Source organism: Pseudomonas brassicacearum, from assembly GCF_003732265.1.
GTDB lineage: Bacteria > Pseudomonadota > Gammaproteobacteria > Pseudomonadales > Pseudomonadaceae > Aquipseudomonas > Aquipseudomonas brassicacearum_D.
This window is the reverse complement of record NZ_MOBK01000009.1, coordinates 1-110,758: the sequence shown is the minus strand read 5'-3', so window position 1 is coordinate 110,758 and position 110,758 is coordinate 1. Positions and strand designations below refer to the sequence as shown.

Annotated in this window: 128 protein-coding genes, 3 tRNA genes and 1 other RNA gene (1 of these 132 cut by a window edge); 45 read left to right on the top strand and 87 right to left on the bottom strand. The window is 58.6% G+C overall.

What is annotated here, in order from left to right:
* From BK660_RS32685 to BK660_RS23210, 3 genes are all read left to right on the top strand, one after another.
* A protein-coding gene (locus BK660_RS32685) for a hypothetical protein (RefSeq protein ID WP_185045199.1) crosses the window boundary here: on the top strand, positions 1–2 show a 2-nt sliver of it. 142 nt of this gene lie to the left of the window's left edge; only 2 of the gene's 144 nt are visible here; the start codon falls outside the window, past its left edge; only part of the stop codon is in view: it crosses the left edge, with 2 bases visible at positions 1–2.
* A gap of 102 nt (positions 3–104) precedes the next feature.
* Positions 105–1,100, top strand: a complete 996-nt coding sequence (gene cra, locus BK660_RS23215) for a catabolite repressor/activator (protein ID WP_123435268.1) — start codon at positions 105–107, stop codon at positions 1,098–1,100.
* Between the two features lie 3 nt (positions 1,101–1,103).
* Positions 1,104–1,880, top strand: coding sequence for a TatD family hydrolase (locus BK660_RS23210; protein ID WP_123435267.1), 777 nt, complete (start codon positions 1,104–1,106; stop codon positions 1,878–1,880).
* Here BK660_RS23210 and BK660_RS23205 read toward each other — a convergent pair whose 3' ends face one another.
* The 5 genes from BK660_RS23205 to BK660_RS23185 all read right to left on the bottom strand — a co-directional run bounded on the left by BK660_RS23205 (position 1,881) and on the right by BK660_RS23185 (position 8,383).
* A complete protein-coding gene (locus BK660_RS23205; protein WP_123435266.1) occupies positions 1,881–2,270 on the bottom strand; it encodes a hypothetical protein in 390 nt (129 codons plus the stop codon).
* Positions 2,271–2,438: 168 nt separating this feature from the next.
* Entirely contained in the window at positions 2,439–3,143 is a 705-nt protein-coding gene (locus BK660_RS33670; RefSeq protein ID WP_371258952.1) for a methyl-accepting chemotaxis protein, read from the bottom strand.
* Between the two features lie 1,583 nt (positions 3,144–4,726).
* Entirely contained in the window at positions 4,727–5,563 is an 837-nt protein-coding gene (ampE, locus tag BK660_RS23195; RefSeq protein WP_123435264.1) for a regulatory signaling modulator protein AmpE, read from the bottom strand.
* Entirely contained in the window at positions 5,560–6,120 is a 561-nt protein-coding gene (gene ampD / locus BK660_RS23190; RefSeq protein ID WP_123435263.1) for a 1,6-anhydro-N-acetylmuramyl-L-alanine amidase AmpD, read from the bottom strand. The genes ampE and ampD overlap by 4 nt, the downstream gene beginning before the upstream one ends.
* 64 nt (positions 6,121–6,184) lie before the next feature.
* A complete protein-coding gene (locus BK660_RS23185; protein WP_123435262.1) occupies positions 6,185–8,383 on the bottom strand; it encodes a DUF1631 domain-containing protein in 2,199 nt (732 codons plus the stop codon).
* A 273-nt stretch (positions 8,384–8,656) separates the two neighbouring features.
* Between BK660_RS23185 and nadC the strand changes: the two genes are divergently transcribed.
* A complete protein-coding gene (gene nadC, locus BK660_RS23180) occupies positions 8,657–9,505 on the top strand; it encodes a carboxylating nicotinate-nucleotide diphosphorylase (protein WP_123435261.1) in 849 nt (282 codons plus the stop codon).
* Positions 9,506–9,605: 100 nt separating this feature from the next.
* On the opposite strand, the gene BK660_RS23175 is transcribed toward nadC, so the two are convergent.
* Complete coding sequence (locus BK660_RS23175) at positions 9,606–9,911, bottom strand: DUF6388 family protein (RefSeq protein WP_059403417.1); 306 nt, start codon at positions 9,909–9,911, stop codon at positions 9,606–9,608.
* A gap of 316 nt (positions 9,912–10,227) precedes the next feature.
* On the opposite strand from BK660_RS23175, the gene BK660_RS23170 reads away from it, so the two are divergent.
* Positions 10,228–10,779, top strand: coding sequence for a hypothetical protein (locus BK660_RS23170; RefSeq protein WP_123435260.1), 552 nt, complete (start codon positions 10,228–10,230; stop codon positions 10,777–10,779).
* Between the two features lie 7 nt (positions 10,780–10,786).
* On the opposite strand, the gene BK660_RS23165 is transcribed toward BK660_RS23170, so the two are convergent.
* From BK660_RS23165 to rlmE, 16 genes are all read right to left on the bottom strand, one after another.
* Positions 10,787–10,862: transfer RNA gene (locus BK660_RS23165), tRNA-Thr, on the bottom strand.
* A gap of 131 nt (positions 10,863–10,993) precedes the next feature.
* Positions 10,994–13,099: a polyribonucleotide nucleotidyltransferase gene (gene pnp / locus BK660_RS23160; protein WP_123435259.1), complete on the bottom strand. Its 2,106-nt coding sequence runs from the start codon at positions 13,097–13,099 to the stop codon at positions 10,994–10,996.
* 195 nt (positions 13,100–13,294) lie between these two features.
* On the bottom strand, positions 13,295–13,564 hold the full coding sequence (gene rpsO / locus BK660_RS23155; RefSeq protein WP_003177875.1) for a 30S ribosomal protein S15: 270 nt from the start codon (positions 13,562–13,564) through the stop codon (positions 13,295–13,297).
* A 117-nt stretch (positions 13,565–13,681) separates the two neighbouring features.
* Positions 13,682–14,599, bottom strand: coding sequence for a tRNA pseudouridine(55) synthase TruB (truB, locus tag BK660_RS23150; RefSeq protein WP_123435258.1), 918 nt, complete (start codon positions 14,597–14,599; stop codon positions 13,682–13,684).
* Between the two features lie 3 nt (positions 14,600–14,602).
* On the bottom strand, positions 14,603–15,004 hold the full coding sequence (gene rbfA / locus BK660_RS23145; protein ID WP_007942872.1) for a 30S ribosome-binding factor RbfA: 402 nt from the start codon (positions 15,002–15,004) through the stop codon (positions 14,603–14,605).
* Between the two features lie 159 nt (positions 15,005–15,163).
* Positions 15,164–17,695 carry a translation initiation factor IF-2 gene (gene infB / locus BK660_RS23140; protein WP_123435257.1) on the bottom strand — a complete coding sequence of 844 codons (2,532 nt, stop codon included), beginning with the start codon at positions 17,693–17,695 and terminating at the stop codon, positions 15,164–15,166.
* Between the two features lie 27 nt (positions 17,696–17,722).
* Entirely contained in the window at positions 17,723–19,204 is a 1,482-nt protein-coding gene (nusA, locus tag BK660_RS23135; protein ID WP_007900474.1) for a transcription termination factor NusA, read from the bottom strand.
* 47 nt (positions 19,205–19,251) lie between these two features.
* Positions 19,252–19,710 carry a ribosome maturation factor RimP gene (gene rimP / locus BK660_RS23130; RefSeq protein WP_010463487.1) on the bottom strand — a complete coding sequence of 153 codons (459 nt, stop codon included), beginning with the start codon at positions 19,708–19,710 and terminating at the stop codon, positions 19,252–19,254.
* Between the two features lie 138 nt (positions 19,711–19,848).
* Positions 19,849–19,925, bottom strand: a tRNA-Met gene (locus BK660_RS23125).
* A gap of 96 nt (positions 19,926–20,021) precedes the next feature.
* Positions 20,022–20,107, bottom strand: a tRNA-Leu gene (locus BK660_RS23120).
* Between the two features lie 22 nt (positions 20,108–20,129).
* Positions 20,130–20,513, bottom strand: coding sequence for a preprotein translocase subunit SecG (gene secG / locus BK660_RS23115; RefSeq protein ID WP_017336473.1), 384 nt, complete (start codon positions 20,511–20,513; stop codon positions 20,130–20,132).
* Between the two features lie 4 nt (positions 20,514–20,517).
* Positions 20,518–21,273, bottom strand: coding sequence for a triose-phosphate isomerase (tpiA, locus tag BK660_RS23110; RefSeq protein WP_123435256.1), 756 nt, complete (start codon positions 21,271–21,273; stop codon positions 20,518–20,520).
* 66 nt (positions 21,274–21,339) lie between these two features.
* A complete protein-coding gene (glmM, locus tag BK660_RS23105) occupies positions 21,340–22,677 on the bottom strand; it encodes a phosphoglucosamine mutase (protein ID WP_123435255.1) in 1,338 nt (445 codons plus the stop codon).
* Between the two features lie 16 nt (positions 22,678–22,693).
* Complete coding sequence (gene folP / locus BK660_RS23100) at positions 22,694–23,545, bottom strand: dihydropteroate synthase (RefSeq protein WP_123435254.1); 852 nt, start codon at positions 23,543–23,545, stop codon at positions 22,694–22,696.
* An 8-nt stretch (positions 23,546–23,553) separates the two neighbouring features.
* Complete coding sequence (gene ftsH / locus BK660_RS23095; RefSeq protein ID WP_123435253.1) at positions 23,554–25,464, bottom strand: ATP-dependent zinc metalloprotease FtsH; 1,911 nt, start codon at positions 25,462–25,464, stop codon at positions 23,554–23,556.
* Between the two features lie 202 nt (positions 25,465–25,666).
* Positions 25,667–26,296 (bottom strand): 23S rRNA (uridine(2552)-2'-O)-methyltransferase RlmE, encoded by a 630-nt coding sequence (gene rlmE / locus BK660_RS23090; protein WP_123435252.1) that lies wholly within the window; start codon positions 26,294–26,296, stop codon positions 25,667–25,669.
* 105 nt (positions 26,297–26,401) lie between these two features.
* Here rlmE and BK660_RS23085 point away from each other — a divergent pair, with 105 nt between their 5' ends.
* Positions 26,402–26,710, top strand: a complete 309-nt coding sequence (locus tag BK660_RS23085) for a YhbY family RNA-binding protein (protein WP_007942889.1) — start codon at positions 26,402–26,404, stop codon at positions 26,708–26,710.
* Positions 26,711–26,719: 9 nt separating this feature from the next.
* Here BK660_RS23085 and BK660_RS23080 read toward each other — a convergent pair whose 3' ends face one another.
* The 8 genes from BK660_RS23080 to grpE form a co-directional block, all read right to left on the bottom strand.
* Positions 26,720–27,124 carry an MFS transporter gene (locus tag BK660_RS23080; RefSeq protein WP_123435380.1) on the bottom strand — a complete coding sequence of 135 codons (405 nt, stop codon included), beginning with the start codon at positions 27,122–27,124 and terminating at the stop codon, positions 26,720–26,722.
* Between the two features lie 28 nt (positions 27,125–27,152).
* Complete coding sequence (gene greA / locus BK660_RS23075; RefSeq protein WP_027924456.1) at positions 27,153–27,629, bottom strand: transcription elongation factor GreA; 477 nt, start codon at positions 27,627–27,629, stop codon at positions 27,153–27,155.
* Positions 27,626–30,847: a carbamoyl-phosphate synthase large subunit gene (carB, locus tag BK660_RS23070; protein ID WP_123435251.1), complete on the bottom strand. Its 3,222-nt coding sequence runs from the start codon at positions 30,845–30,847 to the stop codon at positions 27,626–27,628. The genes greA and carB overlap by 4 nt, the downstream gene beginning before the upstream one ends.
* Before the next feature lie 118 nt (positions 30,848–30,965).
* Positions 30,966–32,102, bottom strand: coding sequence for a glutamine-hydrolyzing carbamoyl-phosphate synthase small subunit (carA, locus tag BK660_RS23065; RefSeq protein ID WP_123435250.1), 1,137 nt, complete (start codon positions 32,100–32,102; stop codon positions 30,966–30,968).
* Between the two features lie 259 nt (positions 32,103–32,361).
* Positions 32,362–33,168 (bottom strand): 4-hydroxy-tetrahydrodipicolinate reductase, encoded by an 807-nt coding sequence (gene dapB, locus BK660_RS23060; protein ID WP_123435249.1) that lies wholly within the window; start codon positions 33,166–33,168, stop codon positions 32,362–32,364.
* 9 nt (positions 33,169–33,177) lie between these two features.
* Positions 33,178–34,302 carry a molecular chaperone DnaJ gene (gene dnaJ, locus BK660_RS23055; protein ID WP_109627906.1) on the bottom strand — a complete coding sequence of 375 codons (1,125 nt, stop codon included), beginning with the start codon at positions 34,300–34,302 and terminating at the stop codon, positions 33,178–33,180.
* A 340-nt stretch (positions 34,303–34,642) separates the two neighbouring features.
* On the bottom strand, positions 34,643–36,559 hold the full coding sequence (gene dnaK, locus BK660_RS23050) for a molecular chaperone DnaK (RefSeq protein ID WP_123435248.1): 1,917 nt from the start codon (positions 36,557–36,559) through the stop codon (positions 34,643–34,645).
* A 102-nt stretch (positions 36,560–36,661) separates the two neighbouring features.
* Complete coding sequence (gene grpE / locus BK660_RS23045) at positions 36,662–37,228, bottom strand: nucleotide exchange factor GrpE (protein WP_123435247.1); 567 nt, start codon at positions 37,226–37,228, stop codon at positions 36,662–36,664.
* Between the two features lie 240 nt (positions 37,229–37,468).
* On the opposite strand from grpE, the gene recN reads away from it, so the two are divergent.
* Positions 37,469–39,142, top strand: a complete 1,674-nt coding sequence (gene recN / locus BK660_RS23040) for a DNA repair protein RecN (RefSeq protein WP_123435246.1) — start codon at positions 37,469–37,471, stop codon at positions 39,140–39,142.
* Positions 39,143–39,217: 75 nt separating this feature from the next.
* Here the strand turns inward: recN and fur are convergent, their stop codons facing one another.
* A complete protein-coding gene (gene fur / locus BK660_RS23035; RefSeq protein WP_003197684.1) occupies positions 39,218–39,622 on the bottom strand; it encodes a ferric iron uptake transcriptional regulator in 405 nt (134 codons plus the stop codon).
* 97 nt (positions 39,623–39,719) lie between these two features.
* Between fur and BK660_RS23030 the strand changes: the two genes are divergently transcribed.
* A complete protein-coding gene (locus BK660_RS23030) occupies positions 39,720–40,247 on the top strand; it encodes an outer membrane protein assembly factor BamE (RefSeq protein ID WP_027924448.1) in 528 nt (175 codons plus the stop codon).
* 60 nt (positions 40,248–40,307) lie between these two features.
* On the opposite strand, the gene BK660_RS23025 is transcribed toward BK660_RS23030, so the two are convergent.
* Genes BK660_RS23025 through BK660_RS23015 form a run of 3 tightly spaced genes read right to left on the bottom strand, consistent with a single transcriptional unit; the run spans position 40,308 to position 42,460 of the window.
* Positions 40,308–40,622: an RnfH family protein gene (locus BK660_RS23025; RefSeq protein WP_123435245.1), complete on the bottom strand. Its 315-nt coding sequence runs from the start codon at positions 40,620–40,622 to the stop codon at positions 40,308–40,310.
* Positions 40,615–41,049 carry a type II toxin-antitoxin system RatA family toxin gene (locus BK660_RS23020; protein ID WP_027924446.1) on the bottom strand — a complete coding sequence of 145 codons (435 nt, stop codon included), beginning with the start codon at positions 41,047–41,049 and terminating at the stop codon, positions 40,615–40,617. The genes BK660_RS23025 and BK660_RS23020 overlap by 8 nt, the downstream gene beginning before the upstream one ends.
* A 7-nt stretch (positions 41,050–41,056) precedes the next feature.
* Positions 41,057–42,460 (bottom strand): sodium-dependent transporter, encoded by a 1,404-nt coding sequence (locus BK660_RS23015; RefSeq protein ID WP_123435244.1) that lies wholly within the window; start codon positions 42,458–42,460, stop codon positions 41,057–41,059.
* 118 nt (positions 42,461–42,578) lie between these two features.
* On the opposite strand from BK660_RS23015, the gene smpB reads away from it, so the two are divergent.
* Positions 42,579–43,061, top strand: coding sequence for an SsrA-binding protein SmpB (gene smpB / locus BK660_RS23010; RefSeq protein ID WP_123435243.1), 483 nt, complete (start codon positions 42,579–42,581; stop codon positions 43,059–43,061).
* Between the two features lie 145 nt (positions 43,062–43,206).
* Here the strand turns inward: smpB and BK660_RS23005 are convergent, their stop codons facing one another.
* A complete protein-coding gene (locus BK660_RS23005) occupies positions 43,207–43,974 on the bottom strand; it encodes a GntR family transcriptional regulator (protein WP_027924443.1) in 768 nt (255 codons plus the stop codon).
* Between the two features lie 263 nt (positions 43,975–44,237).
* On the opposite strand from BK660_RS23005, the gene BK660_RS23000 reads away from it, so the two are divergent.
* The 8 genes from BK660_RS23000 (at position 44,238) to ssrA (ending at position 53,285) form a co-directional block, all read left to right on the top strand.
* A complete protein-coding gene (locus BK660_RS23000; RefSeq protein WP_123435242.1) occupies positions 44,238–45,932 on the top strand; it encodes a lactate permease LctP family transporter in 1,695 nt (564 codons plus the stop codon).
* 151 nt (positions 45,933–46,083) lie between these two features.
* A complete protein-coding gene (locus BK660_RS22995; RefSeq protein ID WP_123435241.1) occupies positions 46,084–46,908 on the top strand; it encodes a (Fe-S)-binding protein in 825 nt (274 codons plus the stop codon).
* A complete protein-coding gene (locus tag BK660_RS22990; protein WP_123435240.1) occupies positions 46,905–48,359 on the top strand; it encodes a LutB/LldF family L-lactate oxidation iron-sulfur protein in 1,455 nt (484 codons plus the stop codon). Before BK660_RS22995 ends, BK660_RS22990 begins: the two co-directional genes overlap by 4 nt.
* Positions 48,359–49,030 (top strand): LutC/YkgG family protein, encoded by a 672-nt coding sequence (locus BK660_RS22985; RefSeq protein ID WP_123435239.1) that lies wholly within the window; start codon positions 48,359–48,361, stop codon positions 49,028–49,030. The genes BK660_RS22990 and BK660_RS22985 overlap by 1 nt, the downstream gene beginning before the upstream one ends.
* Positions 49,027–51,837, top strand: a complete 2,811-nt coding sequence (locus BK660_RS22980; RefSeq protein ID WP_123435238.1) for an FAD-binding and (Fe-S)-binding domain-containing protein — start codon at positions 49,027–49,029, stop codon at positions 51,835–51,837. The genes BK660_RS22985 and BK660_RS22980 overlap by 4 nt, the downstream gene beginning before the upstream one ends.
* Before the next feature lie 197 nt (positions 51,838–52,034).
* Entirely contained in the window at positions 52,035–52,310 is a 276-nt protein-coding gene (locus BK660_RS22975; RefSeq protein ID WP_123435237.1) for a hypothetical protein, read from the top strand.
* A 212-nt stretch (positions 52,311–52,522) separates the two neighbouring features.
* On the top strand, positions 52,523–52,774 hold the full coding sequence (locus tag BK660_RS22970) for a hypothetical protein (protein ID WP_123435236.1): 252 nt from the start codon (positions 52,523–52,525) through the stop codon (positions 52,772–52,774).
* Positions 52,775–52,888: 114 nt separating this feature from the next.
* Positions 52,889–53,285: a transfer-messenger RNA gene (gene ssrA / locus BK660_RS22965) on the top strand.
* A gap of 140 nt (positions 53,286–53,425) precedes the next feature.
* On the opposite strand, the gene BK660_RS22960 is transcribed toward ssrA, so the two are convergent.
* Both BK660_RS22960 and BK660_RS22955 read right to left on the bottom strand, forming a co-directional pair.
* Positions 53,426–53,944, bottom strand: coding sequence for a lysis protein (locus BK660_RS22960; protein ID WP_123435235.1), 519 nt, complete (start codon positions 53,942–53,944; stop codon positions 53,426–53,428).
* Positions 53,941–54,492: a glycoside hydrolase family 19 protein gene (locus BK660_RS22955; protein ID WP_123435234.1), complete on the bottom strand. Its 552-nt coding sequence runs from the start codon at positions 54,490–54,492 to the stop codon at positions 53,941–53,943. Before BK660_RS22955 ends, BK660_RS22960 begins: the two co-directional genes overlap by 4 nt.
* A gap of 67 nt (positions 54,493–54,559) precedes the next feature.
* Here BK660_RS22955 and BK660_RS22950 point away from each other — a divergent pair, with 67 nt between their 5' ends.
* Entirely contained in the window at positions 54,560–55,711 is a 1,152-nt protein-coding gene (locus BK660_RS22950) for an acyltransferase family protein (RefSeq protein WP_123435233.1), read from the top strand.
* Here BK660_RS22950 and BK660_RS22945 read toward each other — a convergent pair.
* The 41 genes from BK660_RS22945 to BK660_RS22755 form a co-directional block, all read right to left on the bottom strand.
* Entirely contained in the window at positions 55,706–56,371 is a 666-nt protein-coding gene (locus tag BK660_RS22945) for an SGNH/GDSL hydrolase family protein (RefSeq protein ID WP_123435232.1), read from the bottom strand. The genes BK660_RS22950 and BK660_RS22945 overlap by 6 nt on opposite strands.
* Entirely contained in the window at positions 56,368–56,535 is a 168-nt protein-coding gene (locus BK660_RS32680) for a hypothetical protein (RefSeq protein WP_185045189.1), read from the bottom strand. The genes BK660_RS22945 and BK660_RS32680 overlap by 4 nt, the downstream gene beginning before the upstream one ends.
* On the bottom strand, positions 56,532–57,413 hold the full coding sequence (locus BK660_RS22940) for a phage tail protein (protein ID WP_123435231.1): 882 nt from the start codon (positions 57,411–57,413) through the stop codon (positions 56,532–56,534). Before BK660_RS22940 ends, BK660_RS32680 begins: the two co-directional genes overlap by 4 nt.
* Before the next feature lie 242 nt (positions 57,414–57,655).
* Positions 57,656–59,866 (bottom strand): hypothetical protein, encoded by a 2,211-nt coding sequence (locus BK660_RS22935; RefSeq protein WP_123435230.1) that lies wholly within the window; start codon positions 59,864–59,866, stop codon positions 57,656–57,658.
* A gap of 3 nt (positions 59,867–59,869) precedes the next feature.
* Positions 59,870–61,096, bottom strand: coding sequence for a hypothetical protein (locus BK660_RS22930; protein WP_123435229.1), 1,227 nt, complete (start codon positions 61,094–61,096; stop codon positions 59,870–59,872).
* A gap of 1 nt (position 61,097) precedes the next feature.
* Complete coding sequence (locus tag BK660_RS22925) at positions 61,098–61,814, bottom strand: hypothetical protein (RefSeq protein WP_123435228.1); 717 nt, start codon at positions 61,812–61,814, stop codon at positions 61,098–61,100.
* Positions 61,811–62,782 carry a hypothetical protein gene (locus BK660_RS22920; protein WP_123435227.1) on the bottom strand — a complete coding sequence of 324 codons (972 nt, stop codon included), beginning with the start codon at positions 62,780–62,782 and terminating at the stop codon, positions 61,811–61,813. The genes BK660_RS22925 and BK660_RS22920 overlap by 4 nt, the downstream gene beginning before the upstream one ends.
* Positions 62,779–63,189: a GNAT family N-acetyltransferase gene (locus tag BK660_RS22915; RefSeq protein ID WP_123435226.1), complete on the bottom strand. Its 411-nt coding sequence runs from the start codon at positions 63,187–63,189 to the stop codon at positions 62,779–62,781. Before BK660_RS22915 ends, BK660_RS22920 begins: the two co-directional genes overlap by 4 nt.
* The gene (locus tag BK660_RS22910; RefSeq protein WP_123435225.1) at positions 63,189–63,482 is read right to left on the bottom strand and encodes a hypothetical protein; all 294 of its coding nucleotides are present in this window, start codon (positions 63,480–63,482) and stop codon (positions 63,189–63,191) included. The genes BK660_RS22915 and BK660_RS22910 overlap by 1 nt, the downstream gene beginning before the upstream one ends.
* Positions 63,483–63,484: 2 nt before the next feature.
* Positions 63,485–64,930 (bottom strand): hypothetical protein, encoded by a 1,446-nt coding sequence (locus BK660_RS22905; RefSeq protein ID WP_123435224.1) that lies wholly within the window; start codon positions 64,928–64,930, stop codon positions 63,485–63,487.
* Positions 64,927–65,532 carry a phage adaptor protein gene (locus tag BK660_RS22900; RefSeq protein WP_123435223.1) on the bottom strand — a complete coding sequence of 202 codons (606 nt, stop codon included), beginning with the start codon at positions 65,530–65,532 and terminating at the stop codon, positions 64,927–64,929. The genes BK660_RS22905 and BK660_RS22900 overlap by 4 nt, the downstream gene beginning before the upstream one ends.
* The gene (locus BK660_RS22895) at positions 65,529–65,816 is read right to left on the bottom strand and encodes a hypothetical protein (protein ID WP_123435222.1); all 288 of its coding nucleotides are present in this window, start codon (positions 65,814–65,816) and stop codon (positions 65,529–65,531) included. The genes BK660_RS22900 and BK660_RS22895 overlap by 4 nt, the downstream gene beginning before the upstream one ends.
* Positions 65,816–66,148: a hypothetical protein gene (locus BK660_RS22890; protein WP_123435221.1), complete on the bottom strand. Its 333-nt coding sequence runs from the start codon at positions 66,146–66,148 to the stop codon at positions 65,816–65,818. The genes BK660_RS22895 and BK660_RS22890 overlap by 1 nt, the downstream gene beginning before the upstream one ends.
* A 41-nt stretch (positions 66,149–66,189) precedes the next feature.
* Positions 66,190–66,612, bottom strand: coding sequence for a hypothetical protein (locus tag BK660_RS22885; RefSeq protein WP_123435220.1), 423 nt, complete (start codon positions 66,610–66,612; stop codon positions 66,190–66,192).
* A gap of 60 nt (positions 66,613–66,672) precedes the next feature.
* Positions 66,673–67,596 (bottom strand): DUF5309 domain-containing protein, encoded by a 924-nt coding sequence (locus tag BK660_RS22880; RefSeq protein WP_123435219.1) that lies wholly within the window; start codon positions 67,594–67,596, stop codon positions 66,673–66,675.
* Positions 67,597–67,611: 15 nt separating this feature from the next.
* Positions 67,612–68,616, bottom strand: a complete 1,005-nt coding sequence (locus tag BK660_RS22875) for a hypothetical protein (RefSeq protein ID WP_259698528.1) — start codon at positions 68,614–68,616, stop codon at positions 67,612–67,614.
* A 60-nt stretch (positions 68,617–68,676) separates the two neighbouring features.
* Positions 68,677–68,967, bottom strand: coding sequence for a hypothetical protein (locus tag BK660_RS22870; RefSeq protein ID WP_123435218.1), 291 nt, complete (start codon positions 68,965–68,967; stop codon positions 68,677–68,679).
* Positions 68,954–71,227 carry a portal protein gene (locus BK660_RS22865; protein WP_123435217.1) on the bottom strand — a complete coding sequence of 758 codons (2,274 nt, stop codon included), beginning with the start codon at positions 71,225–71,227 and terminating at the stop codon, positions 68,954–68,956. The genes BK660_RS22870 and BK660_RS22865 overlap by 14 nt, the downstream gene beginning before the upstream one ends.
* A gap of 9 nt (positions 71,228–71,236) precedes the next feature.
* Positions 71,237–72,496 carry a PBSX family phage terminase large subunit gene (locus tag BK660_RS22860; protein WP_123435216.1) on the bottom strand — a complete coding sequence of 420 codons (1,260 nt, stop codon included), beginning with the start codon at positions 72,494–72,496 and terminating at the stop codon, positions 71,237–71,239.
* The gene (locus BK660_RS22855; RefSeq protein ID WP_123435215.1) at positions 72,486–73,010 is read right to left on the bottom strand and encodes a hypothetical protein; all 525 of its coding nucleotides are present in this window, start codon (positions 73,008–73,010) and stop codon (positions 72,486–72,488) included. The genes BK660_RS22860 and BK660_RS22855 overlap by 11 nt, the downstream gene beginning before the upstream one ends.
* A gap of 15 nt (positions 73,011–73,025) precedes the next feature.
* Positions 73,026–73,298 carry a hypothetical protein gene (locus BK660_RS22850; protein ID WP_123435214.1) on the bottom strand — a complete coding sequence of 91 codons (273 nt, stop codon included), beginning with the start codon at positions 73,296–73,298 and terminating at the stop codon, positions 73,026–73,028.
* Positions 73,299–73,328: 30 nt separating this feature from the next.
* The gene (locus tag BK660_RS32675) at positions 73,329–73,499 is read right to left on the bottom strand and encodes a hypothetical protein (protein ID WP_185045187.1); all 171 of its coding nucleotides are present in this window, start codon (positions 73,497–73,499) and stop codon (positions 73,329–73,331) included.
* Between the two features lies 1 nt (position 73,500).
* On the bottom strand, positions 73,501–73,707 hold the full coding sequence (locus BK660_RS22845) for a DUF7940 domain-containing protein (RefSeq protein ID WP_123435213.1): 207 nt from the start codon (positions 73,705–73,707) through the stop codon (positions 73,501–73,503).
* A 12-nt stretch (positions 73,708–73,719) separates the two neighbouring features.
* Complete coding sequence (locus BK660_RS22840; protein WP_221178654.1) at positions 73,720–74,133, bottom strand: hypothetical protein; 414 nt, start codon at positions 74,131–74,133, stop codon at positions 73,720–73,722.
* 279 nt (positions 74,134–74,412) lie between these two features.
* Entirely contained in the window at positions 74,413–74,787 is a 375-nt protein-coding gene (locus tag BK660_RS22835) for a hypothetical protein (protein WP_123435211.1), read from the bottom strand.
* Positions 74,784–75,143 carry an antiterminator Q family protein gene (locus BK660_RS22830; RefSeq protein WP_123435210.1) on the bottom strand — a complete coding sequence of 120 codons (360 nt, stop codon included), beginning with the start codon at positions 75,141–75,143 and terminating at the stop codon, positions 74,784–74,786. Before BK660_RS22830 ends, BK660_RS22835 begins: the two co-directional genes overlap by 4 nt.
* On the bottom strand, positions 75,140–75,325 hold the full coding sequence (locus tag BK660_RS22825; protein ID WP_123435209.1) for a hypothetical protein: 186 nt from the start codon (positions 75,323–75,325) through the stop codon (positions 75,140–75,142). The genes BK660_RS22830 and BK660_RS22825 overlap by 4 nt, the downstream gene beginning before the upstream one ends.
* Entirely contained in the window at positions 75,322–76,461 is a 1,140-nt protein-coding gene (locus BK660_RS22820) for an oxidoreductase (protein WP_123435208.1), read from the bottom strand. The genes BK660_RS22825 and BK660_RS22820 overlap by 4 nt, the downstream gene beginning before the upstream one ends.
* Positions 76,461–76,736, bottom strand: coding sequence for a DUF6378 domain-containing protein (locus BK660_RS22815; protein ID WP_123435207.1), 276 nt, complete (start codon positions 76,734–76,736; stop codon positions 76,461–76,463). Before BK660_RS22815 ends, BK660_RS22820 begins: the two co-directional genes overlap by 1 nt.
* Positions 76,737–76,798: 62 nt before the next feature.
* Complete coding sequence (locus BK660_RS22810; protein ID WP_123435206.1) at positions 76,799–77,002, bottom strand: hypothetical protein; 204 nt, start codon at positions 77,000–77,002, stop codon at positions 76,799–76,801.
* Positions 76,999–77,127, bottom strand: a complete 129-nt coding sequence (locus BK660_RS33145) for a hypothetical protein (protein ID WP_259698527.1) — start codon at positions 77,125–77,127, stop codon at positions 76,999–77,001. The genes BK660_RS22810 and BK660_RS33145 overlap by 4 nt, the downstream gene beginning before the upstream one ends.
* Entirely contained in the window at positions 77,124–77,705 is a 582-nt protein-coding gene (locus tag BK660_RS22805; protein WP_123435205.1) for a recombination protein NinG, read from the bottom strand. Before BK660_RS22805 ends, BK660_RS33145 begins: the two co-directional genes overlap by 4 nt.
* Positions 77,696–78,022 (bottom strand): hypothetical protein, encoded by a 327-nt coding sequence (locus BK660_RS22800; RefSeq protein WP_123435204.1) that lies wholly within the window; start codon positions 78,020–78,022, stop codon positions 77,696–77,698. Before BK660_RS22800 ends, BK660_RS22805 begins: the two co-directional genes overlap by 10 nt.
* Complete coding sequence (locus BK660_RS22795; RefSeq protein WP_123435203.1) at positions 78,012–78,434, bottom strand: recombination protein NinB; 423 nt, start codon at positions 78,432–78,434, stop codon at positions 78,012–78,014. Before BK660_RS22795 ends, BK660_RS22800 begins: the two co-directional genes overlap by 11 nt.
* On the bottom strand, positions 78,427–78,939 hold the full coding sequence (locus BK660_RS22790; protein WP_123435202.1) for a hypothetical protein: 513 nt from the start codon (positions 78,937–78,939) through the stop codon (positions 78,427–78,429). Before BK660_RS22790 ends, BK660_RS22795 begins: the two co-directional genes overlap by 8 nt.
* Positions 78,936–79,154, bottom strand: a complete 219-nt coding sequence (locus BK660_RS22785; RefSeq protein ID WP_123435201.1) for a TraR/DksA C4-type zinc finger protein — start codon at positions 79,152–79,154, stop codon at positions 78,936–78,938. Before BK660_RS22785 ends, BK660_RS22790 begins: the two co-directional genes overlap by 4 nt.
* Positions 79,154–80,530 carry a DnaB-like helicase C-terminal domain-containing protein gene (locus tag BK660_RS22780; protein WP_259698526.1) on the bottom strand — a complete coding sequence of 459 codons (1,377 nt, stop codon included), beginning with the start codon at positions 80,528–80,530 and terminating at the stop codon, positions 79,154–79,156. The genes BK660_RS22785 and BK660_RS22780 overlap by 1 nt, the downstream gene beginning before the upstream one ends.
* A 23-nt stretch (positions 80,531–80,553) precedes the next feature.
* On the bottom strand, positions 80,554–81,369 hold the full coding sequence (locus tag BK660_RS22775; protein ID WP_123435199.1) for a replication protein: 816 nt from the start codon (positions 81,367–81,369) through the stop codon (positions 80,554–80,556).
* Positions 81,366–81,551, bottom strand: a complete 186-nt coding sequence (locus tag BK660_RS22770) for a hypothetical protein (RefSeq protein WP_123435198.1) — start codon at positions 81,549–81,551, stop codon at positions 81,366–81,368. Before BK660_RS22770 ends, BK660_RS22775 begins: the two co-directional genes overlap by 4 nt.
* A 341-nt stretch (positions 81,552–81,892) precedes the next feature.
* Positions 81,893–82,081 (bottom strand): hypothetical protein, encoded by a 189-nt coding sequence (locus tag BK660_RS22760; protein WP_123435196.1) that lies wholly within the window; start codon positions 82,079–82,081, stop codon positions 81,893–81,895.
* 30 nt (positions 82,082–82,111) lie between these two features.
* A complete protein-coding gene (locus BK660_RS22755) occupies positions 82,112–82,321 on the bottom strand; it encodes a transcriptional regulator (RefSeq protein WP_123435195.1) in 210 nt (69 codons plus the stop codon).
* A gap of 52 nt (positions 82,322–82,373) precedes the next feature.
* On the opposite strand from BK660_RS22755, the gene BK660_RS22750 reads away from it, so the two are divergent.
* The 26 genes from BK660_RS22750 to BK660_RS22635 all read left to right on the top strand — a co-directional run bounded on the left by BK660_RS22750 (position 82,374) and on the right by BK660_RS22635 (position 95,460).
* Entirely contained in the window at positions 82,374–83,138 is a 765-nt protein-coding gene (locus BK660_RS22750; RefSeq protein ID WP_123435194.1) for an XRE family transcriptional regulator, read from the top strand.
* A gap of 32 nt (positions 83,139–83,170) precedes the next feature.
* Positions 83,171–83,476 carry a hypothetical protein gene (locus BK660_RS22745; RefSeq protein WP_123435193.1) on the top strand — a complete coding sequence of 102 codons (306 nt, stop codon included), beginning with the start codon at positions 83,171–83,173 and terminating at the stop codon, positions 83,474–83,476.
* Positions 83,477–83,860: 384 nt separating this feature from the next.
* A complete protein-coding gene (locus BK660_RS22740) occupies positions 83,861–84,190 on the top strand; it encodes a DUF7296 family protein (RefSeq protein WP_123435192.1) in 330 nt (109 codons plus the stop codon).
* Between the two features lie 241 nt (positions 84,191–84,431).
* A complete protein-coding gene (locus BK660_RS22735; protein ID WP_148057459.1) occupies positions 84,432–84,851 on the top strand; it encodes a DUF7448 domain-containing protein in 420 nt (139 codons plus the stop codon).
* A 407-nt stretch (positions 84,852–85,258) separates the two neighbouring features.
* The gene (locus BK660_RS22730) at positions 85,259–85,519 is read left to right on the top strand and encodes a phiTE_015 family protein (RefSeq protein ID WP_123435190.1); all 261 of its coding nucleotides are present in this window, start codon (positions 85,259–85,261) and stop codon (positions 85,517–85,519) included.
* Between the two features lie 131 nt (positions 85,520–85,650).
* Positions 85,651–85,923, top strand: coding sequence for a hypothetical protein (locus BK660_RS22725; protein ID WP_123435189.1), 273 nt, complete (start codon positions 85,651–85,653; stop codon positions 85,921–85,923).
* Between the two features lie 21 nt (positions 85,924–85,944).
* Entirely contained in the window at positions 85,945–86,193 is a 249-nt protein-coding gene (locus tag BK660_RS22720) for a hypothetical protein (RefSeq protein WP_123435188.1), read from the top strand.
* Entirely contained in the window at positions 86,190–86,411 is a 222-nt protein-coding gene (locus BK660_RS22715; RefSeq protein ID WP_123435187.1) for a hypothetical protein, read from the top strand. The genes BK660_RS22720 and BK660_RS22715 overlap by 4 nt, the downstream gene beginning before the upstream one ends.
* A 76-nt stretch (positions 86,412–86,487) precedes the next feature.
* Positions 86,488–86,676, top strand: a complete 189-nt coding sequence (locus BK660_RS32670) for a hypothetical protein (RefSeq protein WP_185045206.1) — start codon at positions 86,488–86,490, stop codon at positions 86,674–86,676.
* 124 nt (positions 86,677–86,800) lie between these two features.
* Positions 86,801–87,031 (top strand): hypothetical protein, encoded by a 231-nt coding sequence (locus BK660_RS22710; protein ID WP_148057458.1) that lies wholly within the window; start codon positions 86,801–86,803, stop codon positions 87,029–87,031.
* A 154-nt stretch (positions 87,032–87,185) separates the two neighbouring features.
* Positions 87,186–87,326 carry a hypothetical protein gene (locus BK660_RS32665; protein WP_185045204.1) on the top strand — a complete coding sequence of 47 codons (141 nt, stop codon included), beginning with the start codon at positions 87,186–87,188 and terminating at the stop codon, positions 87,324–87,326.
* Between the two features lie 10 nt (positions 87,327–87,336).
* Positions 87,337–87,984 (top strand): AAA family ATPase, encoded by a 648-nt coding sequence (locus tag BK660_RS22705; RefSeq protein ID WP_123435185.1) that lies wholly within the window; start codon positions 87,337–87,339, stop codon positions 87,982–87,984.
* Positions 87,985–87,994: 10 nt separating this feature from the next.
* Positions 87,995–88,648, top strand: coding sequence for a hypothetical protein (locus tag BK660_RS22700; RefSeq protein ID WP_185045185.1), 654 nt, complete (start codon positions 87,995–87,997; stop codon positions 88,646–88,648).
* A 52-nt stretch (positions 88,649–88,700) separates the two neighbouring features.
* Positions 88,701–89,351, top strand: a complete 651-nt coding sequence (locus BK660_RS22695; RefSeq protein WP_123435184.1) for a hypothetical protein — start codon at positions 88,701–88,703, stop codon at positions 89,349–89,351.
* Between the two features lie 57 nt (positions 89,352–89,408).
* Positions 89,409–90,176, top strand: a complete 768-nt coding sequence (locus BK660_RS22690) for a DNA-methyltransferase (RefSeq protein ID WP_123435183.1) — start codon at positions 89,409–89,411, stop codon at positions 90,174–90,176.
* 179 nt (positions 90,177–90,355) lie between these two features.
* Positions 90,356–90,658 carry a helix-turn-helix domain-containing protein gene (locus tag BK660_RS22685; RefSeq protein WP_123435182.1) on the top strand — a complete coding sequence of 101 codons (303 nt, stop codon included), beginning with the start codon at positions 90,356–90,358 and terminating at the stop codon, positions 90,656–90,658.
* A 34-nt stretch (positions 90,659–90,692) separates the two neighbouring features.
* Positions 90,693–91,061, top strand: a complete 369-nt coding sequence (locus BK660_RS22680) for a hypothetical protein (protein ID WP_123435181.1) — start codon at positions 90,693–90,695, stop codon at positions 91,059–91,061.
* A gap of 91 nt (positions 91,062–91,152) precedes the next feature.
* The gene (locus tag BK660_RS22675) at positions 91,153–91,632 is read left to right on the top strand and encodes a hypothetical protein (protein ID WP_148057457.1); all 480 of its coding nucleotides are present in this window, start codon (positions 91,153–91,155) and stop codon (positions 91,630–91,632) included.
* A complete protein-coding gene (locus tag BK660_RS32660) occupies positions 91,629–91,781 on the top strand; it encodes a hypothetical protein (RefSeq protein ID WP_185045183.1) in 153 nt (50 codons plus the stop codon). The genes BK660_RS22675 and BK660_RS32660 overlap by 4 nt, the downstream gene beginning before the upstream one ends.
* Before the next feature lie 286 nt (positions 91,782–92,067).
* Positions 92,068–92,274 (top strand): hypothetical protein, encoded by a 207-nt coding sequence (locus BK660_RS22670; RefSeq protein WP_123435179.1) that lies wholly within the window; start codon positions 92,068–92,070, stop codon positions 92,272–92,274.
* The gene (locus BK660_RS22665; RefSeq protein ID WP_123435178.1) at positions 92,261–92,473 is read left to right on the top strand and encodes a hypothetical protein; all 213 of its coding nucleotides are present in this window, start codon (positions 92,261–92,263) and stop codon (positions 92,471–92,473) included. Before BK660_RS22670 ends, BK660_RS22665 begins: the two co-directional genes overlap by 14 nt.
* A complete protein-coding gene (locus BK660_RS22660; RefSeq protein WP_123435177.1) occupies positions 92,470–92,913 on the top strand; it encodes a hypothetical protein in 444 nt (147 codons plus the stop codon). Before BK660_RS22665 ends, BK660_RS22660 begins: the two co-directional genes overlap by 4 nt.
* Before the next feature lie 10 nt (positions 92,914–92,923).
* Positions 92,924–93,241: a hypothetical protein gene (locus BK660_RS22655; protein WP_148057456.1), complete on the top strand. Its 318-nt coding sequence runs from the start codon at positions 92,924–92,926 to the stop codon at positions 93,239–93,241.
* Between the two features lie 159 nt (positions 93,242–93,400).
* Positions 93,401–94,573, top strand: a complete 1,173-nt coding sequence (locus BK660_RS22650) for an Arm DNA-binding domain-containing protein (protein WP_123435175.1) — start codon at positions 93,401–93,403, stop codon at positions 94,571–94,573.
* Positions 94,574–94,583: 10 nt separating this feature from the next.
* A complete protein-coding gene (locus tag BK660_RS22640; RefSeq protein WP_148057455.1) occupies positions 94,584–95,057 on the top strand; it encodes a phiTE_015 family protein in 474 nt (157 codons plus the stop codon).
* 199 nt (positions 95,058–95,256) lie between these two features.
* Positions 95,257–95,460, top strand: coding sequence for a hypothetical protein (locus tag BK660_RS22635; RefSeq protein WP_123435172.1), 204 nt, complete (start codon positions 95,257–95,259; stop codon positions 95,458–95,460).
* A gap of 155 nt (positions 95,461–95,615) precedes the next feature.
* Here BK660_RS22635 and BK660_RS22630 read toward each other — a convergent pair whose 3' ends face one another.
* From BK660_RS22630 to BK660_RS22590, 9 genes are all read right to left on the bottom strand, one after another.
* Complete coding sequence (locus BK660_RS22630) at positions 95,616–96,038, bottom strand: organic hydroperoxide resistance protein (RefSeq protein ID WP_123435171.1); 423 nt, start codon at positions 96,036–96,038, stop codon at positions 95,616–95,618.
* Between the two features lie 137 nt (positions 96,039–96,175).
* Positions 96,176–97,546, bottom strand: coding sequence for an exopolysaccharide Pel transporter PelG (gene pelG, locus BK660_RS22625; protein ID WP_123435170.1), 1,371 nt, complete (start codon positions 97,544–97,546; stop codon positions 96,176–96,178).
* On the bottom strand, positions 97,547–99,061 hold the full coding sequence (gene pelF / locus BK660_RS22620; protein WP_123435169.1) for a GT4 family glycosyltransferase PelF: 1,515 nt from the start codon (positions 99,059–99,061) through the stop codon (positions 97,547–97,549). It lies immediately after the preceding gene.
* A complete protein-coding gene (locus BK660_RS22615) occupies positions 99,058–100,047 on the bottom strand; it encodes a tetratricopeptide repeat protein (protein WP_123435168.1) in 990 nt (329 codons plus the stop codon). Before BK660_RS22615 ends, pelF begins: the two co-directional genes overlap by 4 nt.
* Positions 100,025–101,392, bottom strand: a complete 1,368-nt coding sequence (locus BK660_RS22610) for a PelD GGDEF domain-containing protein (RefSeq protein ID WP_259698525.1) — start codon at positions 101,390–101,392, stop codon at positions 100,025–100,027. The genes BK660_RS22615 and BK660_RS22610 overlap by 23 nt, the downstream gene beginning before the upstream one ends.
* A 5-nt stretch (positions 101,393–101,397) precedes the next feature.
* Positions 101,398–101,916 (bottom strand): penicillin-binding protein activator LpoB, encoded by a 519-nt coding sequence (locus BK660_RS22605; RefSeq protein WP_123435166.1) that lies wholly within the window; start codon positions 101,914–101,916, stop codon positions 101,398–101,400.
* A gap of 28 nt (positions 101,917–101,944) precedes the next feature.
* Positions 101,945–105,517: a tetratricopeptide repeat protein gene (locus BK660_RS22600; RefSeq protein WP_123435165.1), complete on the bottom strand. Its 3,573-nt coding sequence runs from the start codon at positions 105,515–105,517 to the stop codon at positions 101,945–101,947.
* Positions 105,495–108,308, bottom strand: coding sequence for a bifunctional glycoside hydrolase/polysaccharide deacetylase family protein (locus BK660_RS22595; RefSeq protein WP_123435164.1), 2,814 nt, complete (start codon positions 108,306–108,308; stop codon positions 105,495–105,497). The genes BK660_RS22600 and BK660_RS22595 overlap by 23 nt, the downstream gene beginning before the upstream one ends.
* A gap of 63 nt (positions 108,309–108,371) precedes the next feature.
* Positions 108,372–109,304 (bottom strand): NAD-dependent epimerase/dehydratase family protein, encoded by a 933-nt coding sequence (locus tag BK660_RS22590; protein WP_123435163.1) that lies wholly within the window; start codon positions 109,302–109,304, stop codon positions 108,372–108,374.
* A 449-nt stretch (positions 109,305–109,753) separates the two neighbouring features.
* On the opposite strand from BK660_RS22590, the gene BK660_RS22585 reads away from it, so the two are divergent.
* Positions 109,754–110,671, top strand: a complete 918-nt coding sequence (locus BK660_RS22585) for a hypothetical protein (protein ID WP_123435162.1) — start codon at positions 109,754–109,756, stop codon at positions 110,669–110,671.
* The last annotated feature ends 87 nt before the right edge of the window (positions 110,672–110,758 follow it).

The window sequence follows — 110,758 nt, the reverse complement described above, 5'->3', positions numbered from 1 at the left end:
GAAGCCCAACTTGTCGGATGTGCGTGGACAATAGTCGCCTGCCGGATTCGGGTAGGATTGGCGAAAATGTCGGGGCAAGCTCGAAAAAACAAGGAAATCCCGAGTTGAAACTCAGTGATATCGCACAGTTGGCCGGTGTGTCCGTAACCACCGCCAGTTATGTCATTAATGGCAAAGCCGAACAGCAACGCATCAGCAGTGCCACCGTCGAGCGCGTGCGCGCGGTCGTCGAACAGCATGGCTTTACGCCCAACCCTCAAGCGGCCGGGTTGCGCAGTCGGCACACGCGCACCTTGGGTTTTATTCTGCCGGACCTGGAAAACCCCAGTTACGCGCGAATCGCCAAACTGCTGGAACAAGGCGCCCGGGCACGCGGCTATCAGTTGCTGATCGCCAGCTCCGACGATGCGCCGGACAGTGAGCGGCAATTGCTCAAACTGTTCCGCGCCCGGCGCTGCGATGCGCTGATCGTCGCCAGTTGCCTGCCGACTGATGACGACAGCTACCGCCAGCTACAGGCCAAAGGCATGCCGATCATCGCCATCGACCGGGTCATGGAGCCCGAGCACTTTTGCTCGGTCATCAGTGACGACCGCGAGGCCAGCCTGCAATTGACCCGCAGTCTGCTGGACCCGTTGCCCAAGCAGATCGCCTTGATCGGCGCACGCCCCGAGTTGAGCATCAGCCAGGAACGCGCTGCCGGTTTCAAAGAGGCGCTGGACGGCTTCAAAGGCGAGGTACTGATCGAGCACGGCGAGTCGTTCAGCCGCGAGTGTGGCAAGCAGTTGATGGAAGAAATGCTCCAGCGTCTGGGGCATTTGCCGGACGCCTTGGTGACCACTTCCTACGTGTTGCTTCAGGGGGTGTTCGATGCCTTGCATGACTTCCCGCTGAAAACCCGTCCGTTGCGCCTCGGGACGTTCGGTGACACGCAGCTGCTGGACTTCCTGCCGCTGCCGGTCAACGCCATGGCCCAACAGCATCAGTTGATCGCCGATAAAGCCTTGGCCCTGGCCTTGGCCGCCATCGAGCAGTCCGATTACCAACCCGGCGTGCAGGCCATCGCGCGGACCTTCAAGCAGCGTATTCACCGGGACTGAACCGTGGAGCTGATCGACAGCCACACTCATCTGGATTTTCCGGATTTCGACGCGGATCGTCAGGCGCTGCTGGCCGAAAGCCGCGCCTTGGGCGTGCGTCGAATGGTGGTGCTGGGGGTCTATCAGGCGAATTGGCAGCGTGTCTGGGACCTGGTGCAAAGCGATCCCGACTTGCATGCCGCATTCGGTTTGCACCCGGTGTACCTGGAAGACCATCGACCCGAAGATCTACAGGAACTCGGTGACTGGCTGACGCGCCTGACCGGCAATCGGCAATTGTGCGCCGTGGGCGAGATCGGCCTGGATTACTTCATCGAAACCCTGGACCGCGAACGCCAGCAGGCGCTGTTCGAAGCGCAACTGCAACTGGCGGCGGACTTCAACCTGCCAGCGCTGATCCACGTGCGGCGCAGCCATGCGGCGGTGATTGCCACGCTGAAACACTTTCGATTGAAACGTGCCGGGATCATCCATGCCTTCGCGGGCAGCAAAGAAGAAGCGCGCGAGTACATCAAGCTCGGATTCAAACTCGGGCTGGGTGGCGCCGCGACCTGGCCGCAGGCGCTGCGCATGCACCGTGTGCTCGCCGAATTGCCACTGGAATCGGTGGTGCTGGAAACCGACTCGCCGGACATGGCGCCGGCCATGTTTCCCGGTCAACGCAACAGCCCGGCGCACCTGCCGGCGATCTGCTCGGCGCTGGCGCAGATCATGGCGATCAGCCCTGAGCAACTGGCCGGCGCCAGCACGGCCAACGCCTGCGAGCTGTTCAACTGGTAATCAGTCGGCGTGGGCCTTGGCGGCTTCCAGAATCAGCGTGATGTGTTGCCGGTGATGGGCAAACTGTATGACGACGAAGTAGACCAGAATGGCGCCCAGCGAAAAATTCAGCTGTTCGACGACGCTGAGCATGCCGATCCATTCCATGACCAACGCCACCAAGATCGCGGTGCACACCATCACCAGCGTGCTCGCCCGCAGCAAGCCCAGTGAATCGAGCGATTTGAAGCGCCTGATCTGTTTCGGGTCGCTCAATTGCAAGGCTTTGTGGCAGTGAGTACAGGCGAACGATTCGTTGATTGCAATCGCGTTGAGTTGCCAGGCTTCCAGTTGCAGGGTGCTCCCGCAGTGAGCGCAGTGCCCCTGTATTCCCATTGTTGCAACAGACATTACCGCGCCTCCTCAGGGCTGGCCAGAGTGAATGATCTTCCTTCATTGAAGACGAAAAATCAGAGCACGGCGGAAAACAAGACATTACCTACCCGCAAAGGGAAAACGCACTACAGATTATTCGCAAAACCTGTGGGAGCGAGCCTGCTCGCTCCCACAGGGATTTTCTCAGACCCGGAAGGCGCTGATCAGGTGCTTGAGTTCTACCACTTGGGCCGACAACGCGCGGCTGGCATCCTCGGTCTGGTGCGCCCCTTCGGCGGTACGTTCGCCAGCGCGGTTGATCTCGACGATGTTCTGATCAATGTCGTGGGCGACAGCGGTCTGCTGCTCGACTGCCGCAGCGATCTGCTGGTTCTGGTCCACGATCATGCCGACAGCGCCGAGGATGTTTTCCAGCGCCTGCTGGACTTTTTCCGACTGCCCGACCGTGCCATCGGCCACCTGATGGCTGATGCCCATGGCCTTGACCGCCGCGCCGACGCCGCTGTGAAGCTTGCTGATCATCTGCTCGATTTCTTCGGTCGATTGCTGAGTGCGCTTGGCCAGCGTGCGGACCTCATCGGCCACCACCGCAAACCCGCGCCCCTGCTCACCGGCCCGAGCGGCTTCGATGGCCGCGTTAAGGGCCAGCAGATTGGTCTGCTCGGCGATGCTCTTGATCACTTCCAGCACTCGGCTGATGGACTGGCTGTCGCTGGCCAGTTGATTGATCACGATCACTGACTGATCGATCTCACTGGCCAATTGCGCGATGCTGCCCTGCTGGGACGCCACCAGACCGCGACCGCTGATGGTCTCGTCGTTGACGCTGTGGGCGCTGCTGACTGCGGCAGCGGCACTGCGCGCCACTTCAAGGGAAGTGGCCGACATCTGGTTCATGGCCGTGGCGACCTGCTCGATCTGCGAACGTTGCCCTGCCACCGCTTGGTTGCTCTGGGTGGAGACGCTTTGCACCTGCCCGGCCTGACGCTCGACCTCATTGACGGTCTGCCCGACGCGTTCGATCAGGTCATGGATTTTCTTCACGGTGCCGTTGAATACCTCACCCAACTCTCCGAGCTCATCGCGGCTTTCAGCGCGGAAGGTCACCGTCATGTCGCCCGCAGCAACCGTGTCCATCATGGCGCCAAGACGCTTGAGGGTGGTGCGGGTCGACGCGTAGAAGCCGCCGTAAAGGTAGAAAATCAACACAAACACCACCGACAACGCCACGGCCTGCAAAACCATGTGGTTGCGGTTCTGTCCCAGTCGCTGCTGCAGCTGGGTGCCGAGAAACTTCAGGGTGGCTTCGTTGAGTTGGTAGGTCTGGTCCATCAGGCCGGTGACCTGATCGTAAAAATCCTGCCAGGGTGCATCCAGGGTGTCTGCCATCACCACTTTTTCTTCGAACAGCTCGCTGGCTTTTTTCAGCGAGGCCTTGCTGCTGTCGGCTTGAACGGCCAGGGTTTCACGCGCCGCTTTGCTGGAACCCAGTGCGTCCTGCAATTTCAAGCCGTATTCGCCCTGGAGCTTTTCGATCTGCGCCAACAGTTCATCGAATCTAGTGCTCGATGCCGAGTTGAGAAAGCCTTGTCCGAGGGAAAAAGAACCCATCGCCCGCCCTTCGCCCAGCAGTTGAGTCACTGGTGGGGTGACGTTGGTAATCAGCTCGCTCAGTTGGCGCATGTCGCTTTGGCTGTCGCGACTGAGGCCGGCCTGGGTGGCGATGATCTGGCTGAAAATCTGCGCGTTGCCCAGCAGTTTGCTGATCATTCCGCTTTTGCTTTGCAGAGAGGTTTCCGTTTGCTGGGCCTTGAACGCGGCGATCATTTCATCGCGTTTGCCGTCGAAAACCGTGACCTGCTCCGGATCAGTGGTCATCGCGGTCAGCCCTTGCAGGCGCGCCAGAATGCTTTGCTCCAACGCGCCGATCTTCGACTCGACGTTGCCGGCCTTGCCGGACTGACCGAGTGTGACGTTGATCTGCACCAGATTGTTCAGGGTCTCCAAGTCACGCCGCAGCGTCATGCCACTGCCCAGCAGGTCGAGGCTTTGCAGCTCGACTTGCGTACCCTGAAATTCGCGATAGGAGTCGCGCACCAGATAAAAGTTGGTGACCAGCATGGGCACAAGGAACAGTACGCTGATCAGGCTGAACTTCATGCCGAAACTCAGGCGGTTCATCAGCGCGACGGCGGGATAGAGCAAGCTCTTCACTGGAAGTCTCCCATGGCATTCTTATTTTTATTTGGCAGGCGCGGCTCAGCGGCAGATAGCCACTACTCAGCGCTATCCCTGTATATCTTAAATCGGCAGGGGGTTTTGTAACTTAAGGTTAACGAGCTGTGGCGAGGGGGCTCGCCCCCGTTCGGCGGCGTAGCAGGCGTCGTGAATCCCCTGAAGATTGTCAGATTTATTGCATCATTTGGATCGCAGCCTGGCGCAGGGTGCGCCAGCTGCTGTAGCGATGGGTACTAGGGAAGGACAGTCCACAGCGCAAAACCCGCGTACCAGAGCACCGCCGCGCGCAGCAGTAGCTCCCAGATCCGGTCCAGGCTGTTGATGCCATCCGGTCCGACGACCGGTGCCGGAATTTCACCGGCGACCATGCCGACCTTCTCGATCAGCTGAGCGGCGCTGATGTTCCAGTTCAACAACTCATGCAACATCACCCGGCCGACCGCCACAAAGTTGCCGACCAGTGCAAAACTCGCCGCCAGCAAGCGCACGGGCACCCAATCAAAGGCGTGACGCAATTGTGCCGCGCGTTCGACCACGGCGGGGTTCTGTCCATGCTCTTCGGCCAGCGCCAGCAAGCGATAGCTCAGGGCGGCCACTGGCCCCAGCAGGAAGTACCAGAAAATGACGGCGAAGAAACTCTGGTAAGCCTCCCAGAGCAGGTGCGCTTCGACCCGCTCCAGCAATTGCTCGCCGCTGTCGGCGCAAATATCCAGGTCTCGCTTGGCCACATGCGCGGCGGCTTGCAGGTCCTCGCGGCGCCAGGCATCGCGAAACGGCCCCAGCCCGGCCAGCAGATCGCCGCGTCCGAGGCTGTAAATCACCACCAGCAAATGCACCGGCAATGCCAGCAGACCATAGGCCACCGGATCCAGCACCACCAGCAGCAACCCCAGCAGCGCGACCGGCAACAACACCATAATCACCAAAATCAACCAGGGCCGGTCGATCAGGCGTGGCATGACCTCAAGCTTGTTCAGCTCGCGTACCCAACCGCCATCACGTTGAACCCGATGGCGCAGTGCCGAGAACTTCTCGATCCATACCGCCAACAGCAACACCAGAAAACTCATTGTCCTTCCTCTTTTGCCAGCGCCGCGCGATAGCGTGCCCAGTCGAACGCCGGTCCTGGATCGGTCTTGCGCCCTGGGGCAATGTCGCTGTGCCCGCAAATGCGCTGCGCAGTGATGCCGGTGTAGGCGTTTTGCAGCTGTCGGGTCAAGGCCGTCAGCGCGTGATACTGAGCATCGGTGAACGGCAGATCATCCGTGCCTTCAAGTTCGATGCCCACGGAAAAATCGTTACAGGTTTCCCGGCCCTCAAAATTCGAGATGCCGGCGTGCCAGGCGCGCTCAAGACAAGAGACAAACTGAGTGACCGTGCCGTCACGCTCAATCAGAAAGTGCGCTGACACCCGCAAGTCAGCAATACCTTCAAAATAAGGATGCTCCGTGACATCCAGACGATTCTGGAAGAATTCCTGCACTTTTCCGGTCGCGAACTGCGCTGGCGGCAAGCTGATGTTGTGGATCACCAGCAGGGAAATTTCGCCCGAGGGGCGCGCATTGAAGTTGGGTGAGGGGCATAAACGCACATCCTGGCACCAACCGCTCGCGGGGTCCAACTGCATACAGGCTCCTTCAGCGACGACTGTGTTGGCGCCCAGTATGCCGCGATAGCCCACCGGGACGCGATCACTTGCCGCGATTGAGGCGGCGCAGGTTACCGAGCACGGAGGCCAGCGCCCGGTCAAACAGCAAGGTAGTGTCCAGCGCGCGCACCGCGCCGCGACGAAATTCCAGAGCCAGGCCCGTGCGGCTGTGCTCCAGGACTTTCATGCCAGTGCGATTGACGAAGAGGTAGTTGCCGGTGGCTTCAATGATCGCGGCCAGCTTGCAACGCAGGGTATTTTCGTCGTCTTCCTGAAACTCGACCCAGCAGCCGGGATGCAGTTGATCCACTTGCAGCAGGCTGGCATCGTCCGCCGGCAAACGGGCGAATGCCGTCTCGACCGGTCCTTCGTCTGCGGTTTGCAGGACGATTTCCTGCGTCATCCGGACCATCACCGGCGCCTCGAAAGACGCGTCGTTTACCTGCCCCGGATACGTGAACAGTTGAACGTGCAAGGTTTCCAGCTCGCTGAAAAACTCGCTGGTGGCGAAAGGGTCGAATGCCGAACGGCTCAGCCCGTCACGCAATGACTTCAGTAGCCCAGGCACCAGCGCCAGCAGACGCTGGCTCGCATCGGGCTCGTCGTGACGTTGCACACTCCAGATAAGTTGCTCCATGGTGTGGACGTCCGCACGCCACTCAGCCGACTGATCACCGTGTTTGAGGCAGGTCAGCAGCAGCACTGTGCTCCAGGCTTCCTGGACAAACACCACCACCGCCTGCGGCAACAATCTGCCCACCAACGCCTGATTCAGCGCCTGCTCGACACGCTGGCGGGCCAGTTCGGTCCTGGCACGGCCCTCTTCGGCGTCACGGGTGCGCTGCTCCAGTAAATCACTGCGACGGCGCTCATCACTGGTGAAAGCGAGAAAATCCGCCAGCAGCTCGGAAAAAATCGCCGGGTCGTCAGCAAAGTCATTCAACAGACGCTGCACCACCTGTTCGATGCGCAGGTACAGGCTGTCGCGCTCATGGTCATCGCACTCGCTCCAGCCCATGGCCGCACCAGCGATTTCGTTGAGCAAGCGCCGGGCGGGATGACTGGTTCGGCTGAAGAAACTCTTGTCGAGCACCGCCACTTTCAGCATCGGGATCTGCAGGCGACTGATCAGTGCCTTGAGCGAATCCGGCAGGTAGCGGTCATCGAGCATGCATTCAAACAGCATGGCGATCAGGTTGACCACGTCTTCATCCGCCACCCCTACCACTCGCGACGTGCCGCTTTTGACGCTGACCCGCGTCAGCAGCTGTTCGAGCTGGTTCCGCAGATCGAAATCGTCCTGAGCCGCCTGTGCCGGCACGTGTTGCTGCAAGTGGGAGAGCATGCGCAACAAGTCCTGCGTGGAAATGGGCCGTGTCTCGGCGCTGGCCTCAAGGGTCGGTGCGACACTGCCGCGCACAGGCAGCAGCAGCTCCTGCAAGGCCGCGAACACCTCGTCGATCTGCGCCGTGTCCGAGCGATTGGTCGCGGGCGAAGGCTGATCATCCGCGCCGGGCATCGCGCGATCTGCGGCACGCCGCGTGGGCGCCGGCTTGAGTTCGGGCAATACGCCGGTGGCGACGAGTAATTGATTGGATTGAGCGTAGAGCTGATCGGCGCTACTGAGCACATAGCGCTCGAACAACTTGAGGATGATCAGCTTGACCTTGATCTCCACCCCCAGGTTGCGCCCGGCCTGCAAGAAATACTCGCACAGCATCGCCGGGCCCATGGGGTTGCGCTGATCGCCCAACGGCTTACCGAGCAACACACCGAGCCGCGCGGTGAGCTGACCGAGGGCAACACCTTCACGGTTCAGCACTTTATTGACCATCGCCTCCACCGCGACGCTGCGCTCCATGTCGTCGTTGGGGCGTTGTGTCGAAGCGTCAAGGGTCAATGCCTGGGGCAAGACAACCTGAGGGGTGTCGTATTGAGTGAGGCAGACAAACGCCTCGAAGAAGTGCTCGAGGAACCCGCGCTCGATGCTTTTACGCTTGAGGCGCAAGTCGCGCATGGCTTCAAAATAGAGGTTCTGCTCGACATCATTGCGGGCCCGATCGGCCATTTCGAACAAGGTGTCGTCGGCGTTATCGAACAGATCCTGCAATCCCTGCCGAAGCTGCAGTGCAGCCTTGTCGCGAACCTGAAGCAGAATCACAGGCAGGCGGGCGAGCGGCGAGTGCGTCGCCTGATCGGTAGCGCCTTTGTGCAAAGGCACTACGTTCCCGTCGTTGTGCATCCAAGCCTCCTGAAAGGGTGATTTCCGGATAGAACACCCTCCGAAAACACGTCAAAGCCATGACGTCAAAAGCAAGGCGAATTATCTTGCAAAAAGTACCTGCTGTGCCAGCAGACTCTGCATTGCCCCTTCAAATAGACGCGTAGGACGGGCGCCGACTTAAACGATAAATCGACCAAATGCAGGATTCAGTGCAAACGGAAAGCCTCTGACGCCTTGGGTTGGCTCGTGCCATACCCCTATAATCGGACCACTTTGTTTGTGGAGTCCGTTATGCCGAATCTACGTCTCGCCGACTTGACCGCCGAAATCGAAGCCAACGTACGCCGTGCGCTGCTCGAAGACGTCGGCAGCGGCGACATCACCGCACAGTTGATCCCGGCCGAACGCCTGGCAAAAGCCACCATCATCACCCGTGATGCCGCCGTCATTGCCGGCACGGCGTGGGTCGATGCAGTGTTCCGGCAACTGGACCCGCGGGTCGCAGTGCATTGGCAGGTGCGTGACGGCGAACGGGTACAACCCAATCAGGCGTTGTTTCACCTCGAAGGTCCGGCACGCTCGCTGCTCACGGGCGAACGCAGTGCGTTGAACTTCCTGCAATTGCTGTCGGGCGTGGCCACGCGTGCGCAGCATCTGGCGGACTTTGTCTCCAGTACCCAAGTCAAGTTGCTCGACACCCGCAAAACCCTGCCGGGCCTGCGTCTGGCGCAAAAGTACGCCGTGACGTGCGGCGGCTGCCACAACCACCGCATCGGCCTGTACGACGCCTTCCTGATCAAGGAAAACCACATCGCCGCCAGCGGTGGCATCCCTGAAGCCATTAATGCCGCGCACAAGATTGCCCCGGGCAAACCGGTGGAGATCGAAGTGGAAAGCCTCGAGGAACTCAAGGAAGCGCTGGCGGCGGGCGCCGACATCATCATGCTCGATGAGTTGAGCCTGGATGACATGCGTGAAGCCGTGCGCCTGAACGCGGGCAAGGCAAAACTGGAAGCCAGCGGCGGGATCAACGAAAGCACGCTGCTACCGATCGCCGAAACCGGGGTGGATTACATTTCGATTGGCGCGATGACCAAGGACGTGAAGGCTGTCGACCTGTCGATGCGCCTCAGCCTCTGATCAACAAATGTGGGAGTGAGCTTGCTCGCGATGGGGGCGTACCAGTCGACATATATGTCGCCTGACTCATCGCTTTCGCGAGCAGGCTCGCTCCTACAGGTCAGACCACCAGATTATTCATCTCGCAGTACTCTTCCCACTCGACGCCCAGCACCTCGGCTGCCTCTTTGTGCAGCACCAGGCGCGCCGCCTCGAACTCTTCCGGGGTCGAGGTGTACTTGAGCGTTAATTCCCACGGCTGCAAACCCTGGGACTCCGCCTCATCCTCGAACGCCCACTGAATCTGGTCTTTCTGATCGTCGGCCGGCAGGTCCTTGATCTCTTCGGCGAGCTGGGGCGAATCCAGCAAGTACTTCTTGAGCGCTTCTTCGTGTCTGGCTTCTTGGGTCAATTCTTTAACGGTCATGTCGTTCTCGCTGATCTGGGGAATGGAAGATGGATCTGGATCATCAAGGATCTCTCTGACGCAAAAAACCGTGTGAAGCCCGGTTTGTCTGGCCTTCAGAACCATTCGGGGATCATCTGAAAACTGCAAGGTGATGCGTGTGCAGGCTCCGAATATAGGACGTTTGGTGGGCGATTTATATGGACTTTTACATCAAATCTACAAAAAAACCCTGGAGGGGCCTTTTTGAAAATATTGTCTCGCGTCGCAGGAACAACGGAATAATGGCAAAGTCATAGCGATGTGCCATACGGGCACTTCACAAGGAACCCTAGTGATGTCCAGTCTTGCAAAGCGTTCGTCTGCCCTTCTCGCAACCAGCACGGCAGCCCTTCTTCTCGGCAGCCTGGCACTGTCCAGTACCGCCCAGGCCGGTTTGGAGTTCAGCTCCAACAGTTCCAGTTCCAGCGACAAATTCCTCACCTTTCACAATCTGTACGGCAAAGATGTGATGACGAGGAGCGATATCAGTATCGACATGGTTACGCAATTGCAGAGCACCGCCAAAACCAACACGGCTGACATCGAGAACCTTGAGAAAACCGTCAAGGAACAAGCCAGACTTATCGAAGAACTCAAAAAGAATGCGGGGTCCAGTTCAAGCTCGAGTGCCAGCGAAGTGAGCGACCTCAAGCGAACTGTCAGTGCACAGAACAGCGAGCTGAAAAAGCTCGCCAGCCAGGTGGAAGACCTCAAGCGCGGTGCCGGATCGAGTTCCAGCTCAAGCTCCAGTGACCTGTCCAGCCTGAAGCGCGAAGTCAGCGATCAGGACAATCAACTGGATCAGCTCAAACGTACCGTGGATGACCTGAGCAGAAAGGTGAAATAACAGGAAATGGTGCCCGAGACAGGAGTCGAACCTGCGACCTTCGCGTTACGAGTGCGCTGCTCTACCAACTGAGCTACACGGGCAGTGGGCTAAACCTAGCACCGGGCTCGAGGGCCAGCAACTTCACACCCTGTTTCGCAGACAAAAAAATGCCCCGCAGCGTTCACTGCGGGGCATTTTTTATAACGTTGAAGCGGTCAGGCGTGGGGAGTGATTAAACGCCCGAAGCCTTGGCTGCTGCTACGTCTTTGATGGACAGCTTGATACGGCCGCGGTTGTCCACGTCCAGTACCAGTACTTCCACTTCCTGGCCTTCTTTCAGGATGTCGGTCACTTTCTCAACGCGAGCGTCGCTCAGCATCGAGATGTGAACCAGACCGTCCTTGCCAGGCAGGATGTTGACGAATGCGCCGAAGTCGACGATGCGCTCAACCTTACCGACGTAGATCTTGCCGATTTCAGCTTCTGCGGTGATGCCCAGAACGCGCTGACGTGCTGCTTCAGCCGCTTCCTTGGTTTCGCCGAAGATCTTGATCGAGCCGTCGTCTTCGATGTCGATCGAAGCCTTGGTCTCTTCACAGATCGCACGAATGGTCGCGCCGCCTTTACCGATGACATCACGGATTTTGTCGGTGTCGATTTTCATCGCGATCATGGTCGGAGCGTTTTCCGACAGTTCGGTACGCGACTGGCCAATGATCTGGTTCATCTGACCGAGGATGTTCAGGCGCGCTTCCAGGGCTTGGCCCAGAGCGATTTCCATGATTTCTTCGGTGATGCCTTTGATCTTGATGTCCATCTGCAGCGCGGTAACACCTTTGGCGGTACCGGCTACTTTGAAGTCCATGTCGCCGAGGTGGTCTTCGTCACCCAGGATGTCGGTCAGGATGGCGAATTTTTCGCCTTCTTTAACCAGACCCATGGCGATACCGGCAACTGGTGCCTTCATCGGAACGCCGGCATCCATCAGGGCCAGGGAAGCGCCGCAGACCGAAGCCATGGAGCTCGAACCGTTGGATTCGGTGATTTCCGACACAACACGGATGGTGTACGGGAACACGTCGGCAGCAGGCAGCATGGCTGCAATCGAACGACGGGCCAGACGGCCGTGACCGATTTCGCGACGACCAGCGCCACCCATGCGACCACACTCACCTACCGAGAACGGAGGGAAGTTGTAGTGCAGCATGAACGGGTCTTTTTTCTCGCCTTCCAGGGTGTCCAGCAGTTGTGCGTCACGGGCGGTGCCCAGTGTTGCAACAACCAGAGCCTGGGTCTCACCACGGGTGAACAAAGCCGAACCGTGGGTCTTGGGCAGAACACCGACTTCGATGTTCAAAGGACGTACGGTCTTGGTGTCGCGGCCGTCGATACGTGGCTTGCCGTTTACGATGTTTTCGCGAACGGTGCGGTATTCGATTTCGCCAAACGCTGCTTTGACTTCGCTGGAAGAAGGCTGGCCTTCTTCACCGGACAGCTTGGCAACCACCTGGTCTTTCAGTTCGCCCAGACGAGCGTAACGGTCGGCCTTGATGGTGATGGTGTAAGCCTGGGAGATCGCATCGCCGAACTCGGCACGGATAGCGCCCAGCAGAGCAGTGGCTTCAGGCGCAGGAGCCCAGGTCCAGGTCGGCTTGGCAGCTTCAGCGGCCAGTTCTTTAACGGCTTGGATCACCACCTGGAACTCGTCGTGAGCAAACAGTACCGCGCCCAGCATCTGGTCTTCGGTCAGCTCTTTGGCTTCCGATTCAACCATCAACACGGCTTCCGAAGTACCGGCAACGACCATGTCCAGGCTCGAAGCTTTCTGTTGTTCGTAAGTCGGGTTCAGCAGGTAGCCGGTGCTTTCGTGGAACGCAACGCGGGCAGCGCCGATCGGGCCATCGAAAGGAATGCCAGAGATGGCCAGGGCCGCCGAGGTACCGATCATCGCAGCGATGTCCGGATCGGTCTTCTTGCTGGTGGAAACGACGGTGCAGACAACCTGCACTTCGTTCATGAAGCCTTCTGGGAACAGCGGACGGATCGGACGGTCGATCAGTCGGGAAGTCAGGGTTTCTTTCTCGGAAGGACGGCCTTCGCGCTTGAAGAAACCGCCAGGGATCTTACCGGCAGCGTAAGTCTTTTCCTGGTAGTGAACGGACAGAGGGAAGAAGCCCTTGCCTGGATCGGCTTGTTTGGCACCGACTACGGTCACCAATACGCTGACGTCGTCGTCAACGGTGACCAATACTGCGCCGGAGGCCTGACGGGCGATACGGCCAGTCTCGAGGGTAACGGTCGACTGACCGAACTGGAATTTTTTGATTACCGGGTTCACGGTGTCCTACCTTCTTTTGTGGCTCTTGGGGAACTTGTCTTCTTGCGAAATTCTTGGGCAATGTCGGGAATCGGCCCAACGCCTGTCCAGGGTAAAACGTGTGTCCAGATAAAACTTGAGGCTGGGAGCCTGCCATGCGCCAGCGGGAAACCCGCTGACGCACGACAGACAACCAACCTCTAGCGCAATCGCTTATTAGCGACGCAGACCCAGGCGACCGATCAGAGTCTGATAACGACCCAGATCCTTGCCTTTCAGGTAGTCCAGCAGCTTACGACGCTGGTTTACCATGCGGATCAGACCACGACGGGAGTGGTGATCTTTACCGTTGGCCTTGAAGTGACCTTGCAGCTTGTTGATGTTGTGGGTCAGCAGTGCAACTTGCACTTCTGGCGAACCAGTGTCACCAACAGCTTGCTGGTAGTCAGCTACGATTTGAGCTTTTTCTTGAACGTCGAGAGCCATGAGGCAATCCTTTTATCAGGAAACTGTTTCAGAAAAACAGTTTCAACAGGCCAGGGACAAATCCCTGTATCTAAAAATGAGTAGTGACCGTGCCTGTTGACAGCCACCCTCGTCCGGTCATTCTGACCGAATCAGTCGACGTGGCGCGATGCGCCCGTCTTCGCTCACTTCACCGATACCGATGAAGCGACCGTTGTGATCCTGTACTCGTACCATGCCGAACTTCGGTGCATCCGGGGCTCGAACCGGCTGGCCGTTAAGCCAGTAGAACGAGCTGTGCTCCGAGAACTGCAACAGCGGCCAATCCAGCAGGCCGCTGTCCGATGGCATCAGGAAGCGATCAACCGCTTCATTGCCGCCTTCGGCATGTACTGCTTCCAACTCTTCCAGCGTGACCGTCTGTGCCAGCGTGAAAGGCCCGGCCTGGGTACGTCGCAATTGCGCAACGTAAGCGCCACAACCGAGTTTCTCACCGATATCCTCCACCAGGGTGCGGATATAGGTGCCTTTGCTGCAATCCACCGCAAGCCGCGCAGTATCACCCTCGAAGGCCAGCAATTCCAAGCGCGCAATAGTAACAGAACGCGGTTCGCGCTCCACTACTTCGCCAGCACGGGCCAGCTTGTACAGCGGCTGCCCGTCACGCTTGAGCGCCGAGTACATCGGCGGTATCTGACTGATTTGCCCGCGAAAACCGGGCAAAACAGCTTCGACATCGGCGCGACCAACGGTCACCGGGCGCTCCTGCAAAACTTCACCCTCGGCATCGGCCGTGGTGGTGGTCTTGCCCAATTGCGCCAGGGTTTCGTAACCCTTGTCGGAGTCGAGCAGGTACTGCGAGAACTTGGTCGCCTCACCGAAGCACAACGGCAACACGCCGGTGGCCAGCGGATCAAGACTGCCGGTGTGCCCGGCCTTCTCGGCGTTCAACAACCAGCGAACCTTCTGCAACGCGGCGTTGGAGGTGAACCCCAGCGGCTTGTCGAGCAGGATAATGCCGCTGACGTTACGACGGATACGTTTGACCTGAGCCACCGATTACTCCTTGGCGTCTTCGGGTTCAGCCGCTACCGGGTGCTGATTGTCTTCAGCCACCGCACGCTCGATCAGGGCCGACAGGTGCGCGCCACGCACGACGCTTTCGTCGTAGTGGAAGTGCAACTGAGGAACGCTGCGCAACTTCATTTCGCGAGCCAACTGCATACGCAGGAAACCGGCGGCGGAGTTGAGCACCTTGATGCTTTGTGCGATGTCTTCGGCATTGTCCTGCCCCATCACGGTGATGAAGATCTTGGCGTGACCGACGTCACGGCTGACTTCAACAGCAGTAATGGTGACCAGGCCGACGCGCGGGTCTTTGACTTCACGACGGATCAGCTGTGCCAGCTCACGCTGCATCTGATCGCCGATACGTTGGGTACGGCTGTATTCTTTTGCCATGTCTTGTTACCTGTTACTGCCCCACGGTGAAACCCGAGGGGTCTGAAAGCGGCAAACGCCCGGCCTGACAAAAGCCAGACCGGGCGTTGCGTTTAGAGTCCTGACGCGGTGCCGCGCATCTGCATGCGGCGGCTAGGCGTGGCCCTTGAAGTGCGCGAGTTAGAGGCTGCGAGCAACCTGAACCTTCTCGAAGACTTCGATCTTGTCACCGACTTTGACATCGTTGTAGCTCTTCACGCCGATACCGCATTCCATGCCGGCACGTACTTCGGAAGCGTCATCCTTGAAGCGGCGCAGGGATTCCAGCTCGCCTTCGAAGATAACGATGTCATCACGCAGTACACGGATTGGACGGTTACGGTGAACAACACCTTCGATAACCATGCAGCCGGCGATCGCGCCAAACTTCGGCGAACGGAACACGTCACGCACTTCAGCGGTACCCAGGATGTTCTCGCGAACATCGCTGCCCAGCATACCGGTCAGGGCTTTCTTGACGTCTTCGATGATGTCGTAGATCACGTTGTAGTAACGCATATCCAGACCTTCCTGCTCGACAATCTTGCGAGCGCCGGCATCGGCACGCACGTTGAAGCCGAACAGTACAGCGTTGGAGGCCAGTGCCAGGTTAGCGTCGGACTCGGTGATACCACCTACGCCGCCGCCGACAACACGCACTTGCACTTCGTCGTTACCCAGGCCGTTCAAGGCACCGTTCAACGCTTCCAGCGAACCACGGACGTCGGATTTGAGGACGATGTTGAGCGTCTTCTTCTCTGCCTGGCCCATGTTTTCGAAGATGTTTTCCAGCTTGCCGGCGTGAGCACGGGCCAGCTTGACTTCGCGGAACTTGCCTTGACGGAACAGAGCCACTTCACGGGCTTTCTTCTCGTCCGACAGCACGCTCATCTCATCGCCAGCGTCCGGGGTACCGTCCAGGCCGAGGATCTCGACAGGGATGGAAGGACCGGCTTCCTTGATCGGCTTGCCGTTCTCGTCGAGCATGGCACGTACACGGCCGTAGTTCGAACCGACCAGCACCATGTCACCTTGGCGCAGGGTACCGTCTTGAACCAGAACGGTTGCAACCGGGCCACGACCTTTGTCGAGACGCGATTCAACCACAACGCCACGACCAGGAGCCGACGGAGTTGCTTTCAGTTCCAGAACTTCGGCTTGCAGCAGAACAGCTTCGAGCAACTCGTCCACGCCAGTACCGACTTTCGCCGAAACCGATACGAACGGGGTGTCGCCGCCCCACTCTTCCGAGGTCACGCCGTGAACCGACAGTTCGCTACGGATGCGATCGAGATCGGCGCCCGGCTTGTCGATTTTGTTCACTGCAACCACCAGTGGAACACCGGCAGCCTTAGCGTGCTGGACGGCTTCAATGGTCTGCGGCATCACGCCGTCGTCCGCTGCAACCACCAGGATCACGATGTCGGTCGCCTTGGCACCACGGGCACGCATTGCGGTAAACGCGGCGTGACCCGGGGTGTCGAGGAAAGTGACCATGCCGCGATCAGTTTCAACGTGGTACGCACCGATGTGCTGGGTGATACCGCCGGCTTCGCCAGCAGCTACCTTGGCACGACGGATGTAGTCGAGCAGCGAGGTTTTACCGTGGTCAACGTGGCCCATGACGGTCACGACTGGAGCACGGGAGAACGTCTCACCTTCAAACTTCAGGGACTCGGCCAGGGAATCTTCCAGGGCGGTGTCGCTGACCAGGGTCACTTTGTGGCCCAGTTCTTCGGCTACCAGCTGAGCAGTTTCCTGATCAAGCACCTGGTTGATGGTCGCTGGAGTACCCAGTTTGAACATGAACTTGATGATTTCAGCAGCCTTGACCGACATCTGATTGGCGAGATCGCCAACAGTGATGGTCTCGCCAATCTGCACATCACGCACGACAGGGCCGGTTGGGCTCTGGAAACCGTGGGCGTTGCGTTTCTTCAGCTTGGCCTTGCCGCGACCACCACGACGGAAGCCATCGCTTTCTTCGTCGGTAGTACGTGGCGCAACACGTGGCGCAGGCGCTTTCTCTTTGACCGAAGCACGATGCGGAGCGTTTTTGCGCTCGCCATCGCCACCACCGCTGCGACGATTGTTATCGTCTGCACGTGGTTTGTCCGGACGGCGCTGTTCGTTCTGCTTGTTGCGAACGTCAGCAGACGGAGCTGGAGCAGCGGCCACAACCGGTGCGCTTTCGCGTACTGGTTCGGCAACTGCAGCAGGCGCTGCACCGGCGTCGTTAGTAGCGGATTGCGCAGCAGCAGGCTGGCGACGCGCTTCTTCTTCCGCGCGACGCTTGGCTTCTTCTTCAGCCTTCTGACGAGCAGCATTTTCTACTGCGCGACGTTCGTCCAGTTCGCGTTTGCGCTCGGCTTCGATTTCTTCCGGGCTGCGCTGTACGAAAACTTTCTTTTTACGGACTTCAACACTGATGCTTTTGCTGCCAGCAACACGCAGGGTGCTGGTGGTTTTACGCTGCAGTGTGATCTTGCGTGGTTCTTCCACTTTCGCCTTGTGGCTGCTTTTCAAGTGAGTCAGCAAAGATTGCTTCTCACTGTCAGTCACATGTTCTTCGGCGGCGGTGTGCGGCAGACCTGCCTCACGCATCTGCTGCAACAGGCGCTCTACCGGTGTTTTGACCTCATCGGCCAGTTGTTTCACCGTGACTTGCGTCATGCACTTCTCTCCTCAGGCCGCGCCTAATTACTCGAACCAGTGGGCTCGGGCGGCCATGATCAACTTGCCGGCACGATCATCGTCAATGCCGTCGATGTCGAGCAGGTCGTCAATAGACTGCTCGGCCAGGTCTTCGCGGGTAATTACGCCGCGCACCGCCAGTTCCATCGCCAAATCCTTGTCCATACCCTCAAGCGAGAGCAGGTCTTCGGCCGGATGGGCGTCTGCCAGCTTTTCCTCAGTAGCGATGGCTTTGGTCAACAAACGATCCTTGGCACGAGCGCGAAGCTCGTTGACGGTTTCTTCGTCAAAGCCGTCGATGTTGAGCATTTCTTCCAACGGTACGTAGGCAATCTCTTCCAGGCTGGTGAAGCCTTCATCTACCAGCACCTGTGCCAGGTCTTCGTCGACTTCCAGCTCGTCGATGAAGTTGCGCAGGATGTCGCCGGTTTCTGCTTGCTGCTTAGCCTGGATGTCCGATTCGGTCATCACGTTCAGGGTCCAGCCAGTCAATTGGCTAGCCAGACGCACGTTCTGACCACCACGACCGATGGCCTGAGCCAGATTGTCTGCGCCAACGGCGATGTCCATTGCGTGGGCATCTTCGTCAACGATAATTGCTGCAACCTCTGCCGGGGACATGGCATTGATCACGAACTGAGCCGGGTTGTCGTCCCACAGGACGATGTCCACACGCTCACCGCCCAACTCACCCGACACTGCCTGGACGCGCGAACCGCGCATACCGATGCAAGCGCCCTGCGGGTCGATGCGTTTGTCCTTGGAACGGACCGCGATCTTGGCGCGCGAACCCGGGTCACGGGATGCAGCCATTACTTCGATCAGGCCTTCAGCGATTTCCGGCACTTCGATGCGGAACAACTCGATCAACATTTCCGGCGCAGTACGCGACAGGATCAGCTGCGGGCCGCGGTTCTCGGTGCGGATTTCCTTGAGCAGCGCACGCAGACGCACGCCGACACGGAAGGTTTCGCGAGAGATGATGTCTTCACGAGCCAGCAACGCTTCAGCGTTGTTGCCCAGATCGACGATCACGTTGTCGCGAGTCACTTTCTTCACGGTGCCGGAGATAATTTCCCCCAGGCGCTCGCGATAGGCGTCAACAACTTGAGCGCGCTCGGCTTCACGAACTTTTTGCACGATGACTTGCTTGGCAGTCTGTGCAGCGATACGGCCGAACTCAATGGATTCGATTTTTTCTTCGACTACATCGCCAACCTTGGCACCAGGATGCGTCTCGGCAACCTTGCTCGGCCAGGTTTCAATGGCCGGATCGTCCAGGTCTGCTTCTTCGACGACCGTCCAGCGACGGAATGTCTCGTAAGCACCGGTGTGGCGGTTGATTTCCACACGCAGATCGACTTCGTCCTCAAAACGCTTTTTGGTAGCAGTGGCCAGAGCCAGCTCCAGCGCTTCAAAAATTACGTTTGCCGGTACGCCCTTTTCATTGGATACCGACTCAACAACCAGCAGTACTTCTTTGCTCATCGTACGCCTCGCCTTTCGCAAGCCATTGGATCCGCGGGATCCGCGTCTCAGTCAAAACTGGGAATAATGTTGGCCTTGTCGATCATATCGATCGGCAACAGGAACTCATGGTCTTCTACCTGCACCACGACGTCCTGCTCTTCTACACCGCGCAGAAGGCCCTGAAAGTTGCGTCGTCCTTCAAAAGGCGAGCGCAGCTTGATCTTCACTTGTTCACCGGCAAATTTTGCAAACTGCTCAATAGTGAACAGTGGGCGTTCCATGCCAGGCGAGGAAACTTCAAGGGTGTATTCAACGGCGATCGGATCTTCAACATCCAGGACACCGCTGATCTGACGGCTGACAATGGCGCAATCGTCCACCAGCACACCGCCCTCTTTATCAATATAAACGCGCAACATCGAGTGACGACCTTGAGCCGAAAACTCAATACCCCAGCATTCATAGCCCAGGGCCACGACCACCGGGGCCAACAAGGCCTGCAACTCTTCTAGCTTGCTCGACACCTGAACCCCCTCGTGCATGTATGTGCATGCTATGCAAAATAAAAAAATGGGCGAAACGCCCATCCTTGAAACGCCGTCGAACAGCGGCGTAGAAAGTGTCCAGCTAACAAAAAGCCCCTTAAAAGGGGCTCCTTAAACTGGTTGCGGGGGCCGGATTTGAACCGACGACCTTCGGGTTATGAGCCCGACGAGCTACCAGACTGCTCCACCCCGCGACAAAGCTGGGGCGGAAGTATACGACCGATCCCTAACAGGGTCAATGTAACCTTCCACCTACAAGAAAGCCCGCAACAGCGGGCTCTCCTGATAATTGGTACCGAGAAGGGGACTCGAACCCCTACACCCTATGGGCACAACCACCTCAAGGTTGCGTGTCTACCAATTCCACCACCTCGGCAATACTACGTTTGAAACCCTTCTTACTTTTGCTCTTGAGCTGGAGGTACGTCAGTCGCTGGAGTAGCCGACTTTTGCTCTTGAAGCACCGGTACATCATCAGAAGCCGGTTGTTGCTTTGGAACTTCCAACACTGCTGGGTTTGGCAAACCTACTTGAGTCAGCTGGTGAGCTTTCTCTTTAGCAAAGTAACCTAACCCTAAGCTGGTTATGAAGAAACCTGCGGCAAGTATAGCAGTAAACTTACTAAGAAAGGTAGAGGAACCTTGGCTTCCGAACACAGTATTTGAAGCACCTGCTCCGAAAGACGCGCCAGCATCCGCACCTTTACCCTGCTGCAGCAATACGAGAGCAACTACGCCCAATGCACCCAGCAGATGAAAAACGACTACGACTGTTTCCAGCATTTTTTCAGTTTCCCGCGGCGCGACAGATCGCACCGAACTCATCTGCATTCAGGGAAGCCCCACCAATGAGACCCCCATCGATATCCGGCATGCCGAACAGTTCGACCGCATTGGCCGCCTTCACGCTGCCGCCGTATAGAAGACGCACACCTTGTGCGACTTCAGAATTCTTTGCCGCCAACTGCGCGCGAATGGCTGCATGCACATCCTGCGCTTGTTGCGGCGAAGCAGTCAGCCCGGTGCCAATGGCCCAAACCGGCTCGTAAGCGATCACTGCTTTTGCAAATACATCGACACCCAGCTCATCGATGATGCTGCCCAGCTGAGCCGAGACAACCTCAATCGTTTTACCGGCTTCGCGCTGCTCAAGGGTCTCCCCTATGCACAACACCGGAATCAAGCCACATGCCTGTGCCGCTGCGAACTTGCGGATCAGCACTGCGTCCTGCTCGCCCATTATCTGGCGGCGTTCGGAGTGCCCGACAAGTACCAGGGAACAACCTGCATCCACCAATTGACTCGGCGCAATTTCACCAGTCAACGCACCTTGCTCGGATTCCACCGCAGAATTCTGCGCGCCGACCGAAATCGACTTGCCTTTCACGCCATCAATCACTTGATTGATGAACAAGCTAGGCGGGAATACCGCTACATCAACACCGCTCGGCAAGGCCAGATGACCAAGGCTGTTGATCAGCTCAGCGACGCTGGCGCGGGTACCGTGCATCTTCCAGTTACCAGCTACCATAGGGCGACGCATGCTGTACCTCGTCGGTCAAAGTGGGCGCAGATGTTACCCAACACAATCAAGGCTGGCAAGCCGAATTCAGGCAGAAACTTCAGTAACGAGTTTTGCCAGCTCTTCGGCGTAACCGCGAACCTGTGTTTCGTCCTCGCCTTCGACCATGACACGCACCAACGGCTCTGTCCCGGACTTGCGCAACAGCACCCGGCCACGACCCGCCATTGCCTTGGTAACACGATCGCTGGCTTCCTTGACCGCAGGATGATCGAGCGGACTCGCACCACCGCCGAAACGGACATTGATCAGCACCTGAGGGCACTTGCGCAGCGCTTGGCGGGCCTGAGCCAGCCCTTCGGAGCGAGTCTTCAACGCCATCAGCACCTGCAGCGCAGCAATGATCGCATCACCGGTCGTGGTGTGATTGAAGCAAACGATATGTCCCGAGTTTTCACCACCCACCAGCCAGTTGCGCTCAAGCAAGTCAGCGATGACATAGCGGTCGCCAACGTTGGCACGCACAAATGGAATCGACAGATCAGCCAAGGCCAATTCCAGCCCCAGGTTGCTCATCAACGTACCGACTACACCGCCTTGCAGCTTGTCACGCTCATGCAGATCGCGGGCGATGATGTAGAGCAGTTCGTCACCATCAACAATGGCGCCGGTGTGATCGACCATCAGGACACGATCACCGTCTCCATCGAACGCGATACCGAGGTCGGCGTGCTCGGCCAATACGGCAGCCTGCAATTGACCCATATGGGTCGAACCACAATTGTCGTTGATGTTCAGACCGTTCGGCTGCGCGGACAGCACAACGACTTCAGCACCCAACTCACGGAATACGCTTGGGGCAACCTTGTAAGTCGCACCGTGGGCGCAGTCGATCACGATTTTCAGGCCCGCGAAACTGGTGCCGGTCGGGACGCTGCTTTTGCAGAATTCGATGTAACGGCCAGAAGCGTCGTTGATGCGCGACACTTTGCCGATCTTGCTCGACTCAACCACGGTCATCGGGGTGTCGAGCAGCTCTTCAATCATCAGTTCGACTTCATCCGGCAGCTTGGTGCCTTTTCCGGAGAAGAACTTGATGCCGTTGTCATCGTGAGGATTGTGCGAGGCACTGATCACGATACCGGCTTCGGCGTGAAAGGTACGCGTCAGATAGGCGATCGCCGGGGTAGGCATTGGCCCCAAGAGCATGACATCAGCACCTGCCGACGTCAGCCCGGCTTCGAGTGCAGATTCAAACATGTAGCCGGAGATCCGGGTGTCCTTGCCGACCAATACCTTGCAAGCGCCCATTTTGCGGAACGCCATACCCGCTGCCCAGCCGAGCTTGAGCATGAAGTCAGGAGTAATCGGGTATTCACCGACACGACCGCGTATACCGTCGGTACCAAAGTATTTTTTGCTCATAAGTGCTCCATCATTCTTATTCGGCTGATTCCACTGCGGCGATCATCCGCACTACGTCCACTGTTTCAGCTACATCATGGACGCGCAATATACGCGCCCCCTTGGCTGAAGCCAGCGCTGCGAGCGCAAGACCACCATAAAGTCGCTCACCAACCGGCCGATTCAAGGCCTGACCAATCATGCTCTTTCGCGAAACCCCGACCAACAGGGGCCGCCCCAAGGCATGCAAGGCTTCCATATGCTTAAACAAGCTTAGATTGTGCTGCAAGGTTTTCGCGAAGCCAAAACCCGGATCAAGAATAATCCGCTCCGACGAGATTCCCACCAACGCGCATTGAGCCATTCGCTCGGCGAGAAACTCGCCGACTTCCTTGGTAACGTCCTCGTAGTGCGGATTGTCCTGCATGTCGCCCGGCTCACCGAGCATATGCATCAGGCACACGGGCAACCCGGTGGCTGCGGCCGCATCCAGGGCACCGTCTCGACGCAGCGAGCGCACATCATTGATCAACCCCGCACCCAACCGCGCCGTTTCGCGCATGACCGCTGGCGTGGAGGTATCGACAGAAATGATCACATCAAGTTCGCGATGGATGCGCTCAACGACAGGCGCTACGCGCTCCAGCTCCTCAAGCGGCGAAACCGCCCGGGCGCCAGGGCGGGTCGATTCGCCACCGACATCAATCAGTGTCGCACCCGCCAATACCATCGACTCGGCGTGGCGCAGAGCCGTATCGAGCTGGCTGTATCGGCCACCGTCAGAAAAGGAATCAGGAGTGACATTGAGTATGCCCATGACATGCGTCTGGGCCAAATCAAGAACCCGGTTGCCGCAAGGCAACCGGGTCGAGGACTGAACAGAAGTCATTTCAAACCTTATACGTCAGCAGCCGGACCGCCGATCGGGGTTTCCGGACGCTCATCCTGCGCCACCGGAGGTGTCCCGGAAGTACCGGTGCCACCTGACCAGTCACGAGGCTCGCGAGGTGCTCGACCAGCCATGATGTCATCGATCTGATCAGCATCGATCGTCTCGTACTTCATCAGGGCATCCGCCATGGCATCAAGCTTGTCGCGGTTGTCCGTCAGGATCTGCTTGGCCGTGCCGTAGCACTGGTCAATGATGCTGCGCACTTCGGAGTCGATCAGCTTGGCTGTCTCACCGGAGAAGCTCGCACTCTGACCACCGCCGCCGCGACCAAGGAACACTTCGCCCTCTTCTTCGGCATACATCAGCGGACCGAGTTTTTCCGACAGCCCCCACTTGGTCACCATGTTTCGCGCAATCTGGCTGGCTCGCATGATGTCGTTGGACGCACCGGTGGTGACGCCATCGAAGCCCAAGGTCATCTCTTCAGCGATACGGCCACCGTACAGCGAACAAATCTGGCTGATCAGTGCACGCTTGGACAGGCTATATCGATCTTCTTCCGGCAGGAACATGGTCACACCCAGCGCACGACCGCGCGGAATGATCGAGACCTTGTAGACCGGATCATGCTCTGGCACGACGCGACCCACGATAGCGTGGCCGGCTTCGTGATAAGCGGTGTTCTGCTTTTCCTTCTCGGACATGACCATCGATTTGCGCTCGGCGCCCATCATGATCTTGTCCTTCGCCAGTTCGAACTCTTTCATTTCGACGATGCGCTTGCCGGCACGTGCGGCGAACAAAGACGCTTCGTTCACCAGGTTGGCCAGGTCAGCACCGGAGAAACCAGGCGTACCGCGAGCGATCACCGCTGGAGCAACGTCGTCGCCCATTGGCACTTTGCGCATGTGTACTTTAAGAATCTGTTCGCGACCACGAATGTCTGGCAGACCGACCACAACCTGACGGTCGAAACGGCCTGGACGCAGCAACGCAGGGTCCAATACGTCCGGACGGTTGGTTGCAGCGATAACGATGATGCCGTCATTCATTTCGAAGCCGTCCATCTCTACCAGCAACTGGTTGAGAGTCTGCTCGCGCTCATCATGACCACCGCCCATGCCGGCGCCACGGTGGCGACCAACGGCGTCAATTTCATCGATGAAGATGATGCACGGCGCGTGCTTCTTGGCCTGTTCGAACATATCGCGAACACGGCTGGCACCGACACCAACGAACATTTCAACGAAGTCGGAACCGGAGATGGTGAAGAACGGCACTTTCGCTTCGCCGGCAATCGCCTTGGCCAGCAAGGTTTTACCGGTACCCGGAGGGCCGACCATCAGTACGCCGCGAGGAATACGACCACCCAGGCGCTGGAACTTGCCCGGATCACGGAGGAACTCGACCAGTTCGCCGACTTCTTCCTTGGCTTCGTCGCAACCGGCAACGTCAGCCAATGTGGTTTTCACCTGATCTTCGGAGAGCAGGCGTGCCTTGCTCTTGCCGAAGCTCATCGGCCCGCCCTTCCCGCCCGCACCGCCCTGCATCTGCCGCATGAAGAACATGAATACGGCGATGATCACGAGGATCGGGAAGCTTGCGACCAGGAGCTGAGTCCAGATGCTTTGCTGTTCAGGCTGCTTGCCTTCGACCACGACGTGGTTGTCCACGAGGTCGCCGATCAGACCGTTGTCCTGGATAGCCGGACGAATGGTCTTGAAGCTGTCGCCATCGTTGCGTTTACCGGTAATCACGTAGCCGTCAACCGCTACGCGCTCGACCTTGCCATCCTTGACCTGCTGGATGAAGTCGGAATAGTTGAGGGTCTGCGGCTCGTTAGGGCTGGAGAAGTTGTTCATCACTGTCACCAGGACAGCCGCGATGATCAACCACAGGATCAGATTCTTTGCCATATCGTTCAATTAACTACCCTCTGAAGCAAGCTCCGCTAATGGCGCGCGCTTCGCATGATATTCACCGGCCTAACTTACTACATTACCTACGGCTCTGGCAGGCGCCGTCTGTAACCCTTTGTGAAACACTTTCTACACAATATTCGCTAATGCTCACGGGGCGAAATACGAAAAACCTATCGCCCCGTCAAAAAACCTCGTTTTACTCACTACGCCCGCGGTAACCCCAAGCCAGCATGTATTGCTCGCGGGAACTGCCTCGAGACGAGTCTGGCTTGATCATCTGGATCTTGTCGAATTTCCGACGAGTATCCTTCAGGTAAACATCAAACCCTTCGCCCTGAAAAATCTTGATCACGAAATTACCACCCGGCTTGAGTATCCGTTCCGCCAAATCAAGCGCCAGCTCGCAAAGAAACATCGCTTTTGGCATATCTACTTCAGGCGTACCACTCATATTGGGGGCCATATCGGAAATCACAAGGTCCACCTGCGAATTACCCACGGCTTCAAGGATCTGCGCGAGCACTTTGTCCTCGGTGAAGTCACCCTGGATGAAAGTCACGTCTGGAATGCTGTCCATTTCCAGAATGTCCGAGGCGATCAGACGCCCCTCACCACCGATCAGACGGCTAGTCACCTGCGACCACCCCCCAGGCGCCGCACCCAGGTCGACAACGCTCATGCCGGGACGGATCAACTTGTATTTCTCCTGGACCTCCAGAAGCTTGTAACTCGCACGCGAGCGGTAACCATCCTTCTGCGCCTGCTTCACATAGGGATCATTGACATGTCTTTGCAACCACTTAAGGCTTGTCTTGGAACGGGCCACGGGCCACCTCGAAAATAAAACGGGTCGTGATTAACTGGGCGGTCCCGGACTCGCTCGGGTAAACTGGCCGCCGCTTTTTACAAGATCAGACGCAGGGGTCAGATTATGCCGCTCACTCAAGAGCAGAAGAAACAGTACAAATCCATTGGCCACCATCTGAAACCAGTTTTGATTGTGGCTGACAACGGTTTGACTGAAGGTGTGTTAGCCGAACTTGAACGCGCGTTGGCGGATCACGAGCTGATTAAAATCAAGCTCAACATCCTCGATCGCGAATCGCGCCTGGCGTCCATTGCAGAACTCTGCAAGGTCGGCAAAGCGGATCTGGTTCAGGTCATCGGCAAGATGGCACTGATTTACCGCAAGAACTTCAGCGTCAACAAGCAGCTGTCGAACGTCCATCGCTTCAAGTGATGGCAAGGGTCAAGGGTGTGCTTCGCGCACCCTGCCGCTCCATCCCGGCACCGGTTGCAACACCAGCACCAGCCCGGAAAACCCCAGGACCAGGTAGCTGAACACCTGCCAACGCACCGCCTCCGGCCAACCGATGCGCACCGCGAAGAACATCGCACACGCATACAGCGCCATCAGCAGCAGCTGCCCACGAATATCGCGCCATAGACTGGCAAGGCCATCGGCCTGTACCAGCACCAAAGCCTGAAAAATCACACACGCTGCGGCAAATCCCACCATCAGCGCATTCAGCATGCCTGCAATTTCGTCGATCAGCAGCGGCGCCAGACCTATTTGGCCCAGCGCCGGCACCAGACCGATGTGTAACAGCCACAGGCCGCCAACCCACAACATCTGAGTCAGCTGCCAAACCATGGCGCCCGCACGCAGCGGGCGCAGGCCTTTAGATGTGGCGGACTTCGACAATCTCGTACTCGATCACGCCACTCGGCGTTTTCACGGCAACCACATCACCCTCTTCCTTGGCAATCAAGGCGCGGGCCAGCGGTGAACCGACGGAAATCTTGCCGAGTTTGAAATCAGCCTCATCCTCACCCACGATGTGGTAAGTGACACTTTCATCAGTCTCGACGTTGGCGATTTCAACGGTGGTGCCGAAAATCACTTTGCCGGTGTGAGGAATGGTGGTGACGTCGATGATGACCTGATTCTGAATCCGGCCTTCGATGTCACGAATCCGCGCCTCAACCATCCCTTGCTGCTCACGAGCAGCGTGGTATTCGGCGTTTTCCTTCAAGTCACCCAACTCGCGGGCCGTTCCGATGTCCTGGCTGAGCTTCGGACGAACGACCTTGGTCAGGTGAGCGTGTTCCTCTTCCAGGGCTTTCGCGCCCTGGACGGTCATTGGGTATTTGATCATGCCTTCAATCCTGCGTGTAGATCCTGCAAGCGGCGCACAGTCTTCTCGGGACCGAACTTCAGCGCTTCGCAGATAGCTTCGCCAGCAGCAATAGTCGTGGTGCAGTAGATCTTGTGCTGCAGGGCATTACGACGAATGGAGTACGAGTCGGCGATCGACTGACGACCTTCGGTGGTGTTGATGATCAGGGTGACTTCGTCATTCTTGATCATGTCGACCACGTGCGGACGACCTTCGGTCACCTTGTTCACACGGCGCACTTTCAGGCCTGCGGCTTCGATCAGCTTGGCAGTACCGGCAGTGGCGACCACTTCGAAGCCCAAGTTGATCAGATCACGGGCTACGCCCGCAACCAGCGGCTTGTCGTCGTCACGCACGCTGATGAACGCGGTACCGCCGGTGGGCAGTACTTCGCTGGCGCCCATCTGGGCCTTGGCGAATGCTTCACCGAAGGTGTCGCCCACGCCCATCACTTCACCGGTGGACTTCATCTCTGGGCCCAGGATCGGGTCCACACCAGGGAATTTGGCGAATGGGAACACCGCCTCTTTCACGCTGTAGAAGTTCGGGATGATTTCTTTGGTGAAACCGATTTCCTTCAGGGTTTTACCGGCCATGACGCGAGCCGCGATCATTGCCAGGGAAACACCGATGCATTTCGATACGAATGGTACGGTACGGGAAGCACGCGGGTTGACTTCGATGACGTAGATGTCTTCGCCTTGCAGCGCCAACTGAACGTTCATCAGACCGACAACGCCCAGTTCCAGGGCCATTTTCTTGACCTGTTCGCGCATCTCGTCCTGGATGTGGCCAGGCAGCGAGTACGGAGGCAGGGAGCACGCGGAGTCACCGGAGTGAACGCCTGCCTGCTCGATGTGCTGCATGATCGCGCCGATCACCACATCGGTACCGTCGCAAACCGCATCCACGTCCATTTCGATGGCGCAGTTGAGGAAGTGGTCGAGCAGCACAGGGCTGTCGTTGGACACTTTCACCGCGTCACGCAGGTAGCGCTTCAGCTCGTCTTCTTCGTAAACGATTTCCATCGCACGGCCGCCCAGTACGTAGGACGGACGAACCACCAGCGGGTAACCAATCTTGGCTGCTGCACGAATCGCTTCGTCTTCGCTGCGCACGGTGGCGTTTGGCGGCTGACGCAGGTTCAGGCGCTCAACCATTTGCTGGAAGCGCTCACGGTCTTCGGCACGGTCGATGGCGTCAGGGCTGGTGCCGATGATCGGCACGCCGGCTTCTTCCAGGGCGCGAGCCAGTTTCAGCGGGGTTTGGCCGCCGTACTGGACGATCACGCCTTTCGGCTTCTCGACGCGGACGATTTCCAGTACGTCTTCCAGGGTCACTGGTTCGAAGTACAGGCGATCAGAGGTGTCGTAGTCGGTAGATACGGTTTCCGGGTTGCAGTTGACCATGATGGTCTCGTACCCGTCTTCGCGCAGGGCCAGTGCCGCGTGTACGCAGCAGTAGTCGAACTCGATGCCTTGGCCGATACGGTTAGGACCGCCGCCGAGGATCATGATCTTGTCGCGACCCGATGGCGCGGCTTCGCACTCTTCCTCGTAAGTCGAGTACATGTAGGCGGTGTCGGTGGCGAACTCGGCCGCACAGGTGTCAACGCGCTTGTAGACCGGGTAAACCTCAAGCTTGTGGCGGTGGCGACGCAGCGCTTTCTCGGTCACGCCCAGCAGCTTGGCCAGACGCATGTCGGAGAAGCCTTTGCGCTTGAGGCGGAACATCACGTCGCGGTCGATGCTGGCCAGACCCAGGGTCTTGACCTTCTCTTCTTCCTTGATCAGATCTTCGATCTGCACCAGGAACCACGGGTCGATCATGTTCATGCCGAAGATGTCTTCGACCGACAGACCGGCGCGGAAGGCGTCAGCCACGTACCAGATACGCTCGGCGCCCGGCACGGTCAGTTCGCGCTTGAGCACGCTCATGCTTTCCGGGTTGCTCAGGTCGAGCTTCTCGTCCAGGCCGCAAACGCCCACTTCCAGACCGCGAAGGGCTTTCTGCAGGGATTCCTGGAAGGTCCGGCCGATGGCCATGACTTCACCGACCGACTTCATTTGAGTGGTCAGGCGTGCGTCGGCTTTCGGGAATTTCTCGAAGGCGAAACGTGGCAGCTTGGTCACGACGTAGTCGATGGACGGCTCGAAGGACGCAGGCGTAGCGCCGCCGGTGATTTCGTTCGACAGTTCGTCGAGGGTGTAGCCGATCGCCAGCTTGGCAGCGATACGCGCAATCGGGAAACCAGTGGCTTTCGAGGCCAGTGCCGAAGAGCGGGATACACGCGGGTTCATCTCGATCACGACCATACGGCCAGTGTCCGGGCAGATGCCGAACTGAACGTTGGAACCGCCGGTTTCCACGCCGATCTCACGCAGTACCGCCAACGAGGCGTTACGCATGATCTGGTATTCCTTGTCCGTCAGGGTCTGTGCTGGCGCAACAGTGATCGAGTCACCGGTGTGCACGCCCATCGGGTCAAAGTTTTCGATGGAGCAAACGATGATGCAGTTGTCCTTCTTATCGCGGACAACCTCCATCTCGTACTCTTTCCAGCCGATCAGGGATTCGTCGATCAGCAGCTCTTTGGTCGGCGACAGGTCCAGACCACGGGCGCAGATTTCTTCGAATTCTTCACGGTTGTAAGCAATACCGCCACCGGTGCCGCCCATGGTGAAGGATGGACGGATGATGCACGGGAAGCCCAGGCGCTCGAGAACGGCGTTGGCCTCTTCCATGCTGTGGGCGATACCCGAACGCGGGCAGTCCAGGCCGATGGATTTCATCGCCTTGTCGAAGCGCGAACGGTCTTCAGCCTTGTCGATGGTGTCGGCGTTGGCGCCGATCATCTCTACGCCGAACTTCTCCAGAACGCCTTCACGCTCCAGATCCAGTGCGCAGTTCAGAGCGGTCTGGCCGCCCATGGTTGGCAACAGCGCGTCCGGACGCTCTTTTTCGATGATCTTGGCAACGGTCTGCCACTTGATCGGCTCGATGTACGTGGCGTCGGCCATGTCCGGGTCGGTCATGATGGTCGCCGGGTTGGAGTTCACCAGGATGACGCGGTAACCCTCTTCGCGCAGGGCTTTGCAGGCCTGGGCGCCGGAGTAGTCGAATTCGCAGGCCTGGCCGATAACGATCGGGCCAGCGCCGAGAATCAGGATGCTTTTAATGTCTGTACGTTTTGGCATGGGTTTGTCACTCAAATCCGCAGGTCAGTCGGCAAGCCGTCTTGTTCAATCTTTGAAGCCTTGAGGGGGCCACCGGTGTCGGGACCGCCCTCAAGCCTTGCACCATCAAGGCGAGCGATCAGCGTCGCTTGGCCATCTCGTTGATGAAGCGATCGAACAATGGCGCTACGTCGTTCGGGCCAGGGCTGGCTTCCGGGTGACCCTGGAAGCTGAAGGCGCTCTTGTCGGTACGTTCGATGCCTTGCAGGGTGCCATCGAACAGCGATTTGTGGATCGCGCGAACGTTGGCCGGCAGGGTCGCTTCGTCTACCGCAAAACCGTGGTTCTGGCTGGTGATCATCACCACACCGCTGTCCAGATCCTGGACCGGGTGGTTGGCACCGTGGTGACCATGGCCCATTTTCAGGGTCTTGGCGCCGGAGGCCAGAGCCAGCAGTTGGTGACCCAGGCAGATGCCGAACACCGGGATCTCGGTTTCCAGCACGTCCTTGATCGCCTGGATCGCATAGTCGCAAGGCTCCGGATCACCAGGGCCGTTGGACAGGAACACGCCGTCCGGCTTCATTGCCAGCACATCGGCAGCAGGCGTTTGTGCAGGTACCACGGTCACGCGGCAACCGCGTGCGACCAGCATGCGCAGAATGTTCAGCTTGACGCCGTAGTCGTAGGCGACCACGTGGTACGGCAGCTCGGAAGCGTCGATGGTTGCGTGGCTGTCGGTTTTCAGATCCCAGACAGTCGAGCGCCATTCGTACTGCTCTTTGGTGCTGACGACTTTTGCCAGGTCCATGCCTTTCAGGCCAGGGAAACCCTGTGCGGCGGCGATGGCGGCGGCTTCGGAAATGTTGTCACCGGCCATGATGCAGCCGTTTTGTGCGCCTTTCTCACGCAGGATGCGTGTCAGGCGGCGGGTGTCGATACCGGCGATAGCCACAACGTTGTTGGCTTTCAGGTAATCGGACAGGGACATCGTGTTACGCCAGTTGCTCGCAACCAGTGGCAGGTCACGGATGACCAGGCCAGCGGACCAGACGCGGTCAGACTCGGCGTCTTCCGGCGTGGTGCCGGTATTGCCGATGTGCGGGTAGGTCAGGGTAACGATCTGTTGGGCGTAGGAAGGATCGGTAAGGATTTCCTGATAGCCGGTCATTGCGGTGTTAAACACCACCTCACCAACGGTTTGACCGTCGGCTCCAATGGCTTCGCCGCGAAAAATGCTGCCATCAGCAAGGGCGAGTATGGCTGGCTTAGTCAAGAAGACCTCCCGTAAATAAAGCCTGAAAGGGCGATCGCAGGTTGTAAAAAAGCGGAGTGACGTATGGACACGTCACCCCGCTTCTTCACCGAATAATTCTGCGCGCTTTTAGTGGACACACTAAAGCTGTAGCTTACAGAAAAAGGCCTTTTTGGTCTACCGCCAATGAGCCCGAAAGGCTGGAGAATGCGACAGGACGTCGCTTGGCAGTGTAAAACCGGGCTCAAACGCTGGGTCTGAGCCCGATTTCGGGCGCATCTTAACGCAAATCGAGCACGTCTTGCATGTCGTAAAGACCCGGCTCACGACCATCGAGCCACAACGCAGCACGCACCGCACCCTTGGCGAAGGTCATGCGGCTGGACGCTTTATGCGTGATTTCCAGACGCTCACCTTCGCAAGCGAACAGCACCGTGTGATCGCCGACCACATCACCACCGCGAACCGTGGCAAAGCCGATCGTTTCACGCTCACGCGCACCGGTATGGCCTTCACGACCATAGACCGCGACCTTCTGCAGATCACGATCCAGGGCACTGGCAATCACTTCACCCATGCGCAGCGCGGTACCTGAAGGCGCATCGATCTTGTGCCGGTGATGCGCTTCGATGATTTCGATGTCCGCCTCATCACCCAGCACGCGCGCCGCCATGTCGAGCAACTTCAGCGACAGGTTGACACCGACGCTGAAATTGGCCGCGAACACGATCGGAATGTCTTTGCCCGCCTCAGCCAGCAACTGCTTCTGCGCAGCGTCCAGACCCGTCGTGCCGATGACCATGGCCTTGCCGGTCTTGCGGCAGAACGCGAGGTTTTTCAGCATGACTTCTGGCAGCGTAAAGTCGATCAACACATCGAACTCATCAGCGACCGATTCCAGATTGCCGGACAACGGCACGCCGATGCGGCCCAGCGAGGCCAGCTCGCCGGCATCCACGCCTATCAGCGTGCTGCCGGGGCGCACGATGGCCGCCGTCAGACCGGTCAGCGGCGCGCGCTGTTGCACGGCCTCGACCAGAATCTTGCCCATGCGCCCGGCAGCGCCCATCACAGCTATACGTCGCATGCCGACTCCTTACAAATCGCCGAAGAAGCGCTTCACGCCTTCGAACCAACCAGTGGTTTTCGGCGAATGGCTGTTGTCGTCCGCCAAAGAGCTGCGGAATTCTTCCAGCAGTTCACGCTGACGACGCCCCAGGTTGACCGGGGTTTCGACCGCCACGCGGCACATCAGGTCACCGGCACCGCCGCCACGCACTGGCGCAACGCCTTTGCCGCGAACGCGGAACTGCTTGCCGGTCTGGGTCCCTTCAGGGATTTTCAGTTTGACTCGACCATCAAGGGTCGGAATCTCCAGCTCGCCGCCCAATGCCGCATCGACAAAGCTGATCGGCACTTCGCAGAACAGGTGCTTGCCGTCGCGCTGGAAGATCGCGTGCTCGCGCACATTGATCACCACGTACAGGTCGCCCGTCGGGCCACCCTGGGCGCCCGCCTCGCCTTCGCCTGACAGGCGAATGCGGTCACCGGTATCGACACCGGCTGGCACTTTGACGGAAAGGGTTTTGTACTCTTCGACACGACCTTCGCCGTTGCAGGAGTTGCACGGGTCGGAAATGATCTTGCCTTGGCCATGGCAACGCGGGCAGGTTTGCTGCACCGAGAAGAAGCCTTGCTGCATACGGACCTGGCCGATACCGCCGCAGGTCGGGCAAGTGACTGGCGAGGAGCCTTTCTTGGCACCCGAGCCATCGCACGGCTTGCAGTTAACCAGCGTCGGAACGCGGATATTCACGGTGGTACCGCGCACCGCTTCTTCCAGGTTCAGCTCCAGGGTGTAACGCAGGTCGCTGCCGCGCTGGGCGCCGCCACGGGAACCGCCGCGACCGCCACCGAAGAAGTCACTGAAGACATCGCCAAAGATGTCGGAGAAGTTCTGACCACCAAAACCGGCACCGCCGCCGCCCATGCTTGGGTCGACACCAGCATGACCGTATTGGTCGTACGCCGCGCGCTTGCTGGAGTCGGAGAGTACTTCGTAGGCCTCGTTGGCCTCCTTGAACATCTCTTCCGACGCTTTGTCATCGGGATTACGGTCCGGGTGATGCTTCATCGCCAGGCGGCGGTAGGCCTTCTTCAGGTCTGCTTCGCTTGAGCCACGCTCAACACCCAATACTTCGTAATAGTCACGCTTTGCCATATGTCTTTGCACTCTTGAGGACGTCCGGCAAACCTCTCCTGAGCCTTGCCAAACTCGTTGAGCCCCAATACAGGCCCGGACCCAACTCACGTCAATTCAACGATCCTGGTCTTTGATTCATTGCGGTACTTTCGGCTCGAAAAGCAGGAGCATTCCCGGCCATACCAACAGCACTGGGGCGGAATGAATGGCTTGTTCGTTAGAGCAAGCCACTCACTCCGCCGCTGTCGCATGCTGTAAAAATTCACGTGTTCCAGACACGCCAACGCGGGAGCAAGCTCCCGCGCGGCGACATCCTACCAGTCACCGCCTGAAGGCAGTCAACCGGGCGACCAACAACTTACTTGTGGTCTTTGACTTCTTCGAACTCGGCATCGACAACGTCGTCAGCCTTTTCAGCTTTTTCGTCGTGCGGTGCCGCGCCTTCAGCAGGCTGGGCCTGTTCGGCGTACATCTTCTGCGCCACTGGAGCAGAGACTTTCGACAGCTCTTCAACCTTGGCTTCGATTGCAGCTTTGTCGTCGCCTTTGACAGCGGCTTCCAGAGCAACAACAGCGGCTTCGATTGCAGTCTTCTCTTCGGCAGTCACTTTATCGCCAGCGTCAGCGATCATTTTGCGCGTCGAGTGAACCAGCGCATCGCCCTGGTTGCGAGCAGATGCCAACTCTTCAAACTGGCGGTCTGCGTCGACGTTGGCTTCAGCATCGCGAATCATCTGCTGAATTTCTTCCTCGGACAGACCGGAGTTGGCCTTGATCACGATCGACTGAGTCTTGCCGGTGGCCTTGTCTTTGGCGCCTACGTGCAGGATGCCGTTGGCGTCGATGTCGAAGGTCACTTCAATTTGTGGCACGCCACGTGGTGCTGGTGGAATCTCGGCCAGGTCGAACTTGCCCAAGGACTTGTTCTGGGCCGCTTGCTTACGCTCACCTTGCAGCACGTGAATGGTCACAGCGCCCTGGTTGTCGTCGGCAGTCGAGAACACTTGCGATTTCTTGGTAGGAATCGTGGTGTTTTTCTCGATCAGCGCCGTCATCACGCCGCCCATGGTTTCGATACCCAGGGTCAGCGGGCTAACGTCCAGCAGCAGAACGTCTTTAACGTCGCCAGCCAATACCGCGCCCTGGATAGCAGCACCCATGGCAACCGCTTCGTCCGGGTTCACGTCTTTACGAGCTTCTTTGCCGAAGAACTCGGTTACCAGCTTCTGAACCAGTGGCATACGGGTCTGACCGCCGACCAGGATCACGTCGTTGATCGCGGCAACGTCGATACCGGAGTCTTTCAGAGCGATGCGGCAAGGTTCGATGGTGCGCTGAACCAGGTCTTCAACCAGTGCTTCCAACTTGGCGCGAGAAATCTTCACGTTCAGGTGCTTAGGACCGGTGGCGTCTGCAGTGATGTACGGCAGGTTCACGTCGGTCGACAGCGCGGAGGACAGCTCGATCTTGGCTTTTTCAGCGGCTTCTTTCAGGCGCTGCATCGCCAGCGGGTCACCTTTGAGGTTCATGCCGCTTTCTTTCTTGAATTCGTCGACGAGGTAGTCGATCAGACGAATGTCAAAGTCTTCACCGCCCAGGAACGTGTCACCGTTGGTGGCCAATACTTCGAACTGGTGCTCGCCATCGACTTCAGCGATTTCGATCACGGAAACGTCGAAAGTACCGCCGCCCAAGTCGTAAACGATCACGGTGTGATCGCCTTTCGCCTTGTCCATACCGTAAGCCAGAGCAGCTGCGGTTGGTTCGTTGATGATACGTTTAACGTCCAGGCCCGCGATGCGGCCGGCGTCTTTGGTGGCTTGACGCTGGCTGTCGTTGAAGTAGGCCGGAACGGTGATCACCGCTTCAGTCACTGGCTCGCCGAGGTAGTCTTCGGCGGTCTTCTTCATTTTCTTCAGAATTTCAGCCGAGATTTGTGGCGGAGACATTTTCTGGCCGTTCACTTCTACCCACGCGTCGCCGTTGTCAGCCTTGGCGATTTTGTAAGGGACCATCTTGATGTCTTTCTGTACGACTTCTTCGTCGAACTTACGACCGATCAGACGCTTCACCGCGTACAGGGTGTTATGCGGATTGGTCACAGCCTGACGCTTGGCCGATTGGCCAACCAGAATCTCGCCATCGTTGGCGTAAGCGATGATCGACGGCGTGGTACGCGCGCCTTCAGCGTTTTCAATAACTTTGGCTACGCCGTTTTCCAGCACGGAGACGCAGGAGTTGGTAGTCCCCAGGTCGATACCGATAATTTTGCCCATGTTCACTCTCCCGAAACTTTGGATTTGGTTGCCGCAGCAGTGGTGGCTAACTGCGGTAGCACTTAAACGCTTGACTTATAAATGGGGGCCTTGCGGCCAATTTCAAGCCTGCTCGTCAATCGAAGGCGAAACTGGCGCCGGGGCCTTGCTGACCACGACCATGGCCGGGCGCAGCAGGCGACCATTGAGCTGATAGCCCTTCTGGAACACCTTGAGCACGCTGTTCGGCTCCAGATCAGCGCTTTCCTGCATGGCCATGGCCTGATGCTGAACAGCGTTGAACGGTTCGCCATGCGGATCGATCGCTTCCAGCTGATAACGCTTCAGGGTGTCCTGGAACATTTTCAGGGTCAGCTCGATGCCTTCGCGCATTGGGCGGATGCTTTCGTCGTCCGGGTTGGACAACTCCAGACCACGCTCCAGACTGTCGATGATCGGCAGCAAATCGCCTGCGAATTTTTCGAGGGCGAATTTGTGCGCTTTTTCTACATCCTGCTCAGCGCGACGGCGGACGTTCTGCAGATCGGCGGCAACACGCAAAGCCTGATCCTGCGCGCCTGCCAGTTGCTCTTCGAGCACTTGTACACGAGCCGCCAGGTCATCACCCGAAGCCGCGGAGCCCTGGTTGGCGTCTTGATTTTGCGTATCCACTGTCTGTTCGTCAGCCATAGATTTCTCCTTTCAATATCGTCCGTGAGCTCAACTCACGCTTCTGTCCCGGTATATGGGGCCGCAAAAATCAGCTTCAAGGGGTTGGTTGCGATTAACCCTACAAAAAGCGCTGCATTGCGATTACCCGATGCGCCAGGCATTTCGTCAGACCGAGCAAATCGAGCTAAGCGAGGGCATTGTCAGGTGCAAATAAAACACTGTATAAATAACCAGACCTAAAGCCTGGGAGCGGCCTTTATGCTGGTGCACCTGTCCGTACATAACTACGCCATCGTTGAACACCTCGATCTCGAACTCGATCGCGGGATGAGCGTGATCACCGGGGAAACCGGTGCCGGCAAGTCGATCATGCTCGACGCCCTGGGCCTGACCCTGGGTGATCGCGCCGACAGCGGCGTGGTCCGTCCCGGCGCAGACAAGGCCGACATTCTGGCGACCTTCGACCTGATCGATATCCCGGAAGCCAGCGCCTGGCTCGCCGAGCGCGACCTTGAAAGCGATGGCCCGTGCATCCTGCGCCGGGTTATTACTGCCGAAGGCCGTTCCCGTGGCTACATCAACGGCACGCCCTGCCCGCTCGGCGACCTCAAGGCCCTGGGCGAGCTGCTGATCGATATCCACAGCCAGCACGAACACCAATCGCTGCTCAAGCCCGACACCCACCGCCGCCTGCTCGACGAATATGCCGGCGCTACGGACCTTGCACGCCAAGTGCAACTGGCCGCCCAACGCTGGCGCCAGACGCGCCAGGAACTGGAGCGCCTGTCCAACTCCGGCGATGAGCAACGCGCCCGCCATCAATTGCTCAGCTATCAACTAGAGGAGCTCGAAAACCTCGGCCTCGGCGAAAACGAGCTGGAGCAGCTGGAACAGGAACACAAGAACCTCACCAACGCCGAAACCCTGCTGGGTATCTGCCGGCAAGTGGTCGAGCAGTGCAGCGAAAGTGATTCCGGCAATGTCCTGAATGCCCTGACCGCCAGCCTCAATCGCCTCTCGAGCGTAAACAATTCGATCGGTGCCTTGGGCGAAGCCAGCAGCCTGCTGACCAGCGCACAGATTCAGGTAGAAGAAGCGGTGGGCGAACTGAACCGCTTTCTCGACAACTTCGATGCCGACCCAGCGCGTCTGCAATACCTGGAAGAACGCCTCGATGCGATCTACACCATGGCGCGCAAACACCGCATCCAGCCGACCGAGGTCGCGGAGATGCAGCAACGGCTGTTGGATGAAATCGAAACCCTGAATGCCAACGATGAGTCCATCGAACGGCTGAGCGATGAACTGGCCTCTTATGCCCGTCATTATCAGGAGAAGGCGCGCGAACTGAGTGACTTGCGCCATCAAGCGTCGAACAGCCTGGCCAGTGCCGTTGAGCAGGAAATCCAGCGACTGGGCATGCCCGGCGGTCGTTTCACCATCGAATTGCGCCCTAACAGCAGCGATGAACTGCTGCCCAACGGCCTCGAACAAGTCGAATTACTGGTGAGTGCCAACCCTGGTCAGCCATTAAAAGCCTTGGCCAAAGTGGCCTCGGGTGGCGAGCTGTCGCGGATCAGCCTGGCGATTCAGGTGATCACCGCACAGACCTCTCGCGTCCCGACGCTGGTGTTCGACGAAGTGGACGTGGGCATTGGCGGCCCGACCGCCGAGATCGTTGGCCAACTGTTAAGACGTCTCGGAGAGCGCGGGCAAGTGCTGACCGTCACTCACTTGCCGCAAGTGGCTGCACAGGGTCATCAACATTTATTCGTGCACAAGGTGCGCGGTGACGATGCGACCCACACCGCTGTTTCCAAGCTGAGCAAAAATGATCGTGTCGAAGAAGTGGCGCGGATGCTGGGAGGCATCGACCTGACCAAGGAATCCTTGGCACACGCGAAAAAGATGGTCATCACCGCAAAAATTTAAGAGCGGCAGACAGCACGAAGGCGACCCTGGGGTCGCCTTCGTTCGTTTCGCGAATATGAAATTCGCGCGACATGCTTACTTTTTCTTGCGTACGTACAGCACCAGATTGTGATCAACCATCTCGAAACCATACTTGTCGACGATGGCTTTCTGCAGGCGCTCGATTTCTTCGTCGAAGAATTCGATCACTTCGCTGGTTTCGACGTTGACCATATGGTCGTGATGCTTGCCGTCATCCAGTTCGAAGACCGCATGGCCTCCGTCGAAGTTGTGCCGCACCACAAGGCCAGCCGCCTCGAACTGAGTCAGTACACGGTAAACCGTGGCCAGACCGACGTCCTCACCAGCCTCCATGAGTGCCTTGTAAACATCTTCGGCACTCATGTGGCGCTGCTCGGCGGAATCGAGCATTTGCAGAATTTTGACCCGTGGAAGGGTCACTTTGAGGCCGGCTTTGCGTAGTTCGCTATTTTCAACCATGGTCAGCTTTCTCGCGATGCTGCTTCGCAGCTTCTCTTAATGCGGGTATGATCGGCGTTTACGTTGTCCCAGCCAAGATAGTGGAAGTCGCCCACCGATGCAAAACACCAAGCTCTTGCTAACCAGTTTCACCTTTGTGGGACTGCTCGCACTCGCCGGTTGTTCATTCCCCGGGGTTTACAAAATCGACATCCAGCAGGGCAATGTCGTCACGCAGGACATGATAGACCAGTTACGCCCGGGAATGACCCGCAAGCAAGTACGGTTTATCATGGGTAACCCTCTGCTGACCGACACGTTCCATGCCGATCGCTGGGATTATCTGTACAGCCTGCAACCGGGTGGCGGTGAACGCCAACAGGAACGCATTAGCGTTATCTTCAACCCAAATGACCAGCTTGTCAGCCTCTCTGGTGATTTCATGCCAGGCGTGAGCCGCGACGAAGCCATTCTCGGCAAGGACAGCGGCACGCAAGTCGCTGCACCAGCAGAAAACGCCGAGAAGCCAAAACCGGAAAAACCGGTCAAGCCAGGTTCGTTGCTGGACCAGATCCAGAAGGACGTCGACGGTGTAGAAACCGTTCCAGTCCCGACGCCAACACCGCTGGACACTTCGCCGCAATAATTTGCGACGCAATAAAAAACCCGGAATTTCCGGGTTTTTTATTGTCTGGCGTTTAGTGAATCACTGATTCCGCGCCTTGGCCTCGGCCGCCTTGGCGGCACGCAAGCGACGAACCTCCTTGGGATCCGCCAGCAGCGGCCGGTAAACCTCGATGCGATCACCCGCGTGAACCGGACGCACCTCGGGATCGGCAATGACCTTGCCGAATATACCCACCGGGCAATTACCCAGATCCAGCTCCGGAAACTGCGCATCCACCGCTGATTTGCGCAACGCCTCGCGCACTGAAGTACCCTCAGGCACAGCGACCGTCAGCAATACCTGACGATCAACCGCGGCATACACCACTTCGACCTCAATCACCGACTCAACCATGAATCTGCTTGGCGCGCTGGCAGAACGCGTCCACCAGCGTGTTGGCCGCCTGATTGAACAACGGCCCCAACGTCGCGCGAACGATAGGTCCGGCATAGTCGAACGATAGATCCAAACTGATCTTGCAGGCCTTGTCCGTCAGCGGCTTGAACACCCAGATACCGTGCAACTGAGTGAAAGGCCCTTCTTCAAGGTTCATCTCGATCGACTGCCCGGGCACCAACGTGTTCCTGGTGACGAAATGCTGGCTCAAGCCACCCTTGGCCACACCGACGCTGGCGCGCATATGCTCCGGCGAGCTTTCCAGGACCTCGGCTGCCGAACACCACGGCAGAAACTCGGGATAACGCGCTACGTCGTTGACCAGGTCATACAGCGCCTGCGCCGGGTACGGCAGCAGGGCCGAGCGTTGAATATGCGTCGTCATGTCAGCGTCACTTCCACAGCTGGGCGGCAAACACTACAAGAATGCCGATGGGCGCCACATAGCGCATCAAGAACAGGGACAGGCCAAACAGTATCGGGCTGCGGATCGACAACTCGTCGCGCACCGCTTCACGCCCCATGATCCAGCCTGCAAACACCACGAAACACAAACCACCGAGTGGCAACATGATCCGCGAAGTGAAGAAGTCGATCACACCAAAGAAGTCCAGACCGCCGGCCGCGCCCCATTGGTAGAGGTGGAACATCCCGCCTTCGTTCACGAAAAACTTGGCTTCCTTCCAGATGTTGAAGGAAAACACGGTGCCCAACCCGACGAACCAGCAGGTGAACGCCAACCAGAACGTCACCCAGGCGCGGCTGACTTTGGTGCGCTCAACCAGGTACGCGACCATCGGTTCGAGCAGCGAAATCGCCGAACTCCAGGCAGCAACCGCAACCAGTACGAAGAACACCACGCCCATCAACTGGCCAAACACTACGTTACCAAAGGCAAATGGCAGGCTGACGAACATCAGGCCGGGGCCTTCGCTCGGGTTCAGGCCCGCGGCGAACACAATCGGAAACAATGCCAGACCGGCCACCAGCGAAACAAACGTATCGAGCAGCGCCACACCAACGACGGTACCGGAAATCGACGAGTTCTTCGGCATATAAGCACCGTAGATCATGATCGAGCCAACACCCACGCTCAGCGAGAAGAACGCATGGCCCATGGCGGGCAGCAAACCGTCGAGGACTTTTTCCGGATGGAAGTCGAACATGAAATGCACGCCCTCCATGAAATGCCCGGTGGTCATGCTGTAACCCAGCAGCACGATGATCATCACAAACAGCAGCGGCATCATGATCCGCAAGCTGCGCTCAAGCCCGGCGACCACGCCTTTGGCGATCACCACGGCGGACAACAGCATGAAAATCGTGTGCCAAAGCGTCAGGCGCCACGGATCGGCGATCACATTGCCAAAGTACGCGCCGACCTGATCAGCCGTCACACCCTGGAAGTCACCACGGCCCATGTCGATGATGTAATCCAGCGACCAGCCGCCGACCACACTATAGAAAGACAGGATCAACAACGCCGTGATCATCCCGGCGAAGGCGCCCCAGGACCACTTGCCCGAATGCCCCGCCTCCAGCGCCAGCACCTTCAAGGCGTTGGCCGGACTTTGCCGGGCACGACGGCCGATCAGGGTTTCGGCCAGCATGACCGGTACGCCGATCAGCGCGATACAGGCCAGGAACATCAGCACGAAAGCGCCGCCGCCGTAGACGCCAACCATGTACGGGAATTTCCAGATACTACCCAGGCCCACGGCCGAACCAGTCGCGGCGAGTATGAAGACCCAGCGGCTAGCCCAACTGCCGTGGACAGAAACCTTGTCTGTCGACATCGTTATCACGCCCAAGCGTTCAAAAAAGAGGCCGCATTGTCCGGGATTCAATCAACCTGCTCAAGCACGTAGCGATACCGTAGCCGACTCGCTTGCAACTCCCTATAATGCCGCCCCTATGGCTAAACAGAAGAAACACCCAACAGGGACCATCGCGCAAAACAAAAAGGCGCGACACGATTACTTCATCGAGCATAAGTTCGAGGCTGGTCTGGTCCTGGCCGGCTGGGAAGTAAAAAGTCTGCGGGCAAGCAAGCTGCAACTGGTCGACAGTTACGTGCTGCTAAAGGATGGCGAAGCCTGGCTGCTTGGTAGCCACATCACGCCGCTGATGACTGCCAGCACGCACGTCATCGCTGATCCGACCCGTACCCGCAAATTGCTGCTCAACCGCCGCGAGCTGGAAAAGCTGGCGACCTCCGTGCAGCAAAAAGGCTATGCCTGCGTGTGCCTGTCCTGGTACTGGAGCAAGCACATGGTCAAGTGCGAGATCGCACTGGGCAAGGGCAAGAAGGAATACGACAAGCGTGATACCGAACGCGAACGCGACGCCGGTCGCGAACTGGCGCGTGCGGTGCGCAACAAGGGCAAGGAAGATTAATTCTCCTGCTGCTTGATACCGCCTTCGCGAGCAGGTCGAATCGTCGCACCGTCGCTCCCACAGTGGATTTGTGAACGACACAAAACTAATGTGGGAGCGAGCCTGCTCGCGAAGACGATCGAACAAACACCGCAAAATCCACTGACTACATCCCCTTGCGCCGCTCCGCCCGAGCCATGCGCTGCACTTCCTGACGCACCTCTTCCAGCACTTCCTGTACGTACAGGATATGTCGGCTGGAGACTTCCCGCGCCTGCTCCGCCCGCCCTTCGATAATCGCCATGTACAACTCCCGATGCTGCGTGATCAGCATGTCGCGGGTTTCCGTGCGCTGCTTGTACATGCCGCCAATGTTGGTCACCACGTTGCGCTTGAGCAGGTCGAACAGCCCGCGAATCGTGTGCAGCAGCACCGCGTTGTGGCTGGCTTCCGCAATGGCCAGGTGGAAACTGGCGTCCGCCGCGCCCTCTTCGGCCCGGCTCACATCGTCATGACGCGAATAGCAGTCCTGCAACACCTCAAACGCCGCCGTCAGTCGCTCACGATCGACATCGGTGGCGCGTAATGCCGCGTAATAAGCGCAGGACGCTTCCAGGGTGTGACGAAACTCCAGCAGATCGCGCTGCGCCTCGGGGTTGTTTTCCAGCAGATGCAGCAATGGATCGCTGAAGGTCGACCCCAGCGAATCGACGACATAGTTGCCGCCGCCCTGACGACTGACCAGCAAGCCCTTGGCGGCCAGTTTCTGAATCGCCTCGCGCAACGAAGGGCGTGACACGCCGAACTGCTCGGCCAGCGCACGTTCGGCCGGCAAGCGCTCACCGGACTTCAGCGTGCCTTCAAGGATCATCCCCTCGAGCCGCTCGACAATATCGTCAGACAAACGGCGCTGACGTATCTGATCAAACCCCATAACTCACTTCTCCACGATCCCGACCGCTCGCCGGGCTCTCTATTCTGGCCTATTGGCGCGGCGCCGGCACCTGCCAGGAAGACGCCCGATCACACCGGTCAGCGGCATTGCGCACGGCGTATTCGACAAAAGTTTTAGGGCGGCAAATTGACACACCGCACAGAAGGCTTTTACCCTAGCCAACAGCGATTGTAAATTGGTATTACCAATTAACCAAGAACGCTGCCCAGTGCCTGACCAACAACAATTAGGGGCCACCCCATATGCAAACCTGGCAACAGCTCTACACACCGCTCGGCAGTCTCGGCATCTCCGCCCTCGCGGCCGTAATTCCCATCGTATTTTTCTTCCTGGCGTTGGCGGTGTTCCGCCTCAAAGGCCATGTGGCCGGCAGCATCACCTTGGCGTTGTCGATTGCCGTGGCGATCTTTGCCTTCCAGATGCCGGTCGACATGGCGTTTGCCGCCGCCGGTTATGGCTTTGCCTATGGTCTGTGGCCCATCGCCTGGATCATCGTGGCAGCTGTGTTCCTCTACAAATTGACGGTCAAGAGTGGCCAGTTCGAAGTGATCCGCAGCTCGGTACTGTCGATCACCGACGACCAACGCTTGCAGGTGCTGCTGATCGGGTTCTGCTTCGGTGCGTTCCTCGAAGGCGCCGCCGGATTCGGTGCGCCAGTGGCGATTACCGCCGCCCTGCTCGTCGGCCTGGGCTTCAATCCGTTGTACGCGGCCGGCCTGTGCCTGATCGCCAACACCGCGCCCGTCGCCTTCGGTGCCTTGGGGATTCCGATCATCGTGGCCGGGCAAGTGACCGGTATCGACGCATTCAAGATCGGCGCCATGACCGGTCGCCAGTTGCCGCTGCTGTCGCTGTTCGTGCCGTTCTGGCTGGTGTACATGATGGACGGCATGCGCGGCGTGAAGGAAACCTGGCCTGCTGCGCTGGTGGCCGGTTTGAGCTTCGCCATCACCCAATACTTCACGTCCAACTTCATTGGCCCGGAACTGCCGGACATCACCTCGGCCCTGGTCAGCCTGATTTCCCTGACCCTGTTCCTGAAGGTCTGGCAGCCGAAACGCGCCGCTGGCCAGCACATTGCCGGCGCTGTCTCGGCGTCCGTGGTGACCGCCAGCGCCGGTGGTTTCGGCCAGCCGCGCACCACCGTGGCCTCGCCGTACAGCCTCGGTGAAATCTTCAAAGCCTGGTCGCCGTTCCTGATCCTCACCGTACTCGTCACCATCTGGACCCTGAAGCCGTTCAAAGCGATGTTCGCGGCCGGTGGTTCGATGTACAGCTGGGTGTTCAACTTTGCCATCCCGCACCTGGATCAAATGGTGATCAAGGTGGCACCGATCGTGGCGGCCCCGACGGCCATCCCGGCAGTGTTCAAGCTCGACCCTATTTCCGCGACCGGCACGGCGATTTTCTTCTCCGCACTGATCTCGATGCTGGTGCTGAAGATCAATTTCAAAACTGGTCTGACCACTTTGAAAGAGACCTTCTACGAACTGCGCTGGCCGATTCTGTCGATCGGCATGGTCCTGGCGTTTGCCTTCGTCACCAACTACTCCGGCATGTCGTCGACCATGGCGCTGGTGTTGGCAGCGACGGGCGCAGCGTTCCCGTTCTTTTCGCCGTTCCTCGGCTGGCTTGGCGTGTTCCTGACCGGTTCCGACACCTCGTCCAACGCCCTGTTCAGCTCGTTGCAAGCGACCACCGCGCACCAGATCGGTGTCAGCGATGTGTTGCTGGTGGCGGCAAACACCAGCGGCGGCGTGACCGGCAAGATGATCTCGCCACAATCGATCGCCGTGGCCTGCGCCGCGACCGGTCTGGTGGGCAAGGAATCGGATCTGTTCCGCTTCACCCTCAAGCACAGCCTATTCTTTGCAACGATAGTCGGTTTGATCACCCTGGCTCAGGCTTATTGGTTCACCGGCATGCTGGTGCACTAAGTACTACAGGTTAAAAAGCAAAAACCGACGCCGGACCACGATTCCGGCGTCAGCAATTCACAACCCGGTCTGCAAGGCTGCTGAAAGCTTCCCGTTCTATATTCAGCAGCCTCAGCGGACGGATAACCGGGACCACCCGGAGACACGCCTGATGAGCGAGCTTTTTTACAACGCTGTGCCGAACGCGACCCGCGTCGCCCCGCCACTGCCCGAGCCTCGGCAATACCCCAGCGAGAAACCGTCACGGGTCTACCTGTTCGGGACGTGCGTGGTGGATTTGTTCTACCCGGAAGCCGGGATGGACGCGATCCACTTGCTGGAACGCGAAGGCATTCGTGTCGAGTTCCCGCAAGGGCAAAGCTGCTGCGGACAACCGGCCTACACCTCGGGTTACACCGAGCAGGCAAGGACCGTGGCCCGCGCGCAACTGGCGTTGTTCGCCGGGGATTATCCGGTGGTGGTGCCGTCGGGATCGTGTGCCGGGATGTTGCGCGAACACTATGCCGACCTGTTCAAGGACGAGCCGGACACGTTGAAGCAAGTCCAGGCGCTCGCCGCCCGGACGTATGAACTGGCCGAGTTCCTGCTGTTTGTCTGCAAGGTGCAGCTCCAGGACAGCGGCGAGCCGGTCAAAGTGGCGTTGCACACGTCGTGCTCGGCACGCCGTGAAATGAACACCCACCTGCACGGTCGTGAGTTGTTGGCGCAATTGAGCAACGTGGAGCGGGTCAATCACGATCACGAAAGCGAATGTTGTGGCTTTGGCGGGACGTTCAGCGTCCGTATGCCAGACATCTCCGGCGCGATGGTGGCGGACAAGACCCGGTCGTTGAAGGAATCCGGCGCGCACAAGGTACTGAGTGCCGACTGCGGTTGCCTGATGAACATCAATGGCTCGCTGGAGAAACAGCAGGAAGCGTTGCGCGGCCAACACCTGGCCAGTTTCCTCTGGCAACGAACCGGAGGTGCCCGATGAGCACTTCCACGATTATTCCGACGGTCAGCGTCGACGAAGATTTTCGCGCCCGGGCTCACAAGGCTTTGGACGACAAGCAATTGCGAAATAACTTTCGCACTGCGATGGATTCACTGATGGCAAAACGGGCAGCGTCCTTCAGCGATGCCCACGAAAGAGAACATCTGCGATCGCTGGGCAATGCTGTCCGCGCCCGCGCGTTATCCAAGTTGCCCGACCTGCTCGAGCAACTTGAACAGAACCTGACCCGCAACGGTGTGACAGTGCACTGGGCGGAAACGGTGGACGAGGCCAATGGCATCGTCCTCTCGATCATCCGCGCTCACGAGGGGCGGCAAGTGATCAAGGGCAAATCGATGGTCAGCGAAGAGATGGAGATGAATCATTTCCTCGCTGAACAGGGCATTGAATGCCTGGAATCGGACATGGGCGAGTACATCGTCCAGCTCGACCATGAGAAGCCTTCACACATTATTATGCCGGCGATCCACAAGAATGCCGGTCAGGTCGCGTCCTTGTTCCACGACAAACTTGGCGTGGAATACACCAAGGACGTTGACCAACTCATTCAGATCGGTCGCAGAGTCTTGCGGCAGAAATTCTTCGAAGCGGACATCGGCGTCTCCGGTGTCAACTTCGCCGTGGCCGAAACCGGCACCCTGTTACTGGTGGAAAACGAAGGCAACGGGCGCATGACCACGTCGGTGCCACCGGTGCACATCGCCGTGACCGGCATCGAAAAAGTCGTGGAAAACCTGCGCGATGTGGTGCCACTGCTGTCGCTGCTGACCCGCTCGGCGCTGGGCATTCCGATCACCACCTACGTCAACATGATCTCCGGCCCACGCAAGGCGCATGAACTCGACGGTCCGCAGGAAGTGCACCTGGTCTTGCTCGACAACGGTCGCAGCCAGGCGTTTGCCGACAGCGAATTGCGCCAGACCCTGAACTGCATCCGCTGCGGCGCCTGTATGAATCATTGCCCGGTCTACACCCGAATCGGCGGCCATGCCTATGGGGAGGTTTACCCTGGGCCTATCGGAAAAATCATCACGCCGCACATGGTCGGCCTGGCGAAAGTCCCGGACCACCCCAGCGCCTCATCGCTTTGCGGTGCGTGCGGCGAAGTCTGCCCGGTAAAAATTCCTATCCCTGCATTGCTGCGTCGCCTACGGGAAGAGAACGTCAAAGCCCCGGACAGCCCGCATCAAGTCATGCGCGGCCAAGGCAGCAAGTATTCGCGCAAGGAACGGTTCATCTGGAACGCCTGGGCGAAGCTCAACAGTTCGCCAACGCTGTATCGGCTATTCGGGTTCTTCGCCACTCGCCTGCGCGCGCTCACGCCGAACAATGTCGGCCCGTGGACGCAGAACCACAGCGCACCAAAGCCCGCCACCCGCTCACTGCACGATATGGCCCGCGAGCATTTGGCCAAACAGGGAGACCGTTGATGAGCGCCAAGCAAAACATCCTCACCAAGTTACGGAAAAGTCTGACCGGCACCACGCCGGTGCCTGACGAGTTCGACGTCGAACTGGTGACAGCTCCTTACACCTACACCGCTGAACAACGCATCCCGCAGCTGCGCAAATTGATGGAAGCGGTGCACACCGAAATCCACCTGACGTCGGGCGAAGGTTGGCCTTCGTTGCTGGCTCAGCTGCTACAGGATCGTCAGTTGCCCAGCCTGTTGATCGCGCCGACTACGCCTCACGGTCAACACATCACTCAACACTGGGCGAAAAATCCGGGGCTGCCGACGCTCAAGGCCTACGACCGCCCGATTGAAGAATGGAAAGCCGAGTTGTTCAACGACACCCCGGCCAGTCTCACCGGCACCCTCGGTGCAATCGCTGCGACAGGCAGCCTGATTCTCTGGCCGACGCGGGAAGAACCGCGCCTGATGAGCCTGGTGCCACCGGTGCATTTCGCCCTGCTCAAGGCCAGTGAAATCCGCGACAACTTCTATCAGGTGCAGCAGGAGTTCAACTGGGCCCAAGGCATGCCGACCAACGCTTTGCTGGTGTCCGGCCCGTCGAAAACCGCCGACATTGAACAGATCCTCGCCTACGGCGCGCACGGTCCGAAAGACCTGGTGGTATTGATCCTGGAGGACCAATGAGTCTACCGGCGGCTTTCCTGAAAGATGCACAGCAACTGATCCCCGCCGAGCGACGTTTCGACGATCCGCTGTCGACATTGGCCTTCGGCACTGACGCCAGTTTCTATCGACTGATTCCGCAACTGGTGATTCGCGTCGAGTCGGAAGATGAAGTGGTGGCGCTGCTCAAACTGGCGCAGCGTGACCAAGTCCCGGTGACCTTCCGCGCCGCCGGCACCAGTCTGTCTGGCCAGGCCATCAGCGACTCGGTGCTGATCGTGTTGGGGGATAACTGGAACGGTCGCGAGATCCGTGGCCAAGGCACACAAATCCGCCTGCAACCGGGTGTGATCGGTGCACAGGCCAACGCCTGGCTGGCGCCGTTCGGACGCAAGATCGGCCCGGACCCGGCCTCGATCAACGCCTGCAAAATCGGCGGCATCGTCGCCAACAACGCCAGCGGCATGTGCTGCGGCACGGCGCAGAATACTTATCACACGCTAGCCGGCATTCGGCTGGTATTGGCCGACGGCAGCCGCCTCGATACCGAAGACGCGGCCAGCGTGGCGGCGTTTCGGCAAAGCCACGCCCCGCTGCTTGAACGTCTGGCAACCTTGGGCCGCGAGACGCGCGTCAACGCCGAACTGGCTGCAAGAATCCGCCACAAATATCGTCTGAAAAACACCACTGGCCTGTCACTCAATGCGCTGGTGGATTTCGACGAGCCTGTGGATATCTTGAGCCACTTGCTGGTCGGCTCCGAAGGCACCCTCGGCTTCATCAGCGCAGTGACCTACGACACGGTGATCGATCACCCGAACAAAGCCTCGGCGCTGATCGTGTTCCCGGACGTGGAAACCTGCTGCAACGCCGTGACCGTGCTGAAAAGCCAACCGGTGTCGGCCGTGGAACTGCTGGACCGGCGCAGTCTGCGTTCGGTGCAGAACAAACCCGGCATGCCCGCTTTCGTACAACAGCTGTCGAACAATGCCTGCGCGCTGCTGATCGAATCCCGCGCAGCATCGTCCACTTTGCTACAAGAACAACTGGCGCAGATCATGGCGTCGTTGACCGCATTTCCGGTGGAAAAACAGGTCGACTTCACCGAAGACCCGGTGGAAAACGCCCGCCTCTGGGCGATCCGCAAAGACACCTTCCCCGCCGTCGGTGCCGTGCGCAAAACCGGCACCACGGTGATCATCGAGGACGTGACCTTCCCGGTGGAACAACTGGCCAGCGGCGTCAATCGCCTGATCGAGTTGTTCGACAAACATCACTACGATGAGGCGATACTTTTCGGACACGCATTGGAAGGCAATTTGCACTTCGTCTTCACCCAAGGCTTCAACAACCCGGAGGAAGTCGCACGCTATCAGGCGTTCATGGATGACGTGGCGCAGTTGGTGGCTGTGGAGTTCGGGGGCTCGCTGAAGGCCGAGCACGGCACCGGGCGCAACATGGCGCCCTTCGTCGAGCTGGAATGGGGCAGCGATGCCTACCAGTTGATGTGGCAGCTCAAACGCCTGCTCGACCCCAACGGCATTCTCAACCCGGACGTGGTACTCAGCGAAGATCCGCAGATCCACCTCAAGCACCTGAAACCGTTGCCGGCCGCCGATGAGATTGTGGACAAGTGCATCGAGTGCGGCTTCTGCGAGCCGGTGTGCCCGTCGAAAGGCCTGACCCTGAGCCCGCGCCAGCGCATCGTGATCTGGCGGGATATCCAGGCGAAAAAACGCGCGGGCGTTGATACCACCGAACTCGAAGCCGCTTACGAATATCAAGGCATCGACACCTGCGCCGCCACCGGTCTTTGCGCGCAACGCTGCCCTGTCGGCATCAATACCGGCGATCTGGTGAAAAAACTCCGCAGTCGTCACGCAACGCGTACGAAAACTGCCAACTGGCTGGAAGGCAATTTCGCCACGGCACTGCAAGGTGCGCGTTTCACCCTGCACGTCGCCAATGGCGCGCGGATGCTGTTGGGTGCGCCACGCCTGGCGAAGCTGTCGGCGACGCTGACCAAGTTGTCCAAAGGTCAGGTCCCGCAATGGACCAACGCCATGCCGCAGCCTGAGAAAGCCATTCGCTTCAGCCCGACTGTGTCGGACGAACGCCCTCGGGTGGTGTACCTCGCGGCTTGCGTGTCGCGGGTCATGGGCCCGGCGGCAGGTGATAAAGAGCAGATGTCGCTGTACGACAAGACCCGCGGGCTGCTGGAAAAGGCCGGTTACCAAGTGGTCTTCCCGGACAATCAGGACAACCTCTGCTGTGGCCAGCCATTCGCCTCAAAAGGTTACGCCGAACAGGCCGAACACAAACGCCAGGAACTGATCGGCGCGTTGCTGCACGCCAGTCGCGGCGGGCTCGACCCGATTTACTGCGACACCAGCCCCTGCACGCTAAGGTTGGTTCAGGACCTGGGCGACGTTCGACTGGACCTGTACGACCCGGTGCGTTTCATCCGTACGCATTTGATGGATCGCCTGGATTTCACACCGCAGGAAGCGCCGATTGCAGTACACGTCACGTGCAGCACCCAACACCTTGGCGAGAGTCAGGCGTTGATTGATCTGGCGCGCAAGTGCAGCAAAACCGTGGTCATTCCCGAAGGGATCCACTGTTGCGGGTTCGCTGGCGACAAAGGTTTCACTACGCCGGAACTGAACGCCCATTCGTTAAGAACGCTCAAGGACGCGGTGCAACAGTGCAGCGAGGGGATTTCCACCAGCCGCACCTGTGAGATCGGGCTGACGCAACATGGCGGCATTGATTACCACGGGCTAGTCTATCTGGTGGACCGCGTTACCCAGGCTAGGGCGACCTGAGCAGGACTTCAAGGAGGGCGCATTCAGGCGCCTTTTTTAATGTTTCTTGCCAGTATCGACAGCAGTACAGCAAAAATTTAGAACCCTGACGTGCCGCCGCAGTCCACTGATCAAGTCCTGCAAACGTGGGACCTTCCCAAAACTCGGCAGCCCGTCCTGATGGTCAGAATGACTGGCCTCAGTTCAAGGAGATACACATGAAACGTTCTGTACTGTTTGGTCTGTTCGTTACTGCCTCACTGCTGGCTTCCCCCTCGTTTGCCGCCGAAAAAGATCAATGCGCGGTCAATCTGCAAACCATCGAAGACGCCCAGGCACAGATTCCTGCGGAGTTGTCTGACCAGGTAGCGGATTCCGTCAAGCAAGCCAAAGCGGACCATGCACTAGGGACCAAAAAAGGTACTGACGATTGCATTGGCGAGACCAACGAGACCATCAAGATGATCAAGGACGCGAACAAAGGCGGGAAGTAACCTCGCCGGTTCCATTCAATACGAAGCAAACCAAAACCCGCCAATTGCGGGTTTTGGTGCATTTTGGGGTTGGCAATCCCTTTTTATTGCCATTGCTTCCATCAGTTAGTTTTTTCATAACTGTTTTTGCGCAAACCGAATTCCTGTGCCGCGCCGTAGTCTTTTAGATAAGCCCATCAATCGTGGCTGACTATCAGTTCGAGGAGATACCCATGAAACGTGCCGCACTCGCTGGTCTGTTCATTTGCGCTGCAATGTTGGCCTCTCCCGTCTTTGCGGCGGACAACAACCTGTGTACGAGCAAGCTGCAAGAGCTCGAAGCCAAAGTGAATTCGCTGCCAGCGACCGCCACCAATGCGCCGGAGATCAAAAGACTGTTGGCCAGCGCCAAAGCTTCACAGGCCGCCAAAGATGACAAAAAATGCGCCACCGAGGCCAGCCAGGCATTGGCGATGGCCAACTGAACAACGAACGACCCGATGATCAATCGAGGTCAACCTTGCGGGTGGCCTTCTGAGGCGTGTTGGCGTACACTGCGCAGGCCTGTTGCTCATTTTGATTCACCGAGCAACAGGCTCGGGGCCGTTTAGGATTCGACGCCGGTTGCGAAACTTTAGGTGCATGCCGAGTTGGTAACAGAACTCGTAAATCCACTGTTGCAACTACTTATAGTTGCCAATGACGAAAACTACGGCCAGGAATTCGCTCTCGCTGCGTAAGCAGCCTTAGCCCTGAGCTTCTGGTACCTTCGGGTCCAGCAATCACCAGGGGATGTCTGTAAACCCAAAGTGATTGTCATATAGAACAGAATCGCCGTGCAGTACGTTGTGGACGAATCGGCTAAAACTTACACAACTCGCCCAAAGCACCCTGCCCTTCGGGTCGCTGAGGGTTAACTTAATAGAAACGGCTACGCATGTAGTACCGACAGCGGAGTACTGGCGGACGGGGGTTCAAATCCCCCCGGCTCCACCATTTGAAACACCTTCGAAGCCCGCCCAGTGCGGGTTTCGCTGCATCTGGACCTTGGAATGTTGCTGAAGGTTGTTGTGGATTGATGTCGATTCGCGCCGCCTTCAGCAGCTTTTCAGCAACATCCCCCTCAGGCGTTCTGCCTACTGCACATTCCCCACCCGAAGACACACATGCGTCACATATTCCTGAAGCGCCCTCAAGGCTGCTTGGTCGGCGATGATCCCAGATCGAACGTCGAGAACAGTTGATCCAGTAGCTGCAGAGAGCTCGACGGTTCCTGCATCGCCCAGGCTGGAGCGGCTGGTGGCGTCGGACACGTTGCCGCCACTGGAACTACAACGTCCCGCGATGCGCAGCCTGCGAGCACCAGAAACGACATCAGCGCGCAACTTTTCATTTTCAGCGAGGGCATCGGTCTTTTCCTTCTGGGCTTTCTGGTCGAGGGCGGCAAGTGCCTGTTCGGCGAGCTGTTGATTTTCCAGAGCCATTCTTGCCTGTTTTGCGCCCGCAGACGCAATCATGGCCAGATCTGATTGATGATTGGCTTCGCTGACCGCGAGGATCGACGTGTAGCTGTTGGCCTGCCACATCCAGGCACCGCCGGCTCCGATCAGCAGTGCAGCTATATAAGGAAGGATTCGCAGCCAGATGGAAGTCATGCCAGCACCTTCAGCGCGGTGTTGTAGAAGTCCAGCCGCTCAGCCAGTCCGTTCAGCCCGCCATTGATGCGACGGGTGATCAGTTCAAAGTCGCCAGCATCAGCCAGCGCATTCAGGTTGCGCGAATTCCAGAACCACGCCGCCGACTTGCACGCCCACTCGGCCTGCTCCAGCAGCTCAGGCGTGCGCAGAAGACGATCATCGCCGAATAGCGCCTTGCTACACGCGAGGTAGTTGTCGTGCCCAGTGATCTGAATCAGGCCGCGCCCGCGGTACTTCTGACCGTCGCCGTCAGCCTCTGGCGTATTGCCCAACCGCTTGGCCAGCGTTCCGGTGTCGTACTTGCTCAGGTACTGGTCGCCGCCCAACTCCTTCACGTACTGGAACTGGCCCGACTCATGACCCACCTGAGCGATGAATGCCGCCATGCGCAGGCGGGTGTTGATCTGGAAGCGATCCATGGCCAAGTTCAGCGCAGACGCAAAGACGCCAGCCTGTCTGCCAGCCTTCGGGAGGATCTGCAGCAGTTGCTGCGCGGTGATGGGCATGGCTTTCTCCGAAATATTGATTGACGAACTGGTATAAACTCGCCGCCTCACCGGAAGGGCTCGCAAGATGTCAGCACTGAAACACTCGAAAAACGAAGAAATCGAAGCCCTGCGCGGAATGGCGGTGGCTATTGCCGTGATCTCTCATCTGGGCAACTTGCTTTTCTGGAACGACTTCTTCGGGAAAACCACGCTGGCTTTCTGGGGCGGGGTTGATGTGTTCTTTTGCATCTCTGGATTCGTAATCATGTCCGCCTTCAGAGAGAAGATGCTGACTGCTCGCCAGTCCGGATGCGGAAGATACTGGGCGGAAGTACGCGCCTTCTTTGTGCGGCGGATCTACCGGATCATCCCTTCTGCATGGTTGTGGATAACCATCACTTGCATACTGTCGGTGATATTCAACAGCTCAGGGGTGTTCGGCAGCCTTAAAGGCAATATCGTGGACTTCATCGCGATCATATTGAACGTGGCCAACTTCCACTTTGCACTTTGCCTGACGCATACGGATGGAAGTTTTCTGTGCGGCGGCAATGGGCAGTATTGGAGCATTTCATTGGAAGAGCAGTTTTACTTGATTTTCCCGCTGATCGTCCTTCTGCCTAAGCGCGCCATTTACATTGTTACGGCACTTGTCATTGCCGGCTACGCAATCGCACAACAGGTTTACGGCAACACTTCAACTTACACTTGGCTGACTCGCGTCGACTCCATCTTTCTCGGCGTAGCTCTCGCGGTATTCGCCCAATCCGAAACATTCAAACGGCTTGAGCCAGCCAAGCTCAAAAAATTCGCGCGGCTGTCGGCTCCAGTGCTGCTTTTCCTGCTGCTCATGTCGCCCTACAACGCAAAGGACTATCACCTCTACCCGCTCACCGTCTGCCTGTTCGGCGGCTGCCTGGTGCTGCTGGCCGCGTACCAGAAGGGCTATCTGTTCCCAGAAGGCAAGCTGCGAAATCTGCTGGCCTACATCGGCGCCCGGTCGTTCGCGATCTACCTCATCCACAACCCAGCGTTCCAGCTCACCAGAGAAATCTGGTTCAGAATTTCTCCCACCGGTACGACCTTCGACAGCGCCTATACCGTCGCCTTCCTGGCCACAGCTTTCAGCGTTATATGGGTGTGCAGTGAGCTGAACTACAGATTGGTCGAAACGCCATTACGGGAACGTGGCGCCAAGAAGGCCAAGCTGCTCGCGCCACCAGTCGCAGCCCTATGAAAGGGTGACGCCAACCCTCAATGACCACAGGCCAAGGCTGACCAGTCTTCCTACAAGCCAGTAGGTGAGGATGGTCTGCCCGGCCTCATTTAGGTGCAGCTTGTCCACCACGTAGTGCTCTGGAAGCAATGGCGCATCCATCCCAGTGATGACATGCACGGCCGGCCCCGGCTTGGTTTTCTCTTCATAGGCCATCATCTCGCCGTACACCCTGAACACCTCCAGGCTGTAATTACCGTCGATGTGCGCCTTCACTGCCGCCACGTCGCCCCGCCATTTGGGGCTGACCACCACCACGATCAAGCCCAGTGATCGGCAATGCGCGATCACCTTCCGATAGCTCTCGATGTAATCGACGATACCAGTCCCCCAATTACTGGTGTCATTGGTCCCTGCGGTGATGATCGCCCACTTGGCGCCGGCATACCCGACCGCCATGGTGATGGCGTTGAGGTTCGCCACCAGCCCGAAAACAGACCCGCCCGGACTGGTGATACTCATGCCCGGCACCGACAGGTTGCTGACCGAGATGCCGACAAGGTCAGGCAGGCGGTTCACCCACAACTTTGACGGATCACCCGGCCCGATATCCGAATAAACCCCGATATCAATTGAGTCCCCAAGGATCAAGCAGCGATCTGCCAACCCCAGGTAACTCATTCAGCAGGCCTCTTGACGCCGAATTGCGCCCACTTGTCCCAATATGCCACCAGTCGTGGATCATCGTTTTCAACTTCGACCACGCAGGGGAATTGTTCGGGATCTTGCTCGCAGCCGAACGTGGCAATAACTTGATCATCTTCAAGTTGAACAAAAGTGCTCATATTTCCCACCCGGTAATGATCAAGCCATAGAAAGGTGTTCCGCCTGCCGTGCTCAGCACCAAGGTGACCGTCTGCAAGGTAGTCAAAAACACGTTTTGAAAGTTCGTTACATCGGCCGTCGAGTTCACAAAACACGTTCTGTTTTGCTGACCGATAAGCGATGTGGCATCAGCGTTGATGTTCATCGACATGGAGAAGTTGCCAGTGTTCGAGATTTGCAACTCGCCAAATAATGAAACGGCATTCGCTGGGATATAACTGGCCAAGCTAGGTACGAATGTCCCGGTACTGTTTGTTGAATAGGCAGTAATGGCGGCCACAGTTGTTTTCCGACCGCGCACCCCAACGCCTGCCTTGATCTGCCTGCTCGCATTGGTCGGCACCACAGCCAGCAACGCCGAAGCGGTATACCCGGCCGGCATGTTGGCGCCGCCGTAAACGGTCGGCATGAAGGTATTCGGCGAGTTCACGCCCAAGAGCGCCGAGGTGCTGGTGGTCGGGTTGTAGATGGCATAAATCGCCACCCAGCCGCTCACAGGAGCCGTGCCGGTATCCATCGCGTTGATGCCAGTCGTGGCAAGGTTGATCGTCTTGCTGAAGTTGGCCAGGCGGTAGGTCGTGGCGCCCAAGGCGGTGCCGACTACAATCTCATCTGCCGCCACCGTTGCAGTTGCCGATGCAGCTGAAACCGTCATGTACAGGTTGGTCGTGGCGCCGACAAGGGGCGAGGATTTGATCAGCGCTCCGTCGCGCAACTGCGCGATAAACGCCGCTTGTGTGCGAAGATAGTCATCGATCAGCGAAGGTGATTCGGAGCCTGCGGGGCTGTTGCTCCCAGGCACAATCGACAGATCGGTAATCAGGGCAGGAACCGGCATATTTTTTCATCCCAATAAAAAAGCCCGCTCAGTGGCGGGCTTTAGTTGAGTGAGGGCGTTACGCCCCGGAGGTATTGGTGGAGGAGCACGTATTAAAGGCGTTGCAGTTTTCCGGCGTGTTCTTCGGGGTATGGCTGCTAGTCAAGACCGAAGACGGCTTGACCTACCTGGCAAAAAAATACCTCCCCAAAGGAAGCCGTATCAGGAAAATAGTCCTGATAAAGCCGGACGAGGACTAAGCGCTATTGCTCAGAAAGCCCAAGTAACCCGGGGGCCATCAACATCGGCAGCATGCTTGGTTTAGGCTTCTTGGGGATGACCATACTCAGTGGCGGGTTGAGCGCTGAGCCCACGTCGGCCATTTGCTTGCCTTTGCTCGCAGCAGTTACCGTCAAGTTCAGCAGACCATTGATCCCTGGGATTTTTGGCATGGCTTGGATGAAGCGCAGAGCATTCGACGCAGTGGTTGAGCCGGCGGGTTTCATCGGCGGGTTCATGATGCTACCGCCAGCGCGCAGAATGCGCTGATAGTCAGCCCAGCCATCATTGCCAAACAGGGCCTTGCCCTTTTCCGGGCCGATATTATCAAGCGCCTTACGCAGGCCATTGATGGAGAAAGAACCACCGGTTTCGCCTTGCAACGTTGCAGCGTCACGGACGTAAGCCTGCGCCGCGCCGCGAAGCGAGCTCATGATAGGCACGCCACGCTGCTGCTCCAGCTGAGACAGACCCTTTAGCTGATCCACCTTCATCTTTCCGACGATGTCCGGCAAATCCTCTGGCGCATAGTTGCCCTTGAGAATTCTCTCGACAAGCGGGCTCGCCTCTTGAAACCTGAATCGATCAGCGGCTGCCGATCGTGCGGCACGGAATGCCTCGGCAATGCCAGGGGGCGATTGTTCGCCAGCTTGATTGGCGCCAGTAGATGGGCCAACACCGCCTTGGAACGGCACCATCCCCCCTTCACTGGATATCTGCGCGGCCCCCGGAAGTCGTGGCTGGCCGCCAATCTGCTCCGAGGTGAACGGCTGGCGGCCAGCACCCGGGGCAGAACCTGGGCGACTCATGCCTGGCGCCGGATTGAATGCCGCTGACTCGCCGCCGTCGATCGCGTTAATCAGATGCTTTTTCACGATACCGAGCGCCACGGCTTCGGCCCTGTCGTTCGTGCTATAGATGCGTCCATTCAGGGCTTGCAAGCGCTGCATGGCTGTACCCATATCGAACGGCTCCTTGCCCGTCGTCGCTTTCTGAAACCAAGAAAGTGTGTCGGCCGGCAGTTTTGACCCAAGCATCTGCTGGTCAAGCTCTATAGAGGCATCATTGACGAATTTATGCGGGTCGAGAGGAATATCCCGGCCAGCAGTATTACGCGCCGCTGAATACAGGTTATCGGCCTTGGATTTGAGCCCGGCGTCATAATCATTGACGGACTTCTGCAACACTTGGCCACGCTCATAATCGGTGGCATCACCCGCGCCTTTCCTTACTCCGTAAAGAAGCGAGCGGTTGGCATCCACGAAGCGTTTCTGCATCTGATCGTCAACAGTGTTGAGGGTATTCTCCATCCACCACTGTTTTGGATCTCGGTTCAGCCAGCCGCGCGTAGGCTTGATGCCCAGCGCGTTGAAGTCGGCCATACGCCCAAGTTGGGTGGCATCGAGGTTGTCTACATCCCCCATGGCTTTTTTGCCGAGGTTAACTACCTGATCCTTTACCGCCTGCGGCAGCGATCCGAAGTCGATCCCCTTTTGAGCCAATTTGGCCGAGACTTCCATCTCGATCGGTGCAGTTGGGGTTAGCAACGATTTCACTCCGCCCGCAACATTCCCAGCCCCGCGACCGACTGCCAGCCCAGTAGCCCCGCCAACGCCGCCCATTAAAGCGTTCTGCGTTCTTTCAATCAGCGATCCAGGCTGAGAAATCGCCCCGAAGGCCGCCCCAGCACCAGCGGCTTGACGGTAGGACGCAGGGTTAATCACGGCATTCCCAGCTGTTTGAAGCAGCTTACCGCCTGCCTCTAGGCCAGGAATAGCCGCTCGCGCCGCGCCGAGAGATTGCAAGGCAGCGCCGCCAGCCTGAAGGCCACGGCCGCCAAGATAGGCCAGGCCAGCTTGACCGCCGATATTACCCACTATGCCCGCAGGATCTGCCATCAAATCACTATCAGCGCCTGGAGCACGCTGCCAACCACGAGGCCAGAGAGCGCCGCCCACGCCGATGCCATCCATCAAGTCAGCAACCGCCTTGCCAGCGCCTAGCGTGCCTTTTTCAAGCCAGCCGCGCCCCTTCAGTCGATCTGGCGGCGCGGCAACTGCCGGCGCTGCGGTTGGCTGCGCGCTCGCAGTTGCCTGCAGCATAGGACCGGCCATTGCAGGCTGTGGCTGCGCCGATTGCGCAGCGTTTTCCTGTTCCATACGAGCACGGAACTCAAATTCTTCCTGTTCGGTCATGGTCTATTGCCCCTGACGTCGTTTGAACTCTTGATAACGGGCTTCTTTGTTCGGGTCGGTGAACGGCCCTGCTGCTGGCGCAGCTACAATTGGCGCGGACGCTGGAGGCTGAACAGGCTGTTGCTGTGGCTGGCCGCTGTATCTGCCAATGATCTCTTTGAGCGCGCTGAGCGCCGCTGCACGTTCCTCGGCCGGAACAGTCGGGTCGCCAACTTTGCCCACCATCTGCTTGTAGTTTTCAACGTCCCGGTCAGATTGTGGCCCTTCCATGCGCGGCATCATCATCAGCATGTTGCCGCCGATTGCTGCGAGCTTGGCTGCAGCTTGCGCACTAGGCGTAGTCTTCCCAATGAATCTATTCGCGGTATCTCGCCAGTCTCCAATGCCGCTAGCGGTGGCGCTTGGCAGGATCGCCAAAGCCTGATCAATCAAGGGATTGAGCTTTTGCGCATTTTGCTGGTTTTTCACCAAGGACTCCGCGAGTGAGCCACCTTGGATTTTCCCGCCCGCTTGCGTCGTAGCTGGCGTGATTGCCCCCGTCCCCTTGTCGATCAACATGAAGTTGCCAGCGCCATCCTGCACAACCTGAGTCCGCTGGCCTTGTTTGTTGATGGCATTGGTCTCTTGCATGATGCCGTTCTGTTGCTGCTTCACGCCGACATTCGCCCAGCCACGCGCATTGGCTGCCTGTTCGGCCGGCGACATGGTCACGTTGAAGCTCTGTCCAGCCGTTGGCACTGCAAACTGTTTGGTGGCACCTGTGTCGACCAGTTGCGGCGCGACGTAGGAATTGATGGCCTGACCCACGGGTTGGCCGTATTCGTCGTACTGCATGGTCTGCTTGTTGCCGCCTTCGCCAGGCACGTCAACTGTGCGCGCCACCTTGCTTTTCCCTGCGTTCGGCAATTGCGCATATTTGGCGATGTTTTCAGGGTCAACGCCGAGCGCAGCAGCGGACTTCCAGTCGAAAGTAGCGTTCCCGTCAGCATCCTGACCGTACAAAGTCGGGATCGTCTGAGCTTGGCGCCGGAGCATATCCGCCTTCTGCTGTTTCAGCGCATTAGCACCGGCAGCCGAATAGCCGGCGATACCGGACAGCCCGGCCGCGCCCAGCGTGTTGATCGGACCTCCGCGCCCTGCCGTGGCCAGCCCACCGAACGCCGCCGACAACAGCCCCATCCCCATCGGGGTTTGAGCAAAATCTAACAGCCCACCAAGACCTTCAGCCATTTCAGACTCTCCCGCGACGTTGCGCAGCGTACTGCTGACGCTGAGCGATCAATGGATTGGGCTGACCTTGGGCGATCTGCGCAAGGGTCTGCGGACCGGTGTTGGCCTGCTGCATGGCTTGAGCGCCGCCCATGGGTTGTTGCTGCTGGCCTTGAGAGAGCAGACCGTAGGCCTTTTGCCCGTAGCTGGCCGCGTCCATGTAGGGCTTGGCCGCTGTGTTGAAATTGGACAGGCTGCTGCCCATCGAGCTGAGCAGGCCGGGGGACGAACTGCCACCTGCGTAGGCCGCGCTGCCCATGGTTCCGGACACTGCCGGTTGACCGAGGCCGAACCCTGCGCCGCCTGTTGATGCGCCCGCAGTGCCTGCTGTCCCGGCACTGCCTGCCGCACCACTCGCTGCGCCAGAACCTCCACCCAGCAAACCACCAGCCGCACCGCCCGCGTAAATCGAGGCGATAGTCTTGGCGATGGTGTGCATGGTCTGGCCCGGGCCGGTATTGATCCCCGCGTCCTGAGCCTCGCCATAGCGCTGCGGTGCTGCGCCGCCCCACTGGTCTACCAGAGGCTTGTCGTTGGTGCCGAGTACCTTGTTCCACATGCCGGTAGAGAACGGGTCAGCCGAGCCGTAGAGCAGCCGAGCAGGGTTATCCTTGACCTGATTGCCCATCGCGCCCAGGTTGAACAGCTCAAAGCTGCCCACATCGCCGAGAAAGCTCATTTACCACCCCCGCCCGAGGACTTGGTCGTTGCGGTATTGCCCAGACCAGAGCCGAACACGCCCGACATGGCGGCCAGTTTCTTGTACGGGTCGTTCTGTTGGTCGGTCCAGTTCTGATACAGGGCGTCCAGCTGCTGCTGGTAGTTGTCCTGATACATGTTGGCCTGCTGGCCGAAATTGTTGGCCACGTTCATGGCCTCGCTCTCGTAACCCGGAGCCAAGCCCAGCATCTGGCTGCGCAGTTGGTCGTTGCGGCTCGCATAGTCCTGACCCAGCCCGGCGTTAAACTGGCTGTTCTGCATGTTGCGATTGATCTGATTTTCGGCCAGGCCCTGCTGCGCGGTGTAGTCCTGCATGCGCATCCCGGATGCGGTGTTGCCGAGGTTCTTGGTCAGGTCGTTGAGCGAATTCTGGGTTGCGGCCTGATTGCCGGTATTGCCGAACGAGCCGGAGCTGACCATTTGTGTGCTCAGACCGGGCGCGACGGCATCGTTGTAGTTGCGGGTGATGTCACCCAGCGCCGCATCGATGTTCTGCTGCAGGTAAGGGTTGGAGCCGGCGTATTGGTTCGTGCCGCCGTTGCTCGCGTATCCGTAAGGGTTGTCAGTGGCAGCCTTGCCGGAGTTCAGCGAGTTGGTGACGGTGCTGCGGGCGGCGTTCATCGACGGATCGCCGTAGTTGAAGATCTGCCCGAGGCGCGCAGTGGTCGAGTTCTGGAAGTCGTTCATGCCGGCGACTTGCTGACCGCCATAGCCTTGATACGGCGTGCTGGCGAGGCCCATGGCCTTGTCGCTGTAGGCCGAGGCCAACGGTTTCAATTCGGTCGGGATGGACTGCGTGGTCGAACTGGTCTGTCCACCCCCGCCCTTGTGCGGGCGAATCTTGTCGCCAGGGAACACCGGCAGCGCGCCGATCGCAGGGCCGCCGAACTCAGCGCTGAGCTGTTCGTGCAAGGCATCTATTTTCACAGTTCAACCTCCAAGACTTGGTAGACCGGCGTAAAGCCGCAACGCATCCGGTAAAGACGGGCCTGAGCCGGCGCAGCTGCACATCTCAGGCGTGAACACCCGAGCGACTTGGCCATGCTTTCCAGTTCGTCAAAGAATTCTTCAAAGTGCCCGTGCGGGGCGTACATCTCGTAGATGTAGAGGACGCGTAAGTTCGGCAACTGCTCGACACCGACGACGCCCCAGCCCGCGATGGCCTCGTCTCGGTCAAGGCGGACCAGCGTGCGTTCACCGCGACTCAGCATCATTTTCAGCTGATCACCAGTGATCTCCCCGCCTGAGGTGGCACAGGCCAGCCCCAGGTTCTGCGCGCCCTGCTTCCAGGCCACGTCGATATGCGATGTCGGCACAACGATGAGTGTGTTCATCAGTTACCTGTCAGGCAGCGTTTCTGCACCCATGTGCCGGGCGTGCCGGAGACAACACAGGTCCAGCCCTCGATGAAGTACTTGGAGCCCGCTGTGCCGAGCTCAGCAGGTGCGGTGTTCTTCACGGTGTCGCCCTGCAGCCATGTGCCGCTGGATGGAACGGCTGCGAGCGCTGTGTAGAAGCCGGAGATCCGCCCCTCGGAGATCAGGTTGATCTGCGTGGCGTGCTCGCGCAGTTCGCGCTGCAAGAGTGGGTCGTCCGTGCCGACGCGTGGCGTGGTGTTCGCTTTCATGATCAGCGGCCCCCTGCCGGCGCCGAATCGGCATCCATGTGAGTGACGCGCACCGGGCCAGCAAAGGTGAAGGTCGCCTTGTGCCAGCGTGCGGACTGGCGCAGGTCAAACTTGCCATCGAGCACGGCGCCGGTAGCGCCAGCGGTAAAGCCGGTACCGGAGTTCATCTGAATGAAGGTCTGCGCCGATGCCGAGGTAGGTGCCAGGGCGTAACGCAGCTTGATCGGACCGAGGCAGGTCACGGCGTAGTCATCCCCTACTTCCCCAGTCGTCATCGAACTAGCCACCGATGTGCCGGTCATTGACTGCAACTGGTGCGAGGTGTTGAAGATCGACATCGACTTGCCGCCAGCCAGCCAGAACTGCGAGTCGAACGAGTAGGACGACAGGCCGTCAATGGTGGCGGAGATGGCGGATAGACCATCAATGGTCACGCCGCTCGTGACGTAGTTGAGCGCCGCTTCGATACTGCGATTGGCCACGCCCCACTTCTTGGCGACGATGTGGTAAACCAGCGCCGAATCAGGCGTGGTCGAGCCGAGCGACGGGTAGAACACCCACACCAGATTCTTCTGCCGATCGAACACGCAGACTGTCCGGTAGCGGTAGGCCGGGTTCGAGTTGTCGTAGAAGTATTGGCGCACGTACCCGTCAGCCACCGACACAGGCCGGGTGCCGTCGAAGACCCACATGTTGTCGTCGCCAACGAAGAAGTGAGCGCCGCCAAGGTCGCAGATCGCCTCTTTGCCGACGCAGCCCGCTTCACCGCCGGGCACCTGAATCCAGTTCCACACGGTTGGGGCGCCAACGTACTGGCCGAGGTAGATCGATTTGGCCTTGTAAGCGATGGCGTACTCACCCAGGCGCATTCCGGCAGTGAGACGGCCCGCCGTAGCGACCAAGCGCCCTGCCGTGGCTTGGGTCGCGATGCTTGGCGTCCACGATGTATCGTCGAAGGCCGCACTGCACTGCCAACCATCCGGTTTTTCTGCCCCATCATTGACGTTCAGCGCCATGACGAACGCGCCGACCGTGAACAGGATTTCAGCCTTGGGCGCGGTGGCCACATCAGCAAACGCAGCCCCGGTAGAGCGCTGGATCACGTCAGCACGGTTCGCACACAACGTGGCATCGCCGAACTGCGTGATGGACCATCGGGTGTCGACGCCGCCTGTGTAGGCTGCCGCTCGGCCGATATCAGTCCATGCGCCGGCCAGCAACTCATAGAGTTTGGTGGTGGTGCCGGCGATGATCCGGCGCGTGTCGTCCAGCTTGGACACCACGGCCGCGCCGATGCAGGCTGCTGCGAGCACAGGCGTCGAGTCGGGTGTAGCAGGCTCAGGCGCACCCTCCATGCCGTTCTTGTATGGGATCAGGTTCGAGCAACTGGTGATGAGCCCCGGCGTGGTCACGTCGGCATCAGGCGCAAAGCCGATCAGCGGGATCATCTGGCGCGCACCTTCATGGTGGAGCCGCTGTACCAGTCAGCATCGTTGATGCCGTCCACAGCGATCTTGTACAGCGCCTGCCAGACCGTCAGGCGGGCGTCATTCATGATGAATGGGGTGGCAGCCAGCAGTGCGCCGTACAGGTAAGCATTGGGCCAGCTGGTCAGCAGCCAGTTGGTGGTGTTGGACGCAGTCAGAGCCGGAATCTTCTGCTGATAGGTCAGCTCCAGCGAGTACACGGCGTCCGGGATCGGGGCCAGTTCCACGTTCGAGCCGACAACAGTGAACACGGCCGGCATGCCTGAGGTGTTGGCTGAGAAATCAGCGCTCAACTCGTCCGGGGATCGGTAGGACAGCGGCTGGTTGTAGCTGCCCAGCACCTGAATACGGCGCATCCCGAGCATGTCGGTAGGCAGCGCCACGGTACTGGTGCCAATCACCGTGGGCAGCGTGACCTTGCTATCCATCGCCCGCGCTTTCAGGTCGATGTTGAGCTGACATTCGGCCAAGGTGATGAAGTCCGGCACGCTGGTCGTCAGGTCGCCACGGTTGAGCCATGACGCCACGGACGCCTGTAATTCCGAGTAGTTGGTGATGCTCATACCTTGCCCTTCCAGATACGAAACACGGATAGGTCAGGGTCATTGAGCATCCGGCGCATGTGCTCTTTGTTGGCCATGCACTCGTGGAAGGTGATTTCGTGCTTGTTGCAGTAGTCCTCGATGATCACGAACGGGATTTTGGCCGCGTGCTTCATTTCCGACCCGCCATGCATCCCGGCGTTGTGCAGGGCCTTGGTGTGTTCGGCGATAGGCGTGCAGTCCTGCGTGCGCTCGACTGTCATGTTCCCATCGTGGAAATGAAACTTCGTATCGAGGTCGCGCATTACATATTCTCCAATGCCGAGACTTGCACGACGCCAGCGCCCGAGAACACACCGTTACCGGCCGCAGCAACCCAAATTGCCGCGATCTTGGTGTAGCCACAGGTGGCCAGAATGACCGGGTCGCCCGGGCCGACCATCAGGTCAGTCCCAATCGCTACGGGCGTGCCGTTGCCGAGGCGCACGTAAGCCGACGCACTGGCCGACACCCGCACGTATTTCGCCACGTTGCCGGCTGAATCCAGCGGCAGCGTTGCGTTGGCTGATGCAACAGAAGTCGTCAGGGTGGCGCCCGTTACGGTGACCGTAATGGCGTTTTCGAAGGTATTGCTCATGGGTGAACTCCAAAGAAAAACGCCCCGTGAAGGGCGTTAGATCAGGCCGGGTTCAGAAACACGCTGATCGCGCCGACGGCAGACGTTGCGGTGCCGGTAAGGTCTAAGCAGATGGAGTCACCAGCAGCCAGCAACAGGTCGCTTGCCGTGGTAGAGAGCGTCAACGCTTGTTGGGCGTTGGCAGTGCCGACCAGGTTGAAGCTGGCCGAATGCAACGCGGTGCCGGCTGTGATCGCCGTAGCGCTGGCCACCTTGCGAATGACGGCAGTGCAGGCACCGCCAGTCCCCGCCACATCGACACGACCACGGATGGCCTTGACGGTGTACGGACGGTCAGCAGTGAACATGGTGCAGTCGACGATCGATGCGGTGTAGTTCAGCGTCAGCGGGATGAACCCGCCGTCGCCGCCGTCTTTACCCTCGACGCCGAGCGAACTGTCGGCATTCTGTTTGATCATGGGCATGTCAAATTCTCCTCAAAGAAAAGGGGAGCCGAAGCTCCCCTTGGGTCATTGCCGTCAGGATCACAGAACGTCGTAGATCGCACCGTTCGCCTTAGGCGCGCGGGCTTCCACAGTCCACTCAACAACGAGCATTTTCTTGTCGGCATCGCCGGTTTTCGCCAGGTCTTCGCTACCGAATGGGCGCTTGTAGCAGATGGCCCACTTGTCAGCCTGGAGCACGAACACGTCGTTCGCATCCTGGAAGCGCGACGGGATCGCCTTCAGCTCGCCGAAGTCCGACACGTACACGTCGACCGAGGCGAACAGCTTGGCGTCTTCGCTCTTGTCGAAACGGGTGGCGTTACCGGTGAAGGTGGAGAAGGTCTGCTTGGCGCCAGGGGGCAGCAGGATCGAATCCGGATCACCGCCAGCCGTGAAGCACTTCTGCAGCACGTCTTTCAGGCGCGCCTCGGTGAAGGCGATCGCGGTGCCCTTGGTGCGACCGGTGTTGCCGGTGTACGAAGCCAGGGTGCCTGCGTTGCGGTGCACGTTGTCCACGACCCAGCCGACCAGACCACGGGATTGGCGCGGCGCAGTAGCGGTGACGTCCAGCTGAGTGGCCGAGCTCTCCATGTCGCGGCGCAGTTCCAGCGCAGCCAAACTCATTTGGTAGGCCATTTCGTTCTTGCGACCGGCAGTGTCCATGCTTTGCTGGGTGCCGGACACGATCACGGTCTTGGTCGAGATCTGGGTGCGGTTGTTCAGGCGAACAGTCGGCGTTACGGTTTTAGCGGACGCATCATCACCTTCAGCCTGGGCGTTGGTGGTGATAGCGGCCGCCAGATCCTGGGTCTGCCACTCATGCAGGGTGTTGGACGCAGTGCCCTTGGCTGCCAGCGAGATGAACGGCGTGGCAGTCGGGGAGATGCGGTAGATGGTGTCGGTCAGGTCTTCACGGTTACCGATGGCAGCCGTGGTGAGGAAAGTGCCAGTAGGGGCAGTCATGATGTAGCTCCGGAATTAAAGGAATTGGAGAAAGACCTCGGCGGCAGACTCAACAGTCCCTGACTTCGCGTGCCGCTTTGCAGCGGTAGTGCGACCGTCAGCGTTACCGTTTACTGTCACGCCTGGCTTGACCACCCGCTGCGGGGCTTCCTGGACCTTCTTGGCTTGCACACTGGCTTTGGCCATGAGATCTCGATATCGCATCGCGTCTCGTGCTATGAGCACGTGGCGGTGGTCGGCAATGGACGAAATGTCCTCAGCCTCGAACCCCTGCTCTTGCAGGAACTTCGAGATAGCGGTTTGTTCGGCTGCGGCCTTGGCTTCGTCTTTCCAGTCCGGGAGCTTGGCGATGAGGTTTTCACGCTGCTTGGCCAGGGAGATTTGTTTGGCTTGTGCCTGTTCGTTCTGGTGCTGTTGGATGAGTTGTTGGCGTTCCTGCATGTTTTGCTGATACAGCGCTTGTCTCTGTTGATAGAGATGCTGCTGTTTCAGGTACTCCATCGGATCTGACTCAAGCAGTGCGGGCCAGTCGATTTGACTTTGTTGTTCAAGGGCGCCTTCGAGCTGAGCAGCCATGCGTTCGAGCTTGGAGTGATACTCCTGACGCTCTTGCTGGGCCTGCTGGACGACGGCATCTGCGGTCTTGCGTTGCTCGGCGGCTTCCATCGTCTTCTTGGTGTAGTCAGACTGACGCTGGTAGCCATTCAACAGCTCGCTCAGGGGAACCTGAACCTCCTTGCCATCAATCTTGACGGTGAAGGTTTGGGGCTCCGCATCGGTGTCGCTGTCTACATCTACATCCGTATCGACGTCAGCATCGACATCGACATCAGTGTTCAGGTCTTGATCGGCGTCAGCGTCTGCATTCGCGTCAGCATCGCCATCTGCCTTGGTTGGCGGGTCAAGCAATGCAGCAAACGCCATCGCGCCGCCATTGACGTCAAGCGCGCCGCCGCCACTGTCGCCGCCGGCTTCGTTCATGAGGAAATGGCCGAGTGCGCGGTGAATAAACATGCTCATTGATTGTCCCTCGAGGGATTCATTTGCGAATGATTACGGACTGGCCTGTCATGTAGGCCTTCAGAACCGCAAGATCTCTTTGGCGCGGTCCGCGAGTGTTTTCTTGTGCTGCAACTCCAGATCCGCCAACTTGCCCGTCTCCAGGCTGTGCGTGATCGTGGCTTTCAACTTGGTCAGCAACTGGAGCGACAGATAGATCTTCTCCCTGCCCTCCGCGTCTCTTGCTGGAGAGGTTCGCCATGCTTCGGTCAACTCCTGCTCAATACCTTCAAATGCCCAGATGAACGCCTCGTTTTCGAGACACTCCTTGGCCCGGTTGCCCTCGTAGATCCGCTCTTCAAGCGCTGCCATTCGGCGCCCCTTTGGTGTCCGCACTGGTCTGCGCGTTGCTCATGCTGGTATGGGCCTGAATCTGCGCCACCAGCACCTTGGTTTCGTTGTCCGCCACGGTCTTCCACTGGTCGAACTCAAGCTGCATGCGGAGCTGATCGGTCTTCTGCTGCTCTTTGAGGGCATCCAGTTGAGCCTGCTGCTGGCTCTCCAGCGTCTTCTGGTCGGCTTCGACCTGCTGACGGTTGGCATCGACCTGGGCCTGCATCTGCATGCGTGCCTGCTCAAGCTGCAACTCGTGGTCGCGCTTGGCCTGATCCAGCTGGGCGTTGTGCTGCAACTCCATCTGCTTGAGCTGAGTGCTCGACTGGAGCTTGGCCTGCTCGATCTGCATCTGCGCCTGAGCCTTGGCCTGTTCAGGGTCTGGCTTGTTCTGCGGTGGCTGCTTCGATGGATCCGTGAAGAACTTGTCGGCATTCTTGAACCCGAGCTGCTTGGAGAGCTCGGTAGCCGCGTGATAGATGTTGTCCGGGGTAGCGATGCCAATCTCCAGACCTTGCGCCTGGACTTGGCCCAGCATGGTCAGGTGCTGGATCTTCTGGTCCTTGTTGCCCATGCCAATGCCGACGTTGATGCTCACGTCAAACTGGTTGCTCCACTCGCGCGGGTCGATTGGCACCCAGCCACCAGTGAGCTTGACGATCTGCTCCTTCTGCTGGTACTGGCAGACGAGCTTCAGGATCAGCTTGAACAGGTCGACGTAGCCTTCGGAGAAGTTGCGAGCGATCAGGTCGAGGCGCATGTCGGCGCGGTTGGTGATGACGTTCACGCCAGTCGCGGTATCGTTCAGCGAGCCGCTGTCATTGCCTTGGCTGTAGCGCGTCCAGCCGGTCTTGTTCTCCAAGTCCTGCTGCATGTACTCCATCATCTGCATGGAGTTGCCAATGTCTGGTGCGCCCTGATCGAGACGGCCAGCCGCTCCAGGCTGTTTAACCCGCACGACGCCACCCGGGCGCGAGGTCAGCAGATCGTCAAGGTTGACCTGCCCTTCTACCGCGAAGTACCGGCCATTCACGGCCAGATACATGTTGTCGAGCTGAGCCCGCAAGATGCTGGTCTTGGTCTTCTGGCTCTCCATCGCCAGATCAGCCATGGACAGGCCGAAGAACTGGTGAGGCAGCGGCACAGGCGTGATGGACACAAACGGGATGCAATCGACCGGCTCGTTGTCCAGCAGCGTGTTGCCCGCCATCGTGACCTTGCGCAGCTCGGCAATGCCGTCGCCGTCGTAGTCGCAGCGCATGTACGCTTCCAGCACCCAGATCAGGTTTTGGCTCTCGTCATTGGTCGACGAGTCATCGATGTAGGCGTTCTCGTCGTTGTAGCTCAGGCGCTGGATGCGCTCGGAGTTCATTGCCTGGCCGGAGTCTTCCGAGCCGAGGTCGTCGACGTTCTTGTAACCCATGGACTTCAGCTCGGAACGCGAGCGCTGCACCCTGTGGGCTACAAACGATGCTGTTTCGATGTCCTTGGCGTTACGCGCGATCAGGAATTCTTCAGGCGGCACGTTCTCGATGCACACCTTGCCATCGGTCTTGGTGCGCTTGCAGACGACGTCATAGACCAGCTTTGGCGGCTGGGATTCGATCATCTGGATCTGCTGCATGACCTGAGGCGCAGACTGCGGTTGCGCCTGAGCTTGCTGTGTCAGTTGGGCAATGGCCTGCTGACGCTGTTCGGCATCATCCTCGTCTACAGACGTGGAGTGCTCAGTGACCTCAACCTCGTCATCCTCCATCAGCTGAGCCAGTTCGACGTCAGACATGCCGCGATATTCTTCGCGACTCTCCTCGTGCCGAGTGTCCCACCAGACCTTGACGATGCCGTTCTTCTGAAGCAGCGCATCCTTCATCCAGGTGTAAGCGATGCGATGGCCGTTGTTCTTCTTGTAGAACAGGTAGTTGACGTATTCAGTAGCCTGCTCGGCCTTCTGCTCATCGCCGGGCTTGGTCGCTTCGAACTCGGCCACAGTGTCAGAGCCCACGAACGTGACCATCAGCTGAGGCAGCATCGACTCGATGGTATCGCGCACGTCGGTAGAGACCACAGACGAGCGCCCATCGACCTCAGGCGGCGATAAGTCACCCACCGCCATGCCGAGGTAGTAGTACATCGACTTCTGGCGCTGCTGGCTCAGCTTGGACGATGAATACCCAAGCGACTGGCGCATCTCGGCCCCGACCAGGGCTTTGAGTTCGTCCTCGGTCAGACCCTTAGTCATTTCGTGCCCTTATGCGTTGTTGAGCTTGCGATAGTTGAGCTGGCCGCCCCACTCGTCGTTGCTGAGTTGGTCGGTCACAATGGCGAGGTAGCGCATGACGTCAGCGCCGTGGCTGTACTCGTCATGCAGTGGCGCGCCGGGCTCGTTGGTCTGCTGATTGATCTGCCGGCGGTAGCGCTTGAGGCACTCCACCAGTCTTGCCGTGCGGTCACGGTTGAAATAGGTGCGAGGGAACACTTCGCGAACACGGTTGATACCCTGCTCGACGTGCATGTTCGGTACTGGCAGCACTGACCAACCCAGCTGACCCATCACCTCGGCGTCAGACTTACCGCTCTGGTGGCGCTTGGCGTAGCCGTCATGGGGCAGATAGACATGACCCCAGTTGATCGGCTGGCCATCCAGCTGCAAGCCCTTGAGCTCGGCGCTGTACTCGGCCAGCGTGCGCTGATGGCCTTCGATGTAGTGGATGATGCGGATCTCGCCGGCCACCTTCTGCGCCAGGATGATCGTCATCGCGTCATTCCAGCCCAGGTCGAAGATGACGTGTGTCTTCAGCAGCCCGTCGTGCGGAACGTTGCCAATGCGCGACTCGGCCTGACTCATCTGCTCGAAGTAGATGGCGCCTTCAACTGCCGGCATGCACTTACCTTCCCAGATGTGAGCGTATTGCTCGGGCTTCATGGTCGCTTTGGCGTGCAACCGCTCCTGCTCCAGGACTTCAGGGAACCAAGGGTTGTCGCTGTAGTTCATCAATACTGACACGCAGTCAGGCGGCGGCGTAATGACAAAGCGCTGGTGCGTCTCGTCAGATTCAAGCTGTGGGTTGTAGCCAGCCCAGATCTCAGACCCAGGCTTACGAATGGTTGGCAGCAACACGTCCCAACTCTTCTTGACTACCGCGTGGGCTTCTTCAACCCAGACGATGTCGACGCCTTCATACGACTTGATCGAGTCGATGGTGTGCTGCTGAAGCCCAGCGAAGCTGAACTCTGTGCCATTCCTGCCCTTGATATAGGCCTGCTGGACGTCGTAGAACGCACCCAGCCCTAAGCCAGCAATCTGATCCGCAAGCAGCTTGTGGACCGAATCAGCGATGCTCTTCTGGATCTCGCGAGTACAGAGAATGCGCAGCGGCGTCTGAGCGCCGTGCAGCAACAAAGCCCGGGCAAAGCTCCACGACTTGCCACTCCCCCGTCCGCCATACGCCACCTTGTAACGGTGCGGCTCGAACAGGAACGCGAGCTTGTCCGGGAACTCAATTGCCATTGGGCTTGACGAAGCTGATGGTCAGGTTCTGATCAGCAGGACCGCTACCCTCGCCATTGTCGTCGCCGAGGTTGTAAGCCTGGCGCTCGCCCTTGATGACCTTGAGCTGAGCATCGACGCCAGCGTTCAAGGATCGAGCGAAGTCGCCGTGGTTGTCATCGTTGACATCAGCCTCAGCAAGGTACGCACTGAGCTTATTCGCGATGCCGCGCCACAAAGCCAAGCCTGATCTATGAGCAAGGACAATTGCCGCAGCCTGATCAGAGGCTTCCTCGATGATCTGCGCATCAGTTGCCACTTCTAACTGGCAACCATCGGTGGCAACTGCTTTGGCAACCTTTGCCTTTACAGCGCATCGAACCTTGTCAGTTAAGTCACGCTGCCAGCCTTCTTTGCTGGCTCGCTTCTGTATTGCTGTGTGCGAGATGCCACTAGATGCGGCGATCTCTCTTACGGAAAGCAGGCCAGCCCGGTAGGCACGTTCAATGGCCTCCCAATCGGGCTTGGCTGTCATGTTGGAATCCTTCAGTTATTCTGCTGCCTCATAGGTAGCAGCGAAGATGTCTGGCTTGCAGGGATAAATCTCACCCTTGATGCCTCTGATGATCCAATCACCGGCATCGGCTGTCATAACTCCTTCAAGGGTCTTGATGTAAAGCTCACCCCCGATTTCTTTGCTGCGCCAGCCTGTACGCTCAAATTCCTTAGTGCTATCAGCCCAGTCAATAATCGACTTTGCGCAAGCCCATGAGCCGTCGAATTGCATTGCTTCAATCACAACGGGCTTTTTGCGAAACTTCATGGGTATTCCCCCAGAGCTGATTAATTATTGTCAGTCTTCGTTCGATTCGATCTCGCGGTAACGCGTAAGCTGCTTGACCTGAGCGCGAAGGACCTCTTCGTCAACCTCAAGCCCAGCCATGTAGGCGAATGCGTAGACGGTCCGGACGTAGGTTCTGAGCCACCACGGCAGATAGGCGCGAACCTTGATCTGGCGAGTCATGTCACGCAGCCGGAGGATCTTGCTTGATGATGCGACCGAGGATCACGGCAGCACCAAGGAATGCGTTAACAGTGGCGAACACGCCCGGGGACACGACACCTTGCAGCGCAGGCCAGTAGGTAGCTGCAGCGTTCAACGCGACGAGGATCGCGGCAATCTGCACGCTGTACATCTTCCAGAGCTGTTGCCATTGGGGAATCAGGTTCATGTGCGCTCCGAGTTACTGCGGCGTAATGCTGTTGGTGATGGTCTTCTTCAGGTCAGTCAGGTCAGTGGCAAGCTGAGCCAGATCCTTGTCCTTGCGATTCTCGGCCCACTTGAACCAGGCACGGACCAATACCCATGCAGGAAGGCCGCAGACGAAGATGATGCCGCCAATCGCAATCAGGCCGATGTCGTCATGCGCCCAGACGCCAAGATCGAACCAGCGCACCACGAAGGCGCCGCCGCAGATGCTGGAGACGGTGGTGCTGATCATGGCGACAACGAACTCCCGAACTGTCTTCGGGAGCGTCATGGCCATCACGACGATTGCTGCGAGTACAGCCACGAAACCGAAGGCTCCGAGCTTGTAGAGCGCGATACCACCAAATGCGGTCAACGGTCCGGGCTCTGACATGGCTTGCGATCTCATAGGCGCCTCGTGAGTCTCGGCGTTGGGGAATAAAAAGGGCCGTGGTGAGCGGCCAAGCGCTGGAGGGGCAGCGATGAATTCTGGGCATAAAAAAGCCCCGCACTGTGGCGAGGCTTGGAATTGGGCTGACGCCCCGAGGAATCGAACCTCGTAACCACAGGGAATCTAACCCTAATCTCCACCTTTGGGGCGGCGCATTCAACAGTATGCTAAGCGGCGTCATGTTTCTAAGCGGTAAAACCGCATCTTTGGGCAATGTGCCAGAAAAAAGTTAACACGTCAAGATGGTTGATCCATACCCGGAATCAATTGATCTTTTTCTTTGCTTTGTTCGAGCCTCGCTACGCTGACTGCGGCTTCGACTATAGCGCGGCGCATTGCCTCGGCGCGGTTCATAGCTCCCACAGCGCACACCCATCCAAAGTTGGTCACAGCTTCGCATGTAGAGCCTGGGCCTGGAGCGGTGTAGATTCTTAGATCCACAGCCAGCCTGAACGCATCGCCATCATCGTCGAGCGGGTTCCAGCAGGCGCCGGGGCCGCGCTCATCACCAGCCCCGGTAATTACCCACGGCGAAGCCCCATCAGGTACATCCCAATCAAGTTCAAGGCCTGCTGCCTTTGCTGCCAGTTCGAGCAATTCGCGATCATTCATGCCGCCACCCTCACTTCAAGACATCCTTCGATGAACGCGTGCCCGGCGATTATCAGCTCGCGCACTTTAAGCCGAGCCAAGCCCAGCTCCTTGCCGACTTCGGCCATCGTCTTGTCCAGCCCACGATAATACACGCGAATGCAATCGGCCATGTCAGGCTTGCGGCGGCCCATCAACGCCACGAACCGATCGATCATCAGCGCGTCGTCATCGGTGATGCTTGCCGCAGGCAATGAATCCATCTGCTCGACGTTATCCCGCATCAGGACGTAGGAAGGCGAGGTGCAGCGCGGGATTCCTACCTGCTGACGGCTCCAGCGGCCCCACTGGGTCAAAAGATCTTCGGCGTCTCTCATTCCGAGTCCTTCTTTTCAAAGAAGCCACTCCCAGAAACCTTTCCGCAACGCGCGCACCAGTCGGCCGGGATGTAACGGAGAGCCCAGCCCTTTAGTTCTCCAGCCATAATTTTTGCGCCCATGTCGTTGATAACCATGACTTTCACGACATCGTGGCCTTTGAGAAGACATTTGATATTCATGCGGCTACCCCTTTCAACATGGATGGATGTACGGTGTGGCGGGCTACTTCTCCGTGCTCGCGGTGCAGGACGATGGCCTTCATGTTCTGGCGCGATCTCCAGCCACCGGCAGTGGCGTAGCTGTCGTTCGGAGCCAGGGTGTTGAACGACTCAACGGTGCAGCCCGGGTATTCCTTCTTCGTCTCGTGGTGGATGTGGCCGGTCCACCAGTAGCGATGCAGGGTTTCGCCCCAATCCTTGGCGCGATCGGTCGCCATGACGCCCGGCAGCTTGTCGGCTTTGCTGGTGTGCCCGTGGTGCATACCGATCAGGTTCTTGCCCCAGCGGTAGTAGCTGAAGACGCTGGGCGAGGTTTCGACGGTGACGCGTGGCTCATTGGCGTAGAGGTGGGCGAACAGGCGGCTCAACCAAACGGCGCCGGTTTCGTCGTGGTTACCGATGACGTGGACCACGTGCACGAACTTGTGCTTGGTCAGCGCCGACTCGACGCACTGGCGCATGGCGAGGATCAGGATGTCGACCATCTTGGCGTAGCGGCTGTCTGCGTCCAGGTGGTGACCACTGCGCGGCGTGATGGCTGCCATGGAGTCGTAGTGGCAAGCGTCACCGAGGTTGATGATGATCGCCGTCTCAGTCGGCGGTGCGGACTCAACCAGCGAAGCCATGGCCGCACAGTGCACGCGCTCGGCAATGCTCAGATCCCAGTCTTCACCACACTCGGCGGCCCAGATGTATTCGCCGAAGTGCGGATCGCCGATCGGATAGGCCGTCATCAGGTCCGGCAGGTACTCGCCAGCGAATGGCCGTGCAGGTACGTGCGGCAGATCCTTCACCGCCGCCTCGCATGAGGCCTCAATGAGGGCCTGTAATGCTTCCGCGTTAGTGTTGGTCTTCACCCAGGTGAGCAACGGCTCGACTTCACCGCGGCGCATGAGCTGGGACGTACCCTTGATCTTCAGGAAGTCCGGCAGCTTGGTCTCGATGTGCATTTCTGGAATGTGGCCGTGCAGCGCCAACTTGGCTTTGCGCCGCTCAATGCTGCGGGCATTCATGTCGAAGTGCTTGGCGGCCTGAGACACGCTCATGGTCTTCAGCGCTTCGACGATCTGCTCGTCCGTGACTTTGCGTTCGGCCATTACTGAGCTCCTGCGAGTGCTTCGGCTTTCAGGGCGGCGTATGCAACGCAGTCCTCGGCGGAATCAGCGTGGTAGGCCGGGTTCTGCCACTGGCGAACGTCCTTGAGAATCTGGAGCAGCAGCCAGCCTTCAGCCTCGCTCAGCGCCTGGCCGGTGATGGCGTTGAACGCAGCCACAGCAGTCCCCATGCTGCGCTCGCCTTCTGGCTTGTCGTACTGCTTGCCGCGCTCCAGCATGAGAGCCTGGGCCTTACCGAGAAATTCGTGAGCCTTCATGCTGGCTGTCTCCTGCTCTGGATTGACTGGAACTGGCGATACGCGTGACCCTCCTCCCCAACTCATGCTGCTTTCTCCTGGGTCGATTCAAAATGGTCGTTGCATGCCGCCTTGGCTTTCTCGTAATCCATGCCTGAATGCAGAATCTTTCCTGACGGCAGGCGCGCGACATAGGCCATGTCCTTTTTGGCGTTCATCACGCACTTGCAGATCATGTAGCCGCTATCGGAGATGAGCCGCCACTCGGTGTCTTTTCTCCACTTCATGGCCGCACACCCCGCGCAATCCGTTCCCGGCGCAGGAGGTGGCGGATCGCGGCCATCAGCCCACCGCCGAGAATCAACATGAAGGCAATCCACAAATTGATCAGTATTTCGTTGGGGATATTCATGCTGCTCTCCTGAGTTCACGGGTCTTGGCGCGGTATTCGGCGGCGATGGCCTTGAGGTCTTCGATGGTGTAGCGCTTGGGCTCATGCGGCCCTTCTAGCCACGCAAGCTTTTCGGCGCCGATCTTCTGCAACAGGCCTAGGCGGTAACCGAGGATGTTCCCGGACTTGCCCATGTTGCAGTTGCGGTTGCACTGGCGATGCACGTTAAGCGGTTCGAAACGCAGCTCTGGGCATGAAGCGACTGTGCGGTAGTGCCCGCCGCAATACTGGACGCCCGCGGTGGTGCCACAGGAAATGCAAGGCTGGCCAGCATCCCTTGCTCGTATGTAGGCGTTAAACCAGATCTGAGCCGCGCGCATGTACTGCCCCTTCGGCTTAACGCGCTCCTTGGCCGCTCTCAGCTCCTTGCGGCCTACATCGGCAAGAGCCTTGCGAGCCTTGTCAGCGTTCACGTCCTTGGTTGCCAGTCCACAGGCTGGGCTGCATACCTTTTGGCCGAGGCGCTGCGGTACGAATGAGGCCCTGCACTCTTCGTTGATGCAGGTCTTTGGGCGCGGTTGTTTGGAAGTCAGAGACATGGCTCGGCCTCCTTGGCTTTCTGCTGCTCTGGGGCGAAGTCGCCGCGCAGTGGCATAAGCCATACTTCCCGGCAAGGCCCTGCAGAGATGCGCATCAGTTCACCAGTGGTTACCCTTGGAGACAAAAGCGAAGCTGCCCCGTCGATAGACTCAACAATCCATGTTGGGTGCTCGCGCGGTGTATAGATCTTTCCATCAACTTTTGGCTCTCCTCCGACCGGCACAAACTGCACAAGCCGAACAGTTTTCCCAATGTTTTCTGCGCACACTGAATTGACGATTAAGGCCATGTCGCCCGACTTGAAGTTACTGGTCATAGCGGCCACCCCAATGATCCTTCTGCGTCCAGCGCACACCATGCTCCGAGCCGAACGCCTCGATCCAGGTAATCAGGTCCGCGCACTGCTTCACGCTCATCTTGCTTGTGCGCTCGTAGATGACGTCGAAGCCATGTCCGTCGAGTGCTGGTATCAGTTGCGGCTGATCGCCCGCCTCACGCAGCCATGCGGCCGTCAGGAGGCGTTTCCAGATCAGCACGGACCATTCCTTGTCGGCGTGGCGAACCTGTTTGGCGATATCGGTCAACATGGCGTGCAGCTTGGCGTTCTGTTCGCCCGACCGATCGGCGTCCTTGATCACCACCATCTTCGGCTTGGTGAAGTCGGTCGCATGCAGGTAGCCCATGATCCGGGTTACGTCTTGCTGGCTGCGGAGCGAGAACTCAGTCATGGGTGGGCTCCTGACTCATGTACCCATCAATGGTCGCATCAGCCAGAGCGCCATCCATGAGTGTGCTCATCCCAGTGCGAAGATTGACCAAGACCGCACTCACACGCAGATCGCCAAACACATACCATTCACGCAGGAAGCGATACCGCTCAGCATCCTTTCGCAGTGTCTCGCTCGCCGCCTGCACGGCCATGACCTGGTCGTGGCACTGAATCCGTTCAACTGGTAGATCTGGACGTTCACGCAACACCTTGTTGCGAAGAACCAAATCATTATGTTGAGCAGCCAAGCGAGCGACCTCGGCCGCCAGCACCTGGACGTTGTTCTTGTCGTTCAGGTCGTGGCGCCAAGCCTTATCGAACTCCTCGATCAGCCGGTCAATCTCCTCGTTTAGAAGGATATTTTCGGCCGCCATGAGCTTGCTTCTACCGAAGCCGAACATGTAGCCACCCCAGAACCCGAACAAGATGGCGGCTGTAACAGCCAAATAAAATTGATTGCTCATGCTCTGCGCACTCCCTGCTTCACCAGCGCCACCCGCTCAGCACAACCCACGCACAGCTTCACGCCCTTGACCGCATTGCGACGGCCTTCCGGGATCTCCTCGCCACACTCCTCGCACTCAGTGGCGCTGATGCCGGTGTAACGGGGGATCTGGGCAAGCGCGTTTTCGAGGGTATTCTCAATGCGCTCTTGCGCGATGTCGATTTCGTCGGCCATCAGAAGCCTCCTTGCGGGTTGAAGTTGTTGAGGAAGGACTTGCTGTTGCGTGGTGCTGGCGGGCGATGTTGTTGTTCTTGCTGTTGCTCGCGCTGCCCGGCATGGTTGACGAAGCGCGCAAACTCACCCTGGTGCTGGACAAGGCAATGGCCAACCGAGGCGTGACGGTGCTTGACGATGTCCAGCTCAGTGACGCCGTTTTGCCCTTGCTCAGAGTCAGCATCGCGGTGAGCAATGATGATGATGTCGGCGTCCTGCTCGATCTCGCCCGAGTCGCGCAGATCGGACATCTGCGGCTTTTTGCTGGCGCGGGTTTCGATGCTGCGGTTGAGCTGGGCCAGCACCATGACTGGCACGTTCAATTCCTTGGCCATTCCCTTGAGCCCGCGGCTGATGGCACCAAGCTCAAGGTTCCGGTTCTGGTGTCGCGATCCAGCTTCAGGCGCGATCAGACCGATGTAGTCGATGACGATCAGGTCAAGCGGCTTGGCCTTGTGCTGGAAGCGGGCGATGTTGCGGATGCGGCTGAGCGGCAGGCCGCCTTTCTGGCAGATGCGCAGGTCGGCTGTGTGCATGCGGCTCACGGCGCTCTTGATCTTGGTGATCTGTTCGTCGTGCGCCATCGCCTGCCCGGTGTCGATGTTCCCCAGCGTCACGGCCGAGGACGACGCAAGGCTGCGCTTGGAAAGCTCTTTCGCGGACATCTCAAGCGAGAAGACCAACGCGGACTTGTGGTTGCGGATGGTGAGTTCTTCGGCGATGCCGAGGGCCAACGTTGTTTTCCCGGTACCGGGGCGGCCGGCAACGATGATGACGTGCGAGCCGCGCAGGCCTTGCAGGATCTTGTCCAACTCAACAAGCCCTGTTGCATGGCCGTTGATGCCTTCGCCGTTGAAACGGGCATCCATTTCGTCGACTACCGGGCCAAGCGCCTCACGCAGGGTGATCACGTCCGGCTCGTCGTCTTCACTGTTCAGTGACAGGACGGCTTCCTGAGCGTCCGCAATGATCCCGGCGAGTGGGCGGGCATGACTGGCCATGTCGATGATGGACTGACCGATCTCGGCGATTTTGCGAGCCTTGGCGCGCTCAACCACGATGCGAGCGTACTCGATGCCGTTGGCTGCGCTGGGAACCGCCAGATGAATCTCCGATGCGCGGACCAGTGTCAGCTCGCCGCTGGTGAGTTCGTGGCGGATGTCGGCGATCGATACCGGGTCGGCTGGGCGGCCAGCAGAGCGAGCGGCGAGGATCAGCGTGTAGATCTCGGCGGCGTCTTGGTCGTAGAAGTCTGACGGGCTGAGCGTTGCGCCAATCGTTTCGATGAGTTCCGGCTTGATGAACAGCGCGCCGACCACACCGAACTCGGCCTCCATCGCTACCAGTGGGCGATCGGTAATCATAGGGCCTCCAGCACTTTCAGGACCTTGTCCTGCTTGGTCAGAAACTCGATGTCAGCGGTCCAGCCACGGTCGTTATCACCGGTCCAGTGTTTGTTCTTCAGGCAGTCGGTGAAGTACAGGGTCCAGAACTCACCCTTGCGGAACGGGTGAACGCCGTTGAGCTCCAGGTTCCAGCAGCCCTTGATCAGGTTCTTGCGTTTGGTCGAGAGCTTCAGGCACTTGGGCAGCAGCTCGCCACACACGGTGTTGTAGATCTCGGCGATCTTGCCGTACGGGATGCGGTCGGCTTTCGGTGGAGCTGGTTGATCAGGTTCCTGGGTGACCTGCTGTTCCGGTTCAGATTTCAAAACTCCGGCGGTCGCAGCGACAGCGGCGACAACTGCGTTAGCAGTTAGATTTGTATTTATGTCTTTATTGTGTGGTAAGAACGCCACATTGGACGTGGTGGAAACGCCACACTGTGGCACTTCTTTCGGCTTGTTCTGATGGGTGTTTTTCTTGTCGATTGCCCACTCATTGATCGGTGCAAAACCGATTGGGCTACGGCTTCCTCCAGTGCGGTATATGACGCGCTGACGGATAAGCTCACAGATGGCCCGCGATACGTCTTCGCGATGAATGCCGGACATCTGAGCAATGTAGGAGGCGGCAATGCGCGCACTCTCCAGGTTGTACCCGGCTGTCTGCCGGTGAATAGCCAAGGCAACACGTAACTCTCGCCCTGACAGGTCAGCCCCAATGAGGGCCTCATACAGATCGTTGTCCATCCGGGTGAATCCCCCGGCCGATTTCAGTTGGATGACATTGCTCATACCGATTCCCCTTTCAGGGACGCTTTCAAATGCTCGAGGCATTCACGGCGGAACTTGGTCTTGGATTCTTTGGTGTATTGGAAGCGAACCATGTTGGCCGCATACATTGCTGCTGACTGGTGATAGCTGAGCGCATGCGAGAAAAAGACGGGGGGGTTGACGTATTCATTGAGGTTCTGCATTATTTGCTCCAGAACTTAGTGCAGTACGTTTGTTGAAGAACCCGCCCGGCCAGGCGGGTTTTTTGTGTCTGCGATTTAGGTGTCTTCACTTTTCAGGCCCTCATCAGGCTTGGCTCTCGCTGGCGAGTACGGTCGCCGGAATGGTTGAATCGTCCCTGACATCGTTTTGGGTCTGGTCCTTGCTACGATGTGTTTCTCAATCAATTCCTTTGCCAGTTGCTCCGGTGTAATCCCGAGTGCTTCGGCTGCCTGCCGCAGTAGCTCGATATCCCCGTCATCAGCGAGCTGTCTCAAGGACAGATCGTCTCGGTTCTCAGGCATGTAGCCTCCGTTTAGGGCCTTCAGGCCTTCTCTTGAATCCGGGTAAGCTCGTCCGTCATCTGCTGGATTGCGGCTTTGAGGATTTCCCGGGCCAGTACGGCTTTCTGCGTCCCGTGAATCTTCGCCAGGGCGCGCAGGTACTCGTCGTACTCGTCACTCAGGCGAACCTTTGTTTCGTTGTGGTTTAGGTGCTTGGGGTCTTCGTACATCGGTCGTTTCCTTTCGCGATTGAAATGGGGTTAAGCGACAGCGGATTGGTTTGGGTTGGCGCAAAGTTCTCTTGCAGTGATCGACCCACCAGTCAGCTCTTCAGCAAGGAATGCTTTGTCTGCGCTCATACGGGTGATGCCGTTTGCCCAGAAAGAGACCGAAGCCTGGGAAACGCCGAGCGCTGCTGCTGTTTTGGTCTGGCTGCCGAAGTGCTCGACAAGTCGTTCAATGGGGGTCATTCGAGAGCCCTCCTGATAAGCCTGCTTATATCCTAGTGATGCGGAGGCTTATTTGCAAGAAGATAAGAGGGCTTATAACGTTGTGAAGATGAATACACTCGCAAACCGCATCAAAGTGGCCCGCCAAGGCGCCCGGCTTACGCAAAAGAAGCTCGCTGAGCTTGTTGGCGTCGAACAGCCAGTCATCTCCCAGCTCGAAACCGGGAAGAACCTCCAAAGCGCGCACATCGCGAAGATCGCGCACGCTTGCTCAGTTAGTGCTATATGGCTATCTGATGGAATTGGTGAGATGAAAGGAAGACTGACGCACATCGAGGCAAACGCTGAGCTGCTCGGGGACATGGAAGCTTGGGAAGAAGGCGAATCACTGGATGACGACGAGTATGAAATCCCGTACTTTGCTGAGGTTGAATTCGCGGGTGGACAAGGTATGTCTGAGGTCGTTGAAATTGCCGATAGAAAGCTTCGATTCAGCGGCGCCACACTGAAGGCGGCAGGCGTCGAGGCAAAAAGCGCTGCTTGCGCCAGGATCAAGGGTCGTAGCATGGAGCGCCTAATTTTGGACGGCGCCGCGATAGGGTTTGACCTCGATGACACTTCAATCATCGATGGCGAGATCTACGCCTTCAATCAGCTGGGCATGCTCAGGGTGAAATACTTGCACCGCCTTCCCGGCGGTAGTGTGAGGATCCGCAGTGAGAATTCAGAAGAGTTCCCTGACGAGGTTATGACCGCCGAGCAGTTCGCTGAAGACATCCGCATGCTTGGGCGCGTCTTCTGGTGGTCTACTGTAAGGCGCTCCCCGCGTCGGAAATAATCAGCCCGGTCTTTCTGGCTGGAGGAATCAAAATGGCATCGACCCTAATCAACTACACGTGCAGGTCTTGCGGACAGCCAGCCACGGCTGCCACTAAGCGGACATTCCTTGGCTTTCAGCGCGTGAGCTGCCCTTACTGCAAAAAAGCCGAGGATTTCCCGCTAGCTAAAGGTTATCGGGCTGCCTATCTGGCCATCCTTGCGGTTATGGCTATAAGCGTGGCGATGGCAGTCAGCCAAGATGAAATCCCGCTTCCTGGCCTGCTGGGGATTCTCGTAATCATTGCCCTGATCATTGATTTCAGGCGCAGGAAGAAGATGAAATCCATTATGCAATAGTCCTTTAGCATCAACGATCCCGCCACTGAGCGGGATTTTTTTCGTCTATCGAAAAATATATAAGCAATCTTATTGACGGGATGGATAAGCACGCTTATATTCTGTTCAACGCCACAGAACAACGAGGCGCCAGGGCCTGAAAAGGTTCGCAGCTCCAAGGCAGCGATGAACCGGCCTCAACGGTTCAGAGGGTTGGCAACTGACCCGGGTGTGCAGCGTAAAGCACCGAAAGCAGTTTTCTGGCGGACAGGGTCGCGGCTAGAAGAACAATTTGGTGATGGTCAGTAATCGACGCCAGTTGCGGATTACTGCGGAGAACATCACTGAAGCGCCTTGGCCAACAGGGCGTTTCGGGATGACAACCGAATAACGGAGCGGAATAAGATGAAGTGGTTCACTTACGATCAGAACAACTCAGGCGGTTACTTCATCGACAATGATGACGTGTCACACCTGATCTGTGTGCAGGCAGAGAACGCCGACGAGGCAAACACCCGTGCGTATCAGATTACCGAGGAATACGGTGAATTCTGTGAATGTTGCGGTTCGCGTTGGTATATCGCAGAGCGTGACGAGGATGGCGCTGATGTTCCAACTCAATACGACAAGCCTTTGTCCGAATCCACGGCGTCCGGATACAGACAAACAGCGGTTCTGCACTTTGCGAACGGCGAAAAGCGCAAGGTTCGGATCGGCGAACCAATCGACCTCTAATTCTAAGCCGGCATCACCTCTGCCCATTCGCTGAGTGGGCAGAAGGATGTGGACGAAGCAACACTCCTCGCAAAGAGGCCACCTACATCACCTCACCGCTAACGCACCACCCAGTCGCTGCCTCCAGTAGAGAGCGACCGGATATCAGATGGCTTCTGGCTGTTTCCGGATCGCCATCTGGCTTTACAAATGCCTCTCACACCCCGGGAGGCATTCGAAAGCCACTGAGCGAGACAAAGCAATGACCAATGAATTGATCGACAAGAAAATCATCGGGATGAAGATTGCGCAGGACAAGAAGGCGCTTCTCTTTGTCGTTGAAAGTGGCGACAACCTCATCGCTAAGGTCGATGCAGATTGCTGTTCTGAGACATGGATTGAGTCAGTAGAGCTTCCAGCTCTTGGCTTCCCATTCACGATCAGCGCAGTCGAAGAGCTCGACTTGGATAAGCCATCAATAAGCAACGAAGAATACGAATGCCTTCAGTTCTACGGGGCAAAAATCGTCACCGACAAAGGCGACATGATCATTGATTACCGTAATGAGTCGAACGGTTACTACGGCGGCTCCATCTGCTGGCCCGGCGAAGCATTCTACGGCGGCGTTTACAGCCAAAACGTATCGAGTCAGGAATGGACGGACATTCAGGACGCCGGATAAAACACCCCTCTCCGTGCACGTCTAGCCAGACGCAAATGGCCCGATATCTCTCTGGGGAAACTCGTATAGAGATGGCATCGGGGTTGACGTTGTGACAATGCCAGCGCCGTGATTGCAAAGCGGAGTGCTTCAGCGTCAACCCCGATGCTCGCACATCACCTGAAAGGGTCGGGTTCCCGGCCGGGCGTTCGGTGCCATTAACCGACGGCGCGGGATGCGTCGATAACTCAGTCCCAACCAACTACCGAGGAATGCTCGGTAGTTCAATTCTACGCGGAGGATTTGCAGCCATGTAACAGACAATAACGATCCGACGCCTCATGCGCCCGGTCGTGACGTAGGGAAGGTAAAGCCCCGGCTCTTGATTCACGCCGGGGCTTTTTATTGGGCGATTGGAGGTGAGTGTGATGGACAAGATGCAGGAGGATTTTGAGGCATGGCACAAAAGTGTCGTAGTCGGTGACCCGCCTCATGACAAATACAACTCAGGCGATTACAGGAACCAGCATGTGCAGCGTTATTGGATTGGCTGGAAAGCCTCCCGCGAATCGCTGGTTATTGATCTGCCAGCCCCACGCCAAACGCTTGCCGGCCCCTCTCTTTACGCGCAGTTCAAAGAGGCTGTCGAAGCTTCCGGCGCACAAGTTGCGATCAAGGAGACGCCATGAAACGCACAACCCCCTCACCCCGCAAGCCCCGCCCCGACGTCCACGACTGCGCCAAAGGTCGGATGCATGACGCACCGAGGAAGGTCGTTACCACTATGCCGGGCGGGTATATCGCCTGATTGGAGATTGAGATGAGCGATATCAAACCGATCCACGCAAACAGCCGAGATGGCGGCGATGCCTACCGCATGCTGAATCTGATCCACGTCATGGCGGGAATGTTAGCGAACGAGCCAAAGAAACACTTCACCTTGGCGCGGACAAACAGCGACCCGCAGTACGGCCCAATTATCACTGTCTGGACGAATGGAATCATCGATGTCGAAGCGAGGACTTGGCGCGACCAAGAACCTGCATATCACGAATATTCGATGACACGCGTAAGCAAAGACGCAGCTGAATAACCAGCCACTCTGGAGGCGACCATGTCAACCGGCTATGCAGACAGTGCGCAGGCCCGAGAGTGGGACAGGCGCTACGACGCTTGGGGGCGCGAGAAGAAAGCGACTCTTGATGAGTTCCACGACTACGAGGCCGCCGCACTCCAGCGCTCCCAGGCGCTGGCTGATCGTGATGCCCGCTTGATCGTCGAGCGCAAGGCGAGCGCGATGCGCATTGCCGCCGCAGTCGACGCCATCGGCGAGTTCTGGGGCCTGAAGGAGAAGACAACGTGAACAACCACGATAAAGCCGTTCACATGATCGAAACCGAGATCGCGACCATCCCCACCACTCAGTTCCCGGTGATGGCTGGCTCAGTTTGCCGGATGGCTGTCTTCTTGGCCCACCGCCTCGATGCGATTGTCTCCACGGAGCGCGACGAATACCTCAAGCGGATTCGGGCGCTGGAAATGACCAGGTACGTTGAACTCCTAAAGGGAGAAGCAGCATGACCATCATCGCCGGATCATTTGAAGGAATCGTCGAAGCCCTGAGAAATCGGGGTTTCTTGTTTCTGGTTGACGTGAAATGGATCGACCAGCCATGCAAGTGCGCGGGCCGGTGGACCTGCAAGGTGATGCCATGAAACAGCTCGCTACCCGTCGCTACACATTCCAAGAACTGCTCAACCGGATCGACCTCGAATACTGGCGCGTAGTTGAGCATAACGAAATGAACTACACGTTCATCCCGCTGAAATACTGGGGAGGTGATTGATGAAACCACTCTTCTGGCTCCTAGCCGTCCTCACCGTCTTCTATTGGGGCACCTACGCCGAGATGCGCGAGATTCAGCGCGAGCAGATCAGCCTTCCTGTGGCGGTGGCGAGATGAAGTGCTGGATGGTTCACGACGGCGAGCCTGCATACGGCTGCCAAATGGTCTTCGCCGAAACTATTAACAGGGCGAAGCAAGTCGGCATAAACCACTACCCGGGCGATTTCGGCGAATGGATCGATATCCGCGCTTGGCGCAAGCCTGAGTTTGACGGGCTGCGGGATCATGAATGCGCCGTCATGGATAACGACGAGCTCCCGCCGGATAAGCCCTTCTATTGCGAGGTGATCGGATGACCTCTTACCAACGAGCCAAACGATATTGGTTCTGGCGAGGCTCAGCCATCGTCCTCCTCGGCACGACATTCGTAATGCTGGCCAGCGCCTACGTCGGTCAGCTCACCTCTTAAATAGAACTCATACGCCGCCTGCATGGCGGAAGGATCTCCCCATGTCGCCACGCATGGCCGCCCAGCTCGACTGGATGCAGGTCGGTGCCTTCTCGCCCGAGCGATTCACTGGCGAAGCCCGCAAAGAGTACGAAGACGAAGCCCGCCGCATACAGCGGCAGTGGGATAACGAACCAATCTGAGGACGCCATCATGGCAACTGTAACGCTCATCCTTGGAAAGTCAGGGAGCGGCAAGAGTGCTTCACTGCGGAACATGACCCCCGCAGAAGTAGCGCTGATTCAGGTCATCCCCAAGCCTCTGCCATTCAAGGGCGCCAAGGCCTGGAAGCCCTACGTGACAGATGACTGGCAGAAGGTGATCAACCGGTCAGTTCAAGCCACCAAGCACGACCGCAAGATCATCGTCATCGACGACTTCCAATACATCCTGGCGAACGAGTTCATGCGCCGCAGCGAGGAAAAGGGCTTCGACAAGTTCACCGAGATCGGCCGGCACACCTGGAACATCTTCGAATCACTGTTGCGCCTGCCTGACGACGTTCGCGTCTACATCCTGAGCCACACCGAAGAGACGGACGCCGGCCAGATCAAGATGAAGACGATCGGCAAGATGCTCGACGAGAAAATTACCCTAGAAGGCATGGTGACGATCGTTCTGCGCGCCGTCGTTCAGGATGGCCAGCACCTTTTCAGTACCCGCAACAACGGCTCGGACACGACCAAGGCCCCCATGGGGATGTTCGACGACAACCACGTTGACAACGATCTGGCGGCAGTCGATGCCGCGATTGTCGACTACTACGAAATCAAACCCGCTCAAGCTAATCAGGCCGCATAAGGAAACCAAAATGTTCAATCTTGATGCAAACGCAGCACGATCCGCCGACAACAAATCGGCGTTCGTCGACGAAGCTGGCAAGTACATCGGCGCCTTCAACCGCGCCGAGTACATGGAGAAGGCAGACACCGGCTCAACCGGTATCGGCTTCACCTTCAAGTCGCGTGACGGCGCTGAAGCGCAGTTCTACCTGAACCTGTCCTACCAGCACGGCAAGCGTAACGAAGGCGGCCACGCTCTGCTGAACGCGCTTATGGCATGCATGCAGTTGCGCACCGTCGGCGATCCAAGGCCGATGGAAATCGAAAAGTGGGACAAGGACGCAGGCGCACGCGTGAAAGTGACCGTTCCGAGTTTCGCCGAGTTCGTAGGCAAGCCAATCGGTCTGTTGATGCAAATGGAAATCGAGAAGAACAGCACGACCGGCATGGAGCGCCCGGTGATCTTTGCCCCGTTCAGCGCCGAGTCTGAAAAGACTGCATCCGAGATCCTGGATCAGCGCTGCACGTCGCCGGCCAAGCTGGAAAAGATGGTTCAGCAGGTCATGAAAAAGCCGGTCGTTGACCGTCGACCGAAAGGCAGCCAGGCCCAAACATATGGCGCTGACACTCACGGCGCCGGTAACGATATGCCAGCCGACTGGGACGACATCCCATTTGATTGATCGACAGCCAGCAGCTCACCACTGCTGGCAACCTTTCCCGTGTGAGGCATCCATGAGCGCCTACATCAGCACCGACTTAAACATGATCAAAGAACTCGACCCGCAACGCCATGAGCTGGCTTTGCAGATGGCGGAGTTCCTAGAAAAAGGAGGGACTATTGAGGTTTTGCAGGGACCCAGTTTCAAACCGCAACCGGTGAGGCATGAGCCACTTGCGGCGGCCAAAGTGAAACAGCCGAAACCGGCGGCACCAGTCATAGCCGATGCACCCTACATGGACAAAATCACTCAGCGAGAAATAGGCCGAGAAGATCGTGCGGAGCAACGGGCCATCGAGCGCGCCGAACTGATTGAGCGCCTTCGCGGCGCTGCTGTGACCATGACTTACGCGCAGGCCGTCTTGCGACTCGGCATGTCGCGCCGAAACCTGCAAAAGCTCGCCGTCGAGAATGGATTCAAGTTCAAGCGTGAAGTGCCGAGTCGCCGCCAAGCTTACCTGCGCGGCCCCGACAGCGAGGACAGGCACGCCAAGGACGCCGAGCGCATCAAGGCATTCAAGGAAATCGGGTTATCCCGCAACCAGGCAGCCCTTCAGCTGGGCGTAACGTTCCGAACCTTCAATTTGCTGCTCGACAAGTTCGCCATCGACTATCCGAAACGTAAGGCAGGGCCTCATCCGGCCTTCTTCGCCAAGCAGCAGTAAACCAACCCATCTGTCGCATCCAGTCATTGGAGGGCGGCGCCTGACTGGAGATCTTCTATGGCGGTTGAGCCATGGCTGTACTTGGGCGATTGCCTTGAGGTTATGAAGTCTGTCCCAGACAACAGCGTCGACATGATCTGCGCAGATCTGCCCTATGGAACAACCCAGTGCGCTTGGGACGTTGTAATCCCGTTCGATGCTCTGTGGGAGCAGTACCTGCGCATTGCAAAGCCAGAGGCGGCAATCGTGTTGTGCGCCGCCCAGCCGTTCGCATCCCTGATGGTTTCCAGCAATACCCGAGACTATAAGTACGAGTGGATCTGGGAAAAGGGCGCAGCCACCGGGTTTCTTAACGCCAAGAAACAACCACTCCGCGCGCACGAAAGTGCCCAGGTCTTCTACCGCAAGCAGCCTGTTTACAACCCGCGCATGACGACCGGGCATGAGCGCAAGACTTCGAAGCGCAAGTCCGTGGAGTCGGAGTGCTACGGGAAGGCCCTGAACCTTACCGAATACGACTCGACAGAGCGGTACCCGCGCTCGGTGCAGTTCTTCTCGAGCGACAAGCAGACCGCAAGCTATCACCCAACGCAAAAGCCGGTGGCGTGGATGTCCTTCTTGATCAGCACATACACCAACCCGGGACAGGTGGTTATGGATAACACCATGGGCAGCGGTACTACTGGCGTTGCGTGCCTGCAGCTCAATCGCAGGTTTCTTGGCATCGAACGAGACGAAGTGATCTTTGGTACCGCGAAAGCCCGACTGGATGCGGAACTGATCCGGGTGAATACGCCAGATCCGCAAATCGATATGTTCGCCTAACCCCCTTCCAATTCAACCTCACCCATTCCGGGAGGCCCTATGTCATCCAAAGGAAAGCTCAAGGCTGGCTACTTAGAACTCGGATTCCGATGCGAGTACTGCGGGAATCCTCGGAGTCAGTGCCGCAACGACAAATGCTCCAAAGCCCGTCAGCGGGAACACGCACAGAGGAATGAGCCATGACCGCCAAGTTATCGCCTGACTCGATCGGGCTGATCTTCACCATGAATGCAGCCGGGCATTGCGCCGAGGAGATTGCTGATGCGGCGGGCTGCTCGTACTCCACTGTCGTGCGATATCTGAACGAGGCCGGGGTTGTGCTGGGCAATAAGGGCAAGCCCAAGCAGTGCACGGCTGACTACATGGCCTTGGCGCTGGACATGCGGGCTCACGGGTCGACTTGGTACGACGTCGAGCAGCATGTCGGCTTTCACCGCTCGACATTCCATAGCCAGCTCAGAGCCCAGCGCGCCCAACAATAACCGCCCCACCGGGCACAGCAGATTGGAGAATGATGTGAGTGAAGTGAAATGTTCGACGTGCAAAGGCACGAAAAGGATTGAGTTTGAGCGAGGGCAGCGGTGCGTGCCGTGCGTAACTTGCAGCGGCTCAGGCGTTGACTGGCGCAAGTCGTGCGAGTCAGGCCAATCCGAGCTGGCTGCCTTGCGGGAAGAGCTGGCCTTGAAACTTGAGGCGTATCAAGGCGCCCATATGATGGTCACTGATTTGAAGGCTGAATTAAGAGCCGCCGAGCAGCTGAATGCGGAGCTGGTCACTTTGCTGAATGGCTATCCTCGCGGCGTTCCCGGCTTCGCTGAATGGGCCGGCAAAGTAGGCGCCACTCTCAAACCCACCGAATCGGGAGCAAGCGATGTGCACTTGTAAAGATGCGAGCCGCAACAATTCATGCAAAGGCCTGATCGATTGCAGTCTGCGGGTCGATCACCCCGAGCGTAAAATAGCGAGGCCGCAAGCCATGACCAACGATAAAACCGTAACCATGTCGCGGGAGCTGGCCGAACGGATCATATCTGCGTTTTCTGAAACTGGGAAAATCGATCCAGATTATGTTTACGTTGGACAGATCGCAAAAGAACTAAATTCAATCCTCGCCGCCCCAGTCGTCGAGCGCCAACCGGTGGCGTGGGGAACGATGCAACCTGAGTTCTCCGATGATGACCGAACACTAATCACGGACAAGGAATACGCCGAAGTCTACGACCGCCAGTGCTACACGCTGACCCCTCTGTTTGACTCGTCGCCCGCGCCGGTAGCGGTCACTGATGGCTGGAAGCTCGTACCCATAGTGGCAACTCTGGAGATGAAAAACGCAGGCTGGCAGGAATGTGAGCGACAAGGCGTCGACCCCGAATCGATTGAGATGCAGACGATCTGGACCGCTATGCATTTGAGCGCCCCGGCCTGCCTCGACAAGGTCAAGGAGATGAATTCATGAACTATCTGGTCTGCATCTGGCATTGCCAATCCTACATCACTCTGTGCATTTACACGGACGGCGGCCGAGAAGAGGCGAAGCGCTTGGCAGGAGTGCTAGCAAGAAAGATTGGCGGCGATGTTCATAGGCTGGAGGAGATAGATCGATGATCCCTAAAGCCATTTTATTCAGCCTGATCTTCTGCTGGCTGCCGATGTCCTTTGCGTTCAAGTGGGTGATGGCATGACAACCTTTCTCCTGTGCGCGTCTTATCTGTGGGCCGCCATCGCCATTGATGATTATTTCAAGCCCGAGCGGTGCAGGCTTATTTTGAGGCAGAAGCCATGATCGCCCTCGCCTGGTTCTACTGCGTGTACTGCCGCTGAGCCTCACCCTCCAGTTGTAAGCCCCTAATTGACAACTCACTGCTTGCCGCCCAGCGGCCGGAGCATCGTCATGTCTCATATCGAAGAAAGAGAAGGCCGGCTGTACGCGGCCGAACTGCTTGCGTCTGCCGTCTATATGCCGCGCTGCATGTTCGACGAGCGCGGGCCGGTGGAAACGATGGCCTGCAATCTGGAGCTGACGGCTCAGGTAAGGCCAGCGGACTATGCAAAAGGGATCAAGCAGGTTTTGGAGGTAGTGCGCCATGGCAGCCTTTGACGTGCACGCCCAGAACGAAGATGGCGGCCCCGGAAAGCTGCTTGACACTATCGATCGCGTCCCGGAAATCGGCAAACGTGAAAGCTTCGTCGAATTCGATGGAGAGATGCATCCAGTGCTGACAGGGATTCGTAATTTCATCATCGTCACCCAAGAGCGCTGGGCGCGGGTGTCGGCTGCTAACTGGAGGCGGTTATGAGTGAGACTATTGCATGGCTTCTTGAGGTCGAGGGCTACAAAGGCGTGCTGATCGACAACTACCAGCGAGCACTATCCGAGCAAGAGCATTTTCATGGCCGTGGACGCTCGGCAGTGATAAAGGATCTTGTTCTACGCCAGCCAGATCTGCACCCACTCCAGCAAACCTTGCGCGACAACGGCGACCTGATCGCAGCCCAAGCCACCATCGCCCAGCAGGCGCAGATGATCGAGCACCTGCGCGGCGGGCCTACTCCGCTCTACACCGCCGTAGACATGGCCAATGCTGCGGCTGACGGGTTCAGGGATGGGGCGGCGAGTGTTGTGGTGGACCTGTCCAAACATCATGGCGGCCAGCATCTGCCTGGAACTGAGCGGATGTTCTTGAGCGATGTTATTGCAGCCATTGAATCAGCCGGCGGGACGGTGAAGGATGAATGACCGAGCCGAAATGATCGAACTCTGCAAGATCGCCCAGTTCCAGGGCGGGCCTCAGAACCTGAGCGCTGTCGGCATCGGCCGATATCTGCGGCTGTGCAGTCCCGAGGTGGTTTTGATGCTGCTTGCCGACGCCGCACGGTATCAGCACATCAAGTCAACATGGCACGACGGCGGACTGCTGGAGCGGCTGAAGGAAAACACGCTGCCGGAAGACTGGAGTGCGGCTATCGATGCTGACATGAGCGCGGCTCCGCATGAGTTGCCCAGTACGCTGAGCGACTGGGCCACCGCCGGCTTTAATGCAAAGCAGATGAGCAAGGAGGGTTGAGATGGTCAAATACAAGACGATCAGCCAGTTCGCCACCGAAAGTGGCTACACTGAGGCCGCGATTCGAGCAAAGATCGCTGACGGCACATGGCCTAAGGGGCTGGTGTGGAGGCATGCGCCGGACAATAAACCTCTAATAAGTGTGGATGGGTATGCGGAATGGGTGGAAAGCGCAGCGGCGTTCGAGCGGCGTCCAAGAGCAGCATTGAGATCACCTTCATGCTCGAGGGCGTCCAGTGCCGCGAGCGCCTCCCAATTGAGCCCAGCCCCGCTAATCTAAAGCGCGCCGAGCAGCACAAGGCGGCTATCGAACTGGCGATCTACAACGGCACGTTCGACTATCTGGCCACCTTTCCCAAGTCCAAGCGAGCCAATCGGCTTGGATACCAGACCGGGCAAGTCCCGCTGTCGAAATACCTCGCAAGCTGGCTAGAGAAGAAAGAGAAGGGGTTGAAGGCCAGCACCATCGACGGCTATCGGAAAATCATCGACGGTGTTCTGGTGCCGAAGCTGGGCGCTCATCCCCTGGTGCTGCTCAGTCGCAAGATGATCAAGGAGGCGATGGCGAGCATGGATGCTTCGAACAAGCGCCTGTCGAACGTGCAGAGCTGCCTAAGGTCGGCGCTGAATGACGCGGTGCATGACGAGCTGATCGAGATCAACCCTATGGCGGGCTGGACGTACGCGGTAAGGGAGAAGCCGAAGACCGAGGATGAGATCGACCCGTTCTCGCCGGAGGAACAACGGCTGATTCTGGCTGGAACAGATGGGCAGTACCGGAACCTGTTGCAGTTCGCCATATGGACTGGCCTACGAACGAGCGAACTCATCGCGGTAGAATGGGGAGATGTGGATTGGTTACGGGGGGAGATTCGGATATCGCGAGGGCTGACCAGAGCGGCCAAGGAAGCGGAGTTGCCGAAGACGGCGGCGGGCATACGTAGCGTGAAGCTTTTGCCAATGGCGCTGGAGGCGCTGACGGCTCAGAAGGTGCACACCTATATAGAAGGTGGCGTGATTTTCCATGACCCGAGATACGGCAAGCCGTTCGACGGCGATCAGGCCATTCGCAAAAGCTTCTGGATACCGACGCTCAGGAAGGCGAAGGTTCGGTATCGGAACCCGTACCAGACCCGGCACACGTATGCGTCAATGATGCTGTCGGCCGGGGAACATCCGATGTGGGTAGCAAAACAGATGGGCCACAAAGACTGGACGATGATCGCTCGAGTCTACGGCCGATGGATCCCGAGCGAAAACGACACTTCCGGCAATCGTGCCGTCGAGATGTTCGGGACGCCGGTTCAACTCCCTAAGGAGGAGTCAGCATGAGCAAGAACGTTTGGCTACCTATAGTCAGCGCGTCTGGACTGGCAGTTGGAATTTTACCCTCCCTAATCTTGAGCGGGAATATCTGGCTGGATACCCCCGTATTTCTGGCGGCAAGCACCTATCAGGCGTTTATTCTGCTTGTACTTTGGCGACACAGACCCTGGAGAAAGTCGACATGAGCGAGAAAATGCGCGAAGGGTTCGAAGCATGGGCAAAAAACCAAGGATATGAGCTTTGGGTAAGTTGCTCTGCTCAGATTGTATGCGGACTCACCACATCGGTTGCTGTCGCGCCCGGTTACACCAGCCAAGAAACGCAAAAAGCATGGGAGGCATGGCAAGCCTCCCGCGAGTCGCTGGTGATTGAGCTGCCTCCAATTTGGGAGGAAAGCCCTAATACCGCCTTGGGACAAGCATGCGCCCAGATCAGAACCGCTGATATTCAAGCCATCAAAGCCGCAGGCCTGAAGGTTGCAAATCAGTAGTTTCAGCAGCATTTCAGCAGCATTTGCCGTTTAGACCAGCAAATACACACAGAGAACGGGGGTTCAAATCCCCCCGGCTCCACCAAATACGAAGCAAAGCAAAACCCGCCAAGTGCGGGTTTTGTTGCATCTGGGGTTTGGTTTGGGCGGTTCAACACAATCAGGCCTATGCTGTCGTCCTACTCCCAAGGATGGCGCCATGAAACTCAAAACACTGATTGTCGTGTTAACCCTTTCCCTGACGTCTGGCTGTGCGTACTACAACGACCGCACCACCGACACCAGCAAGAACGGGCGGATTGCCTGTGATGCCGAGCCGGCCAATCAGCCGGGGTGTTACACGAAGCAGTCGAAGGATTGGAGTTGGGGTGGTTTGAAGTTTGGAGTTGGGGCTTCGAACTAGGCTCTGGCCCCCGAGATCTGCGCCACACCGCTGATCCCTTGTAGGAGTGAGCCTGCTCGCGATGGCGGCGTGTCAGTCAACATCCATGTTGAATGAACGATGGCCATCGCGAGCAGGCTCACTCCTACAAAGGCAGTCCAGTGTAAGGCGGAGATCTACACCACTTTCAGATCAACCGAAACATGCCCGCGGGTCATCCGCGAGTACGGGCACATCTGATGCGCCGCCTCAGCCAGCTCACGCTTCACCCCATCCTCCAGCCCCGGAATGTTGACGTTCAACCTGACCGCCAACTGAAAATCGCCACCACTGGTTTTACCCAGATCCACCTCGGCATCCACCGACGTGTCTTCCGGCAATTTGATTTTCATCTTGCCCGCCGCCACCTGGATCGCGCCGATAAAACACGCCGAATAACCCAGCGCAAACAGTTGCTCCGGGTTGGTGCCGGGCTTGCCCGAGCCGGGGGAGCTGAAGGTGACGTCGAGTTCGCCATCGCTGGACTTGCCGGTGCCGGTGCGGCCGCCGACGGTGTGGGTTTTTGCGGTGTACAGAACGGTTTCCAGTGCAGTACTCATGGCCGTGACTCCTGAAGGGAAGCGACAGAGTAGGCAAGCCTAGCAGCGCCGCACCGGTTCACCGGCAACGTTCGTCGGATGAAAAAAAGGCACTGAGCGATAACCGCCAGTGCCTTTTCTCACGCCTGAAACAACCGTCAGCGCGACAGCATGAACGTGTCGTACTCCAGATCTTCCAGCGCCGTGGTCAGCCGGTGCAAACCCAGCAATACACAGATCAGCAACGACAACGTAAACCCATAACCAAAGAAGCTCGGGCCCAGGTACATGCTGAACAGCGTCAGCATCGCGTTCAACACCGCGAACAGCACGCACAGTTCCAGCACCACGGTGCGTTTGTCCAGATAGAAGAACACGTTGAGCAAGGCCATGAACACCACTTGAATGCTCACGCCGATCAGGTCGATGTAGAACAGTGGCAGGTAGTAACTGGAGATGCCCAGCCAGTCGAGCAAGCGCGGCGCGAACAGGAACAACAGCACCGCCGTCAGCCCCTGGACCTTGCAGATTTCCAGCAAGCCCTGGCGGATCGACAAGGTCATTTCGGTTTTCAGCTGACCGATGTGCTGCAAGGTTTCGCCTTCGCGGATCGCCCGGAACAGACGGTCGTACCACTCGGCAAAATCGGTTTCGATGCGCACCAGAAACACCGCCATGCCAGGGATGATCGCCAGGTATGCGAGGAAGATCGGCAAGTCGTAGAGGATCGACGCACGCAGCGGGCCGACGATTGCGTTAGAAGTACCGGGGTTGAACCAGAACAGGAATTTGTCGATCCAGATGCCCAGGTTGTAGAAGAAACCGGTGGCCAGCAGGCTGAGGAAAACGTTGCGCCGGGCGAGGAAATCGAAGGCGATGAGTTTCTCGGCCCGGTACTCGCGCAGGATGTCGTAGAGGAACAGGAACAGCAGCGTGCTGTGCCCGATCAACAGCGCCAGCAGCAAGCCCGGCATCTGCAGAAAGCTCAGCAAGTAAGCACTCGCGACCATCAGCGCGTAACCCACCAGCATCACCAGCAAGATGCGGTTATAAGCCTTCATCCCCGAGAGGAAGATGATCACCAGCCACAAGTTGCACAGCACCACAAAGTTGGCCAACACCAGTACGCGGTAGATCAGCGGCTGGTCGAACAACAGGCCCAGCACGACGATGCCGAGCAGCCCGGCGCCCAGGGTGACCAGCAACAACACGCCCAACAGGTTGGGCAGAATCTGATCGTACTTGTGTTCAAACAAACGGTCGGACACGAACCGGGTGAAGAACAACTGCAGGCCGCCCGTGAGGATCAGCGAGGTGGCCATCAGGTACGTCACCGTCACCAGAAACTGCCCGACCAAGGCGTTCGGCAGCAACAGGCCGATACTGATGATCCCCACCAACATCACGCTGATGATCGACAACACCCACGGCCCGGAGCTGATCAGCCCCGCGTAAACATAGGCGTGCAAGGTCGCGGTGTAGGAATCCCGCGAAAGGATTTTTCGCAGTTCGAAGCCAATCCCGGCCATTTAACTGTTCTCCATGGCAGCTTGATACAAGTCGCGATAACGCTGCAGCATCAAGGCTTCGGTGTAGTAACGAGTGACCCGCAACAAGCCGCTGGCCTGCGCGGCCTGCCAGCGTTGCGGGCTGCGCAACAGTTCGAGGATCGCCGCGCTGGTGGCTTGCGGGTCGGCAATCGCCACCACTTTGCCGGCGTGCCCGAGGTCGCGGTCTTCGGCGCTGCCGCCCTCGATCAATTCGCGGCACGAACCGACGTCGCTGCTGACCACCGGCGTACCGGCGGCCCAGGCTTCGAGGATCACCAGCGGTTGCGCCTCGCTGATCGAGGTCAGCACCATCAGGCCAAGTTTCGGCAGGATGTCCTGGATGCGCTGGAAGCCGAGGAAATGCACCTTGCCCTCCAGGCCCAGGCTGGCCATCAGACTGCGGCATTCGCCGACGTATTCCGGGTCTTCCTCTTCCGGGCCGACGATCCAGCCTTCAGCGTGGGGCATGGCGCTGATCACCCCGCGCATGGCCCGCAGAAAGGTTTTGACGTCCTTGATCGGCACCACACGGCCGATCAGGCCGACGACCGGCGCAATACCGTGGGCACGGGATTCCAGCGCGGCGGTCCATACCGGCAGGTCGATACCATTCGGAATCACCTGGGTGCGGGACGCCATGGCGCCGTCCTTGATCTGCCGCTGACGGTTGCCGTCGTAGAGCGCGATGATGTTGTCAGCGCTGTTGTACGTCAGCTGGCCGATGCGCTCGAAGAAGCGTACCCACAAGGTGCGGATGTAACCCGAACCGGCATCGAGGCTGCGGTTCAGCGCCTGGCCCGAACTCTCGGCAATCCAGCTGGCCTGGGCCAGGTCGATCTTGCGCTCCTTGGTGTAGATGCCGTGCTCGCTGAGCAAATAGGTGCAGTTCCAGCGCTGCTTGAGGATGCACCCGAGAAAGCCCGCGTAGCCGGTGGAAATCGAATGCAGCACCCGCGCTTTCGGCATCCGTCGTGCGGCTTCAGCGAGCATCAGCAACGGCGACTGCATCGAGCGCAGGGTCCAGAAATAATTGACGAAGGACGGGTCGGCGCAATGCTGACGGTAGCCTTCGCTCAGGGTTTCCCAACTGGCGCGGCTGCGCAGCACATCGTCGAGGGTCATGCGGCCTTGGGCGATGCAGTCGAGCAGGCGTTCGCCCATGTCGAGGTCAGGTGCATCCGGGTGATGCAGGAAGCGATACAAATCCTGCAACTGCTGTTCGTCAGCCTCGCGCGGATCGCCCAGCGTCTTGGTCGGATGCGTGGCGTCTTCGAGGAACACTTCTTCGATGTGCAGCACGTTGGCCGGCACTTCATAGCGGCGCGCCGAATACGCCTGACGCTGGCCGCCAATGAACATCACCGAGAAGGTCAGTTCCGGCAGGCCGAGGATCATCTGGTGAATCCAGCTGGAAACGCCGCCGCGCACGTAAGGCCAGGTGCCTTCGAGCAGCAGGCAGATGTCGGCAACGGGTGCCTGTTCCTTGTGACTCATGTCCAGCTCCTGACCAATGCAGCGAAGGGTGGCCGCTGACGGGTTTCCTCGGGAAGGCGTGCGAGCAGTCCGGGAATTTCGTGATAACGACCGGCCTCAAAGGCCAGTTCTGCGTGGAACGGCAGCACCTGCGCGGCGCCCATGCCATTCTCCTGGGCCTGACGGAGCAGCACTTCAGCGCGCTCGATGTCACCACGCTCCAGCGCGATGCGCCCGGCCAGCAGAAACAGTTCACCGCCCTCGCCTGCTTCCAGGCCGAGCTCGGCATGTTCGCTGGCCTGATTGAGCACGTGGTCAAGCACACTGCCTTGCGCCAGCCCCAGATACGCCAGCTCCCAATACCAACGCGCCAACCGGCCGTGCAGCGCGCCCGCCGCCTTGGCGTTGGCGTCGGGCAGTTCACCGAGGGCGATCTGGATGTGCAGGTTGATGTCGCTTTCCTGCTTGTCGAGCATCGAGTACGCCAGCAGCCGCACATCGTCGCTCGGGTCGGCCAGTGCCAGTTTGAGGATCGGCACGGCTTCTTTGCCGGGCATACGGCGGGTGGCCAGCAACGCGGCCAGACGCTGGTCCGGATCGGGCGCATGACGCAACACGTCCTGCAAACCGCCATCGGCAAATACCGGTTTGTGCAATTGCAGTTGCGCCCGATATGGCAGTTTCGGAATGCCCACCGCTTGCCATGCCTGCTTGTCGCGTTTGCGCGGCAGGTACAGCGCCGGGAAAATCGCCGCCACCACGCCGACCGCCCCGAGCACCGGCACAAAGAACGCCAGGCTGAAGATGAACAGCGGGCTCCACGGCAGCGGCGAACGGTAACGCGCCGGCAACAGCAACCACACCGCCGCGCACAACATCACGCAGGCCAGGCCATGGCTCAAGGTGAACACCAGCAGTTGTTGTAATTCAGGCGCCGTGAGCCACAAGCTGGCCCAACTGCCCGCCTCTAACAACAAGGCTCCGCTAAACAGCCACTTGCTGATCATTCAGGCCACACTCGTTGAACAGGAAATTACGCAGCCCGTTGCGTTCACAGCCAGGCTCCAGGTTGAACGGCAGCACACGCACGCCAAGGCTTTCCAGGCTGCTTTCGATACCAAAGTGCTCGTGCAGCAACAGGTTGATCCGCGCCAGATACCCTTCGCTGCCTTGCGGACTGGTCAACGGCAACAGCACCAGCAACAACGAATGATCGCGGTCGTTACGCAGCGACAATTGCAGATCGAGGCCGCGCTGACTGCGCTCAAACAGTCGCGCCAGTTCATCGTTGGGACGGGTCATTTCGAATGCAAAAAGACCGGCCGCCAACTTGTGCTGTTCGACATCCACCAGCGAGCGCTTGAGTTGCAGCGTGAAGTGCTGCGCATCGGCGTCGGCCAGTTGCAGCACGTGCGGGTCGCGACGCAGCAGGTCGGCGATGTGTCCGGCGAGCAAGGCCAACAGGCTCAACGTGCGATCCTGAAACGCGAAGAACGGCATCTGCCGCACCGCCAGAATCGCCAGCAAGCGACCTTCGGCGTCGATCAGCGGAATGCACGCCTGCAACGAGGAGAACTGCGCCGAACTGCCGGCATCGATCAGTTCCTGACGCACGCTGACCAGTTCACCACGCTCAAGGCACAGCTTGACCAGACCGTCCTCGGTGCCCAACGGCCCCATGATGCCGATGGTCGCCAAGGCTTCCGGCAAGACGTTTTCTTCACGCTCGTCGACGCGGTACAAACCGGCCACGCGCAACGCGCCGTACTGACCGAGCATGGTCACGATCGGGTCGGCCAGCGCGGCCAGTGCATCGCCTTCGTCCGGCATCACTCGCAACTTGTCGCGCAAGCCGAGCAAGGAGCTGCGCAAACTCTGATCGCTGCCCGCCACGCGCTGCTCCAGCAGGTCGTGGGAGACGCGCAGAATCTGGTGCGCACGGGTGAATTCGTCGAGACGGTACTGGCGGTAATCGTTGGCCATCTGCAGACGCTGCAAGCGCCGCTCCCACAGATCGCGAACCTCACCCACCAGCATGCCGCTGACCAGCACGCCGACGATGAACGACGGATCGAGCTGCTCGTAGCCTTCATGCCCGACGTAACGCAGGGCGAACATCGCCATCACCAGCAGACTGGCGCTGACCAGGCCGCGCACAAAACCGTAACGCACACCGAGCAGCAACGGCGCCAACACCGGCCAGGGAAAACCGGCGTGCATTTGCAGCGGGTCTTGCGGGGTCAGCCACAGGCCGAGGCCGATAGCCCCGCCAGTCACCAACAGCGTTTCCAGCCAGGACACCGGGCCGCTGGCACGCGGCGCGAGGCTGTAATCCATGTGAGGAGAATTCATTGCATTCACTCGAACCGAAGGGCGCCAACAAGTGTGTCGAGCACCGTTTGCGCGGTGCCGGCGAGGCTTTCACGGGACCAACCGGCGCGCGCGCCGCTTTTGCTCCAGAGCACACGACCGCTGCTGGCTTCGAGCACGCGCAGGCTGATGCCCACCGCCGGTTCGCCGTCCAGACCGTTCTTGTACTGCCACTCTTCAACGCTGCCGGATACCACGTAATCGAGCTTCTGATCGCGGGCCCAATCGAGGGCGCCGGCCAGGCGTTCGTTGTCGTCCATCAGCGCTTGTTCACCCTGAGTGCTGGCCGGGTAAACCCGTGGTTGCAGACCATGGCTGCTGAGGACGCTGAGCAGGATTTGCTCACTGCGCTCGCCGGCCTGCGGCGTTTGCGAATAGTTGACCATCGGCACCACGCCCCACTTCGCATTACGCGGCAGATTAGGGCTGGTGTCGCCGGTGAAGCTGGCGCATCCGGCGACGAACAGGACTGCCAGAGCCAGGCTCAGATTACGAATTGCTTGCATCAGTTTTTCTCCCGTAAACATTTCATGATCAGCGTCCGAATCGCACGCCGTAGCTCACACCCAGTGTTCCGCCCGCCTGACCATCCCCGCCTTGTGGCGCGGATTGGTAGCCGAAGGTCAGGGCCAATTCGTCATCGCCCAGCACTTCGACGCCGATCCCGGTGTTGATGCCGTAGTTGAAGGTTTGATCCAGCCATTGCCAGCCCGCCGTGACGTCCACCAGCCAGGTGTATTGCGCACGAGTGCGCACCAGCGCGCCCGGCAAACCGCGACGCCAGGAGCTGCCGACATAGAGTTGGCCGTAACGGCTTTGCAGCAGATCTTCGGCCGTGACGACCGCTGGATCATCCGAGTTATCAACGCTTTTCACCGGGCCGCCATTGGCGCTGGACAGGTAGTCCAGGGTGCGGTCCTTGACGTTGTTGTGCTGATAATCGACACCGCTGCGCACGGTCCAGTTAGGCCCGGCAAATTCCAGCGTGTGGTTGTATTCCATCTTCAGCGCCTGGCCGTTGCCCAGGGCATCGCCGGCGCGGGTGGAGAAGGATTTCTGCGCCACTTCCCAACTGATCTGATCCCGCGCCGACAAGCCGTGACGACCGCCGAGCCACAGGCTGTCGTGCTGGCCGAAAGCGCGCATCAAGCCGCTGTCTTCGCTTTTGCGATTCCAGTCCAGGCCCGCCTCGAGCTGATCACTGACGTCCAGCTGCCAGATCCGCGAAAGGCCCAGGCCATTGCGGTCGTCGTCCTTGCGTTGGCTGGTGTCGGCGAACAGCTTGTAGCTGCCGTCGTCGACGAAACGCTGCAAGGTCAGGCCGGCGTTGTTCTCGTCGCCCATGCGCGTTTCAATCAGTTGATCGCTGTTGTAAGTGCCCTGCTCCAGCTCAAGGTTGGCGTACCACTGATCGCCCAGGTTGTGCGCCACTTCAAGGCGCGGGCCGCTGTAGTCCAGGCCACCGAAATCCTGTTGATGCCAGGACACCTGCGCGCCTTGCGGCGTCAATTCCTGAAGCTCCACGGCCTGACGACGCAGTTGTTCACGCACCGCGGCCGGTTGATCGTCACCGAGTGCGGACTCGCTAAGGTCGAGGGCTTCGGCGTATCGGCCAAGACGACTCAGGGCCTGCGCACGTTGCGCCGGGTTCAGGTCGTTGCTGGCCAACAGGGTTTCGACCTGCTGTTTGTTGCGGCTGCGCAAGGCTTGCTGAATCTCTTCATAACGCTCGACCTTCAAGCCCTGGCTACGGGCCCAATCCAGCCACTGGTCTTTCTGCGATTCCTGGTTCGTCGCGTCGAGACGCGCCAGCAATCGCTCGAACCACAATTGCAGCATCGCCGGCGATCCGTCCTTCCACTGCGCGACTTCGTTCGCCGCTTTGCCCGGCGAATAGCTGCTGGCCATGAGGCGCAACCAGATCGCGTAACGCTGGGACGACGGCTTGATCTCTTCGCCCTCAGGGCTGCGCAGTAACTTCAGACGCAGGCGTTGGGCCGCATCGCGATAACCGGCGCTTTCGAGGGCATCGGCATACGCCGCGCGCACCAGCCAATCCTGCGGGCTGGTCTTGAGGTACAGGCGATACCAGGCCAGCGCTTCACTTTCACGACCGAGCAACTGGCTGGCACTGGCGAACGGCAGCCACAAAATCCGGTCTTGCCGCGCCTGCGGGCGCCATTCCGTCAGCAACGGTTTCAGCGCGGTGGTGTTGCCCTGATCGATGTAGAGCCACATCAGGCGTTCGCGAAACAGATTGTCATCCGGGAAGCGCGACAAGCCCAACTGGTACAAACGCTGCGCTTCTTCGGTTTGTCCCTGCTGCACCGCCAGGGCACCGCGAATCGCCAGCACCTGCGCTTGCTCGTTGGCGTCCGGGTATTGCTCGGCACTCTTGAGCAGGGCGGCAACTTGCGGCCAGTCCTGCAAGTCCTGAGCTTGTTGCAAGGCTTCGACCAGACGCAGCGGATCATGCACGCGCTGCCAACTGCCGACCATCATGGTCAGGGCGCGTTTCGGATCGCTGGTGCGGTACATCGTGATCAGCTGATTTTCGTCACCGCTATTGAGCGAACCCCGAAGGGCGAGGAGTTTTTCCAGCGACGCTTGCAGCTCGTCGTCGAGCTCCAGATCCCAGGCCAGCGACGAACGCAGACTCCAATATTCCTCATCAGTGATCTTGCGGTTGTCGATCTGCAACACGCTCCACGCCGCCTGATTATCAAACAGCTTCAGATAGGTGTTAGCCCAGTCGATGCGCTCGGTGGTGGTCAGGGCAAAACGTTTCGAGTAGCTCTTGTAAGTCTCGGCCTTGTGCGCGTACTGCCCGGTGTTTTCCAGGTTCTGCACCAAACGCGTCCACGCCAGGCGATGGGTCGGGTACTTGTTCAGGTAAGCGCGCAACCAGGCTTCGGCCTGGGTCGGCGTGCCGCGTGATTCGTGGCCGTAGATCAGCGCATCAAGCTCGACGTCGGTCAGCGCACGTTGCTGCATGATGTCGGCGAGCAAAGGGATCGCCTGATCGAAGTCGTACTGCTGGCTTGCCAGACGCCACGCGCGTTCGCGTGTTTGCGGGTCTTCGTGCAGTTGGAGCAAGCGAATCCAATAGGCCAGGGCAGCCTGACCATCGCCGCGCCATTCGCCCAGATGCGCCATTTGCTCGAGCAAGGCCAAATCATCCGGGTGTTCGGCCACGAGTTGCTCACCGCTTTCCCAGGCACCCGCCAGATCGCCAAGCGCCAGGCGCATGCCGAATTCTTTCCTGAGGATTTGCGGGTTGTCCGGCTGCAAGACTCGCCACTGATCAAGGAATCGCTGCGCCAGATCGAAACGCTGGTTGCCGACGGCGACATCGACGCCCTGCTCCAGCCACGCCGCATCCGCCGGATCCTTGAGCTGATCCAATTCATCGGCGAGCACCTGCGCGGCCTGATCACCGTGACCGGCGGCCAACAGGCTGTTGAAGGCCAGTTGCGCGTATTCACGACGCTCGGGCCCTTTACTGTCCTTTTTCAGTTGCAGATAAATCTCGGCGGCGCGATCCGGTTTCTCACCGGCCAGATACCACTGCGCGGCGGACTTGAGCGACTCGTTGCGCTGCGCCGGATCGCGCCCGGCGATTTCTTCGTAGACGCTGGCAGCGAACGCCGGCGCTTGAAGGGTCAGCGCCAGCTTGGCCAGGTTCTGCAATTGCGGCAGCGGCAGCAGGCTGTGATCGAAGCTTTGCAGGCGTTCGATCAAGGCTTTTTGAGCGATCGGATCGTCAGCTTTCGCCGCTTCCAGCGCATCGAGTTCCAACCGGTAATAGGCCTGCAACCCGAGCTGCGGTGTCGGCCAATTCTCAAGGTGCTGACGCGCCTTGGTGTAGTCGCCGAGACGAATCAACAGGTCGACCAATTGCAGGCGCAAATGGTCGTCGTCCGGGTGCGCCGACAACAGCAGTTCGGCGTAATTGGCCGACACCGCATCCGGCTCTCGACCATCGGGCTGGAACACTTCTTCGCGCTGGAACGTCAGCCAAAGGATGCCACCGACCGCCACTGCCACCACCGCCAACGTCCACGGATTGAGCAGGCGGCTGCTTTTAGTTGCAGAAGAGCTGACCATGACTCACCTGCTTCATTGGTAATTGAAAAGTCCACAGGCCGGCGGATGCCTTGCCTGCAAAACGTTGTCCGTCCACTTCAACCCGGCATGTGCCCGAGGCGCGCACGGAGAAGGTCAGGTCGACCTGCCCGGCAAACGAAAAGTCCACCTGACGTTCATCCACGTAGCGCCAGTCCACCAGCGGCAGATTGGCGTCTTCGAGTGCCGGCCGTTCATCCCGATCGGGACGCAATACCAGCAATGCATGGTCGCTGCTCAAGGCCACGTAACGGCCCTGCGGCAAGTCGCGAACACCGGCCACGCCTTGCGAGCGCATCAAGTCCGGCCAACCCATTTGCGGGTCGAGCCGCACGGTGCGCAGTGCGTCGAGCCCACGAATCTGCCAGGCGCCCTCGGCGGTGCGCGCCATGCTCACTTGATACAAACCGTGCAAACGATCGAGGTAGTCGCTCATCCACAGCGACATCGGCTGCTGCGTTTTCATGTAGCCGTAGATCTCGCCCATGGCCTTGATCGAGGCCTGCTTGGTGCTCGAATAGAAGTGGTAATACAGGTGCAGGCCGCGCATGCGCCGCGGGCTGTCGGTGAGTTCAAAGGTGTCGATCACATCGCGGAAGCCGTAATACGGGCCTTTCCACAGGTTGGTGTAGAGGTTCTCGTTGATGATCGGCGCGTAGTACTGCAAGCCGCCTTCGGTGGGGCGCAGCAACGGGTTCAAACCGGTCAGTGACGGGTTGGCCTTGGTCATCATGGTCTCGGCGCCGTTGACGTTTTTCAGGCCGGCGTCGTAAGCCAGTTTGATGGTGGCGGCCGAGGGCAATGCATCGCCCGGCCAGAACACCATCTTCACCGGTTTTTCCGGGGTGGTGAGGTGTTGGTTGATGTAGTCGCGCGAACCAAAAATCTCGCGGCGGAAGTCGATTTTGTCGTAGCCCGGAATGGCCATTTTCAAGCCGTATTCCGGGTGGAAGTTTTCGCGTTGCTTGGCCAGTTCAGGCTGCAGGAAAAACGGATGGCTGAAGGTGTGCGTGGCGACTTCGACTTTCGGGTCGGCGAACAGCTCACGGGCAATCGGCTCCAGTTCACGGGCGAGAAACGGGAACATCCCGCGCGGCGAAATTTCACCTTCGATCACCGACACCGAGGTCAGAAACGGATTGGGCCGGATGAAGTCGTCGAGCACCTGCTTGCCGGCATACGGCGTGCCGCGCACTTCGGCGCGCGACGGGAAACCATCGCCGTCGATGTGCACCGTGGCGATACGCCGACCGTTTTCGGTGGTGGTGTCCGGACGCGGTTGCACCGGCAGGCGCAGGCTGGCTTGAAGGAACGCGAACGGGTCGAGAATCCAGCGGCTGCGCTCGTTGTTCGCTTCCAGAATATACGGCGCAAGGGCGAGGCCGCCCCAGTCGGCGACAGCGACTGGAGCAAAGGTCTGGCCGTCGGCGGCGGTCAGCAGCAACGCGGCTTTCGGGCCTTTGGGCAGCAGGGAAATCGCGGTCAGGTCACGGGATCGGGGCTGCACCGGTGCTTCGAACGCTCCGATCAGCGCCTTGTCCTGATAAGTGACGCTCAATGCTTGCGTACCGATAGGCGCTTCGCGGGTCAAGCCCAGACGCTTGAGCAGCAACGGGTCCAGAATCGGCAGCCCGGAAAAGAACACCACCGGGACTTGCTCGTCCAGGCGCTTGCCGATCCAGCTGTTGAACGCCGGGGCGTCCTGCGGCGGGCCGCTGGTCATCCAGGTGATGACGCCGGCGTACAAACCGCTGAAGCGGTACTGCGGGAGGGTGTTGTCCACCGGCAGGTAATCCACGCGGTAGCCGAGGTATTCGAGCAAGCCGCCGAGCAAGGTATGCCCGGCGTTGCGGATCAGGTCGCCTTCGCGCGGGTCGAACAGCAGCGCGACCCGGCGCGGCTGGACTTCGATGTTGCTGACGCCCATCGAGTCCAGTTCAGGGGTGCCGATGTACGGAATGAAACCCTCTTCGCGCAGACGCTTGGCCAGTTTGCGCGCTTCGTCGCGGCGCTCTGGCGGCAAGTAGTCGATGGCCACCAGCGGAATGCCTTTGGCGCGCAAGGGTTGGATCTGGGTTTCCAGCCACGCGCGGTCGGCTTCAGGCACCGGGCGATAACGCTTGGCGGTCGCGTCCCAACCAGCGTGGATCGACTCGACAGCCACCGCAGCAGCCACGCCATCCAGTTCGGGCAGGACTTCAAAGCCACGGTTGAAAAACAGCTTCAATGTCGGCTGACGCTGGTGCAATTCGCGCAGGAAACTGGCGAGCGCCAGACGTTGAGTTTCTCGGTCTGCCTCAGGTTGCAACTGGAAACTGTCGAGGGTGTCGAGGAACAACCCTGCATAGCCTTCGGCCTGCAACGTCTTGGCGCGGCCGAACAAATGTTCACGCCACGCCGGCGCTGCCAGGTTCATCACCTGACTGTCCCAAGCGCCGTTGCGCACCGGGCTGACCGCACCGGCGAGGTGGGCTTTTTCGATGTCGTCCTTGTTGCCGGCGAACTCGCCAATCGACAGGTAAGCGAATGGCTGGCTGCCCAACTTGCGCAGGGTTTTGACGTCGCCCTGGGTCATATGCCCGGGCTCGACCACCGACCAGTCGAACTGTGCGAGTTCCGGGATCGGCGGCTGATCGGCGTACCAGAACGTCACACTGGAGGGCTGTGGCAACGCGGCGGCCTGGGCTGCCGGGCCACTCACGATAAGCGCGATGGCAGCCAACAGCCGTTTGGCGGCCGAGCGGACACGCGTCCTGCGAAAAACGATTTCCATAACGCACTCTTGAGTGTGACTGAGTCGATGCTGATTGAACGTCGTACCGAGTGACCGGCCGAGTTACAGACTGCGGATAAGCTGTGCTAAACCCTTGCCGATAGTGGTCGGCTCAGGGAGTTTGAAACGCTCGAGCAGGCGAGCGTTGTTGGCACGCGAGTGGCGAATGTCGCCTTGCCGTGGTGCGTGATGAATCACCTTCAACGGAGTGCCGACAACAGTCCCCAGTTCAGCGATCAGGTCGTTGAGACTGGTGGAACGGCTGAGCCCTACGTTGACCGCACCGGGTTTCGGTTCGTTCACTTCCAGTGCCTGCACAAGAATGCTCACCAGATCCTGAACGTAAACGAAGTCGCGGGTCTGCCCACCGTCACCGAAGATCGCTACCGATTGCTCGGCCATGGCCAGCTTGGTAAAAATGCTGATCACGCCGGAGTACGGCGAAGACGGATCCTGGCGCGGGCCGAAGATGTTGAAGAAGCGGAAGATCATCGGTTCCAGGCCGTGCTCGCGGCGATAGAAATCCAGGTAGTACTCACCGGCCAGTTTGTCGGCGGCGTACGGCGTGAGCGGGGATTTCGGCGTGTCTTCGTGAATCGCCGTGCCTTCACCGTTGTTGCCGTAAATGGCCGCGCTGGACGCATACACCACACGCTTGATCCCGGCTTTCGACATGCTTTCGCAGACGTTCAGGGTGCTGACGAAGTTGCTTTGATGAGTGCTGACCGGATCATCCACCGAGGCTTGCACCGAGGCGACCGCCGCCAGGTGAACGACAGCGCTGCAATCGCGCATGGCCTGTTCAACGACAGCACCATCCGCCGCATCACCGATGACCAGGTTCAGATTGGCATTGTCCATCGGCAGATTAGCCACTTTGCCGGTCGACAAATTATCCAGCACGCGAACCTTGTAGCCCTTGCCAAGCAACGCTTCAACAAGGTGCGACCCAATAAAACCCGCCCCGCCGGTGACCAGTATTCGCTCGACAAACATGACTTTCTCCCTGAACAGTTGAGCGGATACGAGTGGTTGAATTCCGCCGCTTTCATGGCGCAAGGCCACCAAAACGCGGCCGATAATGGGAGTTCAGGAGGGTACTGTCAATAGTTTGTCTAAACTAACGCCGAGCGAAAATACAGTCATTTATTTGACGGCATTTATTAGATTCAAAGTGTCATGTTATTGCCACGTTTTCCCAACAGACTCGTCTAAACCGGGCTTCTACGTCCGGTTACAAACCCTTCTTCGGACGACGCTGGACTGGCGTCAGTACTTTAATACTTATCGACACAAGCCACCGGAAGATGACGGCGGAATCGAGGCGGATCGCGACGACTTCCAGTACGGATTTTCGCGACCGATCAAATCGATGATCCACCGTTTGCAGTGCCTGATCGAGTCGCTGATCTATTCTTCGCTTCAGTCTTTTCAGGAAAATATTCATGAATCGCTGGATTACCGTCGGTCTGTTTTCAGCAATCGCCACTTTTGCGCAGGCCGCGTCTCAGGTCGAACCGCGTGTCGAGCAGGTTCCTTTTGATAAAGGCAACGACAGCGCCAGGTTCGACCAATCCATCAAAGGCCCACTCACCGCGCAATACCGCGTCAGTGCAAAAGCAGGCCAGATACTGACCGTCGACCTCAAACCCTCCGATGCATCGGCCTACTTCAACATCGCCGCCAAAGGCCAGGACACGGCGCTGTTCAACGGCTCGATCATGGGCAATCACTTCATGGGCCCGTTGCCAACTGATGGCGTGTACACGGTCCAGGTGTACCAGATGCGCAACGCCGCGCGGCGCAATCAAGTGGCCAACTACAACCTGTCTCTAAACCTCAGCCCGGCGACGGACAGCGCCCAGCCGTTTGATCAGACGCTCGAACTGCAAGGCATACGTTTTCAGGTGAAAGGCGAATGGGTCGACGGGAATCCCGTGGTGCGTATCTCGCCGCAAGGGTTGGAAATCGACAACTCGGCTATCACTCGACCGCTGACGGGCAACATTGTCCGTGCGGAGGTCGCCGACCTTGATCGCGATGGCTCGCCGGAGATTTACGTGTTCGCCAGAGCACCGGGCCGCGGCATGCCGGGGGAGTTGGTGGCGTATGCGGCTAACCATAAGAAGTCGCTGAGCGAGATTTACCTTCCGCCGGTTAGTGAGAACGCGAAGGTGGCTGAGGGGTATCAGGGGGAAGATGAGTTTGCGGTGGTGGAGAATGTGTTGGTGCGGCGGTTTCCGGTTTATGACAGTGCGGTGGCTGGCGCGGGGAGGACGGGGAAGATGCGGCAGGTTGAGTACAGGTTGGTGACTGGGGAGGCGGGGTGGGTTTTGAAGGGGGGTGAGGGAATTGAGTACTGAATGGTTGAGAAAACACGTACTGGATGGGGGTGTCAGAAATTTTGTGTTCGGGCATAACATGAGTAAGAGGTGCATGTATGCCAACCA

Bases quoted from the DNA above. Each gene is read 5' to 3' on its own strand.
- BK660_RS23205 (WP_123435266.1), bottom strand. From the start codon at position 2,270: ATGTCTGTTGCAACAATGGGAATACAGGGGCACTGCGCTCACTGCGGG.
- BK660_RS33670 (WP_371258952.1), bottom strand. From the start codon at position 3,143: ATGTCGGCCACTTCCCTTGAAGTGGCGCGCAGTGCCGCTGCCGCAGTC.
- ampE (WP_123435264.1), bottom strand. From the start codon at position 5,563: ATGAGTTTTCTGGTGTTGCTGTTGGCGGTATGGATCGAGAAGTTCTCG.
- ampD (WP_123435263.1), bottom strand. From the start codon at position 6,120: ATGCAGTTGGACCCCGCGAGCGGTTGGTGCCAGGATGTGCGTTTATGC.
- BK660_RS23185 (WP_123435262.1), bottom strand. From the start codon at position 8,383: ATGCACAACGACGGGAACGTAGTGCCTTTGCACAAAGGCGCTACCGAT.
- nadC (WP_123435261.1), top strand. From the start codon at position 8,657: ATGCCGAATCTACGTCTCGCCGACTTGACCGCCGAAATCGAAGCCAAC.
- BK660_RS23175 (WP_059403417.1), bottom strand. From the start codon at position 9,911: ATGACCGTTAAAGAATTGACCCAAGAAGCCAGACACGAAGAAGCGCTC.
- BK660_RS23170 (WP_123435260.1), top strand. From the start codon at position 10,228: ATGTCCAGTCTTGCAAAGCGTTCGTCTGCCCTTCTCGCAACCAGCACG.
- rpsO (WP_003177875.1), bottom strand. From the start codon at position 13,564: ATGGCTCTCGACGTTCAAGAAAAAGCTCAAATCGTAGCTGACTACCAG.
- rbfA (WP_007942872.1), bottom strand. From the start codon at position 15,004: ATGGCAAAAGAATACAGCCGTACCCAACGTATCGGCGATCAGATGCAG.
- infB (WP_123435257.1), bottom strand. From the start codon at position 17,695: ATGACGCAAGTCACGGTGAAACAACTGGCCGATGAGGTCAAAACACCG.
- nusA (WP_007900474.1), bottom strand. From the start codon at position 19,204: ATGAGCAAAGAAGTACTGCTGGTTGTTGAGTCGGTATCCAATGAAAAG.
- secG (WP_017336473.1), bottom strand. From the start codon at position 20,513: ATGCTGGAAACAGTCGTAGTCGTTTTTCATCTGCTGGGTGCATTGGGC.
- tpiA (WP_123435256.1), bottom strand. From the start codon at position 21,273: ATGCGTCGCCCTATGGTAGCTGGTAACTGGAAGATGCACGGTACCCGC.
- glmM (WP_123435255.1), bottom strand. From the start codon at position 22,677: ATGAGCAAAAAATACTTTGGTACCGACGGTATACGCGGTCGTGTCGGT.
- folP (WP_123435254.1), bottom strand. From the start codon at position 23,545: ATGACTTCTGTTCAGTCCTCGACCCGGTTGCCTTGCGGCAACCGGGTT.
- ftsH (WP_123435253.1), bottom strand. From the start codon at position 25,464: ATGGCAAAGAATCTGATCCTGTGGTTGATCATCGCGGCTGTCCTGGTG.
- BK660_RS23085 (WP_007942889.1), top strand. From the start codon at position 26,402: ATGCCGCTCACTCAAGAGCAGAAGAAACAGTACAAATCCATTGGCCAC.
- BK660_RS23080 (WP_123435380.1), bottom strand. From the start codon at position 27,124: ATGGTTTGGCAGCTGACTCAGATGTTGTGGGTTGGCGGCCTGTGGCTG.
- greA (WP_027924456.1), bottom strand. From the start codon at position 27,629: ATGATCAAATACCCAATGACCGTCCAGGGCGCGAAAGCCCTGGAAGAG.
- carB (WP_123435251.1), bottom strand. From the start codon at position 30,847: ATGCCAAAACGTACAGACATTAAAAGCATCCTGATTCTCGGCGCTGGC.
- dapB (WP_123435249.1), bottom strand. From the start codon at position 33,168: ATGCGACGTATAGCTGTGATGGGCGCTGCCGGGCGCATGGGCAAGATT.
- dnaJ (WP_109627906.1), bottom strand. From the start codon at position 34,302: ATGGCAAAGCGTGACTATTACGAAGTATTGGGTGTTGAGCGTGGCTCA.
- dnaK (WP_123435248.1), bottom strand. From the start codon at position 36,559: ATGGGCAAAATTATCGGTATCGACCTGGGGACTACCAACTCCTGCGTC.
- grpE (WP_123435247.1), bottom strand. From the start codon at position 37,228: ATGGCTGACGAACAGACAGTGGATACGCAAAATCAAGACGCCAACCAG.
- recN (WP_123435246.1), top strand. From the start codon at position 37,469: ATGCTGGTGCACCTGTCCGTACATAACTACGCCATCGTTGAACACCTC.
- fur (WP_003197684.1), bottom strand. From the start codon at position 39,622: ATGGTTGAAAATAGCGAACTACGCAAAGCCGGCCTCAAAGTGACCCTT.
- BK660_RS23030 (WP_027924448.1), top strand. From the start codon at position 39,720: ATGCAAAACACCAAGCTCTTGCTAACCAGTTTCACCTTTGTGGGACTG.
- BK660_RS23025 (WP_123435245.1), bottom strand. From the start codon at position 40,622: ATGGTTGAGTCGGTGATTGAGGTCGAAGTGGTGTATGCCGCGGTTGAT.
- BK660_RS23020 (WP_027924446.1), bottom strand. From the start codon at position 41,049: ATGACGACGCATATTCAACGCTCGGCCCTGCTGCCGTACCCGGCGCAG.
- BK660_RS23015 (WP_123435244.1), bottom strand. From the start codon at position 42,460: ATGTCGACAGACAAGGTTTCTGTCCACGGCAGTTGGGCTAGCCGCTGG.
- smpB (WP_123435243.1), top strand. From the start codon at position 42,579: ATGGCTAAACAGAAGAAACACCCAACAGGGACCATCGCGCAAAACAAA.
- BK660_RS23005 (WP_027924443.1), bottom strand. From the start codon at position 43,974: ATGGGGTTTGATCAGATACGTCAGCGCCGTTTGTCTGACGATATTGTC.
- BK660_RS23000 (WP_123435242.1), top strand. From the start codon at position 44,238: ATGCAAACCTGGCAACAGCTCTACACACCGCTCGGCAGTCTCGGCATC.
- BK660_RS22995 (WP_123435241.1), top strand. From the start codon at position 46,084: ATGAGCGAGCTTTTTTACAACGCTGTGCCGAACGCGACCCGCGTCGCC.
- BK660_RS22990 (WP_123435240.1), top strand. From the start codon at position 46,905: ATGAGCACTTCCACGATTATTCCGACGGTCAGCGTCGACGAAGATTTT.
- BK660_RS22985 (WP_123435239.1), top strand. From the start codon at position 48,359: ATGAGCGCCAAGCAAAACATCCTCACCAAGTTACGGAAAAGTCTGACC.
- BK660_RS22980 (WP_123435238.1), top strand. From the start codon at position 49,027: ATGAGTCTACCGGCGGCTTTCCTGAAAGATGCACAGCAACTGATCCCC.
- BK660_RS22975 (WP_123435237.1), top strand. From the start codon at position 52,035: ATGAAACGTTCTGTACTGTTTGGTCTGTTCGTTACTGCCTCACTGCTG.
- BK660_RS22970 (WP_123435236.1), top strand. From the start codon at position 52,523: ATGAAACGTGCCGCACTCGCTGGTCTGTTCATTTGCGCTGCAATGTTG.
- BK660_RS22960 (WP_123435235.1), bottom strand. From the start codon at position 53,944: ATGACTTCCATCTGGCTGCGAATCCTTCCTTATATAGCTGCACTGCTG.
- BK660_RS22955 (WP_123435234.1), bottom strand. From the start codon at position 54,492: ATGCCCATCACCGCGCAGCAACTGCTGCAGATCCTCCCGAAGGCTGGC.
- BK660_RS22950 (WP_123435233.1), top strand. From the start codon at position 54,560: ATGTCAGCACTGAAACACTCGAAAAACGAAGAAATCGAAGCCCTGCGC.
- BK660_RS22945 (WP_123435232.1), bottom strand. From the start codon at position 56,371: ATGAGTTACCTGGGGTTGGCAGATCGCTGCTTGATCCTTGGGGACTCA.
- BK660_RS32680 (WP_185045189.1), bottom strand. From the start codon at position 56,535: ATGAGCACTTTTGTTCAACTTGAAGATGATCAAGTTATTGCCACGTTC.
- BK660_RS22940 (WP_123435231.1), bottom strand. From the start codon at position 57,413: ATGCCGGTTCCTGCCCTGATTACCGATCTGTCGATTGTGCCTGGGAGC.
- BK660_RS22935 (WP_123435230.1), bottom strand. From the start codon at position 59,866: ATGACCGAACAGGAAGAATTTGAGTTCCGTGCTCGTATGGAACAGGAA.
- BK660_RS22930 (WP_123435229.1), bottom strand. From the start codon at position 61,096: ATGGCTGAAGGTCTTGGTGGGCTGTTAGATTTTGCTCAAACCCCGATG.
- BK660_RS22925 (WP_123435228.1), bottom strand. From the start codon at position 61,814: ATGAGCTTTCTCGGCGATGTGGGCAGCTTTGAGCTGTTCAACCTGGGC.
- BK660_RS22915 (WP_123435226.1), bottom strand. From the start codon at position 63,189: ATGAACACACTCATCGTTGTGCCGACATCGCATATCGACGTGGCCTGG.
- BK660_RS22910 (WP_123435225.1), bottom strand. From the start codon at position 63,482: ATGAAAGCGAACACCACGCCACGCGTCGGCACGGACGACCCACTCTTG.
- BK660_RS22905 (WP_123435224.1), bottom strand. From the start codon at position 64,930: ATGATCCCGCTGATCGGCTTTGCGCCTGATGCCGACGTGACCACGCCG.
- BK660_RS22900 (WP_123435223.1), bottom strand. From the start codon at position 65,532: ATGAGCATCACCAACTACTCGGAATTACAGGCGTCCGTGGCGTCATGG.
- BK660_RS22895 (WP_123435222.1), bottom strand. From the start codon at position 65,816: ATGCGCGACCTCGATACGAAGTTTCATTTCCACGATGGGAACATGACA.
- BK660_RS22890 (WP_123435221.1), bottom strand. From the start codon at position 66,148: ATGAGCAATACCTTCGAAAACGCCATTACGGTCACCGTAACGGGCGCC.
- BK660_RS22885 (WP_123435220.1), bottom strand. From the start codon at position 66,612: ATGCCCATGATCAAACAGAATGCCGACAGTTCGCTCGGCGTCGAGGGT.
- BK660_RS22880 (WP_123435219.1), bottom strand. From the start codon at position 67,596: ATGACTGCCCCTACTGGCACTTTCCTCACCACGGCTGCCATCGGTAAC.
- BK660_RS22875 (WP_259698528.1), bottom strand. From the start codon at position 68,616: ATGAGCATGTTTATTCACCGCGCACTCGGCCATTTCCTCATGAACGAA.
- BK660_RS22870 (WP_123435218.1), bottom strand. From the start codon at position 68,967: ATGGCAGCGCTTGAAGAGCGGATCTACGAGGGCAACCGGGCCAAGGAG.
- BK660_RS22865 (WP_123435217.1), bottom strand. From the start codon at position 71,227: ATGACTAAGGGTCTGACCGAGGACGAACTCAAAGCCCTGGTCGGGGCC.
- BK660_RS22860 (WP_123435216.1), bottom strand. From the start codon at position 72,496: ATGGCAATTGAGTTCCCGGACAAGCTCGCGTTCCTGTTCGAGCCGCAC.
- BK660_RS22855 (WP_123435215.1), bottom strand. From the start codon at position 73,010: ATGACAGCCAAGCCCGATTGGGAGGCCATTGAACGTGCCTACCGGGCT.
- BK660_RS22850 (WP_123435214.1), bottom strand. From the start codon at position 73,298: ATGAAGTTTCGCAAAAAGCCCGTTGTGATTGAAGCAATGCAATTCGAC.
- BK660_RS32675 (WP_185045187.1), bottom strand. From the start codon at position 73,499: ATGACTCGCCAGATCAAGGTTCGCGCCTATCTGCCGTGGTGGCTCAGA.
- BK660_RS22845 (WP_123435213.1), bottom strand. From the start codon at position 73,707: ATGAACCTGATTCCCCAATGGCAACAGCTCTGGAAGATGTACAGCGTG.
- BK660_RS22840 (WP_221178654.1), bottom strand. From the start codon at position 74,133: ATGAGATCGCAAGCCATGTCAGAGCCCGGACCGTTGACCGCATTTGGT.
- BK660_RS22835 (WP_123435211.1), bottom strand. From the start codon at position 74,787: ATGAATGATCGCGAATTGCTCGAACTGGCAGCAAAGGCAGCAGGCCTT.
- BK660_RS22830 (WP_123435210.1), bottom strand. From the start codon at position 75,143: ATGAGAGACGCCGAAGATCTTTTGACCCAGTGGGGCCGCTGGAGCCGT.
- BK660_RS22825 (WP_123435209.1), bottom strand. From the start codon at position 75,325: ATGAATATCAAATGTCTTCTCAAAGGCCACGATGTCGTGAAAGTCATG.
- BK660_RS22820 (WP_123435208.1), bottom strand. From the start codon at position 76,461: ATGGCCGAACGCAAAGTCACGGACGAGCAGATCGTCGAAGCGCTGAAG.
- BK660_RS22815 (WP_123435207.1), bottom strand. From the start codon at position 76,736: ATGAAGGCTCACGAATTTCTCGGTAAGGCCCAGGCTCTCATGCTGGAG.
- BK660_RS22810 (WP_123435206.1), bottom strand. From the start codon at position 77,002: ATGAAGTGGAGAAAAGACACCGAGTGGCGGCTCATCTCCGATAGCGGC.
- BK660_RS33145 (WP_259698527.1), bottom strand. From the start codon at position 77,127: ATGAATATCCCCAACGAAATACTGATCAATTTGTGGATTGCCTTCATG.
- BK660_RS22805 (WP_123435205.1), bottom strand. From the start codon at position 77,705: ATGTCTCTGACTTCCAAACAACCGCGCCCAAAGACCTGCATCAACGAA.
- BK660_RS22800 (WP_123435204.1), bottom strand. From the start codon at position 78,022: ATGACCAGTAACTTCAAGTCGGGCGACATGGCCTTAATCGTCAATTCA.
- BK660_RS22795 (WP_123435203.1), bottom strand. From the start codon at position 78,434: ATGACTGAGTTCTCGCTCCGCAGCCAGCAAGACGTAACCCGGATCATG.
- BK660_RS22790 (WP_123435202.1), bottom strand. From the start codon at position 78,939: ATGAGCAATCAATTTTATTTGGCTGTTACAGCCGCCATCTTGTTCGGG.
- BK660_RS22785 (WP_123435201.1), bottom strand. From the start codon at position 79,154: ATGGCCGACGAAATCGACATCGCGCAAGAGCGCATTGAGAATACCCTC.
- BK660_RS22780 (WP_259698526.1), bottom strand. From the start codon at position 80,530: ATGGAGGCCGAGTTCGGTGTGGTCGGCGCGCTGTTCATCAAGCCGGAA.
- BK660_RS22775 (WP_123435199.1), bottom strand. From the start codon at position 81,369: ATGAGCAATGTCATCCAACTGAAATCGGCCGGGGGATTCACCCGGATG.
- BK660_RS22770 (WP_123435198.1), bottom strand. From the start codon at position 81,551: ATGCAGAACCTCAATGAATACGTCAACCCCCCCGTCTTTTTCTCGCAT.
- BK660_RS22760 (WP_123435196.1), bottom strand. From the start codon at position 82,081: ATGTACGAAGACCCCAAGCACCTAAACCACAACGAAACAAAGGTTCGC.
- BK660_RS22755 (WP_123435195.1), bottom strand. From the start codon at position 82,321: ATGACCCCCATTGAACGACTTGTCGAGCACTTCGGCAGCCAGACCAAA.
- BK660_RS22745 (WP_123435193.1), top strand. From the start codon at position 83,171: ATGGCATCGACCCTAATCAACTACACGTGCAGGTCTTGCGGACAGCCA.
- BK660_RS22740 (WP_123435192.1), top strand. From the start codon at position 83,861: ATGAAGTGGTTCACTTACGATCAGAACAACTCAGGCGGTTACTTCATC.
- BK660_RS22735 (WP_148057459.1), top strand. From the start codon at position 84,432: ATGACCAATGAATTGATCGACAAGAAAATCATCGGGATGAAGATTGCG.
- BK660_RS22730 (WP_123435190.1), top strand. From the start codon at position 85,259: ATGGACAAGATGCAGGAGGATTTTGAGGCATGGCACAAAAGTGTCGTA.
- BK660_RS22725 (WP_123435189.1), top strand. From the start codon at position 85,651: ATGAGCGATATCAAACCGATCCACGCAAACAGCCGAGATGGCGGCGAT.
- BK660_RS22720 (WP_123435188.1), top strand. From the start codon at position 85,945: ATGTCAACCGGCTATGCAGACAGTGCGCAGGCCCGAGAGTGGGACAGG.
- BK660_RS32670 (WP_185045206.1), top strand. From the start codon at position 86,488: ATGGATCGACCAGCCATGCAAGTGCGCGGGCCGGTGGACCTGCAAGGT.
- BK660_RS22710 (WP_148057458.1), top strand. From the start codon at position 86,801: ATGGTTCACGACGGCGAGCCTGCATACGGCTGCCAAATGGTCTTCGCC.
- BK660_RS32665 (WP_185045204.1), top strand. From the start codon at position 87,186: ATGTCGCCACGCATGGCCGCCCAGCTCGACTGGATGCAGGTCGGTGCC.
- BK660_RS22705 (WP_123435185.1), top strand. From the start codon at position 87,337: ATGGCAACTGTAACGCTCATCCTTGGAAAGTCAGGGAGCGGCAAGAGT.
- BK660_RS22700 (WP_185045185.1), top strand. From the start codon at position 87,995: ATGTTCAATCTTGATGCAAACGCAGCACGATCCGCCGACAACAAATCG.
- BK660_RS22695 (WP_123435184.1), top strand. From the start codon at position 88,701: ATGAGCGCCTACATCAGCACCGACTTAAACATGATCAAAGAACTCGAC.
- BK660_RS22690 (WP_123435183.1), top strand. From the start codon at position 89,409: ATGGCGGTTGAGCCATGGCTGTACTTGGGCGATTGCCTTGAGGTTATG.
- BK660_RS22685 (WP_123435182.1), top strand. From the start codon at position 90,356: ATGACCGCCAAGTTATCGCCTGACTCGATCGGGCTGATCTTCACCATG.
- BK660_RS22675 (WP_148057457.1), top strand. From the start codon at position 91,153: ATGACCAACGATAAAACCGTAACCATGTCGCGGGAGCTGGCCGAACGG.
- BK660_RS32660 (WP_185045183.1), top strand. From the start codon at position 91,629: ATGAACTATCTGGTCTGCATCTGGCATTGCCAATCCTACATCACTCTG.
- BK660_RS22670 (WP_123435179.1), top strand. From the start codon at position 92,068: ATGTCTCATATCGAAGAAAGAGAAGGCCGGCTGTACGCGGCCGAACTG.
- BK660_RS22665 (WP_123435178.1), top strand. From the start codon at position 92,261: ATGGCAGCCTTTGACGTGCACGCCCAGAACGAAGATGGCGGCCCCGGA.
- BK660_RS22660 (WP_123435177.1), top strand. From the start codon at position 92,470: ATGAGTGAGACTATTGCATGGCTTCTTGAGGTCGAGGGCTACAAAGGC.
- BK660_RS22655 (WP_148057456.1), top strand. From the start codon at position 92,924: ATGATCGAACTCTGCAAGATCGCCCAGTTCCAGGGCGGGCCTCAGAAC.
- BK660_RS22650 (WP_123435175.1), top strand. From the start codon at position 93,401: ATGGGTGGAAAGCGCAGCGGCGTTCGAGCGGCGTCCAAGAGCAGCATT.
- BK660_RS22635 (WP_123435172.1), top strand. From the start codon at position 95,257: ATGAAACTCAAAACACTGATTGTCGTGTTAACCCTTTCCCTGACGTCT.
- BK660_RS22630 (WP_123435171.1), bottom strand. From the start codon at position 96,038: ATGAGTACTGCACTGGAAACCGTTCTGTACACCGCAAAAACCCACACC.
- pelG (WP_123435170.1), bottom strand. From the start codon at position 97,546: ATGGCCGGGATTGGCTTCGAACTGCGAAAAATCCTTTCGCGGGATTCC.
- pelF (WP_123435169.1), bottom strand. From the start codon at position 99,061: ATGAGTCACAAGGAACAGGCACCCGTTGCCGACATCTGCCTGCTGCTC.
- BK660_RS22615 (WP_123435168.1), bottom strand. From the start codon at position 100,047: ATGATCAGCAAGTGGCTGTTTAGCGGAGCCTTGTTGTTAGAGGCGGGC.
- BK660_RS22610 (WP_259698525.1), bottom strand. From the start codon at position 101,392: ATGAATTCTCCTCACATGGATTACAGCCTCGCGCCGCGTGCCAGCGGC.
- BK660_RS22605 (WP_123435166.1), bottom strand. From the start codon at position 101,916: ATGCAAGCAATTCGTAATCTGAGCCTGGCTCTGGCAGTCCTGTTCGTC.
- BK660_RS22600 (WP_123435165.1), bottom strand. From the start codon at position 105,517: ATGGTCAGCTCTTCTGCAACTAAAAGCAGCCGCCTGCTCAATCCGTGG.
- BK660_RS22595 (WP_123435164.1), bottom strand. From the start codon at position 108,308: ATGGAAATCGTTTTTCGCAGGACGCGTGTCCGCTCGGCCGCCAAACGG.
- BK660_RS22590 (WP_123435163.1), bottom strand. From the start codon at position 109,304: ATGTTTGTCGAGCGAATACTGGTCACCGGCGGGGCGGGTTTTATTGGG.
- BK660_RS22585 (WP_123435162.1), top strand. From the start codon at position 109,754: ATGAATCGCTGGATTACCGTCGGTCTGTTTTCAGCAATCGCCACTTTT.